Raw genomic sequence first — 115,343 nt, 5'->3', positions numbered from 1 at the left:
TACGAGCTGTAGAGATAACATTCTCACCTTCCCAGACCATTGCAAAAACAGGACCTGATGTAATAAAGTTAACTAACTCTCCAAAGAAAGGACGCTCCTTATGTTCACCGTAGTGCGTTTCAGCTAATTCCTTTGAAACTATCATTAATTTCGCTCCTACTAAAGTGAAACCTTTCTTCTCAAAACGCGATACAATCTCACCAATTAAATTACGTTGCACACCATCTGGCTTAACCATTAAATATGTACGTTCCATTTGTTGATCGCTCCTATCAGAGTATGTAGTAAAACCACTATTAGTATAGCAAACATCTAGAACAGTCACAATATGATTGTGAAATATTTCAAAGAAAACACTATCATTTCCATATTAAACAATAAAATAATTATTGTAGTGTCATTATTGCTAAGAGGGTACTGAAAAGGCAAAGCCGCCTTTTCAGTACCCTCTTAAAATTTGCGCTTGCCAATATAGGCTGCAATTTCTCGTAAGTATGTTTTTTCTTTTGTATCAGGTAACCTTTCTAGTGCTTCATTGGCTTTTTCTAAGTATTGATCACTTATCGAAATAGAATATTCAATTCCTCCTGAATTTTTAATAGCTTCTAAAATCGGAGAAACATCTATATCTTCAGGATAGTTTGTTGAGAGCATTTCTTTAATCAGCTGCTTAATGTCTGTATCATAATGCATCGCATATAGCGCAGGCAACGTTACGTTCCCTTGTCGTAAATCACCACCTGCTGGCTTACCTAACTGTTCTTCTGTTCCAACAAAGTCCAATACATCATCGGTAATCTGAAAAGACATCCCAACATTGTAACCAAATTGATAGAGGTTTCTTTGTATATCTCTATCCGCATTTGCTGCGAGCGCACCTAACTCACAACTAACAGCGATTAACAAAGCTGTCTTTCGCTTAATGCGCCGTAAATAAACCCTGAAGTTTTGCCCCCAATTGTATTGATCTTTAATTTGTTCAATTTCGCCAAGACACATTTCTACCATCGCATTCGATAAAATTTGATGGATTTGTGGATTAGCAAAGAAAGTTGACGTTTCTAAAGCTTTTCCAAAAATAAAGTCACCGGTATACATCGCGACACGATTATCCCACTGAGACTTAATTGTTTTTTTTCCACGTCTAAGTTCAGCATCGTCAATCACATCATCATGAACAAGTGAGCCCATATGAATTAATTCAAGCGGAACAGCAATGTGCTTTAAATTGTTAATATCATATTGGCCAAACCTCGCTGCCAACAAGACAAAAACAGGCCGAATTCTTTTTCCACCTGCTCTTAGCAGTTGAGTTGCTGCCTCTTGCAAGACATCATTTTTCGCTTGAACTGTTTCTTCAAGTTCTTTCTCAATTATATTAATATCTGATTGAAATTGCATATAAATTTCAGCTAGTTTCATATTGTCCACCTTATATCATCACGACGATGTCAAATCGTCAATTAGTGTTCTTTCTACTACTTACTTACAACCTCATCCCAAATACGCAGCACTTTCACTGGTTGAGATAAATAATTCAATTGATATAAAAGATCAAAATAATAAGATAATCCCTTTTGCTCCTCTGGCCCAAAGTCATTGCAGAGCTTTTGAAAGTAATGATCCCAAAATGCCTTCTCGCCACCATGCGTTTTTAAAATACTAGCAATCATCGGCTGATAATTTTTCGATTCACTTTCTAATTTACTTTGTAGAAATGAACGATAAATAAGACCAACTAAGCTTGGATGATTTCGTAATGCTTCGTTTCGTACCGCAAAAACAGCAAACGTCATTGGCAACCCCGTTTTCTCATACCACAGTTCACCCAAATCATAATGATAAAGAGACGTTGCATACTTACGCCGTGCCACAATGGCGTCATCGCCAATTAAGAGACATGCATCATGGTCCTTTAACATGCTTGTCACATTAGGATTCATTGTCGTATACGAGATTTGTAACGAGTGGAAATGCTCCAATATTATTTTTAAAAGGTGAACAGAAGAAGCAGAGCTCCATGTTAAAGCAACTTTCTTCCCATTCAATTCTTGTAACGGCACTTTTGAGAAAAGAAAAATTGAATTTACAGCTCCATATGAAGTTACTGATAAATTAGGAAGCAACGTATATCTCGATGCATTTTCAGCATAGGCATAAGAAGAGATCCCACCAATATCAATCCGACCTTTTGACATTTCATTATTTAACTGAGCAGGAACTTGGGGAACAAATTGACAGTTATACTCAGTAAGCATTTTTTTATCTAAATGATAAAAAAACGGTAAAATATTTGTGTAGGAGATCTCACCGATTACAACACTCATCTTTCTTCCCCCCATCGTGTAAATAACTCGTGCTCTACACCTAAGCTATCTAGTGCTTTGCCCACAAGGAAATTCACTAGATCATCCATTGTCTTAGGCAGATGATAGAAACCAGGCATAGCAGGCAAAATTTTTGCACCCACTTTTGAAACTCGTAACATATTTTCTAAATGAAGCTGATTTAAAGGGGTCTCTCTTGGGACTAATACAAGTTTACGACCTTCTTTTAACATAACATCAGCAGTACGTTCTAGCAGATTACCTGAAGCACCGTGAGCAATTCCTGAAAGTGTCCCCATTGAACACGGAATAATAATCATTCCATCGTTTTGATAAGAACCACTAGCAATTGGCGCCCCATAATCATGCAAATGATGTGTATGAAGTTCGCCGCCATAGTTACCGAACAAATCTTGAATGACACTGTCTCGATCTTCAGTATTCAAAAGGAGCTCTTCTTGAAATACACGCCATGCCGCTTCTGTTAAGATCAAGTGTACTTTGTAAGATTCAGACAGGAGCTGTTGAACTAAACGAACACCATAAATGGCTCCACTTGCTCCTGTAATCCCAACCGTATAAATCCCTCTCAAGCTTTCATTCATAGTAGTACATCTCCCATCGCGAAAATGAACATGACAATACTTAGAATCCCGTTCATCGTGAAAAAGGCTACGTTTAATTTGGAAAGATCATCTTCTGAAACAAGGGAATGCTCATAAATCATTATCACACCAGCAATGATAACGCCAATAAAATATAACCAACCAAGTTCAGTAAAGAAAAACAAGCCAAGAAAGCTTAGAAAACTAATGACATGCAGAAAACGAGCAATCTTAAGTGCTCGTCCAATCCCAAAGCGGCTAGGAATAGAAAACAAACCATGTTCTCTGTCATAATCTGCATCCTGTGTCGCGTAAATAACATCAAATCCAGCCGTCCATAATGCAACAGCTAAAAACAAAAGAAGTGCTTCCCATGTCAATGTTCCTGTTGCACCAACCCATCCACCAAGAGGGGCAATTCCAATCGTTACCCCTAGAATGATATGGCACATCCACGTAAATCGTTTCGTGTATGAATAAATAACTAGAAAGAAAACAGCTGCCGGCAATAAATAAACTGCTAGCATGTTTAACTTAAAGGCTGCATAAAATAGCAAAGCGAATGAAATAATGATAAATAATAGCACTTCTATTTTTGACACTAAACCTGCAGGAATCGCTCTTGTTGCCGTCCTCGGGTTATGTTTATCTATCTGCTCATCAATCACTCTGTTTAATGACATAGCTGCACTTCTCGCTCCAACCATTGCTACGGTAATCCAAATCCATTGAGAGAACGTGGGCATTGTCCCATTAACAATAAAGGCACCCAACATTGCACCAAAATAAGCAAACGGCAAGGCAAAAACTGTGTGCTCAAACTTAATCATTTCTAAGATGATCTTCAACTTTCTAATCACGAAATATCTGCTCCAATTCTGCTAGTTTCCAACTGTTTTTTTCCCTAAATGCATTGCTGCAACTCCACCTGAATAAGGTTTCACTTCCACATCTACAAATCCTGCCTTACGAAACATTTCTGCCAACTTTTCGCGATCAGGAAATGACATCGTTGATTCTTGAAGCCATGAATATTCTTCATAACTCTTAGCAAATAGCTTCCCAAACACCGGCATAACTTGGCGAAAATAAAAAAAGTATAACTGCTTAAAAACTGGAATAGTTGGTTGAGACGTTTCTAAACATACGACGGTTCCACCTGGCTTTACGACTCGGTGCATCTCCCGTAGCACCTTCATATAATCTGGAACATTTCTTAACCCAAATCCAATTGTAACAAAGTCAAAGCGATTATCTTCATACGGAAGCTCCATGGCATTTCCATGACGCAAATTAACTTGAGAAAGTTTTTTCTCTTCTACTTTCTCTTGACCAATCTTCAACATATTTTTGCTAAAATCCAGGCCTTCCACGTGACCATTAGGACCAACTGCTTCTCCTAAAGCTATCGCCCAATCTGCTGTCCCACAGCAAACATCTAACGCTTCATTTCCTATTTGAACATTCATCCTTCTCATCGTATCCTTTCGCCAAGCTTTATGGCGTTGGAAACTAATAACCGAATTCATAATATCGTATTTTTTATAAATCGATTCAAAAACTTGATGAACTCGCTCTTCTTTCGTTTGTGTCATCATGCTCACCCTTCTTCTGCTGCTATCTCTTGATAAGGCGAATGCCCTAATAAATCATCCACGTGTTCAATGATAAAGTTCTCATAAGAGTTAAGTTCTTTGCTGCTTGTAAGTAGTCGATCTTTCATGTCTTCTATCTTTCTTTCAATACTTTGCAGCTTATCTTCCCCTTGTAATCGATCACGAAGAATGGAATCAATGAGCACACTTCCCTTTCCATTTAACCAATTTGCCTTTTCTCGAACAAGCTTTTTTAAATAAAAGAAATCTCTTATGGCAGATTTCCATGTTAATTGCTCGAAATAGTGTGCCATATTTTGCATTAGAGCTGACTCAATTTGTGCACTTGTATGCTGCAGATCATCATAACGAACATGTTCTAATTCGTATAAATTCATTTTTGATTCACTAATTTCTTGAATCGATTGTCCAAAAATCCGGATCATAGGAACATGCTTTTTTTCCGCCAGCAAAAAATAGAAAAGACTGACATAATGGTCACCTGCAAGTACGGTCAGCTGTCGGTTTTTTCGCAACTCATCTGAAGTTACTGGATGAAGGGAGACCTCATCATGCATATCGAATGCAGCTTGAAGTAATAATGCTGAAATCGTAAACATTTTTGCTTCTGTAATTGGCAATCGCTTGTACATCATAGCTATTAAGAAGCGAACCTTATCGTCATCTATTTCAGGTTCAGGAACATACGATTGCAAATATAGATGCTCAGTTAAGCTATAAAAGCTCCTTTTGATTTCTGTTACTTGCTCATTAAAATTACTTTTGTTCATAAAAAATCCCCCAAATTCCGTCCTTCATTGTTGTAGTTGCCTATTTAAAAACCCTATCTATTATATCATAGGTTCTACAGTAACCTACTATGTAAAAGGTATTATTCTTCTGTATCCATCGTCCCGTGACTCGTTTGTATAATCGCTTTCCCTCTAACTTTTACAGCTGATGTGTGTTCTGTAAATTGTGCAATCATCACTTCACCTTTATCAAGTTTTTCAGAATGGTGAAATCGAGTATCAGACCCTCTTGTTAAGCCAATAACATTTACACCATTTTCTTTTGCTTTTATAACAAAAAATTCATTTTGATTACTCATCTCAACTCTCCTATTCTCACGTAATTCAATACTACCTATTCTAACATGATCTATCTTATCATGGATTAGAAATTTTCGCTTCTTGAAGAGCTAAAAAACTCAATCCTCGATTTTAATTAGCTTCATTTTGGTGAAAATCTCACCTGATTAACTAGTGATCGTTTGCAATTTCAAGTAAAGGCACTCTTATAAATCTTAGCATAGTCATGAAGGATAAAGCAAAAAGAACCCCCTTAGGAGAGGGCACTGAAAAAGTTGGTTATACCTTTTCAGTAACTTCCTTAGGGAGTTCTTCCTGACGTGACATATCATGTTTATAGGATAATGGCAATCAAACCACCAGAACCTTCATTAATAATACGCTCTAACGTTTCTTTCAGCTTATAGCGAGCATTTTCAGGCATAAGAGATAATTTCGCTGAAATCCCTTCTCGTACAATTGAATTTAAAGAACGACCAAAGATATCTGAATTCCAAATAGAGAGTGGGTTCTCTTCAAAGTCCTGCATTAAGTATCGAACGAGCTCCTCACTTTGCTTTTCTGTACCAATAATTGGAGCAAACTCCGACTCGACATCTACTTTAATCATGTGAATCGATGGAGCAACAGCCTTTAACCTAACTCCAAATCTTGATCCTTGACGAATGATTTCTGGTTCGTCAAGACTCATATCGGATAGAGCAGGAGCGGCGATTCCGTAACCCGTTTGTTTCACCATTCTAAGAGCATCGGCCACTTGATCGTACTCTTCCTTCGCATGAGCAAAGTCTTGCATTAATTGTAAGAGATGATCCTTCCCTCTAATCTCCACACCGACCACTTCTTTTAACACTTGGTCATATAAGTCATCTGGAGCATACAAGTCAATTTCCGCAATCCCTTGCCCCATTTCAATGCCTGCTAAACGCGCATCGTCAATAAATTCATATTCAGTAAATTGGCCTACAACCCGATCAACATCGCGCAGTCTCTTAATATCTTTAACCGTCTCACGGACTGATTCTTCATAGCTTTGACGTAACCAATGATCTTCTCTTAACACCATAACCCAGCTTGGAAGATTAACATTAACCTCATGTACCGGGAACTCATATAGAACTTCACGAAGTACATTGTTAATATCTTGATCTGTCATGCTTTCAATGCTCATTGCAAGACAAGGAATGTCATATTCTTCAGCGAGCTGAGCTCGAAGTTGTTCCGTATCTGGATGGTGAGGTCTAACACTATTTACAACCATAATAAACGGCTTGCCAACTTCTTTTAATTCCTCTACAACACGCGCCTCTGATTCTAAATAATCCTGACGCGGAATCTCACCAATTGAACCATCAGTAGTAACGACAACACCTAATGTTGAGTGCTCTTGAATAACTTTTCTCGTTCCAATTTCCGCTGCTTCTTGAAATGGGATAGGTTCCTCATACCAAGGAGTATTAATCATCCTTGGTCCATGTTCATCCTCGTAGCCTTTTGCTCCTGGAACAGCATAACCAACGCAATCAACGAGACGAACATTCACATCCAAACCATCGTCAACATGAATGGAAATGGCTTGATTTGGAACAAATTTCGGTTCTGTTGTCATGATGGTTTTTCCTGCTGCACTTTGCGGAAGCTCATCTTGAGCTCTCGCTTTTTCTGATTCATTTTCAATATTCGGGAGAACGACTAGCTCCATAAATTTCTTAATGAATGTCGACTTCCCTGTTCGAACCGCACCTACAACTCCTAAATAAATATCGCCGCCAGTGCGTTCAGCAATATCCTTAAAAATATCAACCTTTTCCACGTGATCCCCTCCCGATCGAGTAAAAATTTGAGTCTCAACTACTTTCCGAAAACCTTGGACACTATCATATCTATGATGTTGTACAAGGTTTATGACAATCTTTACTAGAAAGTTAGAAGATTCTCGTTTTTGGGCTACCGAGAAGGGGAAAAACAAAAATGCCCCTTCCTCTGATATGTATATCAGAATGGAAGGAGCATTATACCAAAAATATTTTTAAACCTAGGGACTGAAAAAATCGTCTTTCTTTTTCAGTGCCCTTCATAAAATCTATTGTTTTATCTAAGCTCCATTGCATAGGTCGGTTCCCCATTTTCATCTAATACGTATGGGACACTTCGTAAAGGTACAAAAGGTGTGTGCTCGTATAGTAATGATCTAATATCATCGCCTTCTTCGAATGAATGATCATACTCGTTTAGCATCATATTTAAATCAATTCGATAATCAATGATGATCTCACCATCGTTTGTTAATAATAAAGGTAAGTACGTATCATGATAAGGACTTCTAACATGTGGAGCTTCTTTGTAATTTAGAGCTTCGTGATCAAGCTTAAAAAGCCCAACATCCAGCATTTCTTCAATGGGAGCAAAACGATGCTGCCTCATGTAATCATTTAACCGTTGTTGCAGTTGCTGAATTTCTCGCTGTGACGTTAAATCTATTACTTTAATTTCCGGTTGCTCCTCAACATTTACAAGAACATATTGAAATACGCCACCATTCTCAAATGCAGTACCAGGTGGTTGTTGTAAGTACCTTGGAACTAATTGATTAAAATCTATAATATACCTTTGATAAAGAGAGGTGGTTTCGTCGAATGTACGAATAGGCAAAACACCCGTATCGGTTTGAAATTGCTCTACAGCATGCTGAACCGATTGAAGCTGATCCGGATAAGCAATCCGATTCTCAGCACGTTGATCATCTGGAAATAAGCAACCACTTAACAGTAATAAACTTATTGATAACAAGATAAAACTATATCTTTTCATTCTTCTCCAACTCCTTTCTTATTATAAAGTAGCCGTAGGTCCAACAATTACAATAAGAAAGACAATCCACCCAGAAACGAGCAAACATATAAAAGAAAAGGCTAATACGAGCTTTTGAAGCCACCCTTTTAATTTTGCTCGACTAAAAATAGCTGTCCCTGCGGATACAAACATAAGCGCAAGCGCAAAAAATGATATCCACATATTCATCATCGCCTGTGACACGATCTATCATCCTCCATATTTCCTATTTGCCCATCACATTATAGCACAGCTTGTCCAACTTGTCGGTGACAGACTAAGGGCAAATAGTTTTTTCTTTTGTATCTGAACCTATCTAAAAAAAAGTTGGAGAAGTGGGGGCACACTTCTCCAACTTGACGAAACCCTTCGTCTAAAACACAGCCCTATAGTAATGTTCGTTCCCTACAAGTATATGCAAGAACCACTATTTTGCTTGTGGATTTTGCCTACACAGGATAATTATTTTTTATTGAACATTTTTGCAAGTGAAGCAAAGTCCATTGGCATATTATTAGTTGTAATAGCTTTGACAATTTGATCTTCTTTTTCTTTTGATACAGGTTTGTTTGCAAGCTTTGCAACTTGTGCAATTAACTGTCTTACTGCTGCTTCATCTTTAAGATTTGTATTACTAACAGAATTAGCTAGCTTTAATAATTCATCAGGTCTTACATTAGTCTTCTTTTGAATTTGGTCCATGAAAGACGAGTCATTATTTTGAAACATGTTGCGCCCTCCCTCTTTCGTAATATCACGATATCATATGCGATAAAAAGAAGAAGGTGCATAAGAAGCTTCTGCAAAAAGAAAAGTGGAGGACACTGAAAAGGTACAAATCAGCCTTTTTCAGCGCCCTCGGACTAATAAGGATGTTTTTTTCCGTACCCTCAAATCACCTCTTGCACATTATATATCAATATTTAATTGTTCCACTTCATGTTTTTTCACTCGGCCCATGAGACGTTCTGTTGCCTGTTCTGGTTTGAGCCCCTCAAACAAAACTGCATAAAGTGCGGATGTAATCGGCATTTCAACCTGTAACTTTTTTGACAATTCGTAAGCAGCCTTTGTTGTTCTAATACCTTCGACAACCATACCCATCGAATTTAATACTTCATCTAACGTCTTTCCTTGTCCTATCATAAAACCGGCTCGAAAATTTCGTGAATGTACACTCGTACACGTAACAATAAGATCACCCAAACCTGAAAGTCCAGCAAATGTTAATGGGCTTGCACCTAGCTTCACTCCTACTCGTGCAATTTCTGCTAATCCACGAGTCATAATAGCCGCTTTTGTGTTATCACCCATACCAAGACCATTTGTTAAACCACACACAAGTGCAATCGTATTCTTAAGTGCACCACCAATCTCAACACCAACAAGGTCTGGATTCGTATATACACGAAAATGTTGATTTATAAACAAATCTTGAGCTAATTCTGAAGCTGTTGAACTTTTTGAAGATACCGTAACCGTTGTAGGTTGTCTCTGACTTACTTCTTCAGCATGACTTGGCCCTGACAAAACAACAACATCTTTCAATAAATCAGAATCACCAAACTCTTCTTCAATCATTTCAGAAATTCGTTTATGAGTGCCAGGTTCAATTCCTTTGCTAGCATGAATAATTGTAACAGGCGCTTGCAACTCTTTTTTCATCTCAGTTACCGTCTCACGAATAGCCTTTGTCGGTACGACAAGAAGGACTATTTTGACACCTTCTAATGTTTCTTTCAGCTCTACATGTCCAGTAATCCGATCAGATAAGACAACATTAGGCAAATATTTAGAATTAGTATGGTGCTGATTTATTTCCTCAATTTGTTCCTTACGTCTTGCCCAAATCTTCACTTCCAATTCATTATCAGCTAATACCATAGCTAAGGCTGTTCCCCAACTACCTGCACCAATAACAGCAACCTTAGTCAATTGACTCACTCCTTTTTTATGATTTCTGTCCGATTTTGCTTTCTGTTCCAGCAAGCAATCGTTTTATATTGGTTCGATGCCTCCAAATAGAAAGAAGGGCCACAACAATGGCTAAATAACCATAAATAACCGGATAACCATAATAATCAAGGAGAAATAATGCAAAGATTGGTGTTAAAATTGCAAATAATATCGAACCTAGTGAAACATACCTTGTTATAACAATACTTCCAATTGCAACAATACCAGCAAATAAAGCTGGGAAGAAAACAATGGTTGCTAATACGCCAATTGTTGTCGCAACCCCTTTTCCACCTCTAAATCCGTAGTATATAGGCCAATTATGACCTAGGATGGCAGCGAAACCCGCTAAAGCTGGATATAAACCTGATTGATCAGGTGCAACTACGACACCAATCCACACTGCTACAATCCCCTTTAGCACGTCAAGAGCTAAAACAGATAATGCAGGACCGAGACCTAACACTCGTAATGTATTTGTAGCCCCAGCATTTCCACTCCCATGTTGCCGTATATCTACTTTTTTAATTTTTTTTGCAATAATATAGCTAAAGCTTAAAGAGCCTAAAAGATAGCCAATTAGAATAATTATGATAAGTCCAATAAAATACATAATCCATCCCCCATTTCTAACGCTCTTTCGCTACTTAGATACAAATTTAGCAAAAGCAGTTTAATGTGACTATCACTATGTATCACATTAGTAGCGTTAGACTTCAAAAAGGGAAACATCCCTTTTTGAAGTCCCGTTAAACATTTTTCTTTCTAGCAAAAATTTTAATTGGGGTTCCTTCAAAATTAAATGTAGCCCTTAGGCGATTCTCTAGAAACCTTTCATAAGAAAAGTGCATTAATTCAGGTTCGTTTACGAAGAAAACAAAAGTCGGCGGTTCCACAGCCACTTGAGTCACATAATTAATCTTGAGTCGTTTCCCTTTGTCTGTTGGTGTTGGATTCATCGCTACTGCATCCATAATCATATCATTTAGAACATTTGTAGGAACTCGAAGATGGTGATTCTCCGATACTTTCTTAACCATTGGCAAAACAGTATGTAGGCGTTGTTTTGTCTTGGCAGAAACAAACAAGATCGGTGCATACGTTAAAAACAAAAGCTCTTCTCTAAGCTTTGTTTCAAAATTCTTCATCGTTTTGTCATCTTTAGCTACGGCATCCCATTTGTTGACAACAATGATGACTGCACGTCCAGCTTCATGAGCATAACCTGCGATTTTTTTGTCTTGCTCAATTAAGCCTTCTTCTGCATTAATAACTACAAGAACTACATTTGAACGTTCAATCGCCTTAAGAGAACGCAATACACTGTATTTCTCAGTTGCCTCATAGACTTTTCCACGTTTCCGCATCCCAGCTGTATCAATAAGGACATAATCTTGATCATCCTGTGTGAAAGGGGTATCAATCGCATCTCTCGTTGTACCTGGAATATTGCTTACGATAACTCGTTCCTCTCCAAGCATCGCATTAACAATGGAAGATTTCCCTACATTAGGTCGCCCTATTAATGAAATACGAATCGTATCTTCATCATACGGATCTTCTTCTTCATCTGGAAAATGCTTAATAACTTGGTCCAGTAAATCACCTAGTCCTAATCCGTGAGATCCAGAAATTGGGTAAGGGGTGTCCATTCCTAATGAATAAAACTCATATAACTCTTCTTGCATATCAGGATTATCAATCTTATTCACCCCAAGAACAACAGGCTTGTCTGATCTAAATAAAAGTTTCGCTACTTCTTGATCAGCACCTGTGATTCCTTCGCGACCGTTAACGATAAAAATTATTACATCAGCTTCCTTTATCGCTAGTTCTGCTTGGGCACGCATTTGGACTAATAAGGGCTCATCTCCTAATTCAATTCCACCAGTATCAATTAGATTAAATTCACGATTTAACCATTCCCCCTTACTATAAATACGATCACGTGTAACTCCTGGCATATCTTCTACAATCGCTACCCGTTCTCCTACTATTCGATTAAAAATCGTTGACTTCCCAACATTAGGACGTCCGACTATCGCTACAACTGGCTTGGTCATAACGTCACAACCTTTCTATTTTACTATGTAAAATCATCCATTTTTTCTTGCAACTTATTTATTCTACTTGATTTCTACATTGTTGTCGACTTCTACTTTTATGAACTTTGCTTTAACACACTTGTTTTTGGTTCTCTCACGACAAAATTTGCGAGCGCAACAGAAGCCTGTTTAAATACCCAAACAACACTATATAGACACCCTACTACAGCAACAATATCAAAGAAATACAGACTACCTATGCTATAATCCATATAAAGATGATGTTGCGTAACAATCCCCGTTAAAAGCTCGCCTTGAATTAGACCAGAAAATGCAAACAGTAATCGAAGCTTAAATGTAGCAGCTAAGAAAAAGGAGATAATGCCTGTCATTAATCCAATCATCCAGCGACTATCAATGTACACGACAACCGGATCAAATATCATCATCATTTGAAAGCCAGCATATGCTGCCGCTATAGTGATTGAAGCAATAAAGGCATGAACCAAATTACATTCTTTCGCCTTATTTAACTGCCAAAATAAATAGCTAGAAAATAAAACATAAACCAGATGAATGGTCGTATTAGCAAATACTAATGTTTTTGGAAGTAAAATGAAAAATAGTAGTAATGAGAACGCACTCCAAAACCTTGCTTTTGATTTTGACCAAAAAAAGGTGATCACCACCCACAGTAACCAGCCAAACCAATAAATAAAAACACCTTCCATCATTCCACCTCCTTCCCTTTTAAGTATCGACGAAGCGAAGTCGTTCTAACCATAAAATACATAGAAATACGACATTGCGGGACAATAAAAACGATTCTTTGATACTACATAAAGGAGGGGGATATCATGGGGAGAGATCGCCAAGAAAAAAAGCTTAAAAAATCTGGTCGAGTTGAATCTGATCGAGATCAAAGTCTAGATTATGCAGGTTCTACCAAAATGCAAAGCCCTGATCAAGCTAGGCAACAACAACGTCCCTAAACCGTTATTTGATAAAGTTAAAGTCACACCTTTTTAACCAATTAAAAATCGGCAACCTATTAAGGATGCCGATTTTTATTAGATGGTATAAAATTAGTTCTTATATTTCTTTAATTGATCTCCAATCATATCTCCAAGAGAAAATCCTGCTGACTCCTCTTCTTTTGAAGCTTCATAAGCTTGGTAATCTGCATCACCAGACTCCTCTTCCTCTAGTAAATCGCGAATACTTAAGGAAATCCGCTTTTCTTCTATATTCACATCTAATACTTTCACTTCAACCTTCTCACCTTCAGTTAATACTTCAGATGGAGTACCGATGTGACGGTTTGCAATTTGTGAGATGTGAACTAAGCCCTCTACTCCAGGAGCAAGTTCGATAAATGCTCCAAATGAAACAAGACGTCTTACAACACCTTCCACTACATCACCAGCAGCCACTTTTCCTGAATAGCTTTCCCATGGACCAGGCAATGTATCTTTGATAGACAATGAAACTCTTTCACTATCTTCATCAACAGATAAAATCTTTACTTTAACAACATCACCTTCATTAACGACATCAGATGGTTTTTCAACTCGATGGTGTGCCAGCTGAGAAATATGTACTAAACCATCAACACCACCTACATCTACAAATGCGCCAAAATCTGTTAAACGTTGTACTTTTCCTTCAACGACATCGCCAGCTTTCAAAGTTTGGAGAACATTACGCTTCTTCTGTTCTACTTCTTCATCCAAAACGGCACGTTGAGATAGTATCAGCTTATTGTTTTCTTTATCAATTTCAGCTACTTTTAAACGCAATGTACGTCCTTTGTAATCTGAAAAATCCTCAACGAAATGACGTTCTACTAAAGAAGCAGGGATGAATCCGCGTACGCCAACATCGACAACGAGTCCTCCCTTTACGACATCCGCCACTTCCACTTCAAGAATTTGGCCAGACTCGTAAGCTTGTTGAAGCTCGTCCCATGCTTTCTCAGCTTGTACCGCCCGCTTTGAAAGGATTAGCTCATCATCCTCTAATTTTAGAACTTTTAATTCGAGCTCATCGTCAACTGAAAGAACATCACTTACTTTTTCTACATGCAAACTTGATAACTCACTAATTGGCACAATGCCATCTACTTTAAAACCTACATCGACAAACGCTTGTTTATCTTCGACTTTTGTCACTTTCCCTGTTACAACATCCCCTACAGAAAAAGACTTCATTTCCGTTACTTCATTGTTCATTTCTTCGACCATTGACTTTTGCCTCCTTCAATCCCCGCAGTCTAGTAGCGGTATCTAACTATTATTTTAACTATCTTTCACGCTAGCGAAAGAAAAGTGATTACTATGATTTCAATTCATGTTCTTCTATTAACTTTTTGATTTCAGTCATGATAACTTCCGTTGCTTCTTCAGCAGATGCCTTACGCTCCCGCAATTCACTAAAATCAATAGGTGTTCCATAAACTAACTTTAACGATTTAAACGTTCGATATGGGCCAATAATGGCACATGGAATAACAACTGCATCTGTTCGAAGAGCAAAAAAACCAGCTCCTGTTAAACCTTTTCCTAATTGGCCATTCTTGCTTCTCGTTCCTTCTGGAAATAAGCCTATCATCTTGCCTTCTTTTAACAATTTCATGGCTGTACGTATCGCTTGCTTATCGCTCATTCCTCTTCGTACAGGAAACGCACCTAGTTTAGGTAGCAACCCTTTTAATATTGGCTTTTCGAATAATTCTTGTTTTGCCATGTAATGCAACTGTCTTTTAATATAGGCTCCTAGAAGAGGTGGATCAAAATAATGGATATGATTGCAACAAAGAATCGTTGCCCCAGTATCAGGGATGTTTTCTTTTCCGATTATCTCAACTTTATAAGAAGTTGAGATAAATATTCTGCTTACACTTTGACCAAATTGATAAATTCCCATCTTATCTTGCCCTTTCTTTTGCTAGCTCAATTATTGACTTTGCAACTTCTGGAATTGTAAGTGAAGTTGAATCAATTTCAACTGCATCATCTGCCTTTTTTAAAGGAGCAAATTCTCGTGTTGAATCCAATTGATCCCGGCGGGCAATTTCTTCTTTTAATTGATCAAAATCAGCAGGTATTCCTTTTTTTCTTTGTTCTTCATAACGTCTTCTAGCTCGCTCATCCACAGAAGCAGTTAAAAACACTTTAACTTTAGCATCAGGAAGAACATACGTACCAATATCCCTGCCATCTAGCACGGCTCCGCCTTTTTCCGCAAGTTTCCTCTGACGTTCAACCATCTCTAATCGAACACCTTCATGACTTGAAACTAATGACACATTCGAAGTTACATCTTTCATTCTAATCGCTTCTGTCACATCTTCATTATTTAATAATACACGAACACCGCTTTGTTCATGTTGAAGGTGAATGGTTGTCTTACTTAAAATTTCAGTTAAGGCAGGACCATCTTGAAGATCTATCCCTTCTCGTAATGCTGCTAATGTAAGAGCGCGATACATTGCACCAGTATCAATATAGAGATAACTTAGCTGTTCTGCGACTAATTTCGCAACAGTACTTTTCCCTGCACCAGCAGGACCATCAATAGCAATATTCATCTTTTTTTTCATTAACTAATACACCTCATATACAATCAAACGATTGAAAGTGTTTACATCTCTGTATTTTTCCAATTGTTCTCTCCATAATCTTATCATATTCTTACATTACGGTCTAACTAAAGGTTGTGAATTATCAGTTATAAACTAGAAAAAATCGTTTCTTGTAGCTTATTCGACTAGTTTTTAAGATAACCGTTATAATTCTTCAGATTTTCTTCGTAGTGCAAGCTGCCTTTCAAAACAATAACGAACAACCTTTTGTTGATCTCGTTCATCTATATCCAGAAATTGTAAGGACGCGCGTCTTTTTGCTTCCGCTTTTGGCCTATGTACGCGCACGATCTTACATAACACTTTTACATAAACACTATCACCTGATTGCATATGCAAAATAAGATAGAGATTTACCTCTCCTTTTTCAGGAAACGTTTGCCCTTCAGGAATAATCATTGCACAGCCTCCACCACTCAAATCAAGGGTAACCGTTGTGAACGGATGAAATTCACTTTTGGCAGGGTGTACAGCCGTATCGACGGATGTTTCTACGCGCACATAATTTCGCCTTTGAATTCTCATGTACTTTTCGTTCCCAGGGTCTTTAATAAAAAGGACCGGGATGTTCCCTTTCATCCTTCCAACAATTTCAGTATCAAATGCAAACATCCCGGAATCATCAGCAGCAATAAAAAACGCTCGAAATTCCGTACCATCAAAAAAGAAACTAGGTTTTCCTGTCTCTTCATTTATTGGGTAGTCGATAACATATATCCCAACTTTTTTATCTACTAAGCGACATTTATATCTCAACAATCTTTTTTTAAAGTCTTTTACTTCTTGTAACTCTAAGAAGATGGTAGAACCAACTTTAATCAATCTCCTTACTCCTCCCACTTACATAAACTCTACCCATTATCTCATGAATAATCAAAAAGAAGAAGCGTGAGATGCTTCTTCTTTCCTTCTTTTTCTATTTTAAGAAAAATCGTATACAGGTTCAGATTGATTTAGTCGATCAACTTTTTCTTCTTCCCCATCCTCTGCATTTATAAACAAGCGATACGTTTGGTCTTCAATGACCCCATAATATTCATAGCAAAGCACTTCTTGCCCTAGATCATTTTCAACGACAGCTAAATGATCTTCCATTACATCTAAACGAGGATTCAAGCGGTCTCTCGCCTCTTCGTTTGTCAGCTTTGGATCTGGTATATCACGGTCTTTATGATGGATTAAATAACTTTTTGCTTCATACCCAACTACATCTCCATCATCAAGGGCAATTTCAAGGCGAATTAAATCCGTGTAAACACGAACGTTATCCTCTAGATGAACAAACTCAAGCATAGCAATAGAATCATATTGTCTACTATCGACAAGTTGCATGCTATCTTTACCATGTTCTTCCAGATATTTTTCTGCAATTTCCACCGCCTCATTTAAGCTAATATTTTGCTCTTCAACTTGGCGGTCTTGTAAGAACCAAATTGGTTCTCCTCCATTTACACTCATATCCATATAATAATTTGTCTCATGATCAGGGTCGTCTGCAACAATTGTAAACGCTGGGTACTCTAAGCCATTCCCTGTATCAGCCACATGCACTGGTGTATTCTCATTTATTTGCAGGTATTCGCGTGCAATTTCTTCTGCTTCTTCTTTTGTTACGGGATCACCGTCTAATGCTTCTTTCAATTCTCCATTTAGATCATCAATGGAAGCTAATCCTGCTCCCCATTCGGTTTCACTATAACTTTGGATTGATTTGTTCATAACTTCTAGATTTTTCACAACCATGTTACTTAATGGTTCTTGAGTGGCACGCATTTCTTCTTCAATATCTAACCATTGATCACCATTAGCAAGCATCATTGCTTGTGATTTACGAACTTCTTCACGAATCTCCTTAGAATAGTCATACAACTTCTCTAATGTTTCATATTCTTTATCCGTTAAAGGTTCTTTTTCCAAATCACGGATCGATGTTCGATAGCTAAATCTTCCTAGCTTAAACAAAAACTCTTCCGTTTTTCCAAGATCTACTGAACTTAATGGTAATTGACCAATATTCTCTTGTGCTAAACTTACAATTCTCCAAACGTCCGCTAACGCTGGAGTTAGCTGACGCCGTGAGTTCATCGCAAGCGTCGCACCTAATTGATCTTCAATTTGGTCAATATGAAAAGCAAGTTCATGGAATGCCCTTTGGTAATTGTTCTCTGCAGTTACTTTTAAAATTTGCTTATCTTCACGTTCTTGAAAGCCCCAAACCCCTGTTGCAACAACAGCAACAGCTAATAGACCTATAATAATATTACGTACCATAAATAATCACCTCCAAAAATTAATGACAGAATATATGCTTGCCGATTCGTTTAATTTGTGGTCTCGTCCAAATCCAACCAGATGTCGCTGTATCCGGATTAAAGTAATATAGTGCATTTCCTGATGGGTCCTGTCCATTAATTGCATCAATAACAGCACGACGAGCTGTCTCGTTAGGCTCTAAATAGATCTGCCCATCGGCTACAGCTGTAAATGCACGCGGTTCAAAAATAACACCGGATGCTGTATTTGGGAAGGTCGGACTATTAATACGGTTAATAATTACTGCAGCTACAGCTACTTGACCTACATATGGTTCACCACGCGCTTCCCCATAAACTGCTTGGGCCATAATACGAATATCGTTTTCTGAATACCCTGCTGGTACATTCGTTGCTTTTTGTATATTTGCTTCATTATCCTGTTCTTCTGGCTCTTCAGCATATGGCACTGGCTCTTCTGGTGCAGCTGGTTCAGGATCCGGTTGAGGTGCTGGCGCTGGGTCAGCTCCTGGCTGTGGTTGTTGCGGCTGCGCCTCACCTGCTCCTGGCTGTGGTTGCTGCGGCTGTGCTTCACCTGCTCCTGGCTGTGGTTGCTGCGGCTGCGCTTCACCTGCTCCTGGCTGTGGTTGCTGCGGTTGTGCCTCACCTGCTCCTGGCTGTGGTTGTTGCGGCTGTGCCTCACCTGCTCCTGGCTGTGGCTGTTGCGGCTGCGCACCATCTCTGCTGCCTTTAGGTCCTTTTTGGATCTCCTTCGGTGTACCGCCATAGTGAGTAAATTTACGCCCTTCATTTAATGCTTTTTTTACAAACTCTTCGTTGTAATTCGTTGCACGTTCTAACATATCTTTCATTTGTGGTCCTACTAATCCATCAACATCTAGACCAAATTCACTCTGAAAGTTACGAACGGCCCAATAAGTTCCCCAATCGTACACACCATTAATGGTTCCAGTATAAAACCCGTTGTACTGAAGTCTTGCTTGCAATTCAACAACATCATCACCCGTTGCCCCTCTTTGAATAACTTGGTCAGTAAATGCATGAGTGGGTGATGTATTCACAATTAACCCAATACAAATGAATGTCATGATAAGTGGAATCTTGAATGAAAACAGATTACGTTTCATGTTGTAGACCTCCTTGTGTTCGTGGTATCTGTTTCATGACTTGGTCATGATTGATATGGATAGTGTTTGTTTTCGACCTAGTTTTATACAATTTCTTATCAAATTCTTACCAATCTTCTTCCTAAACATCTCCTTATAAGCCTTGAAGAGACAAGATTTACAACAAAAAGAGGTTATCCAAAAGGTCTATTTTTGACCTCTGGGATAACCTCTACTTTGTTATTAATTTTATCCTAATACATTAAAATACCGGCCTTCAGGATGGGCAAATACCATTGCTGTAACGGAAGCTTCTGGCTCCATCATGTGACCTTCCGTTAATTGAATTCCAATTTTTTCTGGTTGTATTAACTTAAATAATTTCTCTTGATCTTCAAGATTCGGACAAGCAGGATAGCCAAATGAGACACGAACCCCTTGATACTTGGCGGCAAAACGTTCATCCATCGTCATATCAGCTGAGTCTGGAAAGCCCATTCTATCACGCATTTGTTGATGAAGTCTTTCAGCAAACCCTTCCGCTATTTCTAATGCAGCGGCCTGAATTAGATGACTGTAAAGATAATCACCATCTCGCTTAGCTTGGTCAGCTAATTCACGTACGCCATGCCCTGCTGTAACTGCAAGAAACCCAACATAATCCATTTCCCCACTTGATACTGGACGTAAGTAGTCAGCTAGGCATAGGAATGGCTTATGGTTTTGACGCGGGAATGTGAATCGTTCAATTTCTGTCTTCCGATCTTTTGGATCATAAATAATAATATCATTTCCATCTGCTTGTGCAGGGAAAAATTGATACATTCCATGCGCCTGGATGACTTGATTTTTCTTTGCTTGATCTAAAAATTCATCCACACGTTCTTTCAATTGAACAGCTCTTTCATCTTTTTCTGCAAGTAGTCTACTTACTTTTCCTTGAAGACCAAGATGGCGACCAAGTAGCATTTGCATATTAATATACGGTTCTAAATGAGAGAGCTTGTAGTCACGTAAAATGTGCGGATCCAAATCAGTAGGTGTAAAAATAGGTCCGTTCCTTTTAACATCAGATTGAACAAACTCATCTACTGGGCGATCTTGTACTGGTTTCCTTTCAGCAGGGCGCACTGCATCTTTTTTCGCTCTTGCTTCTGCTAATTCAGTAGCAAGTCGTTCACGTTCGTCTGGCTTTGCCAGTCGGTTAGCAATGTCTAATCCATTCATCGCATCTTTTGCATATAGGACGAGACCATCATATTCAGCTGCAATTTTTGTATCCGTGAACTTTCTTGTAAGCGCCGCTCCCCCGACAAGGATCGGGATTGAAATGTCCTGTTGTCGTAAATCTTGTGCGGTTAAAACCATTTGCTGTGCTGATTTTACTAGTAGACCAGATAAGCCAATGGCATCCGGATTTTCCTTTTTTATAGCTTCAATTAATTCATTAGACGTTACTTTAATACCTAAGTTAACGATTTTAAACCCATTGTTCCCTAAAATAATTTCAACTAAATTCTTGCCAATGTCATGAACATCACCTTTTACGGTCGCAAGAAGAATTTTTCCTTTTCCATTGTCGTTTTCTTTCTGTTCCATATGCGGTTCAAGATGAGCAACCGATGCTTTCATCACTTCTGCACTTTGTAATACTTCTGCTACGATTAGTTCATTATTGTTGAATAACCTGCCAACTTCATCCATTCCAACCATAAGGGGGCCATTAATAATATCTAATGGATCAGTGTAGGCCTCTAGTGCTTGATTTAAATCTTCAATAAGCCCTTCCTTCGTTCCTTCAACAATGTAAGAAGCTAACCGTTCTTCAAGTGTTAAGTTTGATATATCAACCTTTTTCTCAGCTTTCTTCCCACGATAAAAAGCGGTAAATTCAGCAAGAGTTTCATCTGTTGTTTCGAACAATAACTTGCTAGCCATTTCTTTTTCTTCATCAGAAATTGAAGCATACCGTTCTAATTTTTCAGTATTTACAATCGCATAATCAAGTCCTGCTTGCGTACAGTGATATAAATATACCGCGTTTAACACTTCACGCCCTACTGGTGGTAACCCAAAAGAAACGTTACTCACACCTAAAATTGTTAAACACTTAGGAAGAGCTTCTTTAATTAGCCGAATACCTTCAACAGTAGCATTTGCTGAGCCAATGTACTGTTCATCCCCTGTACCAACAGGGAAAACGAGTGGATCAAAGATAATATCCTCTGGTTTTAGCCCATATTTATGAACAAGTAAATCATGAGAACGCTTTGCCACTTCTAATTTCTTCTCAGCTGTAACAGCCATTCCATCCTCATCAATAGTTCCGACTACAACTGCTGCGCCGTATTTTTTAACAATCGGAATAACAGCCTCGAATCGTTCTTCGCCATCTTCTAAGTTTATTGAATTAATAATCGCCTTCCCTTGTGAATAGGTTAACGCCTTTTCAATAACTTTTTCATCTGTAGAATCAATCATTAAAGGTACTTTTACTTTATTGACAAGATATTGTAGGAAGTTTTCCATATCTTCTAATTCATCACGGTCTGGGTCTGCTAAACAAGCATCAATAACGTGAGCACCTTTTTTCACTTGCGCCCTTGCAATTTCTGAAGCTTCTTCAAACTTTCCTTCAGCAATTAATCGCTTGAACTTTCTAGATCCAATTACGTTGGTACGTTCTCCGACAAATAACGGACGCATACTCTCATCATAAATGAGCGGTTCAATCCCTGAAACGGCATGTGGGTGTGATTCATGAAACGTTCGTGGCTGAAAGTCTTTTGTTGCCTCTACCATCGCACTTATATGATCTGGTGTCGTACCACAACAGCCCCCAACGACATTTAACCAGCCCTTTTCTGCAAATCCGCGTAATTTCATCGCTAGCGATTCAGGAGACTCATGGTAATGTCCTTCTTCATCAGGTAAACCGGCATTTGGATAACAACTGACATACGTAGTTGCAAGTTCAGATAACGAACGAATATGATCTCGCATAAATTCCGGTCCTGTCGCACAATTCAAGCCAACAACAGCTGGATTCATATGTTCTAATGACAAATAAAATGCTTCAATATTTTGACCGGCTAAAGTTGTCCCCATTGGTTCAATCGTACCTGAAATAAAGATCGGCAGCTTTACATTGAGTTCTTCAAATGCTCGTTCAATCCCTAAATAACCCGCCTTGACATTTCGCATATCTTGACTAGTTTCTAGTAGCATAATATCGGCTCCACCACGGATAATTCCGCGTGCTTGCTCATGATAAGATTCAACTAGTTTGTCAAACGTTACACCGCCAGTTACAGAAAGTGATTTTGTAGTTGGTCCCATCGCACCCGCAACGAAACGTGGCCACTCAGGTGTTGAGAATTCATCCGCTACTTTTTTTGCAATGGCTGTTGCCAAGCGACTTAATTCTTCTGCTTTATAGCCAAGATCATAATCGTCTAATACAATATCTGTCGAGCCAAATGTATTCGTTTCAATGATGTCGGCCCCTGCTTTTAAATAAGCTCGATGAATGTTTTCAATGACATGAGGAGCTGTTTCATTTAAATATTCATTACATCCTTCATATTCTTCTCCACCAAAATCCTCTGCTGTTAGTTCAGCTTGTTGCAACATTGTCCCCATTGCACCGTCTAGGATTAGAATTTTCTTTTCTAGCTGTTGTTCAAACAAAGACTTAACCATATGTCCGTCCTTTCTATTCCCGCATGCTTCTAAATTACTTACTTCCTTGAATAATTGGTTTCCTTGCTTCAATATATTTTGTTAACTCGACTGTCATTTCATAACGCATAAACGGTGTAATTAAATAAATTCCATTAAAATATTGCAAAGCTGCGTCAATTAGTGATCGCGCAATTTGTATCCCTTCAGCTGAAGCGGCTTCTTTGTCTTCTCCACATGCAGCCATCGCAGCTCGAATATCATCTGTTAATTTAATACCTGGCACCTCATTATGAAGAAATTCAGCATTTCTCGTACCTGTTAATGGCATAATCCCGATATAGATAGGCTCTTTTATATGTTTTGTTTCATTCGCTAGGGATTCCATTTGTTCTATGCTGTAAATTGGTTGGGTCATAAAGTAATCAGCACCACTTTCAATCTTTTTCTCCATTCTCTTTACAGCTTTATCTAAATGTCTCACATTTGGATTAAACGCTGCACCGACAGAGAAATTCGCTTTCTGCCCCAATTCCTTTCCAGAAAAAGAAATTCCTTCATTCAGCTGCTTCAAAAACGAAATAAGTTGAAAGGAACTTACATCATAAACGGATGTAGCTCCAGGAAAATCACCTATTTTCGTCGGATCCCCTGTAATCGCCAAGACATCATCAATGCCTAATGCATGTAAACCCATTAAATGAGACTGTAATCCAATCAAGTTTCTATCCCGGCAAGTAACATGGACAAGCGGTCTTGCACCTACCTGTTCTTTAATCATTGCGCCAAGAGCTAAATTATCGACTCGCGGGGAGGCAAGCGAATTATCAGCCATCGTAACAGCATCTACTCCCGCTTCCTTAAGTGCTTTTGCGCCTTCCATAAACCGCTTTGTACTTAACTTTTTAGGTGGATCTAACTCGACAATTACAGACTTTCGTTCTTTCACAATTTCTGGTAGCGGCTTTTCTTTTCTCGGGATTTCAATGGATTCCCGCATAAACCTAGCTAGAGGCCTGATCGTTTTACTAGTAATCGGTTCTGTCGTTTCTCTCACCTTAGCAAATGCTTCAATATGCTCAGGCGTCGTACCACAACAACCTCCTAATAAACGAACCCCCTGCTTAATAAACTTCTCTCCCATATCTTGAAAATAATCTGCATTCGATTGATAGAAAACACGCCCATCACGATAATCAGGTAAGCTTGCATTTGGATACGCAGATAAAAATCCCTTTTTCGGTAACGCAATCGTTTCAAATGAACGAAGCATATGAAACGGACCTGTCCGACAATTTAATCCTACTACATCAGCACCTATAGCTGTCAGTTGTTCAAACGCATCAGAAACGGCAATCCCGCCATTCATCACACCTACTTCTCCAAGTGACAGATTTACAACTATGGGCGAATCTGTTAATTTTCGCGCAAGTTTTGCAGCCATTTTTGCTTCTTCCAAATCGTAAAACGTTTCTAATAAAAGGCCATCAACGCCTTCTGTTAATAGTTCATTTAATTGCTCTTTGAAGGCTTCCTCTATTTCGTTAAGGTTCCATTCTTCTAATTGAAACCGTCTAATCCCCCCAACAGTTCCTAGAACAAATGTATTTTCACTAGAAGCTTCTTTTGCAAGACGAACACCTGAACGATTGATAGAGCGAACCTCTTTTTCTAGCCCATATTTTTCTAGTTTCAGTTTGTTCGCAGCATACGTATTAGACTGAATTACATCAGCTCCTGCCAAGACGTATCTATTATGTGCATTTAGAATGATCTCTGGATTTTTTACGTTCACTTCTTCAAAGCATTGGTCGACGCCTTGCTCGTATAGCAACGTTCCCATTGCTCCATCTCCGATTAAGACTTTTGATGCTAGTTGTTCTAGAAAACTCATTCATTCTCCCTCTCTTTCACGTGACGGAATGCTTGATCAAGATCCGCAATTAAATCCTCAGCTCGCTCAATACCAACAGAAAAACGTAACAAGCGATTGCAAACACCATTTGCTATTCGAATATCTTCAGGGATGTCCATATGTGTTTGCGTAGCAGGGTACGTCATCAAACTCTCAACCCCACCTAAACTCTCTGCAAACGAAACGAGTTTCAACTGCTGTAAAAATGGGTTAACCCAGTCTTCTTTTAATATACGGAAAGAAATCATTCCACCTTTTCCAGGATATAGGACGTCTATTACACCTTCTTGCGTCTGTAAATATTTTACGATTGCTTTCGCATTTTCTTGATGTTTATCCATTCGAAGAGCGAGAGTCTTCATCCCTCTAATTAATTGATATGAATCAAAAGCTGACAAGATTGCTCCAATCCCGTTATGGTAATAACCAATTCGCTCACATAGCTCTTCTCCTTTTGCAGCAATTAGACCAGCGATAACATCATTGTGGCCACCTAAATATTTTGACGCGCTATGTATAACAATATCTGCACCGTCCACTAGCGGTTGTTGCAAAAGCGGAGTATAAAACGTATTATCAACAATTAATAAAATTCCGTATTTTTTGGCTATTTTCGCTAGATCAACTACCGATGCTTCTTGCATTAATGGGTTCGTAGGTGTTTCTATAAATAATGCTTTTGTTTTATCTGTAATACAGTTTTCAAACTGTTCAAGGTTACGAGGGTCTGCAAAAGAAAAAGTTAAGCCCCACCGATTCCATCCTTGTTCAAATAACCGATAGGTTCCTCCGTATAGGTCTTGTGATGCTAAGATTTCATCTCCTTGTTCAAAAAGAGATAGAACCGTTTGAATGGCTGCCATTCCTGAGCTGCAAGCAAAACCTCGGTCCCCCTCTTCTAACTCTGCTATCGCTTTTTCTACGACCTCTCTAGTTGGATTGCCTGTCCTTGCGTAATCATATCCTGTCGACTCCCCAATTCCCGTGTGCCTGTAAGCAGTTGAAAAATACACAGGTGTATTAATGGTCCCTGTTGGATTATCGGAACGATTTCCAATTTGTACTAATATTGTCTCAAGTTTCTCACGGTTCATTTAAAAGCCCTCCACCATTTTTATCATTCAATAAATATTAAAAACCACCTTCTATTTTAAATAAGAAGAAGGTGGTTGTGTTATCAATCGCCTCTCCTTATCTTCCAAGCCGTCGACTTGATGGATTTAGCACCTGACCGAAATCGGCTGGTTGCTGAGACATCGTTGGGCCAATCCCTCCGTCTCTCTTGATAAGAAAATCAATTATTCATATTTTTCATTTAATCAAAATTACAACAAATTTCGAACTTTTGCAAGAGAAATTTTCCCTGCAAGTAGATTAAATTATTGAAAAAAGCACAACAGCAACGATCACTACATATTTAAATATTAATTTTTTATTCTAAGGAAGCATCAATATTTAAGTTTTCTTCATTTCCACAGACACAACGCTTGAAGCCTGTTTCATATTCACCTTTTTCATTTCTACTCCCACGTAGAATATATTTTTCACTACAAACTGGACAACGAATCACAACACGATAACGTCCTTCAGCCATATTGATCACCCTTTACTTATTAAATTCGACGATCTTATACGTCTAATTGGTTAGCTCGTTTCACCTTTTTTAACGCTACCCACCACAGAAAAAACATAAACGGAATTAATGCAACTAAGAAATACATTCCGAAAAAAAGCAATATAAAATCATATACGCCGTGTAAAATAATAGGCAAACTTAACGAAAACGTCAAATGTTTCACCCTTTTATCTTCCTCTACTTTTGCTCTACCAAGATAATACCCCATGATAACACCGTATAAAGCGTGACTAGATACGGGCAATAAAGCTCGGCCAAAGGCTGTTTCTAAGCCGTTAGCTATTAAATAAAAAACATTTTCTAATGTTGCAAATCCTAGTGAGAGAGAGGCGCCATAGACGATTCCATCATAGCGTCTCGCAAAGGTCGCATGTTGATACACAAAAACCCAAAGTAGAAACCATTTGAAGAATTCTTCCACAAACCCATACAAAAAGAAGGCTCTTGTAAATGGATGGGTAAAATACCCTTCCGTCGTGAATGCATATTGTAAAACCATTACAGGAAATACAAGTAACACTCCAATTAAAAACGTTCGAAAAACAAGCGAAACCGTATTTGAACTATAATGATTTCGCAAATAAAAATATGATAATAATGCCATTCCTGGAGCTATTGCTGCTGTAATAAGTGCAAACAATTCGCCAATCCTTTCCCCTTGCGTTACAATTTATTATTCAAACAAAAACTTATATGATAAAATAATATAATTATGCAAAACATTGTGATATTGGGGTGACCTTTTTGAAGAAAATTCTTGTTTTACATACTGGTGGCACCATCGCCATGCAAGAAAATGAACATGGAGCCGTTCAACCAAACTTAATAAACCCATTATATTCCACTATTGAATCGCTATCAACCATTGCCTCCGTGATTGTGGATGATTACTTAAATCTACCTTCTCCTCACATGACGCCTAGTTTAATGGTTGATTTAGCAAAAAGGTTAAAAGAGCGTGTGGAAGATGATCAATTAGATGGCATTGTTGTCACTCATGGGACGGACACCCTAGAAGAAACAGCCTATTTACTAGACCTTATTCTTGACTGGGATACTCCTGTGATTATTACAGGCGCGATGCGTTCTAGTAATGAGCTTGGTGCCGATGGTCCACATAATCTAATTGCATCAGTAAGAGTAGCAGCAAGTGACGAGGCCCGAGGAAAAGGAGTTCTCGTTGTCTTAAATGACGAAATTCACACAGCAAAAAATGTAACGAAAACTCATTCAAGTAATATTGCGACATTCCAAAGCCCTCAATACGGTCCAATCGGAATTGTTACGAAACGAGGGGTGTTTTTTCACCATACATTAACGAAACGTGATTGCCACCCTGTTACACAAATGACGAAAAAAGTAGCCTTGTTAAAGACCTTTGCTGGCATGGATGAAACAATTATCGAAGCCGTTGCAAACACTCACATTGATGGGTTAGTTATTGAAGCATTCGGTCAAGGGAATGTCCCTCCAACCATTATGCCTGCACTAAAGTCATTGATCGCTCGAAATATACCGGTAGTCCTTGTATCTCGTTGTTTCAACGGCGTCGTCCAAGATACTTATGCGTACGAAGGCGGTGGTCGTACATTAAAAGAGATCGGCGTCATTTTTACAAACGGCTTAAACGGTCAAAAGGCAAGACTGAAACTAATGGCTGTTTTAGAACAATCAACGGATCACTCAACGATTCAGGAGCTTTTTTATAAATAATCCATAGCACTCATTTTTAAATAATGATTTGTTTAAATCTATAATACAAAGTCTCAAAAGGTCAGGGAACGACCTTCTAAAAAGGCAGTCACAAAAGGTCAAAGAATTGACCTTTGTAACTGCCTCATTTTTATTTTTTCTTACTTTGAATAGAGTTAGCGATCTGCGCACCGTGAAAACGTCCATTTTCAATGAAGATTTCATTCGCATTATTTCCAGCAGCAATGACACCTGCAATATATAATCCTTCTACGTTTGTTTCCATCGAATTAGGATTAAAATGTGGTCGTCCACTTTCTTGGTCAACAAGAACCCCCATTTCTCTTAAAAACGAATGGTCTGGATGATAACCGGTCATCGCAAAGACAAATTGTGCACGCACCCTTTCTACCTTTTCTCCTACTTGATAGACAACTTCATTATCTGTAATTTCTACGACCTCTGCATTAAACACCATGTTTATTTTTTCATGACGAACAAGCGACTCAAATTCTGGTAGGATCCAAGGCTTAACACTAGTAGAATATTCACTACCACGGTACAAATTCGTTACTCGAGCCCCTGCCTTTTCTAGCTCTAATGCTGCATCTACAGCAGAATTCTTACCTCCAATCACAACAACGTCCATATCAAAATAAGGATGAGCTTCCTTGAAATAATGAAGGACGTGACTTTGGTCTTCCCCTGGTATGTTCATCATATTTGGAGAATCATAGTAGCCTGTAGCAATAATTACATGATCAGCTATGTATTCTTCCTTTGACGTCTTTATGTAAAAATGACCTTCTTTTTGCTTTTGAACATTTTCAACATGTTCATATGCCCTTACGCGTATATTTTTCCTTTTAACCACTTCTCTGTAATAGACAAGCGCTTGGTTTCTTCTAGGTTTTCGTTCTTCAATGACAAATGGCACACCACCTATCTCCAACTTTTCACTCGTACTAAAAAACGTTTGGTGTGTTGGATACCGATGAATAGCGCTAACGACATTATCCTTCTCAATAACAAGTGGTTCGAATCCTTGTTCCATACAAGCAATAGCTGCTGCAAGCCCACAAGGTCCACCACCTACTATAACGATCTCTTCCCTTAACATATGTTCACCTTCTCTTTATAAATCAAATAGGGAAACTCACAAAATGCCCCAAACTTCTAATTTGTAGGCACATTTGATCTTTCTGAGTCTCCCTTTTATACTTTATTCAGTTACACCCAACCACGGAACCTTGATGCTTCAGCCATCTTCCGTACTCCGATCATGTAAGCAGCAAGACGCATATCTACTTTCCGAACTTTAGCTAATTTATATATATTATCAAAAGAACCAACCATGACGGCTTCCAACTTTCCTTCTACTTCATCTTCCGTCCAATAGTATCCTTGATTGTTTTGCACCCACTCAAAATACGAAACCGTTACTCCACCGGCGCTTGCAAGAACATCTGGCACGAGCAGAACATCACGCTCGGTTAAAATACGTGTTGCTTCCATTGTTGTTGGTCCATTGGCAGCTTCGACGACAATTGATGCTTTAATTCGGTCCGCATTTGCTTCCGTAATTTGATTTTCAATTGCCGCTGGCACTAATATATCACAATCCAATTCAAGCAATTCTTGATTGGAAATCGTTTCTCTAAAAAGCTTTGTAACCGTACCAAAACTATCACGACGATCTAATAGGTAATCAATATCTAAGCCGTCGGGATCATATAGACCCCCATAAGCATCCGAGATTCCAACAACTAATGCACCTGCATCATGCATAAATTTCGCTAAGAAACTCCCCGCATTTCCGAAACCTTGAATAACAACGCGAGCTCCGTCTAAATCAATTCCTTTTTTCTTAGCCGCTTCACGAATGCAAATTGTCACTCCTTTAGCCGTCGCCGATTCCCTGCCGTGGGACCCCCCGAGAACAAGTGGCTTCCCTGTTATAAAACCAGGAGAGTCAAACTCACGAATGCGACTATATTCATCAAGCATCCAAGCCATGATTTGAGAATTTGTAAAAACATCAGGTGCGGGAATATCCTTTGTAGGACCTACGATTTGACTAATCGCACGAACATATCCACGACTGACACGCTCAAGTTCACGGAAAGACATTTCTCGTGGGTCACAAATAATTCCTCCCTTCCCTCCACCATAAGGAAGATCGACAATGCCAGCTTTTAGACTCATCCAAATAGAAAGAGCTTTCACCTCTTTTTCTGTTACACCTGGATGAAATCTGACACCACCTTTTGTTGGACCAACCGAATCATTATGCTGCGCTCTGTACCCAGTAAAAATTTTAGTCGAACCGTCATCCATTTTAACAGGAATTCGAACGGTTAACATACGAATCGGTTCTTTCATTAATTCATACATTTCTTCTGGATAACCAAGCTTGTCCAACGCCTTTTTAATGACACTTTGTGTCGCTGCAAGCACGTCTAATTGTTCTGCTTGCTGTTTATTTTCTGCCATTCCTTTTTCACCTCAATAATGGAATTAAAGCTTTTTATCACTTCTAACTATAATGAAACAGTACTTACTTTTCCAGCTAAAATATAACTTTTCTTTAAAGAATTTCAAAAAAACTTGTCATTCTTTCCTATTCACAAAAAAAGAACTGACAACGAAATTATCAGTTCTTATTTATTAATAAATGTTCCGTAAAGCTCTCGAATAGAATCGTATTTAATGAGTCGTTTTCCATATTCCTCAACGACATAAGAAGAAACGGTTGATGGGTTTCCGAACTCAGCAAGCAACGCAACAAATGTTTCCTCATCGACAAAATCGACATCAAACTCTTCAAATTTGATGAAATATTGGTCCTTATATGAATAAAGTGATCCACCTTGTATTCCGAAATGGAATAGCCTAGAAGATAGAGCAATCACATCCTCAATATCAGCAAATTCATAGAAGATATCTTCCGTTTCATCAAGAGTTACTTGCATTTCAATATATCCTTCTTCAAATCCTTCTTCATCAAAATCTTCATCTGATGTACTTTTCGAAACGATAATGACCATTCCTTGCGCAGGCATTGCGTAGACTTCTACGGCAATAGGTCCATCTACTTTAAAACCAAGTTCATCATCTGCCTCTAGAATCATATCACGAAATAAATCATGAACTTTCGGCAAATCTTGCCATAAGTCTTCTTTCGTTAATCCTCTTTCACGCATATCATCAAAGGTTAGGAATGCTTTGAATTTGTTTGTATTTAAACGCTCAAGACGCATTTGAAACCCTCCTTTTTACGAACACCTATTCCTACTGCTCGTTCCGTCAAAATCGTCTTACTACACAATATGAGAAAACAGAAAAGAAGGTTCGATACACATGACCATTATTTACAATTTTACAAGTTATTTTTCAACCAAATTTCCCAGTCCTCTCGTGTATTCCCTAAAATATAATTTTGATATGTAGACTTTTGTCGAACTCCAAGACTGTCAAAGGCAGAACCACCTGCTCCGATAATTAAATGAGAAAAACGCGCTTGCAACTCGTCAATAACTTTTAATGTGGAATCAAGGTTTTGCTCCATTGTACACGATGTAAAAAATAATTCGGCTTCTACCTCACGAATAACTACTTCAAGATCTGATTCTGGAATCCCTGCACCTAGATATACTACTTCAAAACCTTTACGTCTTAAAAATAACGTAAAAATTAGTAACCCTAACTCGTGGGTCTCATTGGGGCCACATACACACACGACGTTTGGTTTAAACGCATCTATTGGCATCCCATGAAAGACCATGCCAATTCTTGTACGTAAATAGGAAGTTACAAAATGTTCATGCGCCACTGTAATTTCATTGTTTTCCCACTTACTCCCTACTTTAACAAGTAATGCACCAAGTATATCAATTGTTACTTTATCGATACTAAACAAACTAAATGCTTGATCCAACAGTTGATTCGCCTTGTTCTCCTGAAAAGATAATAGGGATCCTAAAATATCATCAGCAAGCCGAATAGAGTAATCATTCTCGTACATCGATTCGGCAGGCTCCACTGTAGCATAGCTTTTTTCAAAAAGATCAACAGCTTGTCCAATCGTAAAACCTTTATTGACCTTGTCAATTAGCCATTTTAAAATAGCGACATGTTCATCTGAATAGAGTCTATGCCCCGCTGTATTTCGAACAGGCTCAATTATGTGATAGCGCCGTTCCCATGCTCGTAACGTTCCCGCTTGGATTCCAAGCATTTTTGAGATCGCCTTGATGTTATACTTCCCTTCTTTTGAAGCCATATTCTTTCCTCCTAGATCCACAAACACTTTCCCCTCTTGAATGAACACAACATCGAACTAATTATCCATTTAGTATAGCGAAAACATACTTTTGTGTAAAACAAAAGGAGGATGTACTTGGGAAATTCCTCCCAATTTGTACATCCTTATAATTATATTATTTAAAAGTATCAGCTAACTTCTTCTCTCGTTAACGTAATCAGATGAGTTTCACAAGGTGCACCTAGTCTTAACGGTAGCCCTGTGGTCCCATAACCATTACTAATTAGCTGTTTGTAAGAATCAGTTTCAATCCATTGCCCTTTTTTAGCTATCCCCCACCCAAATAACCTAATCTGACCACCATGGGTATGGCCGCTTAATATTAACGAAAACGGATGATCTGGTTTAAGAATCTCTGTTACTTCAGGAAAATGACAAACCAAGATCGAAAATGTCTCCCTTGGAATATAGTAGTGCTCTAGTGGTATATCATGTTCAACATCATTGACACTAGCAATTATTAGTTCATCATCACCCTTTTGAATAAACTCCATGTCATTATTTAACTCGATAATACCATGTTCCTTAAACATCCTGCGTAAGTTATGAACACCAACTTCCTCATCATTATTTCCCCAAATAAATAAACACGGTGCAATCTTTGATAAATGTTTTAAATTCGTTTCTATTCGTGCTAGCGGGACTCTTTTTTCACACAAGTCCCCACCAATAATAATGATGTCGGTTTCTTTAGCTATCTTTTGCAGAAGAGGTTGTGGAATGACTCTTCTATGTACATCACTAATAAAAAAGAGCCGATAACCATTGAATGCCTTTGGAAGCGAACGAAAAGTAATGGTTTGCTTACTAATTCGATTTCTCTTTGCTTCAAATGCCATATAAAATAATAAGATGAGTAATGCTACTACAACTAATAATAATGTGATTCCTCTCATGTCCAAGAACGAAACACCTTCATTTCTCCTTTTCATTATCTAATTAATCCAACATCCATAATACCATACCACAAAGCCAACCCTAAGACGATAAAGGCTGCAATGCCATTATAATAGAATAAATGAATCCAAGATAAACAGGCAGCAACCACAAAGAACATTCTAGGAATGTGGAAAGGAACGGAATAACTTGTCTTCCATATGATGATGATATCTCTGACAAATAATGAATATGCAAGAAAACCTACTATAAAAAGAAACACAGCAAATAATAATTTTAATGGAGAAAATAACACTTCTCCAAGAAATGATGACAGTGACCAAACAGGCACCTTTGGGAACAAACTTAATGCTACCAACACTCCACCATATGCCGCAATAAGCAACAAAAATCTCTTATAAATCCATATTGCCAGCATAAAGCCACCTCCTATTACACTATATGCAAAATCTTTCTAAAGAGACGACTTGTTTCACGATAAGCCCCTAAATAGTAGGTGGATTATTGAAAACAAAAAGGAGTGTCTCAACAGGTCTGATTTTGACCTTTTGAGACACTCCCGAAGCATGAGACGAGTGGATTACACACTTGACTGCATGTAGCGAACAGAGCCATTGTACCTGTTTAGTACTTTTGAGACACCCTTTTACTTTATGTTTAGGAAGGTAGTTCTTCTTTTCCTTTTACTTGTTCAGTACGACTTAAAAAGTCAAGTGCTACTTTCCCTAAACATTTAGCTGCAATAAGCATCGCTTTCTCATCAAAATCAAATTTCGGATGATGATGAGGATAAATTATTCCGTTTTCTTCATTTCCTGCTCCTGTAAAAAAGAACGTGCCTGGTACATGTTGAAGATAATATGCAAAATCCTCTCCACCCATAACAGGGTCCATTTCATGAACAACAAAGTCTTGTTCTATTTGTTTTGCTACATGAACAAAATGATTTGTCTCTAGTTCATCATTAACGACGGCAGGATATCCTTTTTTATAGTCTAACGTATAATCCGCCCCCATCGCCTGACAAATTCCTTTCGTTATTTGTTCGATTCGTTCAATAATAAGTTCTTGTACCGTTTCATCAAATGTTCGAACTGTACCAACAATTGTCGCTGAATCAGCAATCACATTGAACGCTCCACCTGCATGAAACGAGCCGATGCTAACAACGGCTGATTTTAAAGGATCAATATTTCTACTTACGATGTGCTGGAGTTGACTAACAATGCTAGCGGCTACAGCAATTGAATCAACCGTCTCATGAGGGCTAGCTCCATGACCTCCTCGACCACGGATAACAAGGTCAAATCGATCTGCAGCAGCCATGATAGGCCCTTGACGATATCCAATTTGGCCAAGCGGCATCGTTGACCAGAGGTGTGTACCAAATATCGCATCCACACCGTTCAAACAACCATCCTTAATCATTTCAATTGCTCCACCCGGGGCAAGTTCCTCTGCAAATTGATGAATCAACACAATCGTACCTTCTATTTGTTCACGCTGTTCCATTAATACTTTTGCAAGCACAAGTAAAGTAGCGGTATGACCATCGTGCCCGCATGCATGCATGACACCTGGGCGTTTCGATGCAAATGGCAATCCTGTTTCCTCATGAATCGGCAATGCATCAAAATCTGCTCGTAACGCAACAGTTTTTCCTGGCTTTCCTCCATGTATGTAGCCTAATACCCCACGACCACCAACGTTTCTTTTCACAACCACACCTAAACGTTCAAGGTAATCGGCAATCATTTCAGGTGTTTTCTCCTCTTGAAACGATAATTCAGGTTCTGCGTGCAGCATTCGTCGTAAATCTACCATTTCTGGGTATAATTCTTCTAATCTAGTTAATAACTTATCTATCAACGAACACCCCTCCTTATCATTCTATTGTACTCTTCGCACCCCGAAAAGAAAACCCAGAATGTTAGCACTTTTCCCAAAATACTATATGAAAATATAAAAATGGTTAGCCGATTAATATTATGGGATAACCCCCAAAAAAAAAGAGAGACTCATCGTCTCTCCTTCTTAACCAACTTATTCAGAATGCTCGGATACCTTCAACATATAAATGGCCATTGCAACAGCCGAAGCCATAGCCAAAAGACCAATGCTAAGAATTGCAACAAGTTGTACCGCTGTCATTTTTTGCTTCACTCCCTGCTTAAGTAACTCATTTTCTTTTTTCACATTTACACTATATAAATAGTAGCATAAATAAGAAAACCTTTAGAAATAACTTTGTGACAAATTGAAGAAATTTCCGTTTTGTCACAAAATAAGGTTGACAACTCACTAAGGGAGTAATAATAGGTTGTCCATTCAACGTTTGAATTAATTGTTAGAAAAACCTACAAATAAATTGAAAATTTAGGAAACTTATTCTATACTAAAGATAAGAGCAAAAAGGAAACGCTTTCATCGTGTGATAAAATTTCTCTCACCAAGGAGTGATAGGCTTGATATTAACAAAACTAACGAACAAATCGCTCGTAACAAACCAAGACCTTGAATTAAATCACCGTTTAGGGCTTCCTGTTGAAGTTTTCTGCTCTAAACAAGGAAAAACGCTAGCTTTTGGCCCTATAAAAGGATTCGATGACCAAAAAATCCTCATACGTGATCATGATTTTTGTCGCTCTACCTACCTTTTTTTTGGCAAGCCGGCTTTAAAAAAATCAAAAGTGTGAATGCTCTTGATTCATAAGGAGGAAGGGGCTGTCTAAAATAGCCACAAACTTTATTTCAATGGCTTCCACTCATTATTTAGGGGTTATCCAAAAAGGTGCATATTTACCTTTTTCGGATAACCCCTCTTATTTATGATAAAGATTGATATTATGTTCTTTTTTTATATAGGAATAAAGCGCTTCTCGCGATTTCCATTCTGAATCCTTTTCCCAAAGTTCCGAACTTCGATCAATAATCTCTTCACGTAATTCATCAAATTCTTTTTCTGCCTTTTTTGCCTTTTTTACAAATACACGCAATTGAATGAAACAAACTGAAAGAAGAAGCATTAATAATAATATGAGAGGATGACCTATCATTGCGCTTAATATATTTGTATTGAACGACATTTGTTGTCTAGTTAATGCTGTAGACCCGAACAAAAGGAATAATGCTGCACACCCCATAGCAAATATAGACCAATACATTTTCGCTTTCTCAAACTTCTCAAACTTTTCTTTCCTCGCAACAAGTTCTTCTAACATCACTTTAACAATTTCTGGCCCGTAATACTTTCTAACATTCCATTCTTTAAATAGCTTCATTCATCCCCACCTCCCCTATACCATTAGTATGAAGGATGGACATGTTTTAGAATAAAAAGAACGACAACGACATGCGATGAATTGTTTACCTCTAAAAGAGCCAGTAAGGAGAAGTGACTGCAGCAATGATTAGCATAAAAAACAAAACTAATAACACCCTTATAAGAGGAAAAGAAAGTGTTGTTGTTTTCTTTTTTCTCGACCTTCTTCGATGTATTTGACTTCTTGGTGGAAGTGGCTCCTCTATTTCGGATTTCAGTTGAAACGATTCCATTTGTTCACGTAATGGATCTGCCTGATCATGATCTTTCCAATTTTCAGCCATTTCCGTCACTCCCCTTCTTAACACGGTATTGGTATCGTATAAATAACCCTAATAAAAAATCAATCAAAAAATGCGCAAAGATCGTTACCATTATGTTACCTGTCCAATAAAACAACGCTCCTAATAAAAAACTTACTAACCAAACATTTAAAAAAAGGACTGGTTTATTCAAATAACGAAAATGTATTAAAGCAAAAAGGGTACTAGCAATAACTAAACCAAAAGCTGATTGCAAAACAGCTCGAAATAATAACTCTTCAGCTACAGCTATAACGAGACATAGAATTGTTAATTCTAGGAGAGATAAATGCCGAAAAACTCGTTCATTAATTCCACCATCATCAAGCCATGATTTCGGTAACAAACGTTCTAGAATAATATCTAGTAAAACGATGAAAACGGCAACTCCTCCGCCTACTCCTATAATAAGCCCAATATTGACTTGAAACAAGCCAATAAATTCGTGCCAGTTATCAAATACAAACCAACCAATAATCCCAGCTAGAATCAGCAAAATCACTTGAGTGGCATAAACATTTAACTTGAGTTCCCGATCAGTTAATTCAGCTACAACATCACTTTGTTTTTTCATTCACCTTTACACTACTCCCAAATAAATCGCCTAATAAGTCTCTCCACGATTCCATTTTTTCTATCTTATCTTCCTGTTCATTTTTATCCATTGGTAAGGTTGCCCCGCAATTATCACAACAATTCTTTGGCCTGCTCTCTATTTGTTCTGAGAAATAAAACAGAAGTTTCTCTCTTCGACAGGCGGTCGTGCGTATCCACCTTAAAAATGTTTCAAGCCTCTTTCTTTTGCTCTCTAACCGCTCTTGTTCATGTTCCCGTATGCGAGAACGGACGGAATCAACAGAAAAAGGTCGTACTTGGTCACCTTGTATGATTCCTCTTGTCTCTAATTGATATCGAACGATACGCCAAGCGATTTCATTTCCATTAAGTCTTTCCAATATCATTCTCTCTTGTTCCTTTGTCCATGTCCGTACATTTTTCACGTGGTTTAGCATCTCATTTAACTGATCATCCGTCGCTCTCTCTCCCTCTAGTAAAAGCGTATTTAAACCACGATCTTCCTCACAAAAGAGTAAAATCGCTACACTTGGCTTTCCATCTCTAGCAGCCCGGCCAATTTCTTGAACGTACGATTCCATATCAATAGGATAATGAAAGTGTAGAACGTAGCGAATATCTTTTTTATTAATTCCCATACCGAATGCACTTGTACAGCAAATGACATCAAGCTGGCCATTCATAAATTGCTGTTGAATTAAAAGTCTATCTTCTGTTGACAATCCGCCATGATAATGAGCAACCCTCCCGAACCCTTTGCGTTTTAATGTTGCTGCTACATTTTCTGCCCACATTCTGCTAGAAAAGTAAATCATTCCTGGCCCTTGCAAATATTCCACAAGTTGCTCAACCCGTTTCATTTTTTGTTGATTTGTTTCACATGTTTCAACATGGTATGTAATCGATGGACGGTCGACAGAATTAATTAAATAGCAAGGGGCGTTCATGTGAAGTCTAACGCTAATATCTTGTTGAACCTCTTTTGTTGCTGTCGCCGTAATTGCAAGACATGGAGGATTTCCAAGAGCTTTTTTCACTTGACCTAAGCGTAAATAATCTGGCCGAAAATCATGCCCCCATTGAGAAATACAATGGGCCTCATCAACAACAAAATATGAAATATGAACTTTCGATAATTGGTTTTGAACGTATGGAATTTGAAGCATTTCTGGAGATACATAGATCATCTTGTACATATGTAATGTAGAAAACACATTATGTCGTTCTTCTTTAGACAAAAAGCTATTTATGGCTGCTACAGACTTAATTCCATCACTGCGCAGTTGTTGTACTTGATCTTCCATAAGTGATAATAATGGGGAAACAATTAATGTAACTCCTGATGAGAGCAAGGATGGAAGCTGGTAACAAATCGATTTACCCGTTCCTGTTGGGAGCATTGCAACAATATCCTTTCCAGAAAGTAACGCTTCAATTACTTCTTTTTGTCCAGTTCGAAAGCTTGTATACCCAAAATAATGTTGTAATGATTTCTCAAGCTCCATACTTCACCTTCTTCCTAGCTAACGCTAATCGGATAACAAAATAATCTACTTCAAATGGGATGTTATCTTTTAGATCACGCAAGCGAGTTGTTTGGAGTTTTCTTGAAACTTTCACAATCAATTCCTCGACTTCTATAGGAACGTATGGTCGGATTGAAAAATCTGGGTTTTGAATAGCAATCTCGACAATATGATCTTCAATCGTATTTCGTTTTAACTTTCGTATATGACTTATTTCCTCAATTGTTTTTCCTTTCTCTAGCAGACCATACGTCTCTCTTGCCGATTCAGTTAATACAAACGAGCTTTTTAACCCTTGAATGAATAGAGGTAAATGTACAAATTGTTCATTACGTTCAACCTTCTTAATCAAACGATGCAACGTAGATAAGTGGATGATATTAATTTTTTCAATACTTAGTTTCAACTGGTCTGCTATTTGCTGTTTCGTCATGCCAACTTTTTGCCTCCCACTAAGCTGTAAAACCATAACTAAAGCTTGGACTTCGGAACAATCTTCAAGAAATCTCTCTAGGTCAATATGTAACTGCCGAGCTAATTCTTCTCTTTTCCGTTGCTCTTTTGGAAGGTGCCTTCTCACCCAATCTTGAACGTCAATTTGATGAGTTACAGGAAAGAAACGGTGGTGACCATTAGTAACATTTGTAATTACTTGAACATATAATGATAATCGTAACCATACTTGTTCAGAAAAACGGTGATAGTCCCAACCTTGCAAATCGTTAATAAAAGGATGTTCTGTTTGAAATTTATGTATTTTCCTATAACCTGCTTCGGTTAAACAGACTCGATCGCTATCGACCTTTTCGACATAACCATTAGAAATGAGACTGGAAATATCACTTTCAATCTTTTCACGAGTTAACGTCGGGAACAATCCAAAATAAGTAAGCACACCAAAAAAAGCTCCATCTTGAATAGTTTGTGCAGATTTTTTTCCCTTAAGTAAATGAAAAATACCATAGATCGATCTCTCAGATCCAAAAGCTTGAATGGTAGACGCAATGATCGCCTGCCTTATTGTCTCCAAACGTGTTCACCACCTTAAACAACTATATTTTAATTGTAACAAATTCCAGTGATCAAAGCGGCTGAAAAGTACACATTGAGTAAATAAATAAGACGAACACGTTTAAATTTCTCTCTATCTGAAACAAAATTGGTTGAAAAGTTTGGCAATCCGTTTTACAATAGGTCAGTAGAAATCATATGGTTTTGTCAAACTAGTAATAAATGGAACAGGATGTTAAATGGAGGGTTTTGAATATGGCAAAGTACACAATCGTTGATAAAGATACCTGTATTGCATGCGGAGCTTGTGGCGCTGCAGCACCGGATATTTATGATTATGATGATGAAGGAATTGCATTTGTAATTCTTGACGATAACCAAGGAACAGCAGTAATTCCTGAAGAGTTAGAAGAAGATATGATTGACGCACAAGAAGGTTGTCCAACTGATTCCATCAAAGTAGCAGATGAATCGTTTGATGGGGATGCGCTTAAGTTTGAATAAGCAACGAAAGATAGCTCAAAATTGAGCTATCTTTTTTTCTGTTTGCAACGTTTTAAAGAGTAAGTCCTTTTAGTGCAAGTACACAGTTATTGGACCAAATCTCTGCAAAAGATTCAACAGATAAAGGATTGGTGCCAACACCGACTTCAATTGTAAAGCCCGCTCTACCTGTTTCCTGAATAAACCAATCCTTATATCCACCATCACTTTCAGCTGTATGAACAGGTGTATATGAACTAACTATTGATAATCGATGAACCATCTCTTTGCTTTCTTTTGGCTCTAATCCACGGTATCCCCAATAAATCACTTGCCCCTGAGAATGAAAAGCTAAAACATAAGCAAATGAATGTTCCATTGTAAATCTGTATATAGCTTGCGCTTCTGGTTCCGTTAACGGTCCCTTACCGCTATAATGCCTTGCCCAAGGTATTTGAGGTGAACCTTTTGCTTCCTCTTCCCATCCTGCTGGCCACTGATGATTTAAGTCGACCCCCCTAATATTACTCGACCAATGCTCAAACCTCTTAGCCCCTTTATTTATGTGTTGCACCTCTTTGAAAAATGGATGATCTGGATAAATTCCTTGAAGAACGAGATCTACTCCATCTGGATTGACTAATGGTACAACATAAAGGGTCACGTCTTGTAACAGTTTTGTTACGTCATATCCATACATAAGCTCACCTTTTTTGTGAAAGGTCGCAAGTTCATGTATGTAACGAGTTAAAAATTTACTCGTATGCCATTCGTTTGCATGCCAACCCCCTGAATAAAACACCTCTTTCTTACCACTCCCTATTGAAAGAGCATAAATCGGTTGATTCATGACAGAGTAACCTAAAATTTCTACTCGAATACCCAAATTCTTTAAGTCAGGAAGTCTTTTTTCTAAATCACTTTGAGAAAATTCTGTTTGACTGTCCCAATCAGTAATAATGTTTTGTTCAGCTTGAATAGCTGGTATATGAATTTCCATTCCTGGCTGTACATAACTATTTTCGGCATAAATATGTGGGTTGAATAACAATAGGTCGAATGGACGTATGTTATACAAATACGCTATTTTTTTGACGGTTTCCCCTTTTTTAACGATATGTTTCATGCTATCCCTCCTCGATTCATTTATATGTACGAATGCTTTGAACCATACAAATGAAATAAATTTACCTTGTTTACATTTTATAAAATAAGTATTTACTTCTACATTTAGATTGACAGCTTGAAGACATTGTGTTAAATTATCAAACAATTAGTACTATTTCATCTTTATTGACAATTCAACATACAAGAAACGATGATGAAGAATGAAAGAATGATAAACCAATTCAGAGAACTAGTGGTTGCTGCGAACTAGTTTGGTCCATTCTTGATAGCCCTTCGGAGTTCATGTACTGAAAAGTAAGTAGGTACATTCGGATAATCCGTTATCTTGGAGACATATCTCCTTAAGATGCGCTCTCTTTGCGCATGAATGAGGGTGGCACCGCGGTATAAACCTTCCGCCCCTCACGGCAGCCGTCGTGTGGGCAGAAGGTTTTTTGGCGTATCTCACTAACATAAGTTGAAAAGATAAGGAGTGTAGAGAATGAAGAATCAAGTAATTGTCGACCGTCCTACAGGAAATCAAACAAAAGCGAAATATCAAATTTTAGTTTCAGACAGCATGAGCAAAGAGGGATTGTTCCCTTTACTAGAGAGCAATCAAGTTAAATGTGTTGAAAAAAACGTAAACGAGGTTGATGATTTATCTCTATTTGATGCCCTACTTGTTCGAAGTGCAACAACAGTGACAGATGAGCTATTAGCCAAGATGACTAATCTAAAAATTGTTGCAAGAGCGGGGGTAGGGGTAGATAACATTGATCTTGACGCAGCAACAAAACGGGGCGTAGTCGTCGTAAATGCACCTGATGGCAATACCATTTCAACAGCTGAACATACATTTGCGATGATGATGTCTTTACTTAGAAATATCCCTCAAGCCGTTGCTTCTATAAAGGCAGGAGAGTGGAATCGAAAAGCATTTCAAGGATATGAATTACGCGGAAAAACACTTGGAATAGTAGGATTTGGCCGGATCGGTACTCAATTGGCTCAACGTGCAAAAGCATTTGAAATGTCTTTACTCGTTTTTGACCCATTTTTAACGAAATCCCGCGCCGAAAAACTTGGTGTAGCGACAGCAACTCTCGATGAAGTCCTTACTGGGTCAGATATTATTACCGTCCATACACCACTAACGAAGGAAACGAAAGGGTTACTAGGAATGGAGAATATCGCCAAAACAAAACCTGGTACATTTTTAATTAACTGCGCACGTGGTGGAATCATTGATGAACAAGCATTGAAACATTTCTTAGCTAACGGCCACATTGCCGGAGCCGCACTTGACGTATTTGAAGAAGAACCTGCAACAGATAAAGAGCTCCTTTCTTTTCCAAATGTAATCGGAACACCACATATTGCAGCTTCAACTAAGGAAGCTCAACTGAATGTAGCCGCTCAAGTTTCTGAAGAGGTCTTGCGCTTCCTTGAAGGCGAACCAGCTAGCAATTCCATAAACTTACCTACACTTTCAAAAGAAGTCTATGAGAAAGTTAAGCCATTTTATGAACTTACAAAGAAAATGGGGAATATTCTTTCTCAAGTGATGCGTACACCTGTACAAGAAATTGATGTAAATTATGGAGGAACTGTAACAGGTTTAGAAACATCTATTACAACCCGTAGTCTTATCGTAGGCTTTTTGCAACCACGTGTTGATGCAGCAGTAAATGATGTAAATGCGAGTTTAATTGCAAATGAACGAGGCATTAGCTTTGGTGAAAAGCAAATCAATCATACGTACGGTTACTCAAACATCATCCACGCGGTTGTCCGTGGAGAAGACCGGATATTTGAATTAAAAGGGACGTATATAAAAGAATACGGCCCACGAATTGTTAATATTAATGGGTTCAATGTTGACTTTACTCCAAGTGGTCATTTAATCTACATCCAACATAATGACAGACCAGGAGTAATCGGTCGTATGGGTCAACTTTTAGCAGAACATCAAGTGAACATTGCTACGATGCAAGTTGGTCGGAAAGAAGAAGGCGGAGAAGCGATTATGATGGTCGCTGTCGATAAACTTGTTGACGATAAGGTTATTCAGGAACTTAAACAAATTGAAGGCATTCACTTTGCTGATACGATTGAGTGCTAACAAAAGAGGGGGCTGAAAAAGTCTCTTTTAGCAAATTCGAGGAAGTAGCAATGGCTTCACACGTTGCACGCCAGCTACGAGAAACCCACTCATAGCATGCTCAAGACAATGCAACGGTTCCGCTCATTGCTTAAAGGCCACTGAAAAAGGAGAAGAACATTACCTTTTTTCAGTGGCCTTCTTTCTTTAGCTACCAAATATATGTGAATAGTACATCCAACTGCTCTTCCACATCTCTTAATAAATACGCTCTCCCTAATTCTGTCAGCGTTAACCGATCTTTATTTCGGCTTACCAATCTCTCAGCAAAAGCGACATCAACATAAAATTGATACAAATGCGCCCCCTTTTGCTTTGTCTTCTGGCTCATCAATCCGTATCCAAACGTGCGATCATGTGAGCGCCAGAAGCGGGGATGTAGTTCATTCTCATTAATCATTCGAATCGATTCGTGCTGATTAATTTTTTTGAGCATAAAGATAAAACCATCAACCAAGTCCACTTGATAGCTATTTAAATCAGTCTGCTTATTGAGCCATTGGAATAACTCCGTATCCGTCTTAACCTGTTCCAATCCCATTAACAATTTCATCCCTATCAATCAAAAACTTGCTTTAATTTTACCATATTCGACAAGTTTTTCACAGACTTGTCCATTAATTTATAACGATGGTCTGACCTGGAATGATCACATCTGTTTGTAAATCATTTTGTTCTATAATTTCTACAGCCGTTACTCCATAGCTCCTTGCAATAGAGGTTAACGTTTCTCCGGATTGGATAACATGGACCTGATCGGTTTGAAACACAACAAGTGTATCATCAACTGTAATGACGTCACTAGAAAGGTGATTCCACTCTTTTAACTCATCTATGGAGACCCCATATTTTTTTGAAAGACTCCATAATGTGGCTCCTGCATTCACGGTTACTTCGACTGGCTTATCAGAACCCAAACGATCCTCACTCTCTTCTAGTTGGTTTGGACTCAAAACAGAAACAATCTCGCGTTGCTTCCAGTCTTCCCCATACGGAGAGTCATCTCCTAATGAGGCAAACATATACTCAGGCTCCTTTGATAGAACTAGAAACGGATCTATTGACTCTGATTTTTCGACATTCCACTTTCCTTTATGTACTTCAAAATGCAGGTGATTTCCAGAAGATCTTCCAGTTGTACCAACAGTACCAATTTTCTCCCCTTCTGTTAGAGCTTGTCCCTCTTCCACCATTCTCTCATGAAGATGAGCATACACCGTTTCAAGTCCATTTTCATGGTCTACAAAAACGACATTTCCATATGTATCAGAATAGTACGATCTACTGACCGTACCATTTGCAATCGTTACAACAACTGTTCCTTCAGGAGCAGCAATATCAATTCCATAGTGCTTGCCCCATCTTGTCCCATATGTATCGGTTATTTCACCGACAGTGGGCCAGATAAGAGCTTCAAAGAGCTCTTCCGGCACCTCTTCTTTTGTTTGGGCAAAAGATGTTGATGTACTTATAAATAGCAGGCCAATAAACGTAGCTAGGGCCAGAGCAATACAAATTCGCTTAATAAAATCAACCATACTTTCCTCCTCATTTGTATCTATTCGTCATTCCCATTGTTTCACATAGTTATCCTATTGAAGCTTGAATCATATTATTCCATTATTTTATTACTCAATTGCTCCTGATTGAATAATCTTTACATCTACATGTACGTTAAATTCAGCACTTGGATATAAGAAACTTTCCCATTCTTCTGGGTTCCAGTCTCTAGTTGTGCTCCGGTATTTTTCTCCCATTCCAACCGGATCTATACCTCCTTCTTGAAATTGAACTAATAATTCCTCACCTCGATTTGCTATTTGCTCTTCAATAGACTGTTCCATTTCTTTAATAATATCGGCCTGATCTAAATTCATCTTTCCGTCATAATCTTCGATAGCTCCCTTTATGGATATATCGAGGGTAAATACAGGCACATCTCCTGATTTATCTAAATTCCTTTTCACATCACTATGTAGCTTATCTAGTACAACATAACTTTGTTCACCTTCATACTCTACTTCAAATTGCTGAACTGCTTGCCTTGTTGTATCGATCATCATTTTTAAAATAAAAGAGTCATTCAGATCAAGTTTGGAATGATACCTTTCTCCATCAAACAACGCCGTCCCTATTACTAATATTCGATCATCTTCCGTTTGCTCTAGCATTGGCAAGTAAGGATCACGCCCATCATTATAAAGACTAAAGAGAAATTCATGCATATTTGTAGGAGGTAATATACTTGTATCATTATTTTGTTCAATAAGCTCTGGTATATAAACCCCTGCCAATTCACCAATTCCTAAATCTGAATCAAGCATAGCACCAGCTTCACTTCCTTCTGCAACGGCTAATAATATGCGATTTCCAACGGAAGGATCACGATACATGGCTCTAACAGTATTTTCCACGCCTTGTTCAGCTAACTCCTGACTAAAAAGTAACAGCCTTAGTTGCCCAAACCTTATTGGCTTTTGAGATTGTTTGTTTAATGATATTCTCGTTCCTTTTGCCGTTTCTCCCGTTGCAGAAATAATCCCTTGTTGTAATTCTTGTTCTTGGCCTTGTTCTGGGAACGTCGGAAACGTAACTGTAAATTTTAATCCCTTTTCCTTATCTAAATCAAATGCTGCTGCACGAATCATTGAAACTTCATCCACAATCCTTGTCTCTAAACATCCTGATAGAACAAACAACAGAAGTACTAATAAACTACATAGAAGTCGTTTGTTCATGACTGCCCCTCCTGAACTTCAACACGATCGCTTGTAAAACGACTAGTATCGGTATATAGACAAAAACGAGGTAAAATCCAACTTCACCAACCCACGTATCAACTAAACTCACTTCTTGCCTAGTCGGCATTAATAATACGAGTATAACCATTATAGCTAAAGATATAACTAGTGCTATTCTTTGATTCATTTGAAAAATCCGTTTTGCACAACGACTCGCCGCCCATAAAGCGAGCGCAATATTGGGGACAATGAGAAACATCCATATAGAAATCCCAATATACTCAAATCGTTCTAAAAAAGGCAACTGCACGACTTTAAAAAGAGTAAGGGTTGCCCAAATCGTCCGATTCAACTGTTCTTCACTGTAAAAAGCTAAGCTAACGACCATAAGGCCCGTATACGATATCGTGGTCATCGCCGCTCCAAAGTGGGCCCATTTTTGAGTAAGTTCTTTGTTTTTAAGGAATGGATAATAAAGCATCAACAGCTCAAAGCCAAGAAAGCTTAAAGTCGTCTCTTTAGCACCTAATGCAAGCTCCACAATCGAATGTTTCCAAATGGGAAGCATATTAATAAAATTAGCAAATTCTAATGGCAATAGCAGGATTGGAACTAATACAATCGGGATAACGACACCTAAGAATGTTAATCCAACAACGGTCCTAAATCCTCCAGAAACAACATAATAAAAAAAAGCAGCTGCTACAATAGCCATGCCCCAAGTAGGAAGGTCTGGAAACATCCAAACTTGAACAATCTCAATATATCCCCGCAAAACGGTAGTTCCTAAAACAACAAAATATAAACAAGCAACAAAACTTAACGTATTCCCAAGCCATTTCCCAAATATTTGCTGATGAATAGAAATTAAATCGCCATTTGAACGCTTTAGTAAAATATACATGCAGGCAATAACCAGATGGACAACCATCCCCGCCATTAAGACAGAGATCCACGCATCATACCCAGCGCTTTTTACGACCGTTCGTTGATAGCTTAAAACCCCCATCCCCACTTGCATGCCATTTATCAAAAATAACGTTAAAAACCCTGAAACTAAATATTTCTCTTTAATCGGATTGTCCATTTGTTCACCTCCAACTATTCATCAATATCATGTTTCTTACTTGCTCTTGAGAAATTAAACCTACCTTTATCCCGTGGTCTTAAATAAACCGGACGTGTCGACATCCAGTTAAATGGCAGTCTTACAAATGCATCTTTCCAATCTGTAAATCTAGGTGGGAAGATCGGTTCAAAATAAGGTCTTCCTAGTGACTTCAATTGCAATAGATGGGCTATTGTTACTAAAGCAAAAAACGCAATCCCAACTCCTCCAGTAAAAGCAGCGGCTATTAAGATGGGAAATCGAATCAAACGGATTGTATTGCCCATTTGATAAACGGGTGTTGTGAAAGAAGCAAGAGCTGCTAAAGCAACGATAATAAGAAGAATATTGCTTGTAAGACCAGCCTCGACCGACGCTTGTCCAATAACAATCCCTCCAACGATCCCAATGGTCTGACCAACTTTTGTCGGTAATCTAGCCCCAGCTTCTCGTAATAGCTCAATTGTTAATTCAAGAAAAATTGCTTCAATAATCGGCGGAAAAGGGATATTGCTCCTAGATGCAATAATGGTTGAGAGCAAATCTCTAGGAATCAATTCATAGTGAAATGTCAGCACCGCTACATATACAGGAGTTGCAAAAACGGAAAAAGCAACAGCAAAGAAACGTAATAACCGTACACTTGATGAAATGTGCCAGGACATATAGTAGTCTTCTAACGATGAGAAAAACTCAACCAAAGTCGTTGGACCAAAGATCGCTTCTGGTGATCCATCAGCTAAAAAGGCGACTTTCCCTTCCGCTATGGCTGCTGCAACACGCTCTGGCCTTTGTGTATTAATCATTTGAGGGAAAACAGACATCTGATTATCACTAATCATTTGTGCTAAACTATTTGAATCGATCACCTGGTCAAATTCAATGTCTGACAATCTTTGTTCGAGCGTCTTTAAGTTTTCTTTGTCAACAATGCCCTCTATATACAACAAAGAAACACGAGTCTGTGTCATTTTCCCTAGTTTCATTTCCTTTATTTTTAATTGCGGCAAAGGCAATCGTTTCCGGATTAAATTAATATTTGTATCTATTGACTCAATAAAGGACTCTTGTGGACCATTTACAGTAAATTCATTTTCTGAGGGAGCTACTTCGCGACCCGAATCTAGCGCCACTTCAACTACTGCACATTTTGATTGATTTCCCCCTTCAAATATGACAATAAAACCTTGCATAACCTTCTCACGTAAATCATTTGGTGATTTAATGATTTCCTTTGCTTGTATCGGAATGTTCCTTACTATTTCCTCTAATGTTTGACTTTCTGACTCTGTGATAAATGGAAGGATGTCTTTATTTAGACGATCTGTATCAATTAATGTTTGAAAATACGCAATATGAAACCCTTTGGAGGCGATCGATAAATCATGCATGACAAAATCACTTGATTGTTGAAACAACTGTAACGCATCTTGAAGTGTTTCTTTTCGTTTATCTTGAATTTGTTTCAACAGCCATCTTCCAAGCACTTCTATCACCCTTTCCCGATTCTCCATACATTGTCGCTTTTAGTATGAAATGGAATCAGTGCAATTATGCGGTTGCAAAGTAATATTCTAAATAACATAATCAACAGAGCTCTTCTATTCGCATAAAAAAAGAACATAAGCATCTGCACGCTTACATTCTCAGTGTGTATGGACAGTCACTAGGATTTCTCCTCGCTCTAAGCTAACATCTGACTTTATTAGTACAGGGTATGGATGAGGGTTTGTAAACCTAAAATCCGGCCCTCCCCACGAAACCGTTGCATCTCTGCCAGGAGCAACATAACCAATTTCTCTAGAATGCGTGTATCTTTCAACCATTTCTAAACCGGCCTTATCGACTGCATTAAACAACGTGGATGACGTTTGGCATATCCCTCCTCCAATACCGATAACGAACTCTTTATTAACAATTTCCTTCGCTTCTTGATACCCCCGCTCTCTTGTGCGCTCCCCAACTGTTTGGTTAAATGAAAACGAGTCACCTGGACCTAAAACAACTCCTGAAATAGCCTCAGCTGATAATTTCACGTTTTGAGATCTTCCTGAAACGGCAGGGTTAAAATGTGTTTTAAATTCGCCTATCGTTCGTTGATCAATCCCAACTAGATCTTCTTCTGAAACAGAAGGTGCAGTGACAGAAATCGGCATCACTAGATCTTTTGTTCCTGCTTCTAATTCTTGTAATTGGTCAACAAGCTCCTGCTCGGATAAAACCACTCGTTCTTTTCCTGGAGTAAACTCCCCATTTGGAAGGATGCGTGGATTTTCCATCGCTTTGTCTATTTGCATAGCTAACTCTCTAGCTAATTGTTGTAAAGCTTCTTTATCAAGCGAATGACTAGACATATATCCATAGTCATTTAGAACGACATCATGTTGTTGGTCATTCCATTCATCAATTAAATTAAGTTTCCAATACACAGGTTGTTTCCAATTCAATTCCGATTGAAAATAAGTAGAATGAGCGGCAACAGGTTTAGGTCCTTCAGCCGAAACATCATTACTACACCCAGCTAATAATAAAAGAACAACAAGCCAACTTTTTTTCATCCCATATCCCCCTCTAACTTGTTCCAACACATTTACCAATATATGAGAGGAAATATGATTCATTCCAGGCAAATACACAATTCTTGTTAAAAAACGAGTACAAATCACACTAAGCAATAGGAAGACCACTGAAAAAAGGTGAAAACCGTTCCTTTTTCAGTGGCGTCTCTAATAACACCGCTTCATATTACTGCTCTTTCTTTCGCTTTCCTCCTTTAAAAACAATTGCACTTCTTTCATATTCTACATCCTTTACTCCAAGCCTAGCATTGACGACTCGGGCAATAGCAAAGAAATAATCAGAAAGTCGGTTGAGATATTTTAATACAATTGGATTCACCTCTGAGTCGCGTTGCAGCCTTGTCACATAACGTTCTGCTCTCCTTGTAACAGTTCGGCACACGTGAAGTGTAGCCGCAGCATCTGCACCACCAGGTAAAATAAATCTTTCTAATTCAGGAGCTTCTTCAACATAAACATCAATTCGCTTTTCTAAGAAATCTATCATTTCTTGTTTGGCTTTATAAGGGTATTCTTTTGTCGCCCTTATCATCGCTAAATCCCCACCACAATCAAACAATTCATGTTGAATTTTTATTAATTCCATTTTTATATCAGGAAACTGTTCTTCATCCAACTGTGCCACAGCCTGACCGATAAATGAATTCAATTCATCTGTCGTGCCGTATGCAATAACCCGAGTGTCATCCTTATCAAGCCTTCCTCCTATTACACTCGTTTTCCCCTCATCACCTGTACGTGTATATAACTTCATCTAACATCCTCCTTTATCCTATTATTATCTCATGAAAATATTATCCTTTTATGAAATCGCTTTTTTAAAAATATGTACGTTCTATCCAAGATAGTAGTAGTATTACCTGAGACGCTCCATTCATTTTAGTATACATGATTATTGTATCCACATAAAAACACTAGGTTTTTAAATGTGATAATAAAATAACTATTGACAACCAACTACCTCTTAAGATAAAGTTTAAAACAATTTCATATGTTGAAAATAGGTACTTTGAATGTTGATTCAAAGTTTAAAAGGGAATCCGGTGAAAATCCGGAGCGGTCCCGCCACTGTATTAGAGGAGTTATCATGAATTGTCACTGGCCACTGCTGGGAAGACCATGATGACGTTGATTCTAGAGCCAGGAGACCTGCCTATTTTAACAACACTGCTTTACCTACGGGAGATAGGGAGGTGTTAACAATATTTCATTAATTTTTCTATGGATATCGTTACCCTATTTTCGGTAATGATATCCATTTTTTTCGTTTATAACATTATTTAGGAGGCTATTTCATGAAAACAGTTAAAAGCAGTAATTTAGGTTATCCTCGTATTGGCGAGAACCGTGAATGGAAAAAAACATTAGAATCATTTTGGGCTTCTACGATCAATGAGGAAACATTTTCCACAAGAATGAAAAAGTACCGTCTGCATCACCTTCAAAAGCAAAAAAATAAAGGCATTGATTATATTCCTATCGGTGATTTCTCTTACTATGATCACGTACTTGATACGGCTTCTATGTTTGGATTAGTGCCGAAACGTTTTGCTCATACGTCTGGTCCGGTTTCTTTATCAACATATTTTGCCATGGCCCGCGGAAACCAAGCGGCACATGCATGCGAAATGACTAAGTGGTTTGATACAAACTATCATTACATCGTTCCAGAAATTGAAAATAAAGAACCCGAATTAGTTGAAAACAAACCGCTTCATGCATTCTTAGAAGCAAAAAAAGAATTAAATATAATTGGTAAACCAGTTATTCTTGGACCTTTTACTTTTTTAAAACTAGCAAAAGGCTATAAAAAAGAAGAGTTTGCTAACATCTTAAACAGTTTTGTTCCAGTATATACACAATTGTTGTCTGAACTTGCTGATGCCGGTGCGAAACTCGTACAAGTAGATGAACCTTATCTTGTTATGGATATAACAAAAGAGGAAATGGAAATTTTCTCTAACCTTTACCGTGAAATTGTAACAAACGTACCTAATGTCAATATCATATTGCAAACGTATTTTGAGTCCGTTTCTCACTATGAACAATTAGTACAAATTCCGGTTAAGGGAATTGGTCTCGATTTTGTATATGGCTATAAAGAAAACATTGATGCTATTGAACGATTTGGTTTTCCTGAAGATAAGGTTTTAGGGGTAGGAATCATTGATGGAAGGAATATTTGGCGAAGCAACCTGCTAGAAAGCCATCAAATTATAAATAAGCTTAGCAATCATGTCCCCTTTAAAAATCAAATTTTGCAACCAACTTCTAGCTTGCTCCATGTCCCTGTTTGTTTAGAGCAAGAAACAGGTCTAGACCCTATTGTTAAAGACGCCTTAGCTTTTGGAGACGAAAAACTAGATGAATTAAGGTTGCTAAGAGATGTAACAAACGACCCCACTCAGTCATCTCTAGAGTTATTGAACCGTCATCAACAGTCATTTGAAAAATTAAACGAATCAAATTGGCGTGTGAGAAAAGAAACTGCCGGGCTTCCTACTAAACGAACAAAGGAATTTCAAGAGAGATATCAGTTACAAAACCAAAAATGGAATTTACCACTCCTACCTACAACAACGATTGGTAGCTTCCCTCAAACAAAAGAGGTTAGAAAAGCTCGATTTAAATGGAGAAAAGGTGAACTATCGAATGATACATACGAGGCTAATATCAAATCCATGATCGCTAGATGGATTCGCATTCAAGAAGAGTTAGATATTGATGTCCTCGTACATGGAGAATTTGAACGAAATGATATGGTTGAATTTTTTGGTGAGAAGTTAAATGGATTTGCCTTTTCTAAAAATGGCTGGGTGCAATCATATGGATCACGCTGCGTCAAACCACCAATCATTTTCGGTAACGTATCACTCGATAAACCGATGACGCTTAATGAAACACTTTATGCTCAGTCTCTTACCGACCGTCCAGTTAAAGGAATGTTAACAGGTCCAGTTACAATTTTGAATTGGTCCTTCGTTCGTAACGATATCCCACACCAAGAAGCGGCCTATCAAATTGCAGAAGCTTTACTAAAAGAAGTTCAATCATTAGAACATGCGGGAATTACCATGATTCAAGTTGATGAACCTGCCTTAAGAGAAGGTCTACCATTAAAGAAAGAAAAACACAATACGTATTTAAATTGGGCCGTTGAAGCCTTCCGGATGAGCACATCAGATGTAGCAGAAACGACACAAATTCATACACATATGTGTTACAGCGATTTTAATGAAATTATCGAAGCTATAAAAGAACTCGATGCCGATGTTATCTCCATTGAAACTTCAAGAAGTCATGCGGAAATCATCTCTGCATTTGAAACTAATATTTACGACAAAGGTATTGGACTTGGTGTGTACGATATTCACAGTCCTCGTGTTCCAAGTGAAGAAGAAATGACTTCAACTATCGAGCGAGCACTGTCGGTTTTACCAGCTGAACTTTTTTGGGTAAATCCAGACTGCGGGTTAAAAACACGTGGTGAAAAAGAAACGGTTGCTGCTTTAGAGGTCATGGTGAAGGCTGCGAAATCTGCAAGAAATCAGCTTACCAAACAAGTCACTCAATAAGAAGGAGCTGCAAATGAGATATGAACTAATCACCTTTTTAAATCAAACAAAAGATGAGAAAGTTATTCTTGCTTTTATTAAAAATATGGACCGCAAGAGCTTACTGACATTATTTCATTATCTCTCATTCACTGATTCGAACACAAAAGAACGCTGGATTGCTGCTTATTATAAGTTATCGAACTAATAAGGATAAAAAAAGGGTTGTCTCAAAAGCTGATAACAGAGGTGGCAATGGCTCCGTTCGCTACGCGCCTTGAGAGGAGGAACCCACTCCTCTCAAGGCTTCAAGAAAAATGTAGCGACTCCGCTCATTGCTTCGGGGCTGTCCCAAAAGGTCAAAAACACACCTTTTAGGACAGCTCCTTTTATTACCTAAGATTATCTATTCCCTGGAATGAAGAAGGAAAATGTCGTACCTTCATTCATTTTACTGTGAACGGATATATGGCCATCATGCGCTTCTACGATATTTTTCGCAATTGCAAGACCAAGACCTGTCCCTCCACGTCCTCTCGTCCTAGCTTTATCCGCTTTGTAAAAACGTTCAAACACATATGGCAGATCTGCTTCCGGTATGCCTGATCCTGTATCAACAACATCAAATTTACATCCTTCATTATAACCGCGAATAATTAGCTTAACTTGGCCATTTTCACTTGTATGACGAATCGCATTATGCAATAAATTTGTTAACACTTGCTCAATTCGATCTGGGTCACAGTTTATCGTTGCCACGTCAACCATCTCTAATGAAACATCAATTCCTTGCTCTCTAGCTAAACCATGGAATTTCCGAATAACACGTTCTGCAAATGACTGAACATCCAACTCTTCTTTATTCAGTTCAACATGTCCAGCTTCCATTCTCGCAATATCAAGAAGTTCATTTACTAATCTACCCATTCGTAAAGACTCATCATAAATGATTTTAGCAATTTCTTTTTTCTCCTCATCAGAGCCAGCAATATCATCAATAATTGCTTCACTATACCCTTGCAACATTGAGATAGGTGTCCGTAGCTCATGAGAGACATTGGCAATAAAGTCTTTACGAAGTTTGTCGTGCCTGCGGTCTTCAGTCATATCTCGAAGAACAGCGACCGCTCCCCGTATTTCCTGACGATCATATAATGGTGTCATTAAAACCGTCCAGCTTCTCCCTTGCATTTCTACTTCAGCTACTTGTTCTTTCTCTAACAAAACAACCTTCTCAAACAATGTTTGTAATGCGGCTGGTAGTGGTTCATCACTATCATGTTTCATTCCCTGCTCATAGTACCAAGATTGAATAAATCGCTCAGCCGGTGGATTAGTCAAAACAACCCGGCCTTTCTTGTTTAACGTAATAACACCATCAGCCATACTCCCTAAAATGCGGGAAAGTTGCTCCTTTTCTTGGTTTAAGGCATTAATATTCGTATTTAATTCACGACCCATTCGGTTAAATGCAATTGCTAGGTGACCAATCTCATCATGAGTAAGAATCGGTATTTTTGTATCAAATTTACCTTGAGCCACCTCTAAAGCTACTTCCCTCATTTTACGCAAAGGTGCATTAATTCGAGTCGATAAGAAGAAAGCAAAAATCGTTGTTAGAACTAACGCAATACCAGCGGAGAAATAAATAATTTGCTTTGTTTCATTCGACGCCTCTTCAATCGCAGCTAATGATTGATACAGGAATACAGCCCCATCATCAAACCGCTCAGGAGAAAGCGGAACACCTACAACCATGATCTCAGAATGAACTTCTTCCCCATCTCCAACAAAAAGAAAGTCTCCTTCTGTCATCACGACTTTTTCACCAGAAAACACTTGTGATAATGTCTCATCTGTAAAAAATGTATCCAGCGTTACTTGATGAGCTTCAGCTTCATCTGTACTCCATGTTTTCTCTCCATCTACAAGGATAATAATATGGGTATCAAAAGCCTGTCCATATTGGTCAATCGTATAAAGAGCATCTCTTTCATTTTCATATCCTTCATACATAGAAGCAATCATTGTCGCATGGTTTACAAGCTGGGATTCTGCCTCATTTACATGAAATCTTTCAAATGATTGAAGCATCAGCACCATCAAAATACTAAGGACAACAGAGACTAAAGCTAAAATGGTAAACCAAAGCTTCCCTACGACACTTCGCCAAAACATTCTTACTTCACAGCCTCAAATTTATAACCGATCCCCCATACAGTGGAAATCATAGAAGCAGCTTCAGGTGAAATTTTATTTAATTTTTCACGTAACCGTTTAATATGTGTATCAACCGTACGTAGATCTCCAAAGAAGTCGTAATTCCATACATCTTTTAATAACTGCTCTCTAGAGAACACTTTATCAGGCGACTGAGCCAAATAATGAAGCAGTTCATATTCTTTCGGAGTCAGGCTAATTTCTTCATCTGACACTGTCACTCGATGGGCATCATTATCAATCATTAAATGTTGAAAAACCAATACATCTTTTGCTTGTGTGTCCGTTTGCAAGAATTTAGTTGAAGAAGACCGTCTTAATAATGCCTTTACTCGCAGGATGACCTCGCGAGGGCTAAATGGCTTAACGATGTAATCATCTGTCCCTACTTCAAATCCTTGCACTCGGTTTGCTTCCTCCCCTTTTGCAGTCAGCATCATCACAGGTGTAGCCTTTGTTTTCCTTAGTTCCTGGCAAACTTCAATTCCATCCATTCCAGGCATCATAATATCTAGAAGGATTAAGTCGTACTCCTCTCCAAGAGCCAATTCTAATGCTTGCTCCCCATTCTCTGCTTCTTCTACTTCATAGTTTTCACGCTCTAGATACATCTTTAACAATCTGCGAATTCTATCCTCATCGTCTACTACTAAAATACGTGCTTCTTTTTCCATTATTCCTTCCTCCTCGGATCAAGCTATTGTATGTATTTTACCACAAAATTATCAAATGAAAGAAAACCCAGTACATTTAGCAGAGACCTACTAAAAAAGGAACTTTCTCCTTTTTCAGTAGGTCTCAATGATAAGCGCAGTTACTATCGCCTTATCGCTTTCTTCATTGTGCTTTATAATGCATATGAGTGTAAACCAGCAATAACTAAGTTTACAAAGACTAGGTTGAACATAATAATGGCAAATCCAATTACACATAGCCAAGCTGATTTCTCTCCATGCCATCCTTTCGATAACCGTAAATGTAAATAGGCAGCATAGAAAAGAAATGTAATGAGTGCCCACACTTCTTTCGGATCCCACCCCCAGAAGCGTGTCCAAGCAATTTGGGCCCAAATCATGGCGAAGATTAGTCCACCTAGGGTAAATATCGGGAAGCCAATTGCAATGGCACGATAACTAACTTCATCAACTGCTTGAGGGCTAACTCCCTTTAATATCGGTTGGATTGCTGCACCAATTCGTTTCCGTAAAACGAACCTTAACACCCAATACAGGACAAAGCCTGAGAATAGAGACCAAATAACTGTATTTAAGTCATTAGCGACAATAATGGCCGGAGCGTGAACAATTGGTGACATAACTCCTTCCGTTAAAAGTTCCCCCTCATTTGGACCAACTAAGGCTGGGAGAGTATACGTCATTTCAGCTTCCATTCCATTTTCATTGATGTATGCAAAATTCGCTTCGTAATTCATTGCATTAAAAATAGACCCCATTAAAATAAAGCCAACTAAACTTAAAATGGCATACAAAACAAATTCCAATGATCGAGTTTGTTTATTTGCTTTAGTAAAGTCTATCGTCCGAATAAGGTAAATAAGGCCTGCTACAAAACCAATAGCAAGGATTCCTTGGCCAATTGCAGTTGTAATAACATGAATTTTCAACCAGATACTTTGAAGCGCAGGAATAAGCGGCGCCACTTCACCAGGGAACATTGAGCCATATGCAATGATGAGCATAACAATTGGCATTGTAAACAACCCAAGATAATTAGAGCGATAAATAGCATAAATAATAACAAATGCAAAGCCAATCGCAATTCCAAGGAATGTCATATACTCAAACATATTACTAACTGGAGCATGTCCTGAATGAATCCAGCGTGTGATAAAATACCCAATTGATAATAAAGAGCCTAAAATCGACAATAGGAAGCCGAAAAAGCCCCACCTGTTTCCGGTCATTTCCCCTTGTTTGTCACGCCATTTCTTCCCTGTAATAGAGACAGTAAACGCAATCGTCGCTAATAGATAAACGAAAAAGGCAATAAGTAGGAAATTTGAACTGATTGCTGCCATTTGATGTATCCTCCTCACAAAAAGGGCTAGGAATGTCTCCATTCCCAATCCCTTTCCTAAAACCTAAAATATTTTAATTTAACTTTTGTTGTTTACTTCTTCTTCTTCCACCTGATCGACCGGAGCAGATAAGGATGTATCAGAGATTACGTAATCAATATCTTTTCTTAGTGCAAGATAGTTTTTATTCGTATGACCAGCTATCCAAACTTTTCCATCTATTCGTTGGAACCAAATTCGACGGTGTGCCCAGTAAGAACCTTGAACAAGGCCAATCATAAAAATAAATCCACCGATAATCAAGATAGGGAGCGTATAATCCTTCCGGACGATTAGAGCAGAGACATGCTTTGTTTCTACATCTACAAAGGTCATCTTATAATCATTTTCCCCCATCGGTTCAAGATTTGTCCGAATTCCAACAAAACTGACTTCTCCTTCTGGAGTATCAGGTGTGTACATATCGAAAATAAACACTGGATTATCAGGAATTTGTGACCTGGTCGATGGAACATTCGAACTCGACATAACAAAATCTGGGAAATACTCTCTAATTTCAATTCTGTACCCATCCCCTAGGTCATAAGAGGATTGCGGATCGAACAAATCAATGGTAACTTCTCCAAAAGTCTCACCCGTTGCTTTCTCCTCTAGCGTAAAGGTCATCGAATTTAATTCATGAAGCTTATAATCAACTTGATAGAGGGCAAAATCATCAAACTTCATAGGCTCATTCACTCGTATTTCCGCTCGATCTATTTCTACTAAATCTCCTTCAGTACCAACTGCTCCTGTATTTTCTCTCTCGTATAAAACAGCGTTAGTTTGATACGTTCGAACAATCGGTCCTCCAGCTCTTTGCATCGCCTCTCCGAATACATAATCATCTTCATCATAAAGTTCTATAATAAACTCTTCATTCCCAATATGGTACTGCCCGCCTGTAGTTGGAACGACCGTGGTTTCTCCTTCTCGAATCCACATATGCTCATCAACGTACATACCAGGAAAATAGCGCAGCATACAACCAATCAAAAAGATGATCAATCCAATGTGGTTAATATATGGCCCCCAGCGCGCGAACCTTCCCTTTTCTGCAACTAGATTCCCGTTTTCTTCAGAGATGTTATACTTTTTCTCTTTTAACTTCTTTCTTACAACATCAAACGACCCATCAATGTCTTTTACTTCAGACGTCCCAAACACACGTTGTCTTTTCAAAAAATTCGCATGCCTTGTTACCCTTTGCGTTTTTAACGCACGGTACAACGGAAAAAAACGATCAATACTAGCAATTAAAATGGATACCCCTAAACTAGCAATTAGTAGCATATACCACCATGAGCTATATAAATTGTGAAAGCCTAATTGATAATACAATTGGCCCGTAAAACCGTATTCCGCTGCATAATAGTCTTCAGGTCTAACAGAAGGCGGGATGTACATTTCTTGCGGATAGATTGTCCCTAATGCTGAAGCAAGAAGAGTGATGACAATAATCCATATTCCTACTTTTACAGAAGAGAAGAACATCCATACTTTATCTATAAAGGTTGTTGTGTACGTTTGAGACCTTCTAGCCACACCTTCATATTTCATATCTAGTAGCTTTTCTTGGTTGTCATTCGTTCCAAGCGGCTTCCCACACGATTCACAAACAATCGTTCCACGTGGGTTTACGTGGCCGCACTCACACGTTAAGTTACTCATTTCCCCACACCTCAATTATGTTCCAGGCTTAATCTCTTCCATGAAGTCTCGCACCATTTGCTCTGTCATGCCACCTGTGAACACTCGCACAATCACTCCATGTTCATCGATTAAAACAGTTGTTGGCAACGGCCTAATTCCATATGCTTCAATGACATTTAACCCATTATCGATTGCAATTGGAAATGTTAAGCCGTGACGATTTGCAAATCGTTCAACCGTAAGTTTAGGCTCATTGGCATTAACGGCAATAATTTCGACGCCCTTCTCTTTATATTCAGCGTATAGTTCTTCCATAATCGGCATTTCTTTTACACACGGAGGACAATATGTTCCCCAAAAATTTAAGAAGACACCTTTTCCTTTAAATTCCTCGAGCTCGATGCGTTCACCTTCTAAGTCATGCAATACAAAATTAACAGACAAATCCCCAGCTTTGGCCACACTCCGGTCTGCCATAAAGTTGGAGTAAAATGTATAGGCAAGTGCTAACGCGATAATCGCCAAAATACTCGATCTCATTATTAATCTTTTTTGTTTCAACAAACATATCCCCCTTCCTTAACCTTACGCTATTTCCTCTATTATAACGTTAGAAACTGTATGTAACTATGGGAGCTTTATGACGGTTTCGTGACAGCTAATTCACGTAAATGCTTTACTTCAATCGGCTTAAGTGGTCGAACGTCGCCAGGGTTCATCCCCCTTAAGTCTAGAAAACTATACTGCTCACGCTTTAATTTCATTACAGGGTGTTCAATCGCATCAAACATACGACGTACTTGGCGATTTCTTCCTTCATGAATTGTCAATCGAATAATGGCAGTTTGTTTCTTCTTATCTATTGACATCATTTTCACTTTCGCAGGGGCAGTCTTTCCATCTTCAAGCATGACACCATTTTGTAGTTGTTTTAACTTTTCTCTCGAAGGGATACCTTTTACTTTCGCCACATATACTTTTTCCATTTTAAATTTAGGGTGCATTAGCATGTTAGCAAAATCCCCGTCATTGGTCAGCAAAATCAAGCCAGATGTATCATAATCAAGTCTTCCAACTGGAAACACACGTTGTTCGATTTCAAGAAAGTCCGTTACTGTTTTACGACCTTTTTCATCTTTCACACTCGAGATAACACCACTTGGTTTATACAAAAGAAAATATACTGGTTCCTCTCGATCAATTGGTACACCTTCTACTTCGATTTCATCTTTGTTCGGCGTTACTTTTACTCCTAACTCACGTACTACTTTTCCGTTTACTCTTACTTTTCCATCAATAATTAATTGTTCTGCCTTACGCCGTGATGTTATTCCAGCTTGGGCAATTACTTTCTGTAACCGTTCCATCTTGTTCACCTCATGTACCATCATACTCTTCCACTAATTAATTCTCAAGCGAAAGAAATTTCAGCCTATTATATAAATAGAAAACGCTATGGAGATTTGACAGCTCTCCATAGCGTTCGTTGCTCCTATCACACCAGTATGTTTAAATCCCCATTGAAATATACTTCGTCTCAAGAAACTCTTCTATACCGTGATGTCCTCCTTCTCTCCCTAATCCACTTTCCTTAAAGCCTCCAAATGGAGCTTGAGCAACTGAAGGAAGAGCATCATTCACACCGACAATTCCATATTGAAGCGCCTCACTCATTCGAATCGCATTCGATAGATTTTGTGTATAAAGGTAGGCTGCTAAACCGAAACGTGAATCATTGGCACGCCGAATGACTTCGTCAATTGTAGAAAAAGTAGAAACTGGTGCTACTGGTCCAAACGTTTCTTCCGTCATACAAATCATATCATCTGTAGCCCCCGCAATAACCGTTGGCTGATAAAACAATCCGGAAATCGTCTCTCCACCTATTAACACTTGAGCCCCTTTGCCTTTTGCATCCTGAACCTGCTGTACGACTTTCGCAACCGCGTCCTCATTAATTAGCGGTCCGATATCATTTCCATCTTGTAACCCATCGCCAACCGATAAATCTCTCACTTTTTCAATAAACTTTGCTAAAAATGGTTCAACAACATCTTCATGTACATAGATTCTGTTAGCGCATACACATGTTTGCCCAGCGTTACGGAACTTTGAAGCAATTGCCCCTTCTGCTGCTAAATCCAAATCAGCATCATTCATAACAATAAATGGCGCATGTCCGCCTAATTCTAAAGATAATTTCTTTACTGTGTCAGCTGCTTGTCTCATCAAAAGCTTACCGACTTCAGTTGAACCAGTGAACGTCACTTTTCTAACACGCTCATCACTCATCCATGTTTGGCCAATTTCTTTCGGGTCACCAATAACTACATTAATTACACCCGCAGGAATTCCAGCCTTCTCAGCAAGTTTAGCCAAATATAAAGCCGTTAAAGGTGTTTGTTCCGCTGGCTTAATCACAGCCGTACAACCAGAAGCAAGTGCCGGTGCTATTTTTCTTGTAATCATAGCAGCCGGAAAGTTCCATGGCGTGATCGCAGCAATAACTCCAACAGGTTGTCTATGAACAAAAAGTCGTTTATTTGAAGCTGAAGCTGGAATTGTTTCTCCATAAATTCGTTTTCCTTCTTCTGCATACCAAGATAGAAAGCTATTGGCATACCCTACTTCTCCAATTGCTTCCTTTAAGGGCTTTCCTTGTTCTACTGTCATTAACTTGGCAATCTCTTTTGTTTCCTCTTTAATTAATTGATGCCAGTTCATCATTAATTCACTACGTTCATTCGCGGTAAGACTAGACCATTTTGAAAAGGCTTCGTAAGCCGCATCAACTGCACGCTCTGCTTCTAAAGCTCCCCCTTTAGGTACTTTCCCAACTAACTCACCTGTAGATGGATTTATTACATCTATTTGCTCATTGAGTGAAACCCATTCACCACCAATGAATAGACCCCATTTGTTCATGTTGTTTCTCCTCCTTTGCTTAATACGTCTTGTCTTCCTCCTAATGAAATTTTTACCATAGATTCATAGTCAAATCAAGATTTTCAACTTTAATAAGCATTAGAGTTGCTCCCCTTCACTAATGCAGATTCAGAGGCCTCCATAGTATTAGAATATTACTTAGAGGCTTCCATTTAAAAAGGAGAAACGCTGCAACATTATTCGAACAAATAAAAAAGAGGTTACGATTTTTTATTTTGTTCAATATTTTTAATTGACTCCCCCGTTGGAATACTAAACAATCTGCTTTTTGGCTCATATATGGTTTGAGAAGGCCAAAGTCCATGATGCCCCGAAACAATATAACTTGTTAGGCAAGCAAGAAAAAAAACTCTATTCCTTTGCCATCAAACATCTCAATAGCCAACAAAAACGCTGCTATTGGTGTATTAGCTCCTCCGGCAAATGTAGCAATCATACCAATTCCAGCAAGGAAAGAAAGTGGCAAGTCAACAATTCCATACAGAGCATTTCCTAAAGTTGCTCCCATAAAAAATAAAGGAATTGCTTCTCCCCCGACAAAACCGGTTCCAAGAGTAACTGCTGTAAATACGAGTTTAGCTAGAAAGGCAAACGGTGGAACTTCTTCTTTAAAAGATTGTTCCAACATGTCTAATCCACGTCCGTTGTAATCTACTGTACCTAATATTATAGTTAACACTACAATAATGATTCCCCCTACACATGCTCTTACCATATGATTTTTCTTTGTGTATTTTTCAGAAGCTTTATGAATCCCGTGCCTCAACTGACAGTATAGAACACTTAGAAGACTAAAAATAATGGCTAATAATATTACTTTACTAAATGAAAATACGGAGTGCTCTGGAACTGCTTGTATAATGAATGATTCATGCTCTACTCCCCAAGCTTTTTCAGTTATATAATGACCGACAAAACTTGCTACAAGACAAGGTACAACTGCTTCATATTTCATTTTTCCTAAAGTGGTCATTTCCATTCCAAAGATTGCTCCTGTTATTGGAGCTCCAAAAGCTGCCCCAAAGCCAGCACTAATTCCGCCCATCAACAAAATTTTTGTATCAATTAGATTCACTCTGAAAAAGCGATTTATTGCTTCAGCTACACTCCCTCCCATTTGGATGGCAGCCCCTTCTCTTCCAGTCGATCCTCCAAATAAAATTGTAATAAATGTTCCCAAATAAACGAGAGGACCTAACCTTCGTAACATCTTCGTTTTTCCATGAACCCCTTCTATTACGAGATTATTTCCTTTATATAAATCCTTCCCAGCTTTCCTTCCTAATTTCATATACATATAGCCCAAAACGCCCCCACCTAAAGGAAGAAAAAAAAAAGCCATGAATTTGCTTCTCGTGTTTCCCCAAGTAAATCATTCGTATGTAAAAGAAAAGCTGTTGTAGACCCTATGATTAACCCAATGACACCCCCAAAAGAGATCCATTTTATAAGGGTTAAAAATAATGTTTGATACTTTAGTTTTACATTCATTTTTCTAGCCTCATTTCAAATTCTTAGGGTGTTCAATTAAATGTTCTTTATTTTTCACTTCCGTAAATAAGTTCGGCGATTCACTTAATTGAGTGATTGGCGTTTGAATAGCTGAGTTAGGCATGTGCGCTTGAAGTAGAGATAGTAGCATTTGAATATCCTCTTTAGTAGCATATTGCTTTTCAGGTTTTAGCATATATCCTAATTGACCATTTGATTCGATCGTTGCCCACTGAAGGTCACTTATTTTCTGGATTCCTAGCTGCCTCATTCTAACCTCAAGCATATCAACAGTTAACCTTAGTTTTTTTAAGTTTTCTTCGTTTAATTTTCCGTCTTCTACAACAATAACCGATTTGCTATAAAAGAAGCTTTCAAGAACATCAAATTTCAACACGATATATTCGATAAAAAGAAGTGTTAGGACTAGCAATAGTGTAATTAACATAGTAATCCATATATTCCGATCACCTACAGGTTGAATGATTAACGAGCCTACCGCTACCATCATGACCGTTTGTGCGACCGTCAATTGAGAGATCGACTTTCTCCCGGCTAAACGTAAAATTAATACTCCTCCAAAAACAATAACAATTGCTTTCCAAACAAAATGTAAATCCAACTACAATGCCCCCTTAGTTCATCCTTATCTATGAAAAGAAAAGGGTCTAACTTTACCTTTTAGCTTTTGTTATTCCTTTTAAAACCATCCCACTCATTTCTATAAAACTTCTCTCACAAAAAAATGCTTCACTTCAATAAGAAGCAAAGCATTCTATCGTATTTTAATTATCAAATATGACTACACTCCAAACACGTACGTTACAATTAGAATAGAAGCGATGACCCCAACAATATCAGCTAACAAACCTACCTTTAAGGCATCTCCCATCTTTTTAATTCCCACTGCTCCAAAATAAACTGTTAACACATAAAATGTCGTATCTGTACTACCTTGCATTGTTGATGCAAGTCTTCCTATAAAAGAATCTGGCCCATAAGTAGCAATTAAATCAGATGTCATCCCTAAAGCACCCGTTCCAGAAATTGGTCGAATCATTGCCAGTGGAACGATTTCAGAAGGGACACCAATGGCCTGCAGAGCAGGTTTCATCAATTCAATAATAAAGTCCATTGCACCTGAGGCTCGAAAAACAGATATGGCTACGAGCATCCCTACTAGATAGGGAATGATAGAGATCGCCATACCAAAACCTTCTTTTGCTCCTTCTACAAATGTTTCATACGTTGGTACCTGCTTGTACGTTCCATACATAAGGACAAAAGCGATTAAAATAGGAATAAACCAAATCGAAATGACCGTGATCCATTCCATCTAGACACGCCCCTTCCTTACTCGCCTAAAATAAAAATATCGATCGATTAAAATAGCACCAATTGTTGAGCAAGTCGTTGCTACAAGAGTTGTCCCCACAATTTCAGTTGGTGAAACAGAACCATAACTCATTCTAATGGAAATCACCGTTGTTGGAATTAACGTAATGCTAGCTGTGTTAATAGCAAGTAACGTAATCATCGAGCGACTAGCTGAGTCTCTTCCCCCATTTAATTCTTTTAGCTGCTGCATCGCTTTAATCCCCATAGGAGTTGCGGCATTTCCCAATCCAAAAAGATTAGCAGTCATATTCGATAAAATATAACCCATGGCCGGATGGTTGGACGGTACCTCAGGAAATATTCTAGTAGCAATCGGACGCATAAGCTTCGCAAGGACATTTAAAAGTCCACCTTCTTGTGCAATTCTCATTAAACCAAGCCAGAAAACGAGGATGCTAATCAGGCCAAGACAAATGGTCACAGCATCCTTCGCTCCAGCAAAAATGGCTTCATTCACTTCTTCCATTCGACCATTTACTGCCCCAAAGGCAATTCCAATGACAAGCATCGCTACCCAAATTTTATTAATCACTACTTCTCACCCCAATGGTTAAAGAAAAAAGATCGAGAAATCGGGTCCAAAATCCTTTCTTTTCTTCTATTTTGGGAGGGTCGTATAGCAACGGGACCTGCCCAATTTCTTCGTTATTAATAAATAATTCTACCTTGCCCACAGGTTGAGGTGGAACATAATTATCTTTACGTTCTTCACTTGGTGGTTTATATAGGGTTACCTCTTTTGAAAGGGACTCTTGTTCGGATTGTGACAATGGATATTTAAATGCGTAAGGTGCATATACATGATCCTTATAAAATTCATCCTCAATACCTTGTTGAATCCCTTCTTCTACTAACACTTCTGAGTCATAGGTTTCAAACGCCCAGTTGAATAAGTTCATATGATCATGCCAATCACTAGGTGCATTTAATGTTACAGCTATCAGTTTCTCATCATCTTTCTCCGCTGTTGAAACAAGGGTACGCTTTGCTCGTTTTGTATAACCCGTTTTTCCCCCTGTTGAGTATTTGTAAAGTTCGGTTAATAGTCTATTCTTATTGTGCCAAACTCGGATTTGGTCTCCTTCTGATCGATAATTTTTCGTTGAGGAAATGTCACGATACATTTCATTATCCATTGCATACTGTGTTAGGATTCCCATATCATAGGCAGAAGAATAGTGGTCTTCATGGTCATCAAGACCATGAGGATTTTGAAACATTGTATTATTCATTCCTAATTGCCCAGCTTTTTCGTTCATTAAATAAACAAACCCTTCAAGGCTTCCACCAACATGTTCGGCGATTGCCACTGCTGAATCGTTTCCACTACGAAGCATTAGCCCATAAACGAGATCCTTCAGTTTAATCTCTTCTCCTGAGCGTAAATAAATAGAAGAACCTTCTGTTCCTTCTGCCCGGGAAGATACTTTTACCATCTCTTCCATTTTTCCTGATTCAATCGCAAGGATGGCTGTCATGATTTTGGTAATACTCGCAATTCTCAGTGGGGCATGTTCGTTTTTCCCATATAAAACTCGTCCTGATTCCTGCTCAATTAGGACAGCAGCCTGAGCAGAAACCGAGAAATTACGTTGTTCTGCATGTGCATGAAGCGGCAATATTGGAATAATTAAAAACATAGCAATCACAATAAGTCCAAGTTTTTTTCCCATTTCTGATCCCCGTCCTGTCTTTATAATGTTATCTCCTGATGTGACACATCATGTGCCTGTCTTTTTTCTTCTCTTACTAGCCAAGTCTATGCAGGACAACCAATGATATGACAATGACCTTTGGAATCATAAACGAACTTGTTTATCTTTATAAGATTAGGAAATAATGAATAAGACTATCTAAATGAGAAGGACGAGTAAAATATGTTATTAGAACTTGCTAATATTTTTGGTCGTATCTTAACTATTTTCCCGTTATTGCTAACAATGACTTTATTCATGGGAAAAAGGTCCATTGGCGAAGTACCTATCTTTGATTTTCTCATTTTTGTTACGCTTGCAAGTGTTACAGGCGCGGATTTAGCTGATCCTACTGTCAGTCATATACATACAGCTTTTGCGATCGTCGTTATTGGTTTTTTCCAAAAAGCGATCGCAAAACTATCCATAAAAAAACGAAAATTCGGGAAGTTTATCACATTTGAGCCAACGGTAGTCATACGAGATGGACAGTTATTAGTCCATAATTTACAATCGATTCAGTATTCGATTGACAATATATTCCAGTTACTCCGTCAGAAAGATGTTTTTGATATTAATGAGGTTAAGATCGGTGTTATTGAAGCTAATGGGGAGCTTAGTGTCCAAAAGAAGCCTGAGAGCTCCTCTCCTAGCATTGAAGATTTAGGGATTAAAAAGAAGAGCAGTGGAATTTCCTATCCCATTATTATTGAAGGGGATTTTCAAGAAGAAATTTTAACAGAACTCGGTGTAACAAAAGAATCCATTCGGTTGCGTTTGCATAACGAGGGAATCGCAAGAACTGAGAGTATTTTTCTGTGTACAATAAATAATGAAGGAGAACTGCACCTTTCATATACAAATAAAGACGACAAGTATCAACGAATTCAGCACTGAAATTCTTCGATTTATAGATGCTCCCACCCCAGGGAACATCTTTTTTATTGTCCTTTACTCTTTTAAATATCCACTCATATCGTCTAACAATTTATCCATTTGTTTTGCATACCCTTTGTACATTTCCTTTGCAGTTGCATTTTCTGTTTGCAACGAAAAGTTAACTAAATTAGCTTGAAGCTGCTTAATATTTGCTGCGACTAATAGCTTTTGTTTGATTTGTGGCATTTTTATTGTATCGTTATACAAGTCAATATACACATTTCCCATCGAATCAATTTGAGCAAAAAATACATCAGAAAAACTCTTTGCTCCCTGTTTCATTATTTCACCAAGCAGCCATTCTTTCGTATAACCATATTCACTTAAACTTCTTTCCATCACATTCCCATCTATTATGACAATTCGCGGTTCACGTTCCCGTTCAACAATTTTTCCGATATCTTTTGGAGTTAATGGCTGCAACTCGCTTTTTTTCATAACACTTATTTGTCCATTTTTCTCCATAACAGCTGTTTCAATATCGGAAAGTTTAAAGAAATCCTTTTGACGTAGACTAATCATCATTTCATCTACCGTTAAATTCTCTTTTTTTAGATTTTCTTCAAGGATTTTTCCGTTTTTAATTAAAATGGTAGGATGACCTTCCGTTACTATCCGAAAGCGAAATGACTTCAATTCAATCTTAGAAATTATAATTGGAATGATAGCCCAAATTAGCATTCCAAGAAGGAAGTTAGACATTCTGACCTCAGTTCCAAACGTTAATTCCGCCGAAATACTCCCGATTGAAATCCCTACTATATATTCATAAAATGTCATGTCTCTGATATGTTTCTTTCCCATCAACCTAGCTAAAAAAAGCATAAAAAGAATACCTGTAACACCTCTAATTAAAACCGTCTCTAGCTCTGTCATTATCCCACCTCTTATTCTAAGAAAAGCGTACTTTTTTTATTATTGGGCAAAGTAAGAGTAAGCATACTATAGATATAAGGAGAAGTAATATGGGTAAAAGAATCACTTTTATACTGGGACTATGTCTGGTTTTCTTGACAATTTCAGGCTGTAATGTTGGGGATTTGGTTAAAACGGAAAAAGATGAATTATTATTCACCAAAATTTCAGAGCTACAGCATTTGATTGAAAAAGAAGAATGGGACAATGCCCTCGAAAATATTAGAGAATTCGAAAATACATATTCAAAGCGAAAATGGAAGGTCCAGCTTTTAGCTGCACTTGATGACTATAAAGACATTGAATTAGAAGTTGAATTGTTGAAAGAAAATGTGAAAGATGAGGATCAAGTAGAGAGCTTAATACGGTTAAGACAAATTCACTATCGGTTGAATTTTATATATCATATGTAAAAAGTACAGAAAGAGAAAAGGGCCAGCTCCCAATCTTGAGTCAGCCCTCATTATGATAGTACCTTCAAACTTTTGAATCCATTTTAAAACTTGGTTCTTCCTGCTCAATTTGCTCCATTCGTGTTTCAAGACCATCAATAACTTCTTGAATCTGAGTTGCAGCTTTGGCATACTTTTCTTTAGCCGTTTCATCTTTTGTTTGAAGAGCAAATGTTTCTAAATTTGCTTGTACACTTTTAGCATTTGCTAAAGCTTGCCTAACCTGTGTTCCTACAGTCACTTTCCTCTCTCCCTCCTTATTATTTCATAAATATATTTTCCCCCTTTGATTGTTAAATTTATTATTGAGATTCCTCCTTTTATTGACATCGAACTGAATTTCAGAATAATGGAACTTTTTATATCATATAGGTAGATAAACTAAGACAGGCATTAGAGGAGGAAAATGAGTGCCATTCCTGTTTGATCATGGGTGGATTTTATTTATACTTTCAGAAGGACTTACTTGGGTAGCGACACTATTGTTTTTTATTTTTCGTTATAGGTTTAAATTTTATCGTATTAGTCAATGGTGTTTGACATTCATTATCTTATGTACTCTTTTTCAAGGCTTATTAGCTGGCGTTAACTACTTCTTCACAGGAAAAGTGTCTTTTTTTCAAATAGTTATCATTCTTTTTATCATTTATGCTAGCACTTTAGGCAGTGCAGACTTTAAACGTATGGATCAATATATACAAAACAAATTTGAAGAATATCGTAAGTTACCTAATGCAGTTGGAAATAGCAATAACTTTAAACCGTATGTAAAGTATCGACAACAACTGTTTTTCATACATACAATTGCCTTTTTTGCTATTCACATCGCTTGGTTTGCTATAGATTTCAACACGACAAATAGCTTATCAGGCTATCAATTATTTTATTTCAATGATTGGCTTCAGCACCCGCATCAAGGACTTTACCATCATCCAGTTTTCAATATTATTAGCTATGTGTGGATTATTTTTTACCTCATTGATCTACATATTTTCCTAACTTTAATTTTCCTTTCGTATAGACAACTAAAAAACACTTAAAGAAAAATGTTTCTATTATAAAATTCAAATATAGATAGTTGGAAAAAACATAATAATAGCAAAAGATTATGAAAAAGTTTTGATTAGAAATGTTAATTGAGAACTTAAAATTGGCAGGATTTTTATCAAGTATTGAAGACATTGAATATGCTATATTGGAACTAAATGGTCAAATAAGTATTATTCCTAAAAATATTTACGTAACCTAACTACTACTATTACATGTTGATAAAGTTAAGGTTTCACAATATTATGCTGCTGTTGTAAAGCGGTTTTTGCCATTAAGTAAGAAAATGGCTTATTAGATAAAATAAATTCGTTAATACAATTAAGATCCGTATTCGTTATATGATCTTCATCTAAGATTTCTGCAATAATATATAAATTAGACTTTTTCTTGTTTGCCAATTGTTTAATCGTAGATGCAATTAACAACGTTTTTCCATCTGCTGCGATGTTATCAATGCTGTGATCAGGACCAAAAATACATACTGATTTAGCATCAAGTACATTAGCTCTTTCAAGCGTATCAATTTTAGCAGCACTCCCTTTAACAAAGTGAATATTAGGGTCATTAATAGGAGAATTATTTAATTGATCGATTAAAACAATGTCAATCTTTTGATGTAGTTTTATTAATTGTTCAATCGTTTCTTTCGCTTTTAGAGACCAATTAATCATCACCATATGATCTTTTCCTGTGTACCCCATTATTTCCTGCTCCTTTAATTCTTCATATTTATTGACTAAGTCAACCCACTTAGCAATAATAATAGCAAAAAAACCAACCCCAAAAAGGTACAATACAACTGTATAAAGTCTACCCCAGATTGTTTTAGGAATATAATCACCAAAACCAACTTGTGATACAGTGGTCATCACAAACCAAAAACCGTTAAGCGGATTTTTATATTCATTTGGCTCTAATAAATAAACGATAAATGAACTTAAAACAAAAAAAATAAAACCCATTAGAAATATTTTCCAGTGTTCTATTTTAATTGTTTTATGAAGTACTTTTTGAATGAGTGCAATTAACATTATAGTAGCTCCTTGATGTTTCTATTGTACAGTTGTTCCATCAATATGATAGTTTAATTGACTTTTTATTAAGAGGAGACGAACTGCAAATGTAAATTTTTTAATCTTTATTGAGCTCATCCTGTTTAGATTTTGGAAATACACTAAACTTGCCATTTGGTTCTATAATAACCTGTTGAACTTCTGAGGGAGATTTAAATCCTTTTACTCGTAATTCTTCGTTCAATTCATTTTTGCTGATCCTCGCTTTTCGTAACCCATTCATCACAATTAAACCATTTTCAATAATCTTAATAGGTTTACCTGAAATAATTCGCTCAAAGACTGTACTTTTAAGTGAAAGCCAACTTATAACAATTTGTGCTATAACTAATGCAAAAATTGCTACAATTGCAATCCATGGATTTAATTCTGGGTCTGCCAATGGCTTAGCAATTAACGCACCTATCGCAATTGCCACCACTAAGTCAAAGTCAGTTAACCTGCTAACTGCTTGGCTTCCCATAAAGCGAAATGCCGTTAATCCTACAACAAACAATCCTATTGCTTTCCCAAATGAAATAATGTATTCCAACACTTCTCCTCTCCTTTTTAAAATACGAAATTTTACATAACAACAGCTAGACGATAGTTATTTCCAGTCTTCCCAAATAATGCATCATAAACTCATATATTAAACTAATTTATAATCAAAAATCCCTTCGTAACGAAAACGAAAGGGACGTTTAATACCTTTTTATGAAGGTTTTATATTTTTTTACGTTTTAGTAAACGGAGAGACTTGTTCATGAACTTGTTTCATTTGTTCTGCACACCATTTATAGCTCTTTTTTGCCTGAGCATTCTCCGTATCAAGAGTAAATGTCTCAAGGTCAGCTATTATGCTTTTAATATTCGCTTCAAGCATTGGTAATTCTGTCGGTTGTGGAACTTGAAGAACATCATCAAATAAATCAATGGTTAATTGACCATATTCATCGATTTGAGCCATAAAAACATTTTCAATTATGGCATTCATTTTTTCTAACTCTGCCTTTAACCATTCTTGATTTAACCCTCTTGTTGCTAACGGTTCATGTAATATCTTCCCATCCATAATAACAGTTTCCGGTTCCTTGATTGGGGGCACTTGATGATCAAGCATTTTCGCTGTGATCGGTTGTTGTTCTTTTTTTACAAGAACATTTAATTCACCATTTCCTTCTAATACAGCAAATTCAACATCCGCTACTTGAAATACTTGCTTTCCTCTAAGTTTTCGTAATAATTCATCTGTAGATAAATGCTGTTTTTTCATATTATCTTCCAGTATCTTTCCATCCTTCATGATCGGGATTCCTTTACCATAAATAGCTGATCTGAATGATGCGTTCTTGACACTAAAATACATTATTCCAATTGCTCCACCGGCCCAAATGAGTAAAGCTACTAATAAATATCCAATTGGGACGGCTAGTTGAATGGATCCAATAGCTAGGATCACGGCTACTGAAGCTATCAAGCCAAATTCTAATTGTGAGGCCTCACCCAAGGGTTTGCGAACAAAAAGCCGCGCAATTGCAATCAATAATAGAAATCCAACAAAACTTCGTAGCGCAACTTCAACCCATCCTAGCATTTAGAGCCCCTCCCTTATGTTTGTTGATAAGTTGGTTCATCAAATTCGATTTGACCCTTTCTTTTTTTAATTTCTTGGATTACTGTTCTTGTTTTTAATGCGCCTTGGTGAAATGCTTCACGAGCTTTCGGCTCCTTTGTTTTCAATGCAAGTGAAGTTAATGTGGCATCAATGGACTGCAATGAGATAAGTAACCCTTGAACTTTGCTTCCAACTGTCATGAATCATTCTCCTTTATCCTTTATCCTTTATCCTTTATCCTTTTGGTCTAAATACTAAAGAAGCGAGAAACCCAAATATAATAGCTGCTGAGATCCCCGCGCTTGTCACCTCGAAAATCCCTGTAAGGACACCAACTATCCCATTCGCTTCAGCTTCAGCCATCGCTCCATGTACAAGAGCATTCCCAAAGCTTGTAATTGGAACCGTTGCTCCTGCACCTGCAAAATCAATTAATGGTTCGTATAGTCCTAACCCGTCAAGAACTGCACCAGACACAACAAGCGTACTCATTGTATGTGCAGGGGTTAATTTAAACACATCCATTAACACTTGTCCGATGACACATATAAGCCCTCCTACAACAAAAGCAGAAATAAAAATCATTGCATGCCACCCCCTGCTTCAAATGAAACAGCGTGTGCAATACAAGGAATCGTTTCTTTTTGTTGAAAAGACATTGGTGATAATAGCGCTCCAGTTGCCACGATTAAAATTCGTTTTAGTTCGCCTTTTTTCATGCGGTTTAACAAATGACCATATGTCACGGAAGCAGAGCAACCGGCGCCGCTCCCACCAGCAAGTACTGGCTGTCCTTCTCGATAAATCATCAATCCACAATCTTGAAACGTATCTTCAGGTAACTGTAGTCCCTTTTCTTCAATTAACTCTTTTGCAATTGGAAGTCCAACCTTTCCTAAATCACCTGTTGCGACCAAGTCATAATAATCTGCCGGTAAATTTCGATCACGGAAGTGTGAAACAATCGTATCAGCTGCTGCTGGAGCCATTGCTCCCCCCATGTTAAACGGGTCTGACAACCCCATATCAATTACTTTCCCTATCGTTGCCGATGTCACAACTGGTCCATCGCCAACGTTTGAAACCAAAGCAGCCCCTGATGCTGTCACTGTCCACTGGGCTGTAGGTGGCTTCTGCCCCCCATATTCTGTTGGGTACCTAAATTGCTTTTCTGTTGCTGCATTATGACTCGAAGCAGCTGCAATAATACGCTCGGCCCCTTTGGCATTAATAATAAAAGAAGCTAACGCTAATCCTTCCATTGATGTTGAACAAGCACCAAACAATCCAAAATAAGGAATTGCTAGTGTACGTCCTGCAAAGCTAGATGGAGTAATTTGATTTATCAGATCCCCAGCAAACATAAATTGAATATCTTCATTTCTTAACTGAGCTTTTTCAATAGCTCGTGACACAGACTCTTCAACTAATACCTTTTGCGCTTTTTCATAAGAATCTTGTCCAATCCATAAATCATCATGTAATAAGTCAAAATCATCTGCTAATTCCCCGTCTGCTTCAAATGGTCCACCAACGGTACCAGTGGACAAAATAACAGGTTTGTTTTCAAACTCCCATGTTTGATGACCTTGTAACATCGTCTACAACCCTCCCCATTGAATGAGAATCGTTTTAATAAGAGCAATGACAAAAGCTGCGACTGTACCAAAAACGATAACAGAACCGGCTAATTTAAAAATATTTCCTCCAACGCCAAGAACATAACCTTCTGTACGATGTTCAATAGCAGCTGAAGCTACAGAGTTAGCAAACCCTGTTACAGGCACAGCCGTACCTCCACCAGCAAACTGAGCAATTCGGTCATACACTCCAAACCCCGTTAATAAAACAGAAATAAAGATTAATGTTGCTACAGTAGGGTCACCTGCTGATCTCTGTGTAAAATCAAAAAAAGTATAATAAAAAACATGAAGTCCTTGACCAATTAAACAAATAAATCCGCCAACCAAAAATGCCCTGAAACAGTTTTTAACGACTGGTCGTTTTAATTCATGTTTCTTCTGCAACATTTGATATTTTTGCTGAGCTGGTGTAACATTTTTTCCTTTACTTGACGACATCTGATTTCGCCCCTTTACCCTTTCATCATATCTTCAAGCTTTTTCAATTCTTTTTTTAACCGTTGTTCGCTTATTGTTCGATTTTTTAATTCCTTTTCTAACTTTTCTAGTTCCATAAAGATCTTTTGGTCCGTTGATAAGAATACAGTTGCATCAGGATAGCGTTTTTTGACAGAGTCGAATCCTGTTTTTCTTATTTCTTTTAACCTAAATCGGTCAAAGTGTTTTACTCTAGGTGCTAAATAAATGTTGTCATCGTTATCAGAGACTCCTTTGATTTCAACAACTTCCTCCATGGATAGAACAATTTTTTTTGCTTCATCCGCTTGATCTTGAATGATTATAGCGTTTTCTTGTAATTGCATAGGTTTCACATCCGGAGTAGCTCCTGTTAGGTTTTGGCACCCTGCGAGTAAGCATAAAACGATCATTCCACTTATGAATCCTTTCATGATTTACTCCTCCTTTTTTACCGCTATGTAGTAAGGGGGTATCCCCAAAGGGTGTGTTATTGACCTTTTGGGATACCTGTTTTTCCGTTACTGTTTGTATTGTGGTTCTTCTTGTTCAATTTGCTGCAACCTTGGTTCTAGTCCATCAACAACCTGTTGGGTTTGCTGGGCGGCTTGTTGAAATAGTTGTTTTGCTTGTTCATTTTCTGTATCAAGAGCGAATGTTTCTAAGCTTGCTTGTGCACTTTTTAATCCTGCTATTGTTTGTTTAAATTTTGCTGCGACAGTCACGGTGACGTCCTCCTCTAATGTTGTATTGTTAGATTAAGTAAAATGCTTGTATCTATGAGATACAATTTTTGTCAACTTTAAAATGTTATTGTTTGTATTGGGGCTCTTCTTCTTGGATTTGCTGCAAACGAGGTTCTAGTCCATCAATCACGCTTTGAGTTTGCTGAGCCATTTGTTGGAATAATTGCTTTGCTTGTTGATTTTCCGTATCAAGAGCAAATGTTTCTAAACTCGCCTGTGCACTTTTTAACCCTGCTAATGTTTGTTTAAATTTCACCGCTACTGTCAATGTCGTTCCCCCTAGATCGGTTCGTTTATAGTGAAGGTGCTCCTTCACTAGTAGGATGGAAAATTAAATCTAAACTATAAGAAACAAATATTGTCAAAAAAGTCTTGCTCTTATCTTTGTGCTACACTAGAACTATTAAGATTTTAAGGGGGCTTACATATGCTTTTTTCCATTATTTTTTCTTTGCTTCTTATCATTTTAATTGGTATAACATCAACCATTTTATATAACCAAATAAAAGTGAAACACGACTTAATTTTCTTAAACGAACGAATTGAAAAGCTATCATCGCACTCGACTGCATATAATGATTACATACAAACAAAACTGCTTGATGAGAGAAAAGCACATCTCCTTGTTTTGATGTATGAAATTCGCGATGTCGTTTCTAAGCAGCAATTTGATTTACACGCTAAGCTTATTGAAAACAGCCCTCGTAACCACAATGTCTCAAATTCCGAACTAACCAAGATGTTTTCACTTGAGCAAATTTTCATTATTCAAAGGTTCTGGACTGCTTACCATACCTACTTACAATCACATTGGACCTCAAATGACGGGAAAGTTAAATCTGTCTTCCGCGGAAACCCAGGTGACACGAACTCTGAACTCCACAAGCTTCACCAATCTTCAAAACTCCTCGTCAAACAATTTGACCATTGGCTGACTGAATTAAATTCTTCCTCATAAATACCCCTTTGTTCGCTCACACTAAAACATAATGTAATCACGAACAAAGGGGTAGTAGTGTGAATACGAACTTCTTCCATTTAACTTTAGAACTCTTTGTCGGTTTTTTTGCTTTACTAGTTATGACCAAAGTACTTGGGAAGAGTCAAATTACTCAATTAACACCGTTTGATTTCATCTCAGCCCTCGTATTAGGAGAACTCGTCGGAAATGCAATTTATGATAAAGATATCGGTCTCCATTACGTTCTCTATGCGGTAGTAGTATGGGGGACTTTAATTTATACGATTGAAATGATTACGCAAAAAATGCGAAAATCTAGACCGTGGCTTGAAGGAACCCCTTCTATAATTATTTCTCAAGGGAAGATCCAATATGAAGAACTTAAAAAGAACAAACTAGATCTAGATCAACTGTTGCATCTGTTACGTGATAAAGGTGTTTTTTCTGTTCGAGAAGTAGAATATGGGATTTTAGAAACAAATGGTGCAGTTAATGTAATGCGTAAACAACCATTAGATTATCCTGTGAATCGTGATTTACAAATACCCGCACAAGATGTTTATTTACCTGTACTCCTCATTCTAGATGGAGAAGTAATTGAGGAAGGTTTAGCGAAAATAAATAAAGAGAGATCATGGTTAATAGATGAATTATTAAACCGAGGAATCGAAGGTCCATCTGCAGTCTTATTTGCGGAATGGCAAAATGGGGAAGGCTTTGAAATTCAGACGTACTAAAAATGGATGGTGAAACGTATGAGAATCATAGTAATGTACACCCTCATTGCGTGTATGTTAGTAGCTGGATGTCAACAAGAACGTCCTGAGGGTGCAACCTTAGCACAATCATCTGAAGCAGGTACTCTTGGGAAAGGGAAGAATGTCATTGTCGTTGTAATTGATTCAATGACAAAACCAGTAATTGAGGAAACAATGGAACGTGGCTCTCTTCCTGCTCTATCCTTTTTAGCCGAACGTGGACAGGTCTATCACGATTTAGTCGCTCCATTTCCGTCTATGTCTGTGTCTATTGAAAGCACATTAGTGACTGGGGCTTCACCAAAGGAACATAATGTTCCGGGTCTTGTTTGGTACGATCCTAATGGCGATGTCATTGTCGATTATGGATCTACAATATCAAAGTATTGGAAATTAGGCATGAACGATACACTAATGAACACATTAACTCATTTAAACACAAGCCATATCTCACCAAAAGTAAGCACCATTTATGAAGACTTAAAACAAAAAGGTCGGACGAGTGGTTCCATCAACCTTCTTGTTTATCGCGGTGATCAAACTCACAGAGTAACAGTACCGAGCTATATGAAATCATTATTGCATCTGCCAGATAAAATAGAAACAAAAGGACCTGACCTTCTCGCTTTCGGTCAAGCGGTAAAACCAAAAGCGGTTCAAGGAGCAAAATTAGACGAAAGCTTTTATCAAAAGTTTGGTCTTAACGACTCCTATTCAGCAGAGGTAACCGCAAAACTGATTCAAGAAAATGAACAACCTGATTTCCTGATGGTCTTCTTTCCGAATTATGATAAAGATGCTCATTATCACGGTCCCGTTAGTCCAGAATACTTCGCAAAAACAGATGGGTACTTGCAAGAAATTTTAAATGCATATGACAGTTGGGACGAAGCTCTTCGCGAAAACATCTTTGTGATCATGGGCGACCACGGACAAGACCTGTTAACAGATAAGAAAGAAAAAGCAGCTATTGAATTAGAACCTTTGCTTGACCCTTATTCTGTAGCACCACTAATGGATGAACCATCTAGCGGTGATATTGTCATAGCAAACAACCACCGCTCAGCATACTTATATGCAATTGAACCAAGCTTAGATTTTATCGACATAGCAGATCAATTACATCAGGATAATCGGATAGATCATCTTGCTTGGCTCGATGGTAATGAATTAATTTTGTATCAAGTAGGAACAGAAGGGTATTTACGGGTTCAAGAAGGCGGAAGTTTGTATGATAAATATGGACAATCGTGGTCTTTTCAAGGCAATGAACAAATTGCTGATATTAAAGTTAACGAATTAGATGGAACAATTGCCTATGGCGATTATCCCGATATTTTTCATCAACTGTACGGGGCGCTTAACAGTCATTCTGAATCAATGGTCGTGACTGCAAAGCCTGGATATACTCTAAAGTCTGAAGGCGCACCTGTTCATAATGAAGGCGGCGAACATGGTGGTCTCCATAAAAATGATACAATTACCTCTATTATTGTTTCTGGAACAGAGAAGGAACTAGATGAACGACGGATGGAAGCATTAAAAGAATATTTTCTCGAACTGCTTGATGATGAAAAGTAGTAAAAGAGGTGTCTCAACCTTGATGAGGCACCTCTTCAATACGTTTTCTGATTTATTTGTACGTTTTCCACCTTAATTGACGTGCCTCAAGGAAACGCCTCTCCACCTCTGGCCAATTTACGACATTCCACCAATTATTTATATATGGCTTTCGTTCATTTTTGTATTGTAAGTAGTAGGCATGTTCCCACACATCTAGAACAAGTAACGGAATGACATCTTGCTGACTTAAATTTTGGTGCTTCTCTGCTTGTAGAATCTCCAAGCGATGCGTTCGTGGTGAATATACTAAGAGGGCCCAGCCAACTGCCTCTACTTTTTCTGCTGCATTTGAAAAATGTTCTTTCATTTTACGAAAACTGCCAAAGTCTCGATTTATTTGTTGAGCTAGTTCTCCACTTGGTCTTCCCCCGCCTCGAGGACTCATAATATTCCAGAAAATTGTATGGAGATAATGTCCTGCTCCATTAAAAGCCGCTTCCCTTTCCCAATGCTTAATTAAATCATAGTCGCTTTTCCTTCTTGCTTTTTGCATTTCCTTTTCAGCTTTATTAAGGCCATCCACATAGCTTTGATGGTGTTTTTGATGGTGGAGACGCATAATTTCCTCTGAAATATAGGGTTCTAATGCATTATATGCATATGGCAATGGCGGTAACTTATGTCCACCAATCGGAACTGGATCAAAGGCAGCTTGATCTGCTTGATCTGCTTGAGCCGTTTCAGCACGAGTAGGTGCTAATTCCCCCCACCTTTCATACACTTCAGCAGCAAGACTGTCTAAGTTCGTTTTATCACTATGTCCTCGTTGTTCATTCGGGTGTTCACATTCATTAAGTAACATTACCAATGAGTTAATAAAAGGTTTAATTTTATCATATCCTACCCGTGCTTCTACTTCGGAACCATATTGATTCCAAATGTTTTTTACCTCTTTGGCCCAGTCATAAATTGCTTTTTCATGTTCATTCACACTGCATTCCTCCCTCGTAACATAGCAGTAACGTTCTATACTATGTTAGATAGAGGCCTCTGTGTGTTTGTTTACAAAAAAAATGTGAAGGCTTCAATTCCTCTACTCTGTTTCAAGCGTTTCTTCAAATTTCCTAAAGAATAGGTCTGCCTCATCCTCAAGTGAATGTTCGTCAATATTCTCAGGTAAAGGTGGCAGTTCATCTAAACTATTTAATCCGAAATGGTCTAAGAAAAATTTCGTTGTTCCATATAAAATCGGTCTTCCAGGACCTGGCGCTCGATCTACTTCTTTTATTAACAACTTAGAGGAAAGAGTGTGAATTGCTCGATCTGATTTCACTCCTCTAATTTCGTCAATTTCCATTCGCGTAATTGGCTGCCTGTAAGCTACAATTGCTAACGTTTCAAGCGCTGCCTGTGACAAACTCGAATGGAGAGGAGATGCAGCTAGCTTTTTAAAATAAGGTGCATGCTCCGGTCTCGTTGTTAACCTGAACGCACCAGCCATTTCAACAATTTGTAACCCACGTTCCTGCTCGGTATATAACAATTGAAGAGAGAGAATCGCTTCTTGGATCGTGTGTACCTCTAATTCAAGTACAGTCGCGACATCTTCTACTGTCATCCCTTCATCCCCAACTACAAACAATAAACCTTCAATGGCTCCATGAAGTTCCTGAATCTTCATCTGCGAACTCCCTCCTCTGTGCTGTAAATCATGATGTCTGAAAAATTACCGGATTGCTCACAACGAATCGTTTTTGTCTTCATCAGTTCTAAAATCGCTAAAAAGCTAACAACAATATGACTACGTTCAGGGACTGGAAACAAATCTTGAAAGTGACAAAATCCATTGAAGCGTGCCCTTAATTCTTTTACAATTTCCTGCATTCGATCTTCAATCGAATATTCTTGACTCTTGACAGTTGTTGTCCGTGGTGCTTTTAATTCTTTTCGCTTCATTAACTTTTGATACGCACTAAGCATATCGAACAAAGAAACACCTGAAATGGCAATATCACGTCGCTCTTCTTCGGATATATACGGCTCTAAATCTTCAGGTGGCCGCGTATGTACAAGACTACGTTCCTGTTCTTTTTCTTTTAATTCCGATGCCGCTTCTTTATATTTCTTATATTCAATAAGTCGATACATTAACTCATCTCGTGGATCCTCTTCCTCTTCTAGTTGCCATTCATCATCAAAAAGCTCCTCCTCTTGTTTTGGGAGAAGCATCTTGCTTTTAATTGCAAGCAACGTAGCAGCCATTACTAAATATTCACTAGCAATATCTAATTCTAGATCCTGCATAGCGCGAATATATGCTAAGTACTGATCAGTAATAACGGCAACAGGAATATCATAAATATCAACTTCTGCTTGATTAATTAAGTGCAAAAGTAGATCAAGAGGACCCTCAAATGTATCAAGCTTCACACTATAAGGATTCATCTAACCACCACTAGCTTAATATAATTATTGCTAGAGGAGATTATAACATACTTTACAGATGCGTGGAACCTAAGCTGAACGCTTCTTTTACGAAACAAATGAAGGATTTAATTCAAAAGGCGTAAAGGGAACGCCATAATATTTTGTGTTAAACTATTTACAAATACATGTCCGAAAAAGGAGATTCCTAATGTACCCTTCCGCTTATCTAGACTACCTTATTTATTTTCACGTCGAACGAGATTATTTTGAATGTCATGAAGTCCTAGAAGAATATTGGAAAGAACATGACCCCAAAAACCGCACTTCTCACTGGGTAGGGCTTATTCAAATTGCCGTTGGTCTTTACCATCATCGTAGAGGCAACCTAAATGGTGCTAGTCGGATGTATGACAAAGCAATAAAGATTCTTGCAAAAAACAAAGCCCCCCTAACGGAACTTGGCTTAGATGGTACAGAATTAGTAAGACGACTAGTTCATCAAAAGGATCTTGCTACCTCTAGTAATGGAACTTTTGCAGACTTTGATTTGCCATTTGAAAAAGACGATGTACTTATTTCTTGTCAAAAGCGCTGTCAGAAGTTAGGAATTAATTGGAACCTGCAAAAAAAAATCACTGATGATATTATTCATAAACATACCCAGCGGGACCGTTCTGGTGTCATTTCAGAAAGAGCCCGTCAGCTAGCTTTAAAAAATAACGAAAAATAAATTTAAAAAAGAAGAAGAGAAAAGTGATTATACGCTTTTCTCTCCTTCTTCAGCACAGGCTAATAGAAAACTTTTTGTTTCTTTTGTCGGCTTCAATTCACAAGGGAGTATTTTCCTTAACTCCTGGAGCATTGTCTTGCCAATTCCTTCTCTGCGATGTGAAGGATTTACACAGAGATGTTGCAACATTGCCTCTCCACCTTCGACTGAAATGCCTAACACACCAACAAAATCATCTTCTTTCCATAAATACAATTTCCAATCAGGATCATTTTCATAACGTTCCATTGTTTTTGTTAGTTTTTTGACATCTTTCTCCTTTGGCATAAAAGAAAGAAGCCCCATAGCAATTTTTTGATTCGTAGTCTTATAAGGTACAAGCATAATAGACCTCTCACATTCTAACTCAGGTGATGAGTTGTTATCGTATGCGCTTTCACCAAAATTTATTTTACCACAATTCAGCAGATTTCGTCTTAATTTTTTCAACATTTAATTTGTTTTGTTTTTACTATATGCAATAAACATGAAAGTTGTTATTAATCAAATTCAATTATCAAATAATTACAACAACCCTATAAGACTAAACATACGGAAAGAAAAAAAGGTAACTAAAGAGGCTCTAGCCCTTTCATAATAGGCTATTTGGCACTTTTAGTTACCTTACTATTAAATCTTCAATCCCTATTACTTCGCTAAAACTGTATCCAATCCTGGAACAATTTGCTTTTTACGAGATACTACACCTTTTAAAACAGCAGTATTGTCTTCTAGCGTTACATTGTACGCTTTTTCTACTGCATCTGTTAATTTACCTAATGCTAAAATTTTAGAATCATTTTCTAAAATGTCTGTAACAACTAATAAGAAAAGATCTAAGCCTTTTTCTTCAATAACAGCTGTTAATGCTTCTTCAACTTCTGCTTTTCGATTGAAAACATCATTCGTATCTACAACATTAATTTGAGCAATTTCTAATTTGTTTGTTCCCATTGTAAATTCTTTAGCATCTAAAGAAATAAGTTCAGCAACAGATTTACTGCTTACATCAGCACCTGCTTTAAGCATTTCAAGACCATAGCTGTCTAAGTCAACTTCAGCAATTTCAGCTAATTCACGTGCTGCAGCAATATCTTGATCGGTGCACGTTGGTGATTTAAATAACAAAGAGTCAGAAATAATAGCAGATACCATTAGACCAGCAATGTTTTTCTCAATTGCCACACCATGTTCCTTATACAGCTTATTTAAGATGGTAGCCGTACACCCAACAGGCTCTGCACGGTAATATAGCGGATCACTTGTTTCGAAATTTGCAATACGATGGTGATCGATTACTTCAAGTACACGTACCGAGTCAATATCCGTAGCACTTTGTTGACGTTCGTTATGATCGACTAAGATAACATTTTCCACTTCATTTGCAACTGTTTCAACTAACCGTGGGACCTCTACTCCAAAATGATCTAACGCATATTGTGTCTCGCCATTGAGTTCACCTAAGCGTACAGGCTCTGCATTTACACCTAATTTGTTTTTTAGGTCTGCATATACAATTGCAGAGGTAATCGTATCAGTATCAGGGCTTTTGTGTCCAAAAATCAAAACTTTTTCCATTTTTTATTGCTCCTTTTTTGTATAAAATATAATTCCTTGAAACCTTATCCCTTTAGAAGGGTATGTACAGCCACCATTCATTTTATCAATTTTCTTACTAGAAATAAACAAGAGAAATAAAAAAGTCATGTAAAAGGAAAAAGAGGCAATCTAAAAAGGAAATCAGACTGCGTCCCCTACCTTTTTAGTTAAGGTGGGGAAACATAGATTCCATTCTTTTAAGATTACCTCAATGCTACTAACTATTCGAAGCTTTTTCCTAAATTCGCCATTTCAATCGCAGCTGTGGCAGCATCCCAGCCTTTGTTTCCAGCCTTTGTACCAGCACGCTCTACCGCTTGTTCAATTGTATCAGTTGTTAACACTCCAAAAATAACTGGCTTACCTGTTGAAAGTGCAAGTGAACCTACCCCTTTTGCAACTTCATTACATACATAATCAAAGTGTGGTGTTGCCCCGCGAATAACAGTTCCTAATGTAATAACAGCATCGTACTTACCTGTATCAAGCATTTTCTTTGCTGCAAAAGGAATTTCAAATGCACCAGGTACCCAAGCAACATCCACATCTGCTTCATTTACACCATGACGTTTCAGGGCATCTTGTGCACCGCCTAGTAATTTACTTGTAATAAACTCATTAAATCGTCCAACGACGATTCCTACCTTTAACCCAGTTCCAACTAAATGTCCTTCAAAAATATGTCCCATTTTTCTTTTCCTCCTCAAGAATGATGTTTATTGTATAGTTTTTATGTAGTAAACAAGGCGTGTTGCAGCCTTGTTTCCTTATTTAAAAATGAAGCATATGCCCTAGTTTTTCTGACTTTGTCTTTAAATATCTCTCATTGTCTTTGTTATGAGGCAATTGAAGTGCAACACGTTCAACCACTTCAAGCTCATACCCTTTTAATCCAGTAATTTTACGTGGATTATTTGTTAATAAGCGCATCTGTCTTACACCAAGTTCGCGCAAGATTTGTGCTCCAATTCCATAATCGCGCAGGTCAGCAGGAAAACCAAGTTTTTCATTTGCCTCAACTGTATCATACCCTTCTTCCTGCAGTTGATAAGCTCTTAGCTTATTCATTAATCCGATACCACGGCCTTCTTGGCGCATATACAAAAGAACCCCGCGACCTTCTTGTTCAATTTGAGCTAAAGCAGCGTGCAATTGGGGTCCACAATCACAACGGTGTGAGCCGAATACATCCCCTGTTAAACATTCTGAATGAACTCGAACAAGAGTCGGTTCCCCTTCTATAATTTCTCCTTTTACGAGAGCAACACTTTCCTTGCCATCGATAACATCAGAAAATCCGATTGCACGGAAATCACCAAAATCTGTTGGAAGCTTTATTTCTACTTCGCGTTGAACAAGCTTATCTTTGCGGTGACGATATTTAATTAAATCTTTAATCGTGATCATCTTTAATTCATGCTCATCTGCAATCTTTCTAAGCTCAGGTACTCGTGCCATCGTGCCATCCTCATTCATAATTTCACAGATGACTCCTGCAGGTTTTGCACCTGAAAGACGAGCTAGATCAATCGCAGCTTCCGTATGACCCGCACGACGCAGGACACCACCATTTTTCGCTACGAGTGGAAACGTATGACCTGGGCGCTTAAAATGATGTTTTTTTGCATTATCGTCAACAAGAGCTCTTATCGTATCTGCTCGCTCTTTCGCTGAGATCCCTGTTGTGTTTGTATAATGATCAACACTAACAGTAAACGCCGTCCCATGTGGGTCTGTATTATGATCGACCATTGAAACAAGATCAAGTTGTTTCGCACGCTCTTCTGTAATCGGTGCACATACAAGCCCACGTCCGTGTGTGACCATAAAATTGATCACTTCAGGAGTCGTTTTTTCCGCAATAGCAAGAAAATCGCCTTCATTTTCACGGTCTTCATCGTCACATACAATGACACAGCGACCTTGCATTAGCTCATAGATCGCTTCTTCAATTGGATCAAACAATCTTTCTTCTCCTTTTTTTTCACCCATCAGTCTCACCATCCTATCCTCTTATTTATATCCGTGTTCAGAAAGAAAACTTTCTGTTAATGAAGAGCCTTGCTTTTTAGATGATTCAAATCGTCTTGAAATAAATTGTTCAATGTATTTTCCAACCATATCACATTCAATATTAACGATATCTCCGACCCCTTTTGTTCCGATTATTGTTTCTTCAATAGTATGAGGAATAATCGAGATCGTAAAACTTTCATTATCCACAGCAAATATCGTTAAACTCGTGCCATCAACAGCAACTGATCCTTTTTCAATCATATAACGACGTAGCTCTTCATTTAAGCCAATACGATAGTAAACCGCATTTTGTTCAGGGTTCTTCGCTAAAATTGTTCCTGTTCCGTCAACGTGACCAGAAACAAAATGTCCTCCAAAACGGCCTTTTGCACTCATGGCACGTTCTAAGTTCACTCGAGAACCTCGACCTAGTCCACGTAAACTAGTTGCCCGAACCGTCTCCGGCATGACATCGACAGTAAAATGAGTAGATGTATAGGATGTGACGGTTAAGCAAACACCATTAACAGAAATGCTGTCACCAAGATTCACGTCATTCAAAATACGGTTCGCACTTATTTTCATAACCATCGACTCACCGCTTGACCGCATGTCTTGAATTTGTCCTACTTCCTCAATAATACCTGTAAACATTTACTCACTACCTTTCACACGTGAGACGATTTTTATATCTGTTCCTATCGTTGTCACTTCTTTAATTTCTAATTCAAGTGCTTCTTCTACTTCATGAAAGCCAACACCCCCGATTGCAGTCGGGGCCTCTTTGCCACCAAAAAGCTTTGGAGCTAAGTACGTTATTACTTGATTAACAGCCCGAGCTTTCAAAAAGCTCCCATTAACCTCTGCGCCACCTTCAACAAATAAAGAGGTGATGCCTTTTGTCCCTAGTAAAGCTAAAGCCGATTCAACCGAATCATCTTGTAAACGAAAGACGTTCACACCCAATTGCTCAAGTTCTGTTTGCTTCGCTTTTGACGCTTGTTCTGTCGTTAGTATCCAAGTCGGGGCCTCTTGGTCTTGAATAAGCTTAGTTTCAATTGAGATGCGTAACGACCGATCTAAAACGACTCGTATTGGATTTTTTCCACCATTTGGCAGGCGCGTTGTTAAAGAAGGATTATCTGCTAACACCGTTCCAATGCCTACGAGGATCGCATCGTGCTCATGGCGATAACGATGAACATCTTCTCTAGCATCTGAACCTGTAATCCATTTGCTTTTTCTAGTTACAGTCGCTGTTTTTCCATCAAGAGTCGTAGCGGATTTCAGGGTGACATATGGGATTTGATTTTTCATAAAATGAAAAAACACTTCATTTAACTCATTGGCTTCCTCTTGACAAATACCAAACTCCACCTCAAGCCCTGCTTCCTTAAGTTTTGCGATACCTCGACCTGACACATCGGGATTTGAGTCTTTCGTCGCAACAACAACTCTTTTACAACCCTTTTCAATAATGAGATCTGCACATGGCGGTGTTTTCCCATAATGGCTGCACGGCTCTAACGTAACATAGATCGTCGACCCTACTGCTTTTTCTCCTGCCATCTTAAGTGCCTGAACTTCGGCATGGCCTTCTCCAGCTTTTAAATGGGCACCAACACCGACAATCGCACCATTTTTCACGACAACAGATCCAACCATTGGGTTAGGGGACGTTTGCCCTTTTGTGCTCTTAGCAAGGTCAAGAGCAAGCTTCATATAATAAACATCATTCATGCTGATCCCTCACAGTTAAGTAAATACAGAAAAAGCCCTGAGGAAATAGACCTCAGGGCATACATGTTAAAAATATCACGAAATAAACGTGCAACATAGTTGACGTTACTCGGCACAAAAAAGGATAGACTACTCCCCTTAAAAGTAACGTTTTTTCAAAAAAAACATTACGAAAGAAACCTTTACTGTACCGCTTCGTTCCTTCTCCCATCCAGACTTTCACTGTCGGTCCCGGAGTTTCACCAGGTCCACCGCCTCTTACTATAAGAGTCGGGTCACGGACTAAGAAGCATTGCTTCATCACCGCCGGTCGGGATTTCCACCCAGCCCCGAAGAAACCTTATTTAATTTTCTCATTAATTAAGGTATAAATTCTTACTATATTAATCTAGTAAGTGTGCTAAAGCTTTTTGTAGTTCCTTAACGAAATCAAAGAAGCTTTAGTATCATCCACTGCCAAAATACCACTAGAAAATTGTACCTTAATTAATGGAATCTTATCATTTAATTTTCATTTAATCAAGAAATTTAAATCTCCATCAAAAAATATACATTCATATGATACATTTCAAGTCCATTCTAGTTATCGTTTGAACGACGCTCTAGTATTGAACGCGTGGTTATAGTACATATAAACATATGAAAAGCCTCCTCATGGAAGGCTTTATTAATATAATTTTTTAGTGATTATTTTCATTTAATCCAATTTTAGCTTTTATAACATATTGACTATGATAACCTTTACGTTCATCTTTAACCTCTCCGACTGAAATAGATTTACCTTGCTCTAGTAAATCTATTGCTACTTGTTTCAAGTCGGATTCAATCATTTTTAATAGGTCCTTCACTTCCTTCACCAACTTTCAACTTTTCTACTTCTTCTTTGAGAAGACGGTTTTCTTCCTCTAATGATTTTGCTTTCGTTGATAAAGACGGATCACTTTCCCACCAATCTAAACCAATCTCTTTTGCTTTATCTACTGAGGCAACAATTAACCTAATTTTAATTGAAAGTAATTCAACATCGGCTAAAGATATTTTAATATCCCCGGCGATTACAACTCCTTTATCTAAGATCTTCTCTAGAATCTCTAGAATATTACTTGATTCAGATGCATGTTGAATGGACAATGTTGCTCTTCCCCCTTAATTAAAGCAAATTCCCTAATGGGCCTAAATCAATATTTAACTCTTCTCCTTCTAAATTAAAAATACGTTTGATTTCTTTCATTTTTTCTTCTAATTTCATTAATGTGAAACCAAGTTCTTCAATTTCATCGTCTGAAAGAGTACCGCCCTCTACTCTCCGAAGAGCTTGGCGCTCAACAAGCTGCCTTAGTAACTCAATAACTGTTAAGACTAATTTTGCTAATCCTTGTTCTATGTTTTCTGAGTTAAAATTCAGTTTTTCATTCGGTAAAAAGGTTGAATCACTCATCATGATCCCTCCACGTAACATGGTTTTCACATTTAGAGTTATGTTCCTCTAAACGTCTATTCATAGATTCAACTGAAGTAACAAGTAAACGTAAATCTACATAGACTAGATCTATGTTCGCAACCGAAATTAATATTTCTCCACTTATCGTAACGCCTTTTTCTAATACAGCATCTAAAATATCTAACAAACTAACGTCCTGATTATGACTTAATCCTAATTCATCCATCTTAGACCCTCACGACTGGACATCTAAAAAGTCATAAGGTGGCCATGGACCCGTACAATCTATCAGAAAACCTAGTTCTTTATAGTCCTTCTGAATCTGTTCAATGTCTTGTTTAAAATTTTTAAGAGCTTTGTCATTATGAATTAAATAGACACTATTACTAACCATATCTTCTTTTTTATTAGTAATTTGCTTGTTCCATATTTTCTTGGAGACATAATTATCCGAACTCTTCATTAATCTAGTTTGTATATTATCAGTCAGAGATTTTACTTCTTGGTTAACTATTTGGTCTAGTTGTAAATCATATTTTTTCTTCATTAGAAACTGCTTTCCTGGCGACAATATCTGAATTTCTTGTTTCATTTCCTGAAGAGCAACATTATGGTTATTCATATATTTTATAAACATCTCTTTTTGATAATAGATTTTCACATTCCAACCGGCTCGATCCTTAAATAAAGAAAATAAGCGGCAAATATCCTCTTTCTTCTTATTTAATTCTTCGTTAATAGCATCTTTATTTGAGTAAATTGCACAAAATTTTAAAGGCAAGACCGTACAATGGTCATGAATTTCCTTTATAATTTCATGATGATGTGTTGCTTTAGCTTTTACCCAATTAGGATTTTGAGCGTGTTGCTCTAGATTCTCTTTGGAATAATCATCTGCATTTAACTTACATGCTACTACTATTATTTCTCCAAATTGAGATAGGAAAACGCTGTTTTGATCATCGACACCTCGACGTTCGATTAGCGGAATACGATCCTTTTCGCTTGTTGGAACTAACGCATAAACATAAGTAGGCTCATCTTTTAAATAACTACTCGACATTAGAAATCCTCCTCTTCTTCTAAGTCATCCCACTTCTCTTGTTCCTTTTGCTTAGCTACCTCATAACGTAACAATAATTCCTCTTCTTTTTCTTGATAGTATTCCTTTGTGATTTCATCCATCTCTAAAAGCATTTGTAATTGAATAAGTTGTTGTTGGATATAGTCAATATCATATAATTCTAAATCAGCTTCTTCTTTGATGATTTCTCCTACTTTAATAACGGCCTTAAATGGAAGAGTAAACAATTTATGAAGCATCCTTATTCCTCCACTTTTACTTTTATATTGATAAAATTATACGGTGGCCATGGCCCTGAGTATTTAAAATCTACCTTATCTCCCCATTGGTGATAACACTCATTTACCTTCTGATCAAACTCAGCTTCCTTATCACAATCAATTAAAAATGCCGCATTTAAGAGCATTCTTTCATTTACAACATCATTTTGTTTTGAAGCTACTGATATTTTCGTTAATGGGGAGAACACTTCGTTAACTATTTTTTCTTCAATTACTTTGAACGAATTTCTAGTTAACTCGCCCAGCTGTATTCGATCATAGAAGGCCGCATCCTTTGATTTACTCTCAATTTCATTTTTCAGTTTTGAAATACTTGTATTTTTCTCAAGCATTTTTTTTAGCCATTCTTTCTTTCCAATAATTTTCAACCCAACCTCTATTTTGTTCTCAATTTGTGGGAATAGTTGTTTAAACTGACTGTACAGTTTTTTCAATAGAACTTTAACATCTTCTTCTTTTTTAAAGACATTACCAAAGCTTATGGGAATAACAGAATGTTCTTTCATGACAGTGGAGATGACAGTTTGATGTGCTAGAAGATTTTCTTTTTTAGGAGTGTAAATTTTTAGCGGAACTTGGGCAACAACCATAGCGATATCTTTGAAGTGAATGGTATAAATGTTCGTTTTTCTGTTTTCAAATTCAATAGAACCAAATGTGAGAGGATTTTGCGTTTTTATAGAGCAAAATGTATAGATTCCTACCTTACTTTTCACCACTCCACCCCCGAATCTCCTTAATAATTAACTTTTGAATATCGTCTTCAGATTTATTCGATCTACTACCAATGGAAGGTGTAAATAAAACATCTGTACAAAGAATTAGAAAATCGTCATCCGAAAAATCGACCTTTATACCACCTCGTTTTGCAATCGTTGCAATCATAATGGCAGACCTTAAACTAGGAGCATGTGTTTCCGTAGTTATTGAGCGAGTATAGTGAATGACCTTTGCAATTCTTTTTGCTTGTTCTAATCCTAGGCCTGTGTTGCCTGAAATAATTTGCGCTTCTGTTTCCACATCATAATAATGTAAACGGAAGGTAATCATGCGATCTAATAAGGCGTCTTGAGCTTTAAAGCTACCTGTATATTCAGTTGGATTACTTGTAAATATCATAGAAAAGTTAGTATGAACTGGTAACATTTTCTCTTGCGTTTTCACTCCATATAAAGGGAGTTGTCTTTCTTGAAGGATAGGAAGCAAGATATTGTTGATTTCAGGTTTCGAGCGATTAAATTCATCATAGATAAACGTGTGTCCTTTTTTACAAGCGGCTAATAATGGTCCTTCTGTCCAAATCTCTTTTTCTTGTTCTTCAGACTTGTATACTGTATGGATATAATTATCAATGAGTTTCTTTTTTGTAAAACCGGTTACCCCTCCTAGAAAGTCGCTATTCGTAAGCTCGGCATTCCCTTGAATAAATGTATAAGGACGATTCAACTTTTTTGTAATGTAGAAAGCCAGTGCCGTTTTCCCAACTCCGGTTGGACCTATAAAATGAATAGGAAATCCCGCTTGAATATAAACTGTTGCTCGATTAACTATACTTTCAAGATCCGGAGAGAGTACAATTTTTGTTCCCTTTCCATCTTCCAAATGTTTCATTTAAAAATCCCCTCCTATCCATCCTGAGGTATCGAACTACGTTGACGTAAGCCTTGTCGTTTAAAGGCTATGATTTTCATACTTTCGTTTAATTGAATATGATAAACGCCTATGATTTGATCTTTAGCATGAGATTTCATATATTCACTTTCTTCAATTACCTCAACAAATACATCCCAACCACTATCAGTCATTTCAATAGATGTTACTTTGTGTACAGGTGATAAATGTTGGCTGAAGAAATGTTTAACTCCCTCTAAAACTTCAACGATTTCCATAACTTCCCCCTTCAAATAGTAAACCAAGGCAACGATCGCCTTGGCCCCTTTAACATTTAGGCGCTACTGGGTCCTTCTTCCTTTAGCAACCCGACTGCTTCAGCATAACGTAACCATGTATCTACACTTGCAATCACAACACGTGCTTCAATAGCAAGCAGTTCTATTCCGACCAATGACACTCTGGCAAAGACATCGATCACGACACCTTTATCTAAGATTCTGTCGATTACTTCAGCTAAGCTTGATGAATCAACACTCTTTTTAACAGTAGACATTTCATAACCTCCTTTACTTGAAAATGACGAAGAACTGCCCAGTTTTTCACATTATATGAGCATATGGAAAATGTGTGACAGATTCAGACAGCTCTCTCCTATATTTTATGTGTTAGTAGAATAAAAGGTATGGGTTCTCCCAATTAAAACAATTTTTTTCATAATAGAGCATGTTCCTATACAAGTTGATTCAAAATTCATAAAAATAGTATAAAAAGAATATTGGAGGGATTTATTATGAGGAAAATGAGAGTGTGTCCACCAAAACAAATATATCGCCGTCCTAGGAGATTAGAACTACGAAAACTTCCTAGTGCATTTGCAAATCGAAATAAACAAACTGTTTGTCCTCCCAAAGAAAAGCCAGAAAAAATTAAAAGTCTAATAATCTCACACTTATTGATTTCAATACTTTATCTATTAATTATTATTTTAAAAATCAATCAGCCACCTACTCCCACATTCACAAATTCGGAAACTCCAAACTCTTCTGCTAAATGAAACTTATTTCAAGAAACGCTTTATTCGCACATAAGAAAAGCATCCGTATTAATGTAACAAATAGTTATTAATCGTCCCTTTTTCCTATGACATGTTATGATAAACATATTGTATTTTTAGAGGAGGCACTTTTTTCATGACTTATCCGTGGCTCACTGCTACCTATATTCTATCAATAGCAACAAATCAATCTACCTTTAACAGAGGAATTAACTACTTCCGGCTGGAGCGAGTGGCTGACCTACATTTTGAACCAGCTTCCAATACGTTCTATGCATTTATAGATGGATCATTGCTGTACGAATGTGAAATTACATTTAAAGGACCCGAATCAATTTATTATTCTTGTGATTGTGAAGCGGCAATAACGTATCCAGGTGCGTGTAAGCACATCGTTGCCATGTTATTTGCCATTAAAGAATGGCAAGAAGAGAAAGAGTCTATCATCCCCTTTCCTTCTTCACAACCGAATCAACTTCGCAGTAAAATGCTTGAAAAGTTTCAAAACGTATTCGCTAAGAATCAAAGACCGACTACGGTTGAAATGGAACCACTTCAAGTTGAATACGAGCTCTTATTCTCTCACGCCTCTTTCAGCTCATTGCTAGATCGAGTTGAACTTAGACTTAAAGCTGGAACTAAGCGTCTTTATGTTGTTAAAAACATTGAAGAGTTTTTACACTCTTTTATGCATCGAGAATCCTATACATTTACAGCTAATTTTTCGTACGACCCTAGTTGCCACCAAATAGATGAGAGTGATGCGAGCATTTTGAAACAGGTATACACTCATTTAGAAATTATCGCTGCTAACAAAGATGATTATTATTATCGATCTAACCAAAAGCGCTCATATGAAATTCCTGCAGTTAGTTTGTCTTCATTTCTCGAACAACTAGTAGACAAGCCGGTTGTATTAACAATCGACGGTACATTTCAATCAGAACAGATTAAAATTAAGCCGCTTGAAAATAATCAAATATTAACTTTTAAATTACAGTCTGACGAGGATGATTCACATGTTCAATTAATTAGTGAGAATGTAGACGAATTTGACTTTGTTGATGTAGAGTTTCACACACTGATTCACGGAAATAACATCTATCAGCTAAGCGAAGATCAAGCAAAACATTTACACATTATCGCTGAACAAGCTGACGGAACCGACACAATTGATGTCATTCCAAAAGAACAACTTGAGGCGTTTTGTTCCTATGTTCTTCCTACTCTTAAAACGATCGGGACCGTGCAGTTGTCAGATGAACTATATGACAAGATTGAAACAAAACCTCTTATGGCTAAGTTTTACCTCGATTTACATGATGGAACGCTCACAGGAAAAGTTTCGTTTGAATATGGTGAACATGCACGTAATCCATTTGAGGAATCAAAGCATAGGAATGAGAAAATCATTACTCGAGACATTCAAAAAGAAGAATCGATCTTAGCTACTTTAAAAGATACAGATTTCCATATAGTAGATGGGCAGCTTACTTTAACTAGTTGGGATACGATTGTTCCATTTTTATTTGAACAACTTCCTATTTTGCAAAAAGAAATTGAAGTCTTTACAACTTCTGCAGTACGTAGTGTAATTGCTACACCAAGTTCCACACCATCTGTCCAGCTTGATGTAAATAATGAAACAAACTGGCTTGATGTTACCTTTTCTATGGATGGCATCGCAGAGGAAGACATAATCGATGTCCTTATCGCCTTACAAACAAATGCAAAATACTATAAATTGTCAACTGGATCTTACCTCCAACTAAATCACAGTCGTTTTGATTCAGTCAGACAAGTAATCAATACGGTGGCATCGCCAAAGCAAAAATTACAAAAAGAAATGACAATCCCGTTGCATAAAGCATTTGAGTTAGATCGGCAAAATGGACAGACAAGAATATCAAAACAGCTTCACCAGCTTTTGTCTGACATACAGTCACCTGAATTCAGTGATTGGCGTACTCCTTCTAGCCTGCAAGCAGAGTTACGTGATTATCAAATAAATGGCTACCGCTGGCTGCGTACCCTCTCTCACATTGGGCTAGGAGGTATTTTAGCGGATGACATGGGGTTAGGAAAAACGGTTCAAACCATCGCCTTTATGCAAGGCGAAAAAGAAGAACGTTCAAACTTCCAAGCGTTAATTATTGCTCCAGCTAGTTTAATTTATAATTGGGAAAAAGAATTAGCTAAATTTGCTCCATCTTTAAAAGTGGCAGTTGTCGCTGGAACAAAACAAGTTAGAAAAGAACTGATTGCAACGGATTTTGACGTTCTCATTACGTCCTATCCATTAATTCAACGAGATTATGATCTTTACGAGTCTCGTATTTTCTCTACAATGATTTTAGATGAAGCTCAAGCAATAAAAAATGACGCTACGAAGACAACAAAAGCTGTCCGTACCCTTCATTCCAATAGTTGTTTTGCACTAAGCGGGACACCGATTGAAAACCATCAAGATGAGCTATATTCAATTTTTCATAGCATCTTGCCAGGAATGTTAGGTACAAAAAAGCAATTTAAAGAACTTTCAAATGAGACGATTTCAAAGCGTGTCCGGCCTTTTATTATGCGCAGGTTAAAGCGGGATGTTTTATCTGAACTACCTGACAAAGTTGAGTCTGTCCAATATACAGATTTAAGTCCAGACCAAAAGAAAATGTATGTGGCACAAGTGAAACAGCTGACCAATGATGTTGACGCTGCCATTAAGAGCAATGAATTTCAACAAAAGCGGATTGAGATTCTCGCAGGCCTAACTCGACTGCGTCAAATTTGCTGCCACCCAAATCTCATTGACCCGCATACCACTTACCAATCAGGGAAAATGGAACGATTACTTGAATATGTAGAGGAAGGCTTACAATCAAAGCAAAAAATGGTCATCTTTTCACAGTTTACTTCCATGCTTAGCTTAATTAGAAAATCGTTTGATGAGAAAGGTTGGACGTATCATTATATTGATGGACAAACCCCACCAAAAGCCCGAGTAGAAATGGCAGAACGATTTAATAATGGGGAAAAATCACTGTTTTTGATCTCTTTAAAAGCTGGTGGCACTGGGCTTAACTTAATAGGCGGTGATACGGTCATCCTCTACGATACATGGTGGAACCCAGCAATAGAAGAGCAGGCTGCTGATCGAGTGTACCGATACGGCCAAACGAAAAATGTCCAAGTTATGAAATTAATTGCTAATGGGACGATCGAGGAAAAAATTCTCACCATGCATGAGAAAAAGAAAGCACTTGTTGATTCGATTATCCAGCCAGGAGAAGAGACTTTGCAATCGCTAAGCGTCGAAGATATTAAACAATTGCTAACTTTGTAAGACTAGTGTAAGTCTCAAAAGGTCAGTTTTTGACCTTTTGAGTTTTGACTTTCAAGAAAAGCAACAACATCTTCTCTAGTTGGCATTCCACTCTGCGCCCCAAGCTTCGTTACAGTTAATGCTCCTACAGCCGTTGCAAATCGACAGGCATCCTCTAATGAGGACCCTTCGGCTAAGGCAACAGCTAAAGCTCCATTAAACGCATCCCCAGCACCGGTTGTATCAACGACATCAACATTGTAGCTGGCGATATCAATAAATTTACCATTGTCCCAAATAGACACGCCTTTATTCCCTTTTGTTACAACTACCTTCTCTTTCATATTCACAACTTGTAACATTTTCTCCTCAAGCTCATTCGGTGTAATATAGGTTACTTTCTCCAACGTCTCCATTGATAACGGTTGAAACGGTGCTGGGTTTACAATGATTGGAACATTATTATGACTTGCCTTTTTAATGACATATTCAACAGTATGTATTGGAATTTCTAACTGTAACAAAATCATATCACTTCCTACAATTGTATCGATAAACGGCTCTATTCCAGTAGGAGTTACTTCTTCGTTTGCACCAGGAACGACAATAATGCTATTGTCCTGATCACTTACCGTAATAGACGCGATCCCTGTATGTTTCTTTGTCTCATTTTGCACCTCACGAAAAGAAACCCCTTCATTCATAAGATGATTTCTTAATTCCAGTCCAAACGCATCAGGTCCAACACAGCCAATTAAGGTTACATCCGCACCGAGTCGTGCTGCTGCAACGGCTTGATTCGCCCCTTTCCCGCCCGGAACCGTTGAAAAGGATTCCCCTAGTACCGTTTCACCGACTTGTGGGCGAATGTTGGTTATTGTCACTAAGTCCATATTGATACTGCCTATCACGGTAATTTTTCCCTTGCTCACTTTTTAGGCCTCCTTTTACTTTTCTTTTTTCAAAATTTCGGAAGCGAAAAATGCATCATGTTTTGCAAAATCACTTCTTCCCTCAATGCTTCTTTCAGTATACATAAAACTGACATTCTCATACAGTGACCATACACGTGATTTTCATTGCTTGACAGCAAGACGACGCTAGTTCCCTATCAATTGCTAAGCAAGCATTTTTTTTGACTCTATTATGCTGAAGTTGTAAAATACAATCCTATTCTACATAAGAAAAGGAGATGTTGTCATGGCACAGTCACTTCAAGGAAAAGTTGCCATCGTTACAGGAGCAGGAAAAGGGATTGGTCGAGCAACAGCCATTGCGTTAGCAAAAGAAGGTGTCCAGGTTGGGTTGCTTGCACGTACTGAGTCTGACCTTGTTGAGGTCGCAAACGAAATAGAGGCGATGGGCGTAAAGTCAACTTATGCTACTGTCGATGTCTCATCACTAGAACAAGTTGAACAAGCGATCGACCATGTAACGAGTAATCTCGGACCTGCTGATATCTTAATTAATAATGCAGGTACAGGTAAATTTGGGCCATTTCTAGAGCTTACTCCAGAAGAGTGGAAGAGCATGATCGAGATTAACTTACTTGGAGTCTACTATGTGACTCGTACCGTACTTCCGCAATTAATAGAAAAAAATGGTGGAGATATCATTAATATCTCATCAACAGCTGGACAAAAAGGTGCTCCAGTTACGAGTGCTTATAGCGCTTCAAAATTTGGGTTACTCGGACTTACTGAATCACTTGCCCTTGAAGTTCGCAAACATAATATACGTGTAACAGCACTAACGCCAAGTACAGTCGCAACTGAACTTGCGTTTAGAGAAAATTTAACAGATGGCAACCCAGAAAAAGTAATGCAACCTGAAGACCTTGCTGAATATATGGTTGCCCAGCTAAAACTCCATCCACGTATATTCATTAAATCTGCTGGCCTATGGTCAACAAATCCATAGAACGATCAAACGACCATTAAGGGGCATTTTCCTTTAATGGTCACTTCTTACTATTTTAAGTTGGACTGCCGTCTGTGTTTTTACAAAAAAAGAGAAAGACATAGTCCTTCTCTGGTAGTAATTAATTATTTTTGATTTTTCGAATTAGATAAGGAAGAAACAAGATCAGATTCCCTTACCTTTTTTGCCACTTTCTTTATGTTTGTTGTGTCTAACCCTTCACCTAAAGCCCCGAATACTTCTCCACTACTTGGATCAACAAGTACACGATCTTGATAAGGTCTTGGAGTTTTCCATAATGCAATTAAAGCCTTATCAAAACGCATTTCATGATAGCGCTCTGGCCAATGTTCTTTAATTAATTGTTTCACTTGAGGATAATATTTAGAACTCATCCCTGGAAATAAATGATGTTCTGTATGATAAGAAAAATTAAAATGCAGAACATCAACCCATTTTGGAACCGTGACCGTTAAGCTATTAGCTAATGGATCATTCACTTCTGTCGTTGGGTTTAAGCGATGATTTGTTGATATATAGGCCATTACGATAAGGTTGGCAATTAACAACGGAAGCAAAAACATAAAGATCCATTTAACCGGTCCAACCCAAACGAGCAAACCAATCCATGTCATCCAAGGTACGATTGCTTCGAATATTACTGCAGGACGCTTCTTAGGATTAAACTCCTTTAGATAGATCACAAACATATTTACAGAGTGCACTGTAAACTGAAACGACAACGAACAGAAGCTAAAGAAAGCGCGAACAGGTAATGGGAGTTTATACACCCAACACAAGAATCGACTTTTCATGATTCTCTCTAGCGTCGGCCAGGAATCCGGATCATGCTCCTCATGCTGTGTATGAACATGATGTGTCAAGTTATGCCATTTTCTCCACAGCTTTGGCCCTGTACTTAACGGCCAAAAGGCAACAGCCCCTAAGAAATCTCTTAGCCATGGTTTTCTAACTACCGTACCATGTAAAATTTCATGACCTAAAAACCCTAAAGCAGCAAAGCTAGCTCCTATAACAATCGAGATGGGTACATAAAACAGCGGGAACACGTCTAAAAGCCCAATTGTAAGTAATGCCACTACCGTAATGACTAAATAAGCTAGTCCACCCCATAACCTCGTAGGAACTGGTTGAAACGCTTTTTTCGGCAGGTGAGGTTTTAATTTTGCTGCATACCAGCCAAACGAATGTAAATCTTGCAAATAAAAAACACCCTTCCAAATACACCTTTTACAGTTTGATATCTTCACTCTTCTATATTACCCTTATTCATCCACTTGTTCAATAAAACTCTTTGTCCTCATCCCATCTCTTCTTATATAAACCTTAGCATTAACACTTATTTTAGCCTTTTTAAATTCCTCATCCCAATCATCTTTGTGTTCTTTAAATTTTTTATATTGTTGCTTGCTTAAATGCTCGCCAAATCCAAATACATCAACCCCATACTCGTTCTGTACGTTCGTAATCGTTGTTGTTAGTTTTTGTTCTAAATGGTCTTCCATAATGTTTTGATATTTTTCGTAAGTCTTTATTTCATCTAATCCATCTGGGCATTGGTTATCGTGAATATCTCCTTCAATGATGATTCGTAGTGTAATAGCTGGAACATCACCATCATAATTTGCAGTCACTTTTGTATGGGAATTATAAACTTGCAAAGCAAAGAATCCATCCTTCCCGCAATCAGCAGTTGCCGTAGTTTGATCAATATCTTGAGTCCACATATAGTTTCGTGTTTCTTCTGCCGATAGAAATCCGACTAAGCGATCTTTATGAAACATCGCCATACCGTCATACTCAATTACCGCATCTAAATCTAGTTCTCTGTTATCGTCGACATTACGACCTTCATTAGGATTTCCCCTAATCGTAACCGCAGCAGCCACCGGATGTCTCCCCGGTGAAGTCAAGGCAAAAACAAAATCAGTAAGAGCTGAATCTGGGTACCCTCCCCAATTATCTTTGATCGTACGAAATTGCTCATACATTTTCAACGAAGGGACTTTCTGAATAGGGTAAGTCGTTGTTATAATGTCCTTTGCCCTGACTCCTCTTGCGACAATAATTTGAAAATCATTACGAAACTGTCCGCTTTTCTCTAAAAACTGTAAAAACCTTGATATTCCTTCTTCTGCTACCTTCTCATCGATAATTAACGTTCTCGTATGCGAAAAATTCAACTCTCTCGTAATTCCCAAATTCATTTTATTAAGCAATTCAGCCATTGTTAGTCCTTTGAGCTCATACGTAATTGTCGGAGTCATCCCTTCGGCCGTTTGGTCATTTAGCTCGCTCGCATTGATCGCTTCAATCGTTAAGCTAAAAGCCTCATCATCACTTATTTCTAGAGCTAATCCTGTTACTAGAGACACTTGGTCTAATTCTTTACGATCCCAGCAGCCACTTACAATAAGCAGACAAGACAATATAATTAAGACCCCTGTTTCTCTCATGAGCTTTCCTCCTTTTGCTTAGAAGGTAGCGGATTAGGGTTTGGTTCTTTCATATCGGCTTTCGGGTGCAAATAATTTGGTCTACGCTTCATAAGTTGAATAGGTAGACGAATGAACACATCTTTTTGATCTTCCAAAATAAAAGGTCCCATTGGTGCTAGATAAGGAACTCCGAATGAACGTAAGCTGGCTAGATGAGCAATGATCAATAAAAAGCCAATGATGGTTCCGAATAACCCGAGTGCAGCTGTCATGAAGATTAGTGCGAAGCGCAGCAAACGAGTTGAATTGGCAAATGAATAAACAGGGGAGACAAATCCTGCCATGGCGGTTAGAGCGACAATAATGACAAGAAAATGCGAAACGATCCCTGCTTCAACTGCAGCCTGACCAATAACGAGAGCTCCAACAATCGAAACTGTCTGACCTACAACTCGAGGCATCCTAACTCCAGCCTCTCGCAGAATTTCAAACGTGACTTCCATTAATAACAATTCAACAACAGCAGGAAAAGGCACCCCTTCCCTTTGTGCTTGAATACTAATAATTAAGCCAGTTGGAATTAATTGCGGATGATATGTTGTTAAACCAATATAGAAAGATGGTAACAACAATGCAATTATAAACGCCAAATACCTAAGCAATCGTAGCATCGATGCCATCATAAAGCCTTGATAATAGTCCTCACTCACTTGAAAAAAGTCAGTGAAAACAACAGGTGCCAAAAGAACGTACGGGGTTCCATCAACAATGACAGCGACTTTTCCTTCTACGATATTTGCTGATACTGTATCAGGACGGTCAGTATGATACAACATCGGAAAGGGAGTAATGACACGATCAGCAATAAATTCTTCAATATTACCGGAATCAAAGATCGCACTGCCTTTAATATCCTTTACTCGTTGTCTAACCTGACTTACGATCTCCTCGCTAGCAACATTATCCAAATAGGCAATACAAACTGCTGTTTGTGTATCTTTTCCTACAGTGAATTGTTCAACTTTCAAGTGAGGATTTTTAATTCTTCTTCTAATTAAACTAACATTTGTAGCTTTCACTTCTGTGAAACTATCTTGCGGGCCACGAACGATCGTTTGTGTTTTCGACTGCTCTACTGCTCTACTTTCTGTCGTAACCGTGCTAAGTGCAATCCCTTTTGATAATCCATCAATTAAAATGACGGTAAAACCTGAGAGAACATACCAGCTTACTTCATGGATGTATTCTATAACAATGCAATCGTTACTAGAGAAAAATTCTTTTTGAAAATTTTCAAGTTCTGAAACTGTTGATACCTGTTTTTGATTTCTGTATGCATTAGCAAGTGCCGGCCGGATCGTCTCAGCTACAGTCGGAAGATCCACCATACTTGTTAAGTATAATATTAATCCTTCCTGCTTCCCGACAAAGACTTTTTCCATATAGAAATCATAATTCTTCTCGAACGTTTGATTAAATTCTTCTTCATTTTTTTTTATTGACGGTGTAATGCTAATTAAACCATTTTGATCATCTACTAGGTCTTCAGGAGTCGTTTTATAATTAGTATCATCGACTTTCATGGAGGAGATGATCTGTCTAAATACTTTTTTCAAGATGCGATCCCTCCCGAAACTGATTTTTCCTTTCTTTTTTTCATCCAAATGATACAAAACAACAGCACTGGTACTCCAAATTGTAATGGAAGATGTAGCAAATAAGGAACAATAACCAATCCTTCTTCAAAATGTTCTACAATGTTAACGGAGTTCAATACAGCAAAAAACGGAATCAGCAGACCTATAGGGATAATATACTTTTTAAAAGGAATGGAAAAAACGTACTCCAAACCTTTAAGTCCTGCATAAAAAAAGACACTTACTTTGATAAAAACTCCACACATTAAAATAAAGACGACCAATATATCTACACGTTCAATGAACTCCATTAACATAATCTCTCTAGCTGCTGTCATTAATGGAAATAACGTCCTTGTTTTTAAGTCAACACCAAGAGCGGCAACTTGAATAATATTGGCATATGTGATTAACAATCCACTAACTGCCACGGCTGCTGCTCCTACTTTTCCTACATGTGAAAACCGTGTTGTAGCTGTCATAATAACGGTAAAAACAATGACTTCCCCATAAGGAAATGTAAGCAATGTAGGAAATAAAGCCTGAAAAACAGGACCAAATCCATCCCCTAAAATAGGCAGTAAATGAGTAAATTGTAGACCATCACTAAAAAACAGGAAAAGTCCTACAATAACTAAGATCCCGATAATATATGGAGAAATAATCTCTGTTACACGAGCAAGCACTTCAAGGCCTAAATAAACGGTATACAAAACAGGGAGCATCATTGAGATTACGATGACTTCCATTGGAGTAATCGGTAAAATGGTAATCTTCATTAATTCCCCAAAATCGCGAATGTTTCTTGAAGCAATGTAAAAAAAATAAAGGGCGTAAATGATGCACATGACTGTACCGAGAATTTTTCCAAATGCAAAATAAAGCATTTCATATAAGTTTTTCTGATCAGCAAATGAGATAAGCTGAAAGTAACTCCACACGATGATTACCCCCATCGTTGCTGCAATTATCTCAGCAATCCATAAATCCTGCCTAGCTTCTTCTCCTGCACCTACAACTACGGCTGTTCCTATTGCAAAAATCGTGATTAAAATAAATAATTGCCATAATGATATTTTTTCGTTCCCATTTGCCTTCATAGCACTCACTCACTTGTTTACAGATTGTTGCTCCTTCTGATCTTTCTTATCTTTGTAGTCAATATATATAGCAACCAGTAGCCCTACGACAGCTGCCGCTGTAACAATCGTTCGTCTCGTCCCTAATTCAAATGGATAAATATGAACAATGCTTTCTAAAAAAGGCCTTCCGTAAATGATCGCGTCAAACATCGCCATAACTAGCATCATTGACACGAAAATAACAAAAAAGATTAAGGTAACCACTCTTTCGTTCACCTCAAGTTTCCGTCGTTCTACCCTTTTATCGTTTCCTGTGCAGCAAAATTTATGTAACCTTTCCATTCATGCACCAATAAACCTTAAAGAAACTAGCACCTTAACTAGTGCTAGCTTACTTTAAAGTACCAGTTGAAACGATCCTTAACTCTACATGGGTTGTTACATCCGCTCGGCTAAATGCTTCTATCCACTTCTCTTTTGACCATCCTCTGGCATTGTTTAATCGGAAATAATCACCTAGTCCAATAGGGTCCACTTCAGCTTCTTGAAAAGATGCAAGAGCTCGTAACACCTTTTGCTCAAGATGCTTACTCGCTTCTTCTTCTACTTCCTCCCTGTTTTCTCGTACAGACAAATACCTCGTTCCATTGTAATCAACGATACTTCCACGTGCGTATAAATGAACGAATATTTCTGGCTTTTGCAAATCCCTATTTGCTTTTACACTCACTCTCGACGTTGTAAATTTCATAATAAACTGTTCTTCTTCTGTCCCATCAGATGATGGAATCGTGATCGATAAAGGAGGCAGGTCTTTTTTCCCCTTCATGGCTTCTACTAACTTCGCCTCTTCAGGTGCCATTGTATCGACCATTTTGTCTTCTTTGAAGAAAGCAACTTTCGTAATTTTTAACGAATCGCCATTCACACGTTCTAAATAAGGGACAGAGGGATCAGACACTTCATCTGTTTTTCGATTAATAAAGTTATGAATCGTCGAAAAAGGACTAAAGGCCGTCATTGTTCTTGGCGTTAATAATTCATTTATATAATTATTGATTTCAGGTTTATCTTTATACGTTGCTGTCAAAATATCCTCCACATCTCCTTTCACAACAGCGACAAAAACATTTGAGCCAACTTGAGGATCACGATAAAGGTTTTCTAGCTCTTTCATTACCCCTCTTTTTCTTGCAAACTCTTCGCTAAATAACACGACTCGCAATTGTGCGGAAGTAAGGGTTTTTTCTGTTAAAGTTGATATATCCATCATCGCTTCATGTGGCAGCTGAACAGTTGATGTAAATTGCTGTACCTGTTCTTCGGCATCTTTTGAAGGTTGCGGCAATGTAAGAGAAAGCTTGATAGTCTCTTGATCAACATAATCAAAACCCATCACCCCAACCATTCCTAAGTCCTCGATTACAGGATGCTCCAAATTAGGGTCAGCACAGCCAAATAGCAAGAATAGAACTGTCATTAATAGTGCTGCTTTCTTCATGAAGCCACTCCTTTCTCTTTCGGCTCCTTCCTCAACTTATTTTTTATTTTATGAATGAGAAGCAGCAGGATTGGTGATGTGTTTAATGCATAAGCAAAATAAGTACTTAAATCATCAAAAATTAAATCTTGAATATGAATGGGGATGGGTCCGATAATACTAAGAGTGGCTACTAGAGCGACAACATAAACATGCCACGTTCGATTTTTATGTTTGTTAAATAGCGCATCCATCCCTTTTTTTGCTACCCATAAATACGTGGCCGATGTTGAAAGTACTAGAAATACCCATAAAGTAGTACCAAAATTTTCAATCCGTTCCACAAACGGCAATTGGATTGCTTGAAATAGATTTAACACAGGGTAAAGCAAATTATCTATTTGCCATGGTGAAAAGTAAGCAACAGCGGCAATTGAAACGAGAAAATAATACGTAACAGCAATCCAAATACCTAAAGACGCATGAAGGAAAGCTTTTTTTTGGTTTTTTATATAGGGGAAGTAAAACATGATCAATCCGTATCCAAACATCGCAATAGAGCCATCATATAAAGCTTCTAACCAAGCCGTTCCACTTACTTCAAATGTGGGAACAACGTGAAGCCAATTTCCTGCTTGTAACGGCCACTGAAGAAAGACGATCATCCACCCCGTCAAAAAGAAGGAAAACATACAAAAACGAGCAACAGACTTAATCCCCCCTAAGACGATACAGGTTACAACAAAAAAGAGGCTAATAGTAAATGATGCGATCGTGAACGTAGGCAGAACGATCGATTGAACGAGCCGAACATATTCCTGTCCAACGGTTGCTGCGCCAACAATTCCGTATAACAAAAGCGTAACATTTACTGCTTTGCCTATGAGCTTCCCAAGTAATTTCTCTGTTATTTTAAAGAGAGAATCGTCAGGATATTTCTTACAAAGCATCATAATTGGAATAAGAGTTAGGTTAGTCAAAGCCCCTAATATGATAGGGACAACCCATTGATTGTAACCGACACTACTTAGCGCGTGAGGTAAGGAAAAAAGCCCAATCCCAATCATTGTATTCTGAATTAAAAACACGACATGATAAGCATTTAATTTTTTGAAATTACCTGTATCCATTCTGTGACTACTCCTCGTCTAATGGTCGCACCAAATCTTTTTTTGCTCTTGCAACCCCCATTCTTTCCACCATAAATTTCCCTGGGACTCTAATAACTGAATTGAGCAAGTCTGACCATTTTCTCGGAATCACTGGAGTAATATACGGCGTTCCTAATGAAGTCATATTTGACAAATGGTTGATCATCCAAGCTAGTATAATCATTTGTCCAAACATTCCTAATAACCCGGCAAACACAATATAAATATAACGGATAAATCGAATTGCATTACTCATTAAGTAACTCGGAGCAATAAAGGACAACAACGCTGTTACAGCAACTAAAACAATAAGAATATTACTTGCAAGTCCCGCTTCAACAGCAGCTGTACCAATAACAATCCCTCCAACGATACCAATCGTTTGACCAATTTTCGTCGGCATTCGTGCCCCAGCTTCACGAAGTACTTCAATGACGAGCTCGATGATGAGCGCCTCTACTACAGGCGGAAAGGGAACTTGGGCTCTTGACTCGGCTAACAATCGCAACAGTTGAGGGGGGAGCATCTCAGGATGAAAGGTTAGCACAGACACATACGTAGACGTTAAGAGAATAGAAATGAAAAAGCCAGCCAACCTTAACGTTCGAAGGAGACTTGCCGTTGTCCAGCGGTTATAATAATCCTCTGGTGATATAAACATATCCCAAAACGTTGATGGTAAAATGGCCGCTTCTGGGCTTCCATTCATCATTACGAGGATTTTTCCATTTAATAAAGCATCAACAGAGTTATCACTTCTCACTGTAATCCCAAACTGTGGAAAAGGGGAGAACGGCTTGTCTTCTAGCATTTGTTTCAGAACAGGCATGCCAATAAATCCATGAAACTCTACATTTTCAAGTCTTCTTTCTACTCGACTAACATTTTCATCATTTGCGATATTGTCCATATATAACATCACCACATCGTTTTTCGTTTCTGTTCCTAATAAAAACGACTTAGACTTTAATTGGGGTGATCGTATTCTTTTTTTGATTAAAGAAATATTTGTCGCAACACTTTCAACAAATGCATCTTGTGGACCCATAACCGTCGTTTCATTCTCTGGTATCGTAATTGACCGGTCTGGAGCACTAAACGTATCTATTTCAATTATCTCATCTTCAAATAGTAAAATGGTATAGCCACTGCATACGTCATGAATGAGCTTTGGAAGCTCGTTCTCTTTCAATGTCGTATAATTTTTAAAAATCTCATCAGCTTTAGTGGATGTTGACTGGTTTAGCGGATTAAATACTAATTCATCGATAATAGACGTTTCGACAATCGTATTTAAATAAACGATTGTCACGGTTTTATCACCAATTTTTATATCTTTCATAACAAAATCATCAACATCGGCTAAGCTTTTTTGGATTGCATCTTTTGTTATAGGTTTTTTAATGTCCGGATTTGCTTTATTATCATCATGTGGTTGAGGGGGAAATAACTGTTTAAACTTGAAACCCTTTCTGTTACGACTCATTTAACACCCCTCCATATAATTTGGTCCATAAGTAAAACGTTCCCAGTTCCTAATTGAATTATGTACTTACAAAAACGTCATAAAAATGAAAAAGAGTAGGAACAATCACATAGAGTGATTCATCCTACTTCTTAGAAAATAGTTATCCAATACTGTAATGTCAACATTTTGTATATAAAATCCAATCGTTTTCCTCAATAGTATTGTAACAATCTGATAGTTGTTTCCCTGCAATGTAAACAAACGCTTCTCTTTCCCCCTCTTCTGTATATACAGTCCTCACCACTCGCTCATACTCATTTGATTTACGACCAGATACGTAGTCTTCTAATTGATCGAGCTGCACTAATTCATCGGTTGTAACTTCATATAATTCACCTGATACTTTACGTTCTTGGTTGTCTTTTAAGACCGGATATCCGTACCCAGTATCATGTAACTCGCCTAAAGCCCAGGATGTTAAAGAAATGACTTTAGCTTCATTTAAATAATGAGCATTTGCTCCCCCTTTCCTTAATGTTCCATAAACAAAGACCAAATAAGTTTGCTCACTCAAACAATCACTTCCTTTTTAAATCCTTAACCATCTATACTATCGTTGTCATTCTTTTGGTCATTCGTTGAATCGATCGATTTGCTTCTGCTAAAACCATAGCCTTATCCAACGTTTTCATTATTCGGTTCTCCATAACGATCTTCCCATTGATAATGGATGTAATAACATCAGCTCTAGTAGCTGAATAAACAATACGAGAAATCGGGTCAACATCAAAAGATGGGTACGTATGGAAGTCGTGTAAATCTAACATGACTAAATCTGCTTTCTTACCAACTACAATACTGCCAATCTCACTTTCTAAACCAACCGCTTTTGCCCCACCAATTGTCGCCATCTTTAAAACTGTCTTGGCATCCATTGTCGTAGGTCCATGAAGTGGTTTTTGAATAAGGGCAGCCAAACGCATTTCATTAAACATGTCAAGATTATTATTGCATGGTGCCCCATCCGCACCAAGGCTTACTGAAACTTGTTCATTTAGTAAACTAGGAATCTCAGCAACTCCTGAAGCAAGTTTTAAATTAGAGCCTGGACAATGGCTCACATGGATCCCTTTTTCTTTTATAATTCGCTTTTCATTCTCACTTAACCAAACGCAATGAGCCAAAATAAGACGATCATTAGCTAAGCCGATATGATCCAAATACTCAATATTTCTCATGCCCGTTTCTTGTTCAACAATTTTGATTTCACCGCGATTTTCTGAAGCATGAGTATGCACATTGACTCCATAATGAGCTGAAAGATTGGCAACCTCTTTTAAGAGAGGTTCCGTGCAAGATACAACGAACCTAGGTGAAAAGGCATATTTTATTCGACCATCATCATAGTTATGCCATTTTTCTAACAAATCAACACTTTCTTGAATCGATTGTTTTGTATTTTCTTGCAATATTTTTGGCACTTCGTCTCCTTTATCCATCATGACTTTCCCTGATAATGCCCGTATTCCACTTGAGGCAATGGCTTGAAAAGCTGAATCCGTATGATGTACTGTCTCCATATCAACAATAGATGTCGTCCCACTTTGGATCAATTCACCGATTCCTAACAAAGCTGAGTAGTATACGGATTCCTCATCATGTGCTGCCTCAAGTGGCCAAATCCGTTTCTTTAACCAATCTAACAATTCTAGATCATCGGCCCTTCCACGGAACACGGTTTGACACAAATGAATATGCGTCTGAACAAATCCTGGAATGACTGTCTTGTTAGAAGCATCAATCACTTTATCTACAGTTGACGGATCTAAATTTACTCCTATTTCTTTTATTCGATCATGTTCAATTAAAATATCTCCAACAAAAATATCATCACTTTCGTTCATCGTCACGATTTCAGCTTGTTTAAGTAATATTTTACTCAAGGAAACCACCCCAATTAATAATATAGCCGCACAAAAAAGCTACAAAAATGTGCAATAGTGCCACTGAAAATGGTTCCCTTTTCACCTTTTCACGCAGCAATCATACACATTTTTCGTAGCTAGGAATTTATGGTTCCAAGTAGATACCCTTGGTCCATATTACTCAAGGTTATACGAAAATAGAAGCAGTTATTTAGTTGACTACACTGCTACTATACGAAAAAAAATAAATGTATTCTATATACAGGTCAGAAAATCTCCCGTGGTTTTTTCATAATTATTGTAAACCTATATGTTTTTAAGACTTCTTTTAAGTACGATCCATTCTTTGTCGTTCTAACCTCTTTCCAATTCCATTTTCAATTAACTCTAAATGACGGCGATCTTTCGGCGCAACAAATGTAAAAGCTCGTCCTTCCTCTCCAGCCCGGCCCGTCCTCCCTATACGGTGAATATAGCTTTCGACATCGTGTGGAATGTCGAAATTAAAGACGTGAGTCACCCCTTCCACATCTAATCCACGGGCCGCGACATCCGTTGCGACTAAATATTGAATTTGGCATTCTCGAAATGCTTTCATCACTTTTTCACGTTTTGCTTGAGACAAATCACCATGTAATTCATCTACGAGATATCGATTCGCTAATAGGGCTGCATTTAACTTGCTTGCTCTTCGTTTTGTACGGCAGAAAATAATCGCTAAAAACGGTTGTTCTTGTTTCATAACCGTTCTTAGTGTATCTTGCTTCGCTCGATCGGTTGTTTCAACAACTATCTGTTTAATTCGGTCAATCGTCACATTTTTTTGTTCAACATAAATATTTTCAGGGTGCTTCATATATTCATTTGCTAGTTCACGGATCTCCTCAGGCATCGTAGCTGAAAATAACAACGTTTGCCTAACTGTGGGAGTTTGTCGAATCACTTCTCTTACTTCCTGTAAAAAGCCCATATGAAGCATCTGGTCTGCTTCATCTAACACAAGGACCTTTACTTCGCTTAGATCAATTGTTTCCCGTCTAATATGATCTAAAAGCCTACCAGGTGTTGCAATAATAATCTGTATCGCTCCTTTTAATTTATGTAGCTGCTGTTCAACATCTTGCCCCCCATAAACAGCTAGCACATCGATTGTTGGTAAATGCTCTACCATCTTTTTTGCTTCATTTGTAATCTGCAGAGCAAGTTCTCTTGTTGGTGCGACAATCAACGCTTGAACATTTGACTTTTTTGGATCAACGCTCTCAATGATTGGGAGAAGAAACGCTAATGTTTTGCCCGTTCCTGTCTGTGCTTGAGCTATGAGATCCCCTCCAGTACGAACAAAGGGGATTGCTTTTTCTTGGATCGGAGTTGGACTTGTAATGCCGTACTCTTTTAACCTTGCAAGTAATTCTTGACTGACACCTAATGCTTGAAAATCCTTCATTTATTTCCCTACTTTCTAACTTTACAGCATGAGCTTATTTTTTATGTAAACATACATCATTGTACCATTTTAAAAACAGAGAGTAGCTCATCGTGAGTTACTCTCTGTTTTCGTCTATTTTTTCTTTCAACCGTACTCTTCATACGAGGGAACGGAAAAAGGGGCGGGTTCCTAGGCCACTAAAAAAAGTGCATCTTTCATCTTTTTCCACCGCCCCTCTTCATACATGGCTTTACGTTCCTGGTGATACAGGAACAGCATTTTCCTCTGTCTTATCTCTTCCTCTCCCTTTTCCAAAAAAGATGTCACGATCACGATACATTAATATAGCTCCTAGTAGGCAAGCAAAGAAATCTGAAATAGGAAAGGCCAAAAAGACACCATAAACACCAATGAAATGCGGCAAAATTAGCACCAGTGGGATTAAGAAGATCAATTGTCGTGATAATGATAAGATTAATGCTTGTTTTGGCTTACCTAATGCTTGATATAACCCACTACTAATTACTTGAATAGCGATTAAGAAGAAGGCTGCAAACATAATCCGTAAATACTCCACACCAGCATCAATGACAACTGGATTAGACGTGAATATCATCATCAACCAATGAGGAACAGTCATAATTAAAATAAAAATGAAAACCGAAATATAAAATGTAACTTTTAAGCTTAGTATGACGGTTTCACGTAAACGATCAAAATTTTGAGCTCCGTAATTATACCCAACAATCGGCTGCATTCCTTGCATAACACCAAGCATTGGCATGACTGTAAACATAATAATTCGTTGAATAATCCCAAATATCCCAACATGGAGATCGCCTCCAAAACGAATGAGCATCGTATTGATCGCAATCATCATCACACTACCCGCTGCCTGTTGCGCAAATGCTGGTAACCCTACTGCAACTACTTCTTTCACAATTGCAAACTTAATTTTCAAATCGGAAGTCCGTAGTTGCAATGAGCTTTTCCCTGTTAAGAAATATCGTAAAATAACAATTGTCACTGAAGCTTGAGAGATAACGGTCGCAATGGCAGCCCCTTGCACACCCATGTTTAATCCAAAAATAAAAATAGGATCCAATATAATATTAATGACAGCTGGAATGATCATCGTCATCATTGCAAATTGCGCATTGCCTTCTGACCTGACAATATTATTCGTTGCAAACGCAAAAGAGAAGAAAAAAGTCCCTAACAAAATGGGAAACATGTAATCAAATGAATAGCCTAAAATGTCAGGAGTCGCTCCAAATAATCGTAAAGTTGGTTCTAGTATCGTAAATGCGCCAATCATCCCTAACACACTAATAATGAGAATGACAGAAATAATATTCCCAAATACATGATTTGCCTCTTCTTCTCGTCTCTCCCCTAATCTTCTAGAGATAACAGAAGCTCCCCCAATCCCCATAGCAGCAGACACTGCCATCATAATCATCATGATTGGAAAAGCAATGGTTACCCCTGCAACCGCATCAATTCCTACTCCATATGAAATGAAAATCGTATCGACAACATTGTATAATGCCATAACAAACATCCCAATCATTGCCGGGATGGACAAGTTTTTTAACAATTTCGGAATCGGTTCGGTTCCAAGTCGCTCACTTTGCATCTTTTGTTTCATTCGTAATGACCAACTTTCTAATTTTTATAAAAAAATGCTACTCTACGTAAAAAAGAGAAAAACAACTGTTTTTCCTCGTCAGAAAAATTATTCATAAGCTTTTCATCCATTTGGCCCATTTCATTCCACAGCTTTTCTTCGAGTTCTCTTCCTTTTTCCGTTAAACTAATAATTTTCGAACGTCTATCTTGTTCACTTTCTTTCTTATTTATGAGTCCATTTTTCAACATAGAATCAATGATTCCATTCATTGTAGAAGCTTTAATGTACAGACGGTTTTGTAAAGCAGACTGTAAGAGTTCACTATGCTCTGTTAATTGGTAAAGCACCTTAAACTGGGCATGAGTTACCCCGTATTCCGCTAACTTTTGATTAAATTGATTTTGCATAAGGTGGGCCACAATACCAATCTGATATCCAATTCGATCTTCTAAATTTCTACCCACAATTACTTAGCCCCCTAACTATTCTAATAAAATTTTACACCCATTTCACTCAACATTCAATCATTTATTTCGAACAACTAAATAGTTTCATAATTTTGCTGAATACACCCATGCCTAGTCTCTGTCATATATTATTGTAAGTTTTGGCTTTATTGCAAAAGAAAGGAGCAAAACTTATGGAATTAACTGCCCCTCATTGGATCTACCTTATTGGCACATTCATTATTATCATAACAATGCTTTTCAGACAGAATGTCGTCGTGCCAGCTGTGTTAATGACCTTCTTTGTAGGATGGGTTTATACTGGTTCATTTTCCATTGGGCTTCAATCGATTTTCCAAGCAAGTTTAACTGCTGCTGCTGAGCTTTTTAACATTTTCCTTATTATCGCGATCATGACTGCCTTGCTTCATTCTTTAAAAGCGATCGGTGCTGATGAACAAATGATCACTCCGTTTCAACGTGTTATGAAAAATGGACATATTTCTTTTTGGGTGATTGTCTTTGTCACTTATGCGATCTCTCTATTTTTCTGGCCAACACCTGCTGTCCCATTAATCGGTGCCTTGTTGATTCCTGTTGCAATAAGGGCTGGTTTGCCCCCGATTGGTGCTGCCATTGCGATTTCTTTAGCCGGTCAAGGGATGGCGTTATCTGCTGATTATATGATTCAAATTGCTCCGATGCTAAATGCAACATCAGCAGGTATTGATGTCGGACCTGTTGCTGACAGAGCGTTAGTTTTATCACTCATTACTGGTGCTGTTGCGCTAACGTATGCATATTTGTCCATTAGAAAGTCAATCAAAGCTCCTTCACGCGAGCATCTTATCACATGGGAAAAAGCAGGAAATACCGAAATGGAAGAGGAAGCCATTACTCCTAGCAATACTCAAAAACACCGAGTGTTCTTTGCATTGTTAGTACCAACCTCTTTTCTAATTATTGTGATCTACATGGTGCTCTCGATGTTTACTGACGCAATACCGGATATGGAAGGTGGTGCTGGTGCTTCATTAATCGGCGGGACCGCTGTTATCCTATTAGTAGCAGCTTCTAGTTTCTATAATTTCAGAAAATCACTCGCAAATGTTAGTGATTTTTTAGTGAAGGGTTTCGTCTTTGCCTTTAAAGCTATGGGACCAGTGATCCCTATTGCGGGCTTCTTCTTTATAGGAAGTGGAGAATTTTCAGCTAAAATTTTTGGGATGGAAGCAGACAAAGCACCTTCTTTCTTGTTTGACCTCGTTCAAGCTGGTCAGCAAGTGATTCCTGAAAGTTCTATTTTGGCCGCATTTGGCATTCTAGTAATTGGAATGATTACGGGCTTAGATGGCTCAGGTTTCTCAGGACTTCCATTAGTAGGATCGTTATCAGGAGCATTAGGTGAAAGTGTTGGAATTGATGTTGCTACACTTGCTGCCATCGGTCAAATGGGTTCCATCTGGGTAGGTGGAGGAACTCTAATCGCCTGGTCCTCATTAGTAGCTGTAGCAGGTTTTGCAAAAGTCCCTGTAATGGACCTCGTCCGAAAAGCGTTTGTCCCTGTAATGCTAGGTCTCATTGTTTCAACCATTGCTGCGTTGTTTTTATTTTAAATGAATCTAGTTCGCTCGTCGATTTCAACA

The 115,343-nt window shown here is 38.0% G+C and carries 123 protein-coding genes, 4 riboswitches and 1 other annotated feature (1 of these 128 running past the window's edge); of the genes, 18 read left to right on the top strand and 105 right to left on the bottom strand.

The genetic code is table 11. The features are described from left to right. The 16 genes from ndk to MF646_RS02050 all read right to left on the bottom strand — a co-directional run. A protein-coding gene (ndk, locus tag MF646_RS02125; RefSeq protein WP_250094841.1) for a nucleoside-diphosphate kinase crosses the window boundary here: on the bottom strand, positions 1 to 256 show its 5' portion. The gene continues 188 nt to the left of window position 1, outside the view; the window shows 256 of its 444 coding nt (coding positions 1-256); it begins with the start codon at positions 254 to 256; the stop codon falls past the left edge of the window. Positions 257 to 450: 194 nt separating this feature from the next. Beyond that, positions 451 to 1,422, bottom strand: coding sequence for a heptaprenyl diphosphate synthase component II (gene hepT / locus MF646_RS02120; RefSeq protein WP_250094840.1), 972 nt, complete (start codon positions 1,420 to 1,422; stop codon positions 451 to 453). Positions 1,423 to 1,478: 56 nt separating this feature from the next. Further along, on the bottom strand, positions 1,479 to 2,327 hold the full coding sequence (locus MF646_RS02115) for a menaquinone biosynthesis protein (protein ID WP_250094839.1): 849 nt from the start codon (positions 2,325 to 2,327) through the stop codon (positions 1,479 to 1,481). Beyond that, entirely contained in the window at positions 2,324 to 2,932 is a 609-nt protein-coding gene (locus tag MF646_RS02110; RefSeq protein ID WP_250094838.1) for a UbiX family flavin prenyltransferase, read from the bottom strand. The genes MF646_RS02115 and MF646_RS02110 overlap by 4 nt, the downstream gene beginning before the upstream one ends. Then, complete coding sequence (locus MF646_RS02105) at positions 2,929 to 3,792, bottom strand: UbiA-like polyprenyltransferase (protein WP_250094837.1); 864 nt, start codon at positions 3,790 to 3,792, stop codon at positions 2,929 to 2,931. The genes MF646_RS02110 and MF646_RS02105 overlap by 4 nt, the downstream gene beginning before the upstream one ends. 21 nt (positions 3,793 to 3,813) lie before the next feature. Further along, complete coding sequence (menG, locus tag MF646_RS02100; protein ID WP_250095058.1) at positions 3,814 to 4,527, bottom strand: demethylmenaquinone methyltransferase; 714 nt, start codon at positions 4,525 to 4,527, stop codon at positions 3,814 to 3,816. 5 nt (positions 4,528 to 4,532) lie between these two features. Then, positions 4,533 to 5,318 (bottom strand): heptaprenyl diphosphate synthase component 1, encoded by a 786-nt coding sequence (locus tag MF646_RS02095; RefSeq protein WP_250094836.1) that lies wholly within the window; start codon positions 5,316 to 5,318, stop codon positions 4,533 to 4,535. Positions 5,319 to 5,419: 101 nt separating this feature from the next. Continuing rightward, positions 5,420 to 5,638, bottom strand: a complete 219-nt coding sequence (gene mtrB / locus MF646_RS02090; protein ID WP_034628532.1) for a trp RNA-binding attenuation protein MtrB — start codon at positions 5,636 to 5,638, stop codon at positions 5,420 to 5,422. A 314-nt stretch (positions 5,639 to 5,952) separates the two neighbouring features. Then, positions 5,953 to 7,431, bottom strand: coding sequence for a stage IV sporulation protein A (gene spoIVA / locus MF646_RS02085; protein ID WP_250094835.1), 1,479 nt, complete (start codon positions 7,429 to 7,431; stop codon positions 5,953 to 5,955). A gap of 278 nt (positions 7,432 to 7,709) precedes the next feature. Beyond that, the gene (locus MF646_RS02080; protein ID WP_250094834.1) at positions 7,710 to 8,429 is read right to left on the bottom strand and encodes a hypothetical protein; all 720 of its coding nucleotides are present in this window, start codon (positions 8,427 to 8,429) and stop codon (positions 7,710 to 7,712) included. A gap of 21 nt (positions 8,430 to 8,450) precedes the next feature. Beyond that, complete coding sequence (locus MF646_RS02075) at positions 8,451 to 8,654, bottom strand: DUF2768 domain-containing protein (protein WP_250094833.1); 204 nt, start codon at positions 8,652 to 8,654, stop codon at positions 8,451 to 8,453. A gap of 258 nt (positions 8,655 to 8,912) precedes the next feature. Next, positions 8,913 to 9,179 (bottom strand): stage VI sporulation protein F, encoded by a 267-nt coding sequence (locus MF646_RS02070; RefSeq protein WP_250094832.1) that lies wholly within the window; start codon positions 9,177 to 9,179, stop codon positions 8,913 to 8,915. A 180-nt stretch (positions 9,180 to 9,359) separates the two neighbouring features. Beyond that, positions 9,360 to 10,385 carry an NAD(P)H-dependent glycerol-3-phosphate dehydrogenase gene (locus MF646_RS02065; protein ID WP_250094831.1) on the bottom strand — a complete coding sequence of 342 codons (1,026 nt, stop codon included), beginning with the start codon at positions 10,383 to 10,385 and terminating at the stop codon, positions 9,360 to 9,362. Positions 10,386 to 10,401: 16 nt separating this feature from the next. After that, positions 10,402 to 11,019: a glycerol-3-phosphate 1-O-acyltransferase PlsY gene (gene plsY / locus MF646_RS02060; protein ID WP_250094830.1), complete on the bottom strand. Its 618-nt coding sequence runs from the start codon at positions 11,017 to 11,019 to the stop codon at positions 10,402 to 10,404. Between the two features lie 136 nt (positions 11,020 to 11,155). After that, entirely contained in the window at positions 11,156 to 12,469 is a 1,314-nt protein-coding gene (gene der, locus MF646_RS02055; RefSeq protein WP_250094829.1) for a ribosome biogenesis GTPase Der, read from the bottom strand. Positions 12,470 to 12,567: 98 nt separating this feature from the next. After that, positions 12,568 to 13,182, bottom strand: coding sequence for a YphA family membrane protein (locus tag MF646_RS02050; protein WP_250094828.1), 615 nt, complete (start codon positions 13,180 to 13,182; stop codon positions 12,568 to 12,570). A gap of 126 nt (positions 13,183 to 13,308) precedes the next feature. Between MF646_RS02050 and MF646_RS02045 the strand changes: the two genes are divergently transcribed. Continuing rightward, positions 13,309 to 13,443 (top strand): YpzI family protein, encoded by a 135-nt coding sequence (locus tag MF646_RS02045; protein ID WP_250094827.1) that lies wholly within the window; start codon positions 13,309 to 13,311, stop codon positions 13,441 to 13,443. Positions 13,444 to 13,536: 93 nt separating this feature from the next. On the opposite strand, the gene rpsA is transcribed toward MF646_RS02045, so the two are convergent. The 11 genes from rpsA to prsW form a co-directional block, all read right to left on the bottom strand. Continuing rightward, a complete protein-coding gene (gene rpsA / locus MF646_RS02040; RefSeq protein WP_250094826.1) occupies positions 13,537 to 14,694 on the bottom strand; it encodes a 30S ribosomal protein S1 in 1,158 nt (385 codons plus the stop codon). Positions 14,695 to 14,785: 91 nt separating this feature from the next. Continuing rightward, positions 14,786 to 15,376 (bottom strand): lysophospholipid acyltransferase family protein, encoded by a 591-nt coding sequence (locus MF646_RS02035; RefSeq protein ID WP_250094825.1) that lies wholly within the window; start codon positions 15,374 to 15,376, stop codon positions 14,786 to 14,788. Between the two features lies 1 nt (position 15,377). Then, on the bottom strand, positions 15,378 to 16,052 hold the full coding sequence (gene cmk / locus MF646_RS02030; protein ID WP_250094824.1) for a (d)CMP kinase: 675 nt from the start codon (positions 16,050 to 16,052) through the stop codon (positions 15,378 to 15,380). A gap of 186 nt (positions 16,053 to 16,238) precedes the next feature. Next, positions 16,239 to 16,916, bottom strand: coding sequence for a flagellar brake protein (locus MF646_RS02025; RefSeq protein ID WP_250094823.1), 678 nt, complete (start codon positions 16,914 to 16,916; stop codon positions 16,239 to 16,241). Positions 16,917 to 17,015: 99 nt separating this feature from the next. Next, positions 17,016 to 18,365 carry a germination protein YpeB gene (gene ypeB, locus MF646_RS02020; protein WP_250094822.1) on the bottom strand — a complete coding sequence of 450 codons (1,350 nt, stop codon included), beginning with the start codon at positions 18,363 to 18,365 and terminating at the stop codon, positions 17,016 to 17,018. Between the two features lie 19 nt (positions 18,366 to 18,384). Continuing rightward, the gene (locus MF646_RS02015) at positions 18,385 to 19,494 is read right to left on the bottom strand and encodes a cell wall hydrolase (RefSeq protein WP_420842472.1); all 1,110 of its coding nucleotides are present in this window, start codon (positions 19,492 to 19,494) and stop codon (positions 18,385 to 18,387) included. 228 nt (positions 19,495 to 19,722) lie between these two features. Next, positions 19,723 to 23,175, bottom strand: coding sequence for a methionine synthase (metH, locus tag MF646_RS02010; RefSeq protein WP_250094821.1), 3,453 nt, complete (start codon positions 23,173 to 23,175; stop codon positions 19,723 to 19,725). 34 nt (positions 23,176 to 23,209) lie between these two features. Further along, entirely contained in the window at positions 23,210 to 25,048 is a 1,839-nt protein-coding gene (locus MF646_RS02005; protein WP_250094820.1) for a bifunctional homocysteine S-methyltransferase/methylenetetrahydrofolate reductase, read from the bottom strand. Then, the gene (locus tag MF646_RS02000) at positions 25,045 to 26,163 is read right to left on the bottom strand and encodes a methionine biosynthesis PLP-dependent protein (protein WP_250094819.1); all 1,119 of its coding nucleotides are present in this window, start codon (positions 26,161 to 26,163) and stop codon (positions 25,045 to 25,047) included. The genes MF646_RS02005 and MF646_RS02000 overlap by 4 nt, the downstream gene beginning before the upstream one ends. Before the next feature lie 94 nt (positions 26,164 to 26,257). Continuing rightward, a riboswitch (SAM riboswitch) is annotated at positions 26,258 to 26,361 on the bottom strand. Positions 26,362 to 26,501: 140 nt separating this feature from the next. Continuing rightward, positions 26,502 to 26,663 (bottom strand): hypothetical protein, encoded by a 162-nt coding sequence (locus tag MF646_RS01995; protein ID WP_250094818.1) that lies wholly within the window; start codon positions 26,661 to 26,663, stop codon positions 26,502 to 26,504. A 34-nt stretch (positions 26,664 to 26,697) separates the two neighbouring features. Next, positions 26,698 to 27,345 (bottom strand): glutamic-type intramembrane protease PrsW, encoded by a 648-nt coding sequence (prsW, locus tag MF646_RS01990; RefSeq protein WP_250094817.1) that lies wholly within the window; start codon positions 27,343 to 27,345, stop codon positions 26,698 to 26,700. 104 nt (positions 27,346 to 27,449) lie between these two features. Here prsW and MF646_RS01985 point away from each other — a divergent pair, with 104 nt between their 5' ends. Beyond that, on the top strand, positions 27,450 to 28,418 hold the full coding sequence (locus tag MF646_RS01985; protein ID WP_250094816.1) for an asparaginase: 969 nt from the start codon (positions 27,450 to 27,452) through the stop codon (positions 28,416 to 28,418). 130 nt (positions 28,419 to 28,548) lie between these two features. On the opposite strand, the gene MF646_RS01980 is transcribed toward MF646_RS01985, so the two are convergent. From MF646_RS01980 to MF646_RS01950, 7 genes are all read right to left on the bottom strand, one after another. Then, positions 28,549 to 29,517 (bottom strand): YpdA family putative bacillithiol disulfide reductase, encoded by a 969-nt coding sequence (locus MF646_RS01980; RefSeq protein WP_250094815.1) that lies wholly within the window; start codon positions 29,515 to 29,517, stop codon positions 28,549 to 28,551. A 110-nt stretch (positions 29,518 to 29,627) separates the two neighbouring features. Beyond that, positions 29,628 to 30,890 carry a Glu/Leu/Phe/Val family dehydrogenase gene (locus tag MF646_RS01975; protein WP_250094814.1) on the bottom strand — a complete coding sequence of 421 codons (1,263 nt, stop codon included), beginning with the start codon at positions 30,888 to 30,890 and terminating at the stop codon, positions 29,628 to 29,630. 167 nt (positions 30,891 to 31,057) lie between these two features. Then, the gene (locus MF646_RS01970) at positions 31,058 to 31,657 is read right to left on the bottom strand and encodes a genetic competence negative regulator (RefSeq protein WP_250094813.1); all 600 of its coding nucleotides are present in this window, start codon (positions 31,655 to 31,657) and stop codon (positions 31,058 to 31,060) included. Between the two features lie 119 nt (positions 31,658 to 31,776). Beyond that, entirely contained in the window at positions 31,777 to 32,679 is a 903-nt protein-coding gene (locus tag MF646_RS01965) for a MerR family transcriptional regulator (protein WP_250094812.1), read from the bottom strand. Between the two features lie 170 nt (positions 32,680 to 32,849). Further along, entirely contained in the window at positions 32,850 to 33,617 is a 768-nt protein-coding gene (locus MF646_RS01960) for a metallophosphoesterase (protein ID WP_250095056.1), read from the bottom strand. 35 nt (positions 33,618 to 33,652) lie between these two features. Continuing rightward, positions 33,653 to 34,036 carry a hypothetical protein gene (locus MF646_RS01955; protein ID WP_250094811.1) on the bottom strand — a complete coding sequence of 128 codons (384 nt, stop codon included), beginning with the start codon at positions 34,034 to 34,036 and terminating at the stop codon, positions 33,653 to 33,655. A gap of 239 nt (positions 34,037 to 34,275) precedes the next feature. Further along, positions 34,276 to 35,487: a M20 family metallopeptidase gene (locus MF646_RS01950; protein ID WP_275980176.1), complete on the bottom strand. Its 1,212-nt coding sequence runs from the start codon at positions 35,485 to 35,487 to the stop codon at positions 34,276 to 34,278. Between the two features lie 596 nt (positions 35,488 to 36,083). Here MF646_RS01950 and MF646_RS01945 point away from each other — a divergent pair. Next, a complete protein-coding gene (locus MF646_RS01945; protein WP_250094810.1) occupies positions 36,084 to 36,314 on the top strand; it encodes a hypothetical protein in 231 nt (76 codons plus the stop codon). A 126-nt stretch (positions 36,315 to 36,440) separates the two neighbouring features. On the opposite strand, the gene MF646_RS01940 is transcribed toward MF646_RS01945, so the two are convergent. The 5 genes from MF646_RS01940 to MF646_RS01920 form a co-directional block, all read right to left on the bottom strand. Further along, positions 36,441 to 36,899: a DUF2663 family protein gene (locus MF646_RS01940; protein ID WP_250094809.1), complete on the bottom strand. Its 459-nt coding sequence runs from the start codon at positions 36,897 to 36,899 to the stop codon at positions 36,441 to 36,443. Between the two features lie 91 nt (positions 36,900 to 36,990). Further along, positions 36,991 to 37,224, bottom strand: a complete 234-nt coding sequence (locus MF646_RS01935) for a hypothetical protein (protein WP_250094808.1) — start codon at positions 37,222 to 37,224, stop codon at positions 36,991 to 36,993. Beyond that, positions 37,217 to 37,816 carry a CPBP family intramembrane glutamic endopeptidase gene (locus MF646_RS01930; protein ID WP_250094807.1) on the bottom strand — a complete coding sequence of 200 codons (600 nt, stop codon included), beginning with the start codon at positions 37,814 to 37,816 and terminating at the stop codon, positions 37,217 to 37,219. The genes MF646_RS01935 and MF646_RS01930 overlap by 8 nt, the downstream gene beginning before the upstream one ends. Continuing rightward, positions 37,800 to 39,323, bottom strand: a complete 1,524-nt coding sequence (locus MF646_RS01925) for a RecQ family ATP-dependent DNA helicase (RefSeq protein ID WP_250094806.1) — start codon at positions 39,321 to 39,323, stop codon at positions 37,800 to 37,802. The genes MF646_RS01930 and MF646_RS01925 overlap by 17 nt, the downstream gene beginning before the upstream one ends. Further along, positions 39,313 to 40,374: a YpbB family protein gene (locus MF646_RS01920; RefSeq protein WP_250094805.1), complete on the bottom strand. Its 1,062-nt coding sequence runs from the start codon at positions 40,372 to 40,374 to the stop codon at positions 39,313 to 39,315. The genes MF646_RS01925 and MF646_RS01920 overlap by 11 nt, the downstream gene beginning before the upstream one ends. A gap of 236 nt (positions 40,375 to 40,610) precedes the next feature. On the opposite strand from MF646_RS01920, the gene MF646_RS01915 reads away from it, so the two are divergent. Next, positions 40,611 to 40,859, top strand: coding sequence for a ferredoxin (locus MF646_RS01915; protein WP_250094804.1), 249 nt, complete (start codon positions 40,611 to 40,613; stop codon positions 40,857 to 40,859). Positions 40,860 to 40,911: 52 nt separating this feature from the next. Here MF646_RS01915 and MF646_RS01910 read toward each other — a convergent pair whose 3' ends face one another. Further along, positions 40,912 to 41,964, bottom strand: a complete 1,053-nt coding sequence (locus MF646_RS01910) for a M14 family metallopeptidase (RefSeq protein WP_250094803.1) — start codon at positions 41,962 to 41,964, stop codon at positions 40,912 to 40,914. A 183-nt stretch (positions 41,965 to 42,147) separates the two neighbouring features. Further along, positions 42,148 to 42,372: a binding site (T-box leader), on the top strand. Positions 42,373 to 42,447: 75 nt separating this feature from the next. Here MF646_RS01910 and serA point away from each other — a divergent pair. Then, complete coding sequence (serA, locus tag MF646_RS01905; protein ID WP_250094802.1) at positions 42,448 to 44,070, top strand: phosphoglycerate dehydrogenase; 1,623 nt, start codon at positions 42,448 to 42,450, stop codon at positions 44,068 to 44,070. A gap of 190 nt (positions 44,071 to 44,260) precedes the next feature. Here the strand turns inward: serA and MF646_RS01900 are convergent, their stop codons facing one another. From MF646_RS01900 to MF646_RS01870, 7 genes are all read right to left on the bottom strand, one after another. After that, the gene (locus tag MF646_RS01900; protein WP_250094801.1) at positions 44,261 to 44,650 is read right to left on the bottom strand and encodes a hypothetical protein; all 390 of its coding nucleotides are present in this window, start codon (positions 44,648 to 44,650) and stop codon (positions 44,261 to 44,263) included. Positions 44,651 to 44,726: 76 nt separating this feature from the next. Beyond that, a complete protein-coding gene (locus MF646_RS01895; protein ID WP_250094800.1) occupies positions 44,727 to 45,647 on the bottom strand; it encodes a peptidoglycan DD-metalloendopeptidase family protein in 921 nt (306 codons plus the stop codon). Positions 45,648 to 45,737: 90 nt separating this feature from the next. Further along, positions 45,738 to 46,847, bottom strand: a complete 1,110-nt coding sequence (locus MF646_RS01890) for a Ger(x)C family spore germination protein (RefSeq protein WP_250094799.1) — start codon at positions 46,845 to 46,847, stop codon at positions 45,738 to 45,740. Beyond that, positions 46,825 to 47,937 (bottom strand): GerAB/ArcD/ProY family transporter, encoded by a 1,113-nt coding sequence (locus MF646_RS01885; RefSeq protein ID WP_250094798.1) that lies wholly within the window; start codon positions 47,935 to 47,937, stop codon positions 46,825 to 46,827. Before MF646_RS01885 ends, MF646_RS01890 begins: the two co-directional genes overlap by 23 nt. A 14-nt stretch (positions 47,938 to 47,951) precedes the next feature. Further along, the gene (locus MF646_RS01880) at positions 47,952 to 49,427 is read right to left on the bottom strand and encodes a spore germination protein (RefSeq protein ID WP_338035465.1); all 1,476 of its coding nucleotides are present in this window, start codon (positions 49,425 to 49,427) and stop codon (positions 47,952 to 47,954) included. Between the two features lie 177 nt (positions 49,428 to 49,604). Continuing rightward, positions 49,605 to 50,516: a VanW family protein gene (locus MF646_RS01875; protein ID WP_250094796.1), complete on the bottom strand. Its 912-nt coding sequence runs from the start codon at positions 50,514 to 50,516 to the stop codon at positions 49,605 to 49,607. Positions 50,517 to 50,703: 187 nt separating this feature from the next. Beyond that, positions 50,704 to 51,291 (bottom strand): cob(I)yrinic acid a,c-diamide adenosyltransferase, encoded by a 588-nt coding sequence (locus tag MF646_RS01870; protein WP_250094795.1) that lies wholly within the window; start codon positions 51,289 to 51,291, stop codon positions 50,704 to 50,706. Between the two features lie 230 nt (positions 51,292 to 51,521). Beyond that, positions 51,522 to 51,708: riboswitch (cobalamin riboswitch) on the top strand. A 124-nt stretch (positions 51,709 to 51,832) separates the two neighbouring features. Between MF646_RS01870 and metE the strand changes: the two genes are divergently transcribed. Further along, entirely contained in the window at positions 51,833 to 54,112 is a 2,280-nt protein-coding gene (metE, locus tag MF646_RS01865) for a 5-methyltetrahydropteroyltriglutamate--homocysteine S-methyltransferase (protein WP_250094794.1), read from the top strand. Positions 54,113 to 54,125: 13 nt separating this feature from the next. Beyond that, positions 54,126 to 54,299 carry a hypothetical protein gene (locus tag MF646_RS01860; RefSeq protein WP_250094793.1) on the top strand — a complete coding sequence of 58 codons (174 nt, stop codon included), beginning with the start codon at positions 54,126 to 54,128 and terminating at the stop codon, positions 54,297 to 54,299. 194 nt (positions 54,300 to 54,493) lie between these two features. Here MF646_RS01860 and MF646_RS01855 read toward each other — a convergent pair whose 3' ends face one another. The 13 genes from MF646_RS01855 to MF646_RS01795 all read right to left on the bottom strand — a co-directional run bounded on the left by MF646_RS01855 (position 54,494) and on the right by MF646_RS01795 (position 67,549). Next, on the bottom strand, positions 54,494 to 56,269 hold the full coding sequence (locus MF646_RS01855) for an ATP-binding protein (protein ID WP_250094792.1): 1,776 nt from the start codon (positions 56,267 to 56,269) through the stop codon (positions 54,494 to 54,496). Between the two features lie 2 nt (positions 56,270 to 56,271). After that, a complete protein-coding gene (locus MF646_RS01850; protein ID WP_250094791.1) occupies positions 56,272 to 56,985 on the bottom strand; it encodes a response regulator transcription factor in 714 nt (237 codons plus the stop codon). Between the two features lie 173 nt (positions 56,986 to 57,158). Continuing rightward, entirely contained in the window at positions 57,159 to 58,349 is a 1,191-nt protein-coding gene (gene ccsB / locus MF646_RS01845; RefSeq protein ID WP_250094790.1) for a c-type cytochrome biogenesis protein CcsB, read from the bottom strand. A gap of 78 nt (positions 58,350 to 58,427) precedes the next feature. Beyond that, positions 58,428 to 60,059, bottom strand: a complete 1,632-nt coding sequence (resB, locus tag MF646_RS01840) for a cytochrome c biogenesis protein ResB (protein WP_250094789.1) — start codon at positions 60,057 to 60,059, stop codon at positions 58,428 to 58,430. A 15-nt stretch (positions 60,060 to 60,074) separates the two neighbouring features. Beyond that, on the bottom strand, positions 60,075 to 60,602 hold the full coding sequence (resA, locus tag MF646_RS01835) for a thiol-disulfide oxidoreductase ResA (protein WP_250094788.1): 528 nt from the start codon (positions 60,600 to 60,602) through the stop codon (positions 60,075 to 60,077). A 77-nt stretch (positions 60,603 to 60,679) separates the two neighbouring features. Further along, complete coding sequence (locus tag MF646_RS01830; protein ID WP_250094787.1) at positions 60,680 to 61,408, bottom strand: pseudouridine synthase; 729 nt, start codon at positions 61,406 to 61,408, stop codon at positions 60,680 to 60,682. A 142-nt stretch (positions 61,409 to 61,550) separates the two neighbouring features. Beyond that, positions 61,551 to 62,966 carry an NAD-dependent succinate-semialdehyde dehydrogenase gene (locus tag MF646_RS01825; protein ID WP_250094786.1) on the bottom strand — a complete coding sequence of 472 codons (1,416 nt, stop codon included), beginning with the start codon at positions 62,964 to 62,966 and terminating at the stop codon, positions 61,551 to 61,553. Between the two features lie 349 nt (positions 62,967 to 63,315). Beyond that, on the bottom strand, positions 63,316 to 64,284 hold the full coding sequence (locus tag MF646_RS01820) for a chloride channel protein (RefSeq protein WP_250095054.1): 969 nt from the start codon (positions 64,282 to 64,284) through the stop codon (positions 63,316 to 63,318). Between the two features lie 20 nt (positions 64,285 to 64,304). Beyond that, positions 64,305 to 64,478 carry a hypothetical protein gene (locus tag MF646_RS01815; protein ID WP_250094785.1) on the bottom strand — a complete coding sequence of 58 codons (174 nt, stop codon included), beginning with the start codon at positions 64,476 to 64,478 and terminating at the stop codon, positions 64,305 to 64,307. 10 nt (positions 64,479 to 64,488) lie between these two features. Next, a complete protein-coding gene (locus tag MF646_RS01810) occupies positions 64,489 to 65,100 on the bottom strand; it encodes a DUF421 domain-containing protein (protein ID WP_250094784.1) in 612 nt (203 codons plus the stop codon). A gap of 180 nt (positions 65,101 to 65,280) precedes the next feature. Continuing rightward, positions 65,281 to 65,814 carry a spore maturation protein gene (locus tag MF646_RS01805; RefSeq protein WP_250094783.1) on the bottom strand — a complete coding sequence of 178 codons (534 nt, stop codon included), beginning with the start codon at positions 65,812 to 65,814 and terminating at the stop codon, positions 65,281 to 65,283. Next, a complete protein-coding gene (locus MF646_RS01800) occupies positions 65,815 to 66,408 on the bottom strand; it encodes a nucleoside recognition domain-containing protein (protein ID WP_250094782.1) in 594 nt (197 codons plus the stop codon). Next, the gene (locus MF646_RS01795) at positions 66,401 to 67,549 is read right to left on the bottom strand and encodes a D-alanyl-D-alanine carboxypeptidase family protein (RefSeq protein ID WP_250094781.1); all 1,149 of its coding nucleotides are present in this window, start codon (positions 67,547 to 67,549) and stop codon (positions 66,401 to 66,403) included. The genes MF646_RS01800 and MF646_RS01795 overlap by 8 nt, the downstream gene beginning before the upstream one ends. A gap of 204 nt (positions 67,550 to 67,753) precedes the next feature. On the opposite strand from MF646_RS01795, the gene MF646_RS01790 reads away from it, so the two are divergent. Then, entirely contained in the window at positions 67,754 to 68,467 is a 714-nt protein-coding gene (locus MF646_RS01790) for a DUF421 domain-containing protein (RefSeq protein ID WP_250094780.1), read from the top strand. A 54-nt stretch (positions 68,468 to 68,521) separates the two neighbouring features. On the opposite strand, the gene MF646_RS01785 is transcribed toward MF646_RS01790, so the two are convergent. Continuing rightward, the gene (locus tag MF646_RS01785) at positions 68,522 to 69,385 is read right to left on the bottom strand and encodes a DUF421 domain-containing protein (protein ID WP_250094779.1); all 864 of its coding nucleotides are present in this window, start codon (positions 69,383 to 69,385) and stop codon (positions 68,522 to 68,524) included. A gap of 89 nt (positions 69,386 to 69,474) precedes the next feature. Between MF646_RS01785 and MF646_RS01780 the strand changes: the two genes are divergently transcribed. Next, a complete protein-coding gene (locus MF646_RS01780; RefSeq protein ID WP_250094778.1) occupies positions 69,475 to 69,837 on the top strand; it encodes a DUF4363 family protein in 363 nt (120 codons plus the stop codon). A gap of 64 nt (positions 69,838 to 69,901) precedes the next feature. Here the strand turns inward: MF646_RS01780 and MF646_RS01775 are convergent, their stop codons facing one another. Further along, positions 69,902 to 70,117, bottom strand: coding sequence for a DUF1657 domain-containing protein (locus tag MF646_RS01775; protein WP_250094777.1), 216 nt, complete (start codon positions 70,115 to 70,117; stop codon positions 69,902 to 69,904). Positions 70,118 to 70,286: 169 nt separating this feature from the next. On the opposite strand from MF646_RS01775, the gene MF646_RS01770 reads away from it, so the two are divergent. Next, positions 70,287 to 70,916 (top strand): hypothetical protein, encoded by a 630-nt coding sequence (locus MF646_RS01770; protein WP_250094776.1) that lies wholly within the window; start codon positions 70,287 to 70,289, stop codon positions 70,914 to 70,916. 89 nt (positions 70,917 to 71,005) lie between these two features. Further along, a complete protein-coding gene (locus tag MF646_RS23475) occupies positions 71,006 to 71,125 on the top strand; it encodes a YetF domain-containing protein (RefSeq protein ID WP_420842471.1) in 120 nt (39 codons plus the stop codon). 25 nt (positions 71,126 to 71,150) lie between these two features. Here the strand turns inward: MF646_RS23475 and MF646_RS01765 are convergent, their stop codons facing one another. The 10 genes from MF646_RS01765 to MF646_RS01720 form a co-directional block, all read right to left on the bottom strand. Beyond that, positions 71,151 to 71,957, bottom strand: coding sequence for a potassium channel family protein (locus MF646_RS01765; RefSeq protein ID WP_250094775.1), 807 nt, complete (start codon positions 71,955 to 71,957; stop codon positions 71,151 to 71,153). A gap of 100 nt (positions 71,958 to 72,057) precedes the next feature. Continuing rightward, positions 72,058 to 72,534, bottom strand: coding sequence for a DUF421 domain-containing protein (locus MF646_RS01760; RefSeq protein ID WP_250094774.1), 477 nt, complete (start codon positions 72,532 to 72,534; stop codon positions 72,058 to 72,060). A gap of 180 nt (positions 72,535 to 72,714) precedes the next feature. Further along, positions 72,715 to 73,575 (bottom strand): DUF421 domain-containing protein, encoded by an 861-nt coding sequence (locus tag MF646_RS01755; RefSeq protein ID WP_250094773.1) that lies wholly within the window; start codon positions 73,573 to 73,575, stop codon positions 72,715 to 72,717. Positions 73,576 to 73,589: 14 nt separating this feature from the next. Continuing rightward, positions 73,590 to 73,796, bottom strand: a complete 207-nt coding sequence (locus tag MF646_RS01750) for a DUF1657 domain-containing protein (protein WP_034631763.1) — start codon at positions 73,794 to 73,796, stop codon at positions 73,590 to 73,592. Positions 73,797 to 73,830: 34 nt separating this feature from the next. Continuing rightward, entirely contained in the window at positions 73,831 to 74,181 is a 351-nt protein-coding gene (gene spoVAE / locus MF646_RS01745; protein ID WP_250094772.1) for a stage V sporulation protein AE, read from the bottom strand. Next, on the bottom strand, positions 74,178 to 75,194 hold the full coding sequence (spoVAD, locus tag MF646_RS01740) for a stage V sporulation protein AD (protein ID WP_250094771.1): 1,017 nt from the start codon (positions 75,192 to 75,194) through the stop codon (positions 74,178 to 74,180). The genes spoVAE and spoVAD overlap by 4 nt, the downstream gene beginning before the upstream one ends. Before the next feature lie 3 nt (positions 75,195 to 75,197). Next, positions 75,198 to 75,677, bottom strand: a complete 480-nt coding sequence (spoVAC, locus tag MF646_RS01735; RefSeq protein WP_250094770.1) for a stage V sporulation protein AC — start codon at positions 75,675 to 75,677, stop codon at positions 75,198 to 75,200. Positions 75,678 to 75,691: 14 nt separating this feature from the next. Beyond that, positions 75,692 to 76,129, bottom strand: coding sequence for a hypothetical protein (locus MF646_RS01730; RefSeq protein ID WP_250094769.1), 438 nt, complete (start codon positions 76,127 to 76,129; stop codon positions 75,692 to 75,694). An 87-nt stretch (positions 76,130 to 76,216) separates the two neighbouring features. Continuing rightward, the gene (locus MF646_RS01725) at positions 76,217 to 76,420 is read right to left on the bottom strand and encodes a DUF1657 domain-containing protein (protein WP_217228442.1); all 204 of its coding nucleotides are present in this window, start codon (positions 76,418 to 76,420) and stop codon (positions 76,217 to 76,219) included. Between the two features lie 85 nt (positions 76,421 to 76,505). After that, complete coding sequence (locus MF646_RS01720; RefSeq protein ID WP_250094768.1) at positions 76,506 to 76,709, bottom strand: DUF1657 domain-containing protein; 204 nt, start codon at positions 76,707 to 76,709, stop codon at positions 76,506 to 76,508. A 159-nt stretch (positions 76,710 to 76,868) separates the two neighbouring features. On the opposite strand from MF646_RS01720, the gene MF646_RS01715 reads away from it, so the two are divergent. Genes MF646_RS01715 through MF646_RS01705 form a run of 3 tightly spaced genes read left to right on the top strand, consistent with a single transcriptional unit; the run spans position 76,869 to position 79,741 of the window. Beyond that, positions 76,869 to 77,399: a hypothetical protein gene (locus tag MF646_RS01715; protein WP_250094767.1), complete on the top strand. Its 531-nt coding sequence runs from the start codon at positions 76,869 to 76,871 to the stop codon at positions 77,397 to 77,399. 59 nt (positions 77,400 to 77,458) lie between these two features. Next, on the top strand, positions 77,459 to 78,139 hold the full coding sequence (locus tag MF646_RS01710; protein WP_250094766.1) for a DUF421 domain-containing protein: 681 nt from the start codon (positions 77,459 to 77,461) through the stop codon (positions 78,137 to 78,139). 18 nt (positions 78,140 to 78,157) lie between these two features. Beyond that, positions 78,158 to 79,741 (top strand): alkaline phosphatase family protein, encoded by a 1,584-nt coding sequence (locus MF646_RS01705; protein WP_250094765.1) that lies wholly within the window; start codon positions 78,158 to 78,160, stop codon positions 79,739 to 79,741. Between the two features lie 52 nt (positions 79,742 to 79,793). On the opposite strand, the gene MF646_RS01700 is transcribed toward MF646_RS01705, so the two are convergent. From MF646_RS01700 to MF646_RS01690, 3 genes are all read right to left on the bottom strand, one after another. Continuing rightward, the gene (locus MF646_RS01700; protein ID WP_250094764.1) at positions 79,794 to 80,714 is read right to left on the bottom strand and encodes a superoxide dismutase; all 921 of its coding nucleotides are present in this window, start codon (positions 80,712 to 80,714) and stop codon (positions 79,794 to 79,796) included. 102 nt (positions 80,715 to 80,816) lie between these two features. Then, positions 80,817 to 81,404, bottom strand: a complete 588-nt coding sequence (scpB, locus tag MF646_RS01695) for an SMC-Scp complex subunit ScpB (RefSeq protein ID WP_250094763.1) — start codon at positions 81,402 to 81,404, stop codon at positions 80,817 to 80,819. Beyond that, a complete protein-coding gene (locus MF646_RS01690; protein ID WP_250094762.1) occupies positions 81,401 to 82,168 on the bottom strand; it encodes a segregation/condensation protein A in 768 nt (255 codons plus the stop codon). Before MF646_RS01690 ends, scpB begins: the two co-directional genes overlap by 4 nt. A 190-nt stretch (positions 82,169 to 82,358) precedes the next feature. On the opposite strand from MF646_RS01690, the gene MF646_RS01685 reads away from it, so the two are divergent. Next, positions 82,359 to 82,880 carry a DUF309 domain-containing protein gene (locus MF646_RS01685; protein ID WP_250094761.1) on the top strand — a complete coding sequence of 174 codons (522 nt, stop codon included), beginning with the start codon at positions 82,359 to 82,361 and terminating at the stop codon, positions 82,878 to 82,880. 27 nt (positions 82,881 to 82,907) lie between these two features. Here MF646_RS01685 and MF646_RS01680 read toward each other — a convergent pair whose 3' ends face one another. The 16 genes from MF646_RS01680 to gvpJ all read right to left on the bottom strand — a co-directional run bounded on the left by MF646_RS01680 (position 82,908) and on the right by gvpJ (position 93,247). Beyond that, the gene (locus MF646_RS01680; RefSeq protein ID WP_250094760.1) at positions 82,908 to 83,264 is read right to left on the bottom strand and encodes a GNAT family N-acetyltransferase; all 357 of its coding nucleotides are present in this window, start codon (positions 83,262 to 83,264) and stop codon (positions 82,908 to 82,910) included. Positions 83,265 to 83,567: 303 nt separating this feature from the next. After that, a complete protein-coding gene (locus MF646_RS01675; protein ID WP_250094759.1) occupies positions 83,568 to 84,497 on the bottom strand; it encodes a manganese-dependent inorganic pyrophosphatase in 930 nt (309 codons plus the stop codon). Positions 84,498 to 84,739: 242 nt separating this feature from the next. Next, complete coding sequence (ribH, locus tag MF646_RS01670) at positions 84,740 to 85,207, bottom strand: 6,7-dimethyl-8-ribityllumazine synthase (RefSeq protein WP_250094758.1); 468 nt, start codon at positions 85,205 to 85,207, stop codon at positions 84,740 to 84,742. An 82-nt stretch (positions 85,208 to 85,289) separates the two neighbouring features. Then, complete coding sequence (locus MF646_RS01665; protein WP_275980175.1) at positions 85,290 to 86,510, bottom strand: bifunctional 3,4-dihydroxy-2-butanone-4-phosphate synthase/GTP cyclohydrolase II; 1,221 nt, start codon at positions 86,508 to 86,510, stop codon at positions 85,290 to 85,292. A gap of 21 nt (positions 86,511 to 86,531) precedes the next feature. Beyond that, the gene (gene ribE / locus MF646_RS01660; RefSeq protein WP_250094757.1) at positions 86,532 to 87,188 is read right to left on the bottom strand and encodes a riboflavin synthase; all 657 of its coding nucleotides are present in this window, start codon (positions 87,186 to 87,188) and stop codon (positions 86,532 to 86,534) included. After that, complete coding sequence (ribD, locus tag MF646_RS01655; protein WP_250094756.1) at positions 87,189 to 88,274, bottom strand: bifunctional diaminohydroxyphosphoribosylaminopyrimidine deaminase/5-amino-6-(5-phosphoribosylamino)uracil reductase RibD; 1,086 nt, start codon at positions 88,272 to 88,274, stop codon at positions 87,189 to 87,191. A gap of 195 nt (positions 88,275 to 88,469) precedes the next feature. Then, positions 88,470 to 88,615, bottom strand: a riboswitch (FMN riboswitch). Positions 88,616 to 88,954: 339 nt separating this feature from the next. Then, positions 88,955 to 89,122 (bottom strand): hypothetical protein, encoded by a 168-nt coding sequence (locus tag MF646_RS01650; protein ID WP_250094755.1) that lies wholly within the window; start codon positions 89,120 to 89,122, stop codon positions 88,955 to 88,957. After that, positions 89,097 to 89,405 carry a gas vesicle protein gene (locus tag MF646_RS01645; protein ID WP_250094754.1) on the bottom strand — a complete coding sequence of 103 codons (309 nt, stop codon included), beginning with the start codon at positions 89,403 to 89,405 and terminating at the stop codon, positions 89,097 to 89,099. The genes MF646_RS01650 and MF646_RS01645 overlap by 26 nt, the downstream gene beginning before the upstream one ends. Positions 89,406 to 89,424: 19 nt before the next feature. Continuing rightward, positions 89,425 to 89,712 carry a gas vesicle protein K gene (locus MF646_RS01640; RefSeq protein ID WP_250094753.1) on the bottom strand — a complete coding sequence of 96 codons (288 nt, stop codon included), beginning with the start codon at positions 89,710 to 89,712 and terminating at the stop codon, positions 89,425 to 89,427. Continuing rightward, positions 89,705 to 89,941 (bottom strand): gas vesicle protein, encoded by a 237-nt coding sequence (locus MF646_RS01635; protein WP_250094752.1) that lies wholly within the window; start codon positions 89,939 to 89,941, stop codon positions 89,705 to 89,707. Before MF646_RS01635 ends, MF646_RS01640 begins: the two co-directional genes overlap by 8 nt. Before the next feature lie 9 nt (positions 89,942 to 89,950). Then, positions 89,951 to 90,778 (bottom strand): GvpL/GvpF family gas vesicle protein, encoded by an 828-nt coding sequence (locus MF646_RS01630; protein ID WP_250094751.1) that lies wholly within the window; start codon positions 90,776 to 90,778, stop codon positions 89,951 to 89,953. Then, positions 90,778 to 91,038 carry a gas vesicle protein GvpG gene (locus tag MF646_RS01625; RefSeq protein ID WP_250094750.1) on the bottom strand — a complete coding sequence of 87 codons (261 nt, stop codon included), beginning with the start codon at positions 91,036 to 91,038 and terminating at the stop codon, positions 90,778 to 90,780. The genes MF646_RS01630 and MF646_RS01625 overlap by 1 nt, the downstream gene beginning before the upstream one ends. 2 nt (positions 91,039 to 91,040) lie before the next feature. Continuing rightward, entirely contained in the window at positions 91,041 to 91,796 is a 756-nt protein-coding gene (locus MF646_RS01620) for a GvpL/GvpF family gas vesicle protein (RefSeq protein WP_250094749.1), read from the bottom strand. Next, the gene (gvpN, locus tag MF646_RS01615) at positions 91,786 to 92,691 is read right to left on the bottom strand and encodes a gas vesicle protein GvpN (RefSeq protein WP_250094748.1); all 906 of its coding nucleotides are present in this window, start codon (positions 92,689 to 92,691) and stop codon (positions 91,786 to 91,788) included. The genes MF646_RS01620 and gvpN overlap by 11 nt, the downstream gene beginning before the upstream one ends. A gap of 14 nt (positions 92,692 to 92,705) precedes the next feature. Continuing rightward, a complete protein-coding gene (gene gvpO, locus MF646_RS01610) occupies positions 92,706 to 92,969 on the bottom strand; it encodes a gas vesicle protein GvpO (protein ID WP_250094747.1) in 264 nt (87 codons plus the stop codon). A 56-nt stretch (positions 92,970 to 93,025) separates the two neighbouring features. Then, positions 93,026 to 93,247, bottom strand: coding sequence for a gas vesicle protein GvpJ (gene gvpJ / locus MF646_RS01605; protein WP_250094746.1), 222 nt, complete (start codon positions 93,245 to 93,247; stop codon positions 93,026 to 93,028). Positions 93,248 to 93,884: 637 nt separating this feature from the next. On the opposite strand from gvpJ, the gene MF646_RS01600 reads away from it, so the two are divergent. Next, entirely contained in the window at positions 93,885 to 97,088 is a 3,204-nt protein-coding gene (locus MF646_RS01600; RefSeq protein ID WP_250094745.1) for a DEAD/DEAH box helicase, read from the top strand. 14 nt (positions 97,089 to 97,102) lie between these two features. Here the strand turns inward: MF646_RS01600 and rbsK are convergent, their stop codons facing one another. After that, entirely contained in the window at positions 97,103 to 97,999 is an 897-nt protein-coding gene (gene rbsK / locus MF646_RS01595; protein WP_250094744.1) for a ribokinase, read from the bottom strand. Between the two features lie 268 nt (positions 98,000 to 98,267). Here rbsK and MF646_RS01590 point away from each other — a divergent pair, with 268 nt between their 5' ends. Then, on the top strand, positions 98,268 to 98,987 hold the full coding sequence (locus tag MF646_RS01590; RefSeq protein WP_250094743.1) for a 3-ketoacyl-ACP reductase: 720 nt from the start codon (positions 98,268 to 98,270) through the stop codon (positions 98,985 to 98,987). A 125-nt stretch (positions 98,988 to 99,112) separates the two neighbouring features. Here the strand turns inward: MF646_RS01590 and desB are convergent, their stop codons facing one another. The 13 genes from desB to MF646_RS01525 all read right to left on the bottom strand — a co-directional run bounded on the left by desB (position 99,113) and on the right by MF646_RS01525 (position 113,715). Continuing rightward, positions 99,113 to 100,210 carry a Delta(10) desaturase DesB gene (gene desB, locus MF646_RS01585; RefSeq protein ID WP_250094742.1) on the bottom strand — a complete coding sequence of 366 codons (1,098 nt, stop codon included), beginning with the start codon at positions 100,208 to 100,210 and terminating at the stop codon, positions 99,113 to 99,115. A 63-nt stretch (positions 100,211 to 100,273) separates the two neighbouring features. Continuing rightward, a complete protein-coding gene (locus MF646_RS01580; RefSeq protein ID WP_250094741.1) occupies positions 100,274 to 101,464 on the bottom strand; it encodes a Ger(x)C family spore germination protein in 1,191 nt (396 codons plus the stop codon). Further along, entirely contained in the window at positions 101,461 to 103,062 is a 1,602-nt protein-coding gene (locus MF646_RS01575; RefSeq protein ID WP_250094740.1) for a spore germination protein, read from the bottom strand. The genes MF646_RS01580 and MF646_RS01575 overlap by 4 nt, the downstream gene beginning before the upstream one ends. After that, positions 103,059 to 104,183 carry a GerAB/ArcD/ProY family transporter gene (locus MF646_RS01570; protein WP_250094739.1) on the bottom strand — a complete coding sequence of 375 codons (1,125 nt, stop codon included), beginning with the start codon at positions 104,181 to 104,183 and terminating at the stop codon, positions 103,059 to 103,061. Before MF646_RS01570 ends, MF646_RS01575 begins: the two co-directional genes overlap by 4 nt. Before the next feature lie 9 nt (positions 104,184 to 104,192). Next, on the bottom strand, positions 104,193 to 104,429 hold the full coding sequence (locus MF646_RS01565) for a hypothetical protein (RefSeq protein WP_250094738.1): 237 nt from the start codon (positions 104,427 to 104,429) through the stop codon (positions 104,193 to 104,195). Positions 104,430 to 104,556: 127 nt separating this feature from the next. Beyond that, a complete protein-coding gene (locus MF646_RS01560) occupies positions 104,557 to 105,666 on the bottom strand; it encodes a Ger(x)C family spore germination protein (protein WP_250094737.1) in 1,110 nt (369 codons plus the stop codon). Then, entirely contained in the window at positions 105,663 to 106,775 is a 1,113-nt protein-coding gene (locus MF646_RS01555; RefSeq protein WP_250094736.1) for a GerAB/ArcD/ProY family transporter, read from the bottom strand. Before MF646_RS01555 ends, MF646_RS01560 begins: the two co-directional genes overlap by 4 nt. A gap of 7 nt (positions 106,776 to 106,782) precedes the next feature. After that, entirely contained in the window at positions 106,783 to 108,282 is a 1,500-nt protein-coding gene (locus tag MF646_RS01550) for a spore germination protein (RefSeq protein ID WP_250094735.1), read from the bottom strand. Positions 108,283 to 108,442: 160 nt separating this feature from the next. Next, entirely contained in the window at positions 108,443 to 108,838 is a 396-nt protein-coding gene (locus tag MF646_RS01545) for a gamma-glutamylcyclotransferase family protein (RefSeq protein WP_250094734.1), read from the bottom strand. A gap of 31 nt (positions 108,839 to 108,869) precedes the next feature. Beyond that, complete coding sequence (locus MF646_RS01540) at positions 108,870 to 110,207, bottom strand: 5'-deoxyadenosine deaminase (RefSeq protein ID WP_250094733.1); 1,338 nt, start codon at positions 110,205 to 110,207, stop codon at positions 108,870 to 108,872. Between the two features lie 96 nt (positions 110,208 to 110,303). Next, positions 110,304 to 110,404: riboswitch (purine riboswitch) on the bottom strand. Between the two features lie 113 nt (positions 110,405 to 110,517). After that, entirely contained in the window at positions 110,518 to 111,636 is a 1,119-nt protein-coding gene (locus tag MF646_RS01535) for a DEAD/DEAH box helicase (RefSeq protein ID WP_250094732.1), read from the bottom strand. A gap of 232 nt (positions 111,637 to 111,868) precedes the next feature. Next, positions 111,869 to 113,269, bottom strand: coding sequence for an MATE family efflux transporter (locus MF646_RS01530; protein ID WP_250094731.1), 1,401 nt, complete (start codon positions 113,267 to 113,269; stop codon positions 111,869 to 111,871). Between the two features lie 17 nt (positions 113,270 to 113,286). Then, complete coding sequence (locus MF646_RS01525) at positions 113,287 to 113,715, bottom strand: MarR family winged helix-turn-helix transcriptional regulator (RefSeq protein WP_250094730.1); 429 nt, start codon at positions 113,713 to 113,715, stop codon at positions 113,287 to 113,289. Between the two features lie 176 nt (positions 113,716 to 113,891). Between MF646_RS01525 and MF646_RS01520 the strand changes: the two genes are divergently transcribed. Continuing rightward, on the top strand, positions 113,892 to 115,313 hold the full coding sequence (locus MF646_RS01520) for a hypothetical protein (RefSeq protein WP_250094729.1): 1,422 nt from the start codon (positions 113,892 to 113,894) through the stop codon (positions 115,311 to 115,313). Positions 115,314 to 115,343: the final 30 nt, after the last annotated feature.

The sequence above is a fragment of the Halalkalibacter alkaliphilus genome (genome assembly GCF_023555415.1).
In the GTDB taxonomy this organism is placed as follows: Bacteria; Bacillota; Bacilli; order Bacillales; family Bacillaceae_D; genus Halalkalibacter; species Halalkalibacter alkaliphilus.
This window is presented reverse-complemented; position numbering and strand designations above follow the sequence as displayed.

Bases quoted from the DNA above. Each gene is read 5' to 3' on its own strand.
- MF646_RS01690 (WP_250094762.1), bottom strand. From the start codon at position 82,168: ATGAATCCTTATAGTGTGAAGCTTGATACATTTGAGGGTCCTCTTGAT.
- spoVAC (WP_250094770.1), bottom strand. From the start codon at position 75,677: ATGTCGTCAAGTAAAGGAAAAAATGTTACACCAGCTCAGCAAAAATAT.
- MF646_RS01825 (WP_250094786.1), bottom strand. From the start codon at position 62,966: ATGAACAAATGGGGTCTATTCATTGGTGGTGAATGGGTTTCACTCAAT.
- ccsB (WP_250094790.1), bottom strand. From the start codon at position 58,349: ATGGCAGCAATCAGTTCAAATTTCCTACTTATTGCCTTTTTCGTTTAT.
- MF646_RS01685 (WP_250094761.1), top strand. From the start codon at position 82,359: ATGTACCCTTCCGCTTATCTAGACTACCTTATTTATTTTCACGTCGAA.
- MF646_RS01750 (WP_034631763.1), bottom strand. From the start codon at position 73,796: ATGACAGTTGGAAGCAAAGTTCAAGGGTTACTTATCTCATTGCAGTCC.
- MF646_RS01665 (WP_275980175.1), bottom strand. From the start codon at position 86,510: ATGGGTGAAAAAAAAGGAGAAGAAAGATTGTTTGATCCAATTGAAGAA.
- MF646_RS02045 (WP_250094827.1), top strand. From the start codon at position 13,309: ATGGGGAGAGATCGCCAAGAAAAAAAGCTTAAAAAATCTGGTCGAGTT.
- MF646_RS01855 (WP_250094792.1), bottom strand. From the start codon at position 56,269: ATGTTTTGGCGAAGTGTCGTAGGGAAGCTTTGGTTTACCATTTTAGCT.
- MF646_RS01680 (WP_250094760.1), bottom strand. From the start codon at position 83,264: ATGCTTGTACCTTATAAGACTACGAATCAAAAAATTGCTATGGGGCTT.
- serA (WP_250094802.1), top strand. From the start codon at position 42,448: ATGAAGAATCAAGTAATTGTCGACCGTCCTACAGGAAATCAAACAAAA.
- MF646_RS01785 (WP_250094779.1), bottom strand. From the start codon at position 69,385: ATGACAGAGCTAGAGACGGTTTTAATTAGAGGTGTTACAGGTATTCTT.
- MF646_RS01675 (WP_250094759.1), bottom strand. From the start codon at position 84,497: ATGGAAAAAGTTTTGATTTTTGGACACAAAAGCCCTGATACTGATACG.
- MF646_RS01890 (WP_250094799.1), bottom strand. From the start codon at position 46,847: ATGAACAAACGACTTCTATGTAGTTTATTAGTACTTCTGTTGTTTGTT.
- MF646_RS01995 (WP_250094818.1), bottom strand. From the start codon at position 26,663: ATGGCTGAAGGACGTTATCGTGTTGTGATTCGTTGTCCAGTTTGTAGT.
- MF646_RS01530 (WP_250094731.1), bottom strand. From the start codon at position 113,269: ATGAAACAAAAGATGCAAAGTGAGCGACTTGGAACCGAACCGATTCCG.
- MF646_RS01930 (WP_250094807.1), bottom strand. From the start codon at position 37,816: ATGAAAAAACAAAGTGATGTTGTAGCTGAATTAACTGATCGGGAACTC.
- ribD (WP_250094756.1), bottom strand. From the start codon at position 88,274: ATGAATGATGTTTATTATATGAAGCTTGCTCTTGACCTTGCTAAGAGC.
- MF646_RS02015 (WP_420842472.1), bottom strand. From the start codon at position 19,494: ATGAAACGTAATCTGTTTTCATTCAAGATTCCACTTATCATGACATTC.
- MF646_RS01600 (WP_250094745.1), top strand. From the start codon at position 93,885: ATGACTTATCCGTGGCTCACTGCTACCTATATTCTATCAATAGCAACA.
- MF646_RS02000 (WP_250094819.1), bottom strand. From the start codon at position 26,163: ATGAACCGTGAGAAACTTGAGACAATATTAGTACAAATTGGAAATCGT.
- MF646_RS01965 (WP_250094812.1), bottom strand. From the start codon at position 32,679: ATGGCTTCAAAAGAAGGGAAGTATAACATCAAGGCGATCTCAAAAATG.
- MF646_RS01960 (WP_250095056.1), bottom strand. From the start codon at position 33,617: ATGAGAGGAATCACATTATTATTAGTTGTAGTAGCATTACTCATCTTA.
- MF646_RS01820 (WP_250095054.1), bottom strand. From the start codon at position 64,284: ATGTATATGAAATTAGGAAGGAAAGCTGGGAAGGATTTATATAAAGGA.
- ribH (WP_250094758.1), bottom strand. From the start codon at position 85,207: ATGGGACATATTTTTGAAGGACATTTAGTTGGAACTGGGTTAAAGGTA.
- MF646_RS01630 (WP_250094751.1), bottom strand. From the start codon at position 90,778: ATGTCGAGTAGTTATTTAAAAGATGAGCCTACTTATGTTTATGCGTTA.
- MF646_RS01780 (WP_250094778.1), top strand. From the start codon at position 69,475: ATGGGTAAAAGAATCACTTTTATACTGGGACTATGTCTGGTTTTCTTG.
- MF646_RS01815 (WP_250094785.1), bottom strand. From the start codon at position 64,478: ATGAATGTAAAACTAAAGTATCAAACATTATTTTTAACCCTTATAAAA.
- MF646_RS01790 (WP_250094780.1), top strand. From the start codon at position 67,754: ATGTTATTAGAACTTGCTAATATTTTTGGTCGTATCTTAACTATTTTC.
- cmk (WP_250094824.1), bottom strand. From the start codon at position 16,052: ATGAAAAAAAAGATGAATATTGCTATTGATGGTCCTGCTGGTGCAGGG.
- MF646_RS01885 (WP_250094798.1), bottom strand. From the start codon at position 47,937: ATGGACAATCCGATTAAAGAGAAATATTTAGTTTCAGGGTTTTTAACG.
- MF646_RS01970 (WP_250094813.1), bottom strand. From the start codon at position 31,657: ATGCGTCTTGAGCGTTTAAATACAAACAAATTCAAAGCATTCCTAACC.
- MF646_RS01795 (WP_250094781.1), bottom strand. From the start codon at position 67,549: ATGGGAAAAAAACTTGGACTTATTGTGATTGCTATGTTTTTAATTATT.
- MF646_RS02050 (WP_250094828.1), bottom strand. From the start codon at position 13,182: ATGGAAGGTGTTTTTATTTATTGGTTTGGCTGGTTACTGTGGGTGGTG.
- ribE (WP_250094757.1), bottom strand. From the start codon at position 87,188: ATGTTTACAGGTATTATTGAGGAAGTAGGACAAATTCAAGACATGCGG.
- MF646_RS02070 (WP_250094832.1), bottom strand. From the start codon at position 9,179: ATGTTTCAAAATAATGACTCGTCTTTCATGGACCAAATTCAAAAGAAG.
- MF646_RS01640 (WP_250094753.1), bottom strand. From the start codon at position 89,712: ATGAGTGATTCAACCTTTTTACCGAATGAAAAACTGAATTTTAACTCA.
- MF646_RS01900 (WP_250094801.1), bottom strand. From the start codon at position 44,650: ATGGGATTGGAACAGGTTAAGACGGATACGGAGTTATTCCAATGGCTC.
- menG (WP_250095058.1), bottom strand. From the start codon at position 4,527: ATGACACAAACGAAAGAAGAGCGAGTTCATCAAGTTTTTGAATCGATT.
- MF646_RS01935 (WP_250094808.1), bottom strand. From the start codon at position 37,224: ATGGCTGAAAATTGGAAAGATCATGATCAGGCAGATCCATTACGTGAA.
- MF646_RS01705 (WP_250094765.1), top strand. From the start codon at position 78,158: ATGAGAATCATAGTAATGTACACCCTCATTGCGTGTATGTTAGTAGCT.
- MF646_RS01915 (WP_250094804.1), top strand. From the start codon at position 40,611: ATGGCAAAGTACACAATCGTTGATAAAGATACCTGTATTGCATGCGGA.
- MF646_RS01870 (WP_250094795.1), bottom strand. From the start codon at position 51,291: ATGAAGTTATATACACGTACAGGTGATGAGGGGAAAACGAGTGTAATA.
- MF646_RS01555 (WP_250094736.1), bottom strand. From the start codon at position 106,775: ATGGATACAGGTAATTTCAAAAAATTAAATGCTTATCATGTCGTGTTT.
- MF646_RS01580 (WP_250094741.1), bottom strand. From the start codon at position 101,464: ATGAGAGAAACAGGGGTCTTAATTATATTGTCTTGTCTGCTTATTGTA.
- MF646_RS01590 (WP_250094743.1), top strand. From the start codon at position 98,268: ATGGCACAGTCACTTCAAGGAAAAGTTGCCATCGTTACAGGAGCAGGA.
- MF646_RS01715 (WP_250094767.1), top strand. From the start codon at position 76,869: ATGCTTTTTTCCATTATTTTTTCTTTGCTTCTTATCATTTTAATTGGT.
- MF646_RS02080 (WP_250094834.1), bottom strand. From the start codon at position 8,429: ATGAAAAGATATAGTTTTATCTTGTTATCAATAAGTTTATTACTGTTA.
- MF646_RS01625 (WP_250094750.1), bottom strand. From the start codon at position 91,038: ATGCTTCATAAATTGTTTACTCTTCCATTTAAGGCCGTTATTAAAGTA.
- MF646_RS01805 (WP_250094783.1), bottom strand. From the start codon at position 65,814: ATGGAATGGATCACGGTCATTTCGATTTGGTTTATTCCTATTTTAATC.
- MF646_RS01895 (WP_250094800.1), bottom strand. From the start codon at position 45,647: ATGGTTGATTTTATTAAGCGAATTTGTATTGCTCTGGCCCTAGCTACG.
- MF646_RS01925 (WP_250094806.1), bottom strand. From the start codon at position 39,323: ATGGAGCTTGAGAAATCATTACAACATTATTTTGGGTATACAAGCTTT.
- MF646_RS02115 (WP_250094839.1), bottom strand. From the start codon at position 2,327: ATGAGTGTTGTAATCGGTGAGATCTCCTACACAAATATTTTACCGTTT.
- MF646_RS01860 (WP_250094793.1), top strand. From the start codon at position 54,126: ATGAGATATGAACTAATCACCTTTTTAAATCAAACAAAAGATGAGAAA.
- gvpN (WP_250094748.1), bottom strand. From the start codon at position 92,691: ATGAAACATTTGGAAGATGGAAAGGGAACAAAAATTGTACTCTCTCCG.
- resB (WP_250094789.1), bottom strand. From the start codon at position 60,059: ATGAGTAACTTAACGTGTGAGTGCGGCCACGTAAACCCACGTGGAACG.
- MF646_RS01560 (WP_250094737.1), bottom strand. From the start codon at position 105,666: ATGAAGAAAGCAGCACTATTAATGACAGTTCTATTCTTGCTATTTGGC.
- MF646_RS02005 (WP_250094820.1), bottom strand. From the start codon at position 25,048: ATGAGTTTTCTAGAACAACTAGCATCAAAAGTCTTAATCGGAGATGGA.
- gvpO (WP_250094747.1), bottom strand. From the start codon at position 92,969: ATGGAAATCGTTGAAGTTTTAGAGGGAGTTAAACATTTCTTCAGCCAA.
- MF646_RS23475 (WP_420842471.1), top strand. From the start codon at position 71,006: ATGTTAATTGAGAACTTAAAATTGGCAGGATTTTTATCAAGTATTGAA.
- hepT (WP_250094840.1), bottom strand. From the start codon at position 1,422: ATGAAACTAGCTGAAATTTATATGCAATTTCAATCAGATATTAATATA.
- MF646_RS01520 (WP_250094729.1), top strand. From the start codon at position 113,892: ATGGAATTAACTGCCCCTCATTGGATCTACCTTATTGGCACATTCATT.
- MF646_RS01850 (WP_250094791.1), bottom strand. From the start codon at position 56,985: ATGGAAAAAGAAGCACGTATTTTAGTAGTAGACGATGAGGATAGAATT.
- metH (WP_250094821.1), bottom strand. From the start codon at position 23,175: ATGGTTAAGTCTTTGTTTGAACAACAGCTAGAAAAGAAAATTCTAATC.
- MF646_RS02095 (WP_250094836.1), bottom strand. From the start codon at position 5,318: ATGAACAAAAGTAATTTTAATGAGCAAGTAACAGAAATCAAAAGGAGC.
- scpB (WP_250094763.1), bottom strand. From the start codon at position 81,404: ATGAAGATTCAGGAACTTCATGGAGCCATTGAAGGTTTATTGTTTGTA.
- MF646_RS01830 (WP_250094787.1), bottom strand. From the start codon at position 61,408: ATGGAACGGTTACAGAAAGTAATTGCCCAAGCTGGAATAACATCACGG.
- MF646_RS01570 (WP_250094739.1), bottom strand. From the start codon at position 104,183: ATGAAGGCAAATGGGAACGAAAAAATATCATTATGGCAATTATTTATT.
- MF646_RS01875 (WP_250094796.1), bottom strand. From the start codon at position 50,516: ATGAAAAAAAGTTGGCTTGTTGTTCTTTTATTATTAGCTGGGTGTAGT.
- MF646_RS02035 (WP_250094825.1), bottom strand. From the start codon at position 15,376: ATGGGAATTTATCAATTTGGTCAAAGTGTAAGCAGAATATTTATCTCA.
- rpsA (WP_250094826.1), bottom strand. From the start codon at position 14,694: ATGGTCGAAGAAATGAACAATGAAGTAACGGAAATGAAGTCTTTTTCT.
- MF646_RS01730 (WP_250094769.1), bottom strand. From the start codon at position 76,129: ATGAAAGGATTCATAAGTGGAATGATCGTTTTATGCTTACTCGCAGGG.
- MF646_RS01550 (WP_250094735.1), bottom strand. From the start codon at position 108,282: ATGAGTCGTAACAGAAAGGGTTTCAAGTTTAAACAGTTATTTCCCCCT.
- MF646_RS01765 (WP_250094775.1), bottom strand. From the start codon at position 71,957: ATGTTAATTGCACTCATTCAAAAAGTACTTCATAAAACAATTAAAATA.
- MF646_RS02110 (WP_250094838.1), bottom strand. From the start codon at position 2,932: ATGAATGAAAGCTTGAGAGGGATTTATACGGTTGGGATTACAGGAGCA.
- ypeB (WP_250094822.1), bottom strand. From the start codon at position 18,365: ATGGTACGTAATATTATTATAGGTCTATTAGCTGTTGCTGTTGTTGCA.
- spoVAD (WP_250094771.1), bottom strand. From the start codon at position 75,194: ATGTTACAAGGTCATCAAACATGGGAGTTTGAAAACAAACCTGTTATT.
- metE (WP_250094794.1), top strand. From the start codon at position 51,833: ATGAAAACAGTTAAAAGCAGTAATTTAGGTTATCCTCGTATTGGCGAG.
- mtrB (WP_034628532.1), bottom strand. From the start codon at position 5,638: ATGAGTAATCAAAATGAATTTTTTGTTATAAAAGCAAAAGAAAATGGT.
- MF646_RS01980 (WP_250094815.1), bottom strand. From the start codon at position 29,517: ATGTTAAGGGAAGAGATCGTTATAGTAGGTGGTGGACCTTGTGGGCTT.
- MF646_RS01910 (WP_250094803.1), bottom strand. From the start codon at position 41,964: ATGAAACATATCGTTAAAAAAGGGGAAACCGTCAAAAAAATAGCGTAT.
- MF646_RS01940 (WP_250094809.1), bottom strand. From the start codon at position 36,899: ATGAAGCTATTTAAAGAATGGAATGTTAGAAAGTATTACGGGCCAGAA.
- MF646_RS01755 (WP_250094773.1), bottom strand. From the start codon at position 73,575: ATGCTAGGATGGGTTGAAGTTGCGCTACGAAGTTTTGTTGGATTTCTA.
- gvpJ (WP_250094746.1), bottom strand. From the start codon at position 93,247: ATGTCTACTGTTAAAAAGAGTGTTGATTCATCAAGCTTAGCTGAAGTA.
- MF646_RS01975 (WP_250094814.1), bottom strand. From the start codon at position 30,890: ATGGCAGAAAATAAACAGCAAGCAGAACAATTAGACGTGCTTGCAGCG.
- spoVAE (WP_250094772.1), bottom strand. From the start codon at position 74,181: ATGATTTTTATTTCTGCTTTTGTTGTAGGAGGGCTTATATGTGTCATC.
- MF646_RS01635 (WP_250094752.1), bottom strand. From the start codon at position 89,941: ATGGATGAATTAGGATTAAGTCATAATCAGGACGTTAGTTTGTTAGAT.
- MF646_RS01535 (WP_250094732.1), bottom strand. From the start codon at position 111,636: ATGAAGGATTTTCAAGCATTAGGTGTCAGTCAAGAATTACTTGCAAGG.
- plsY (WP_250094830.1), bottom strand. From the start codon at position 11,019: ATGTATTTTATTGGACTTATCATAATTATTCTAATTGGCTATCTTTTA.
- MF646_RS01955 (WP_250094811.1), bottom strand. From the start codon at position 34,036: ATGCTGGCAATATGGATTTATAAGAGATTTTTGTTGCTTATTGCGGCA.
- der (WP_250094829.1), bottom strand. From the start codon at position 12,469: ATGACCAAGCCAGTTGTAGCGATAGTCGGACGTCCTAATGTTGGGAAG.